Genomic DNA, 86,279 nt, shown 5'->3' with positions numbered 1-86,279 from the left:
CTACCCTAAAAAATGCTTGGACTACAAGTCGCCAAGTGAATTTCTTTTGGGTGGCTAACTTCAACTTGAAATTTGGGTTTTTTACACCTTTTCATACTTTATTTCTTCTCAGGCTAAAATGGTCCGGTACTGGATCATCACCACCTTCCACAAAGGGATGACAGCGCCCAATACGGGCCAGGCCCATCAAGAATCCCTTTGAGCCGTGCTTCTGCAAGGCCACAATCATATAGGCCGAGCAGGTAGGTCGATAACGGCAAGACGGTGGAAAGAGGGGCGAGATAAATCGTTGGTACAGCCGGACCAGGCCGATGATGAGCCTGGTCATTTCTTCTTAGCTGGCTTGGTAACAGCCATGGTATGGAGCTTGCTGATGTCCTTCTTATTGAGCTTGCGGTACTCACCTGGACGCAGACCTGTCAAGTCTAGATTACCAAAACGAGTCCGAGACAGCTTGTCCACCTGTAGACCAACCGCTTCAAACATCTTCTTAACCTGGTGATTGCGCCCCTCATGGATAGTCAATTCGACCACCGAACGGTTCTTGACAGGGTCCACCTTGATAATCTCATAGACAGCTGGCTTGGTTTTCTTACCGTCAATGACCACTCCACGGGTCAAGGGACGAAGAACGTCCTTATTGGCAACCCCCTTGACACGCGCCAGATAGACCTTATCAATCTCATTGCGCGGGTGAATCATCTCGTCTGTGAAATCTCCATCGTTGGTCAAAATCAGGACACCTGATGTATCCCAGTCCAGACGACCCACAGGATAAATCCGTTCCTTGACCGTAGGCAAAAGGTCTACGACCGTCTTTCTACCCTTGTCGTCCGATACGCTGGAAATCACTCCACCAGGCTTGTTGAGCAGGTAATAGACCTTCTCTTCATTGTAAATAGGCTGGCCTTCTACCTCAACCCTGTCACCAGACTTGATGACAGTTCCCAATTCACGCACCACCTGACCATTGACAGTCACCAGCCCCTGCTTGATCAATTCCTCAGCCTTGCGTCGGCTAGCAATGCCTGCGTGGGCAATATATTTGTTAATTCTCATCTTCTAACTCATTTCTTTCTAGGAAAAGCTCTGTTTCCTCATCTTTCAGGTCCAAATCTGACACATCCGGCAATTGGTCTAGGCTGTTAATCCCCATGTAGTCCAAAAAATAATCAGTGGTCACATAGAGATTTGGCCGGCCCAACACCTCCTTCTTGCCATTTTCCCGAATCAAATCAAAAGCCTGGAGCTTACTAATGGCACCGCTGGAATTGACCCCACGGATGTCATCCACCTCTATCCGTGTAATGGGCTGCTTGTAGGCAACAATAGACAGGGTTTCCAAGAGGGCCCGGGACATGGTCTGGTTTATCGGTGTCTTGGCATAAATCCGCAAGAGCTCGGCAAATTCCTTCTTGGTTACCAGCTTGTAGCGGTTGGATGATTCCAAGAGTGCCAGACCAGAATCCTTATCCGCCATGTACTTTTCAGATAATTTCTCCAACTGCTGGATGAGGGCGGTCGGCTGCATGTCCAGCATCTCCGCTAGATTACGCAAGGTCAGGCCTTCCTCACCTGCCACAAATAGCAGGACTTCTATTTCAGCTAATCGGCTCATACTCCCTCCTTACTAGGTAAATATCCCCAAAAGCCTCCGTTTGTTCAAAGCTAATCTCATGGACCTTGACCAACTCCAAAGTGGCCAGAAAAATGGTGATAACCTCATTGATATCCTGACTATCCTTAAAGAGCTGGCGCAACTCCAGACGCGAACCAGCCTTAAAGTGACTACGGACCAGGTCCATCATGTCCTCAATCTTGTACTCATCTCTGGCAATGGTCGTATGCGATTGGCGCAGGCTGGCCTGCTTTTCAGCCATGACTTTGGAAAAAGCCAGGAACAAATCGACAACGGTCTTGTCCTGGACCAGCTGCACATCTTCGTAGACCAGCTCTTCCTTGGGCTTGGAGAAACTCTTAGCCCGCTCATCATGCTGCTCTCCCAGCTTCTCGCTGAGAAGTTTGAATTTGCGGTACTCTTCCAATTGGTCCAATAGCTCCAGCTCTGGGTCATCTTCTGGGTCTGTCTGCTCCACTACCTTGGGCAGGAGCCTCCGACTCTTGATGACCACCAACTGACTGGCCATGAGCATGTATTCACCTGCCACTTCCAGCCGCATGGCCTGCAAGGTGGCAATATAGGTTAGATACTGCTCAATGACCTCTGTAATCGGCACCTGGTAGATGTCCATCTGGTACTTGGACACCAGGTGGAGCAAGAGGTCCAGAGGTCCTTCAAAATCTTTCAGTTTAATATCCATTACTTGTATTTTTCCAAACTCATGCTTGATTTCAAGCCCAATTGTTTGACCAGCTGGTCCAGAGACTTGCCTTGCTTGATTTGCCTCAGAATATACTGTTCTCTCAATTTCTGGGCGGTCCAATCTGACCGACCTATGGAGCTAACAAATTCAGTCAAGCGATTAAAGAACCACTGGCGGGAATAGGTTTGCCCTTTTTTGTCAAAAAGATAGACACCGGTCAAGCGATTTTCTAGGTAGGGCAGGATCTCTTTAGGAATATCCAGGACCCGCTTGGTCTGACCCTTCTGGACAGTCAACACCTGAAAAACTAGGTTGAGGTCATCCACAGTCAGCTCTGCTATTTCACTAGGCGTCAGCCCTAAAAAGCCAATCAAAAGAGCAATGGTCTGCCCATCAAGAAAGGCTGTCTCCGTCCATAAGGGGGACAAATCTTCCACCTGTGGTCGCTGCTTGATAGAGGCAGGGTTGGTCAAGGCCTTGAGCTTATAAAATCGCTCCAGCTGCCCCTCCTCGTAGAGAAAATAGAGGAACTGATTGACTGCTGACAACTTGCGCTTCTGGGCAGCAGGCTTCAGAGTCAAGAGCGTCTGCTGGTAGGTTAAGAGCGTCTGCTGGTTGACCTGGCCCTGGGTCACCTCCATGAATTGCTGTAGGTCATAGGTGTAGGACTTTTGACTGTTGCTGCTTATGGACTTGCTCCTGATAAATGCTGCAATCCAATCTTTCATTTTTTTGCCTCTTTAGACGGCAGGGGAAAGTTGTGGAGCAGGGCATTGATGGCCTTGAGAATGGATTTCCGAGTAATAATCCCCTTGAACTCCCCATTTTCACCCAGAACAGGAAGGAAGGACTGGTCGACCAATTTTCGCATGACTTCTGTCAGGTCGTAATCTTGACCAACTGTCTCCTCATCTGTCTTTGCAATCAGGGAAATATCGCTATTAAGCTCATCATCGCTCAAACCATTTTCAGCCTGGTAACGATTGATTTCCGTCAGGCCAATGGTGCCGAAAAATTGCCCTTCTTCAGTCACAACAGGTACCCGTGAATAGGACATGTGGCTGAGCAGGAGCTTAGCATGGTCGATATTATGGCTATCAATAATGACCGCCAGCTTATTGGCCGGAGTCAAAAAAGTCTCTTCTTGAGCCAGCAAAAATGCTTCAAATTCGCGTGCAATCATCGTGGAATGTCCTTTGTTAGTGGCTGATAAATCTGGTGCTGACGATTGTAGTGTTCAACATGGAAGTGACTATCTGTAATGGTCACCAGGGCATAGAGGCACTCTCTGACCAAGCCCCGTGGCTGACTGACTGATCCAGGATTGAGAAAGAGGGTCTTGCCCCGCAGCTCTGCATCGGGCACATGGAGATGCCCGTAGAGACAGATATCCGCCTCCACTTCTTGGGCCCAATAATCCAACCGCTGCCAACCATAATTGATGCCATAGAGATGGCCGTGGGTCTGGGCAATGGTCACATCCTCCAACCGGGTAATCAGCCTATCTGGATAGCCACCAAAGTAGTCACAGTTGCCATTGACAACGTATATTCCCTCCCAAAGCTGGTCTTGGCTGTCTAGCTCCGAATCTCCATTGTGAAAGATTGCATCAACCTTGCCAAGGTAATGGTGCTTAATTTCCTCTACAATCTTACGGTCTCCATGAGAATCACTCATGACTAGGATTGTCTTGCTTGCTCCTGCCATACTGGAAATGCCTCCAACAATTTTTCTAAGGCTTGCGCCCGGTGGGAAATCTTATTCTTCTCTTCTAGACTAAGTTCAGCCGACGTCTTGCCCGTCTCACCGACCAAAAAGAGCGAATCGTAGCCAAAGCCATTTTCTCCCTTGGGTTCTGTGCCAATATAGCCTGCCCAATCTGCCTCAACCACCAGGCTTTCCCGACCCGGTGCTGCCATGACCAAGGTGCAATGGAACTGGGCCGAGCGGTCCTTGGTCTCAAACACCATGGCTAATTCGTGGAGCAACTTGGCATTGTTACGGCTGTCTGTCGCCTCTGGACCTGAAAAACGAGCTGACCAAACTCCTGGTAAACCGCCGAGGACATCTACCTTGAGACCCGAATCATCTGCCAGGACCATCTTGCCTGTCAGCTCTGCAATGGTTTCCGCCTTGAGACGGGCATTCTCCTCAAAAGTGGTCCCTGTCTCAGCCAAATCGGGCAGGTCAGGATAGTTGTTGAGATTCTCAACCTGATAGCCCAATTTCTCAAAGAACTTGCGAAATTCCTTGGTCTTGCCTTCATTTTTAGTGGCAATCAGAATGCTGTCTCCAAGACCGGCCAAGCCTTGCTCCTGACCAAAGAAAGCCTCTGTGGACACCCCTTCCTTGGGCAAGTAAACCAGGTGCAGTTTTTCGCCTTCAGTCACCAGCACAGCTCCCTGGTGCTGGATAGCCTTGAATTGGCGGTTGTTGAGGTCATTTAAGACATCGAGAGCAAACTGGATGAGTTTGAAATCCGAATGCAATCGAATAATCTCAATCTGGACGCACTGGTTGTAGTCATCTTCATATTTTGAGGCAATAAGTTGATCGAAAGCATGCCCCAATTGATATATTTCCTGCTCTCTTCCAGTCTCACCAAAGCTCCCAAATAGATTGGCAAAGCTCGCCTTGCCAATAAACCAATTTCGCTCGTCCCTGTATTCGTAAATCTTTTCTGTCATAGTTCTACATGCTCCACTTGAATATCAATGCCCAACCAGCTTTCTGCGATATCCTTAAAAGCCTCTGGGCTGGCTGTTGTATAAAATCGATGTTGAAGATTGGCCTCCGTCCGACTGCGATTGAGCTGGAAATAATTAAGCAAAACGGAGATATCCCGCGCCGTTTCTGCCCCAGAGTCAATCAGTTTTACATCCTGCCCCATGGCATTTTGAATGATAGCCCGCAGGAGGGGATAGTGGGTGCAGCCCAGCACCAGGGTATCCACCCTCCCCATCAAGGGCTTGAGGGTTTCGTAGACCACCTTCTTGGCCAGGCTAGACTGGTGGCTATTGGACTCCACCAGAGGGACAAAGCGTGGGCATGCCAAGCTTTCAACCTGAGTTTCCGGCGACAGGGCCTGAATTTTTTCCCGGTAAATATCTGACTGGATAGTCATAGCTGTGCCCAACACTCCCACCTTGCCAGACTGGGTCGCCTTGATAGCAGCCGATGCCCCTGGTAAAATCACACCTAAAACTGGAATATCCAACTTTTCCTTAACCTCTTCCCAGGCAACAGCCGTCGCTGTATTGCAGGCGAAAACAATCATTTTAACATTCTTGGTCAAGAGAAAATTGACCAGCTGCCAGGTATACTCCCTGATTTGTTGAGCTGGCCTTGGGCCGTAAGGGGCCCTGGCCGAATCGCCGATATAGACGACTTCTTCGTGGGGAAGTTGACGCATGAGTTCACAAACCACCGTCAGACCACCCACACCTGAATCTAAAAATCCGATTGGTCGATTATCCATATAGTTTCCTAGGACTTTCTCCAAACAAAAGGACTTGGGAATGAATCCCCAGCCCCAGTGCTTGCTTATTTTTTCTTGTTAGTTGCTACTTTTTGTTGGCTCTTGATTTGGCGCAATACCTGCTGAACCTTAGCCTCGCTTGGTTTTTGACCCATTTGGCTCATCATCAAACGAAGAGCGTTTTCATCCAAAATAGGCTTGTCCGCAATCATTTTTTCAACCTGTTTGCGTGATAGGTAAATACCGAGAGCAACACCACCAGCAAGTGCTAAGACAACCAATAATATAACAATTCCGATTCCGATTTGCATTTCAATCTCCTATAGACTGTATTCTAATTTTCTAGACCTATTATACCAAATTTTCCCGTCTTTTCCAAGACTTACTTGTCAAATTCAAAACCGTACATGGTCGCAAAGTAGTCTTCTGGCGTTTCAGCCCGTCGAATCATACGCGCTCCGCCATTTTCCTCCAAGAGAATCTCCGCTGAACGCAGGCGTCCGTTGTAGTTATAGCCCATGGAGAAACCGTGAGCACCCGTATCATGGATAACCAGGGTGTCCCCCACTTCTGCGCGTGGCAATTCACGATTGACTGCGAATTTATCGTTGTTTTCGCAGAGAGAGCCCGCCACATCCACTACTTCAATCGGAGCGTCTGGTCGACTGATATTGGTGATATGGTGGTAGGCACCGTAGAAGGCTGGACGCATTAGGTTGGCTGCTGAGGCATCCACACCGACATAAGTCCGATAGGTTTCCTTGCGGTGGAGAACCTTAGTAATCAGATGCCCATGTGGCGCCAGCATAAAGCGTCCTAGCTCCGTAAAGATTTTCACATGTCCCATGCCAGCAGGCGTAAGAATTTCTTCGTAAACCTTGCGGACACCCTCGCCAATCACGGCAATATCATTTGGCTCCTGGTCTGGACGGTAGTTGACCCCAATACCACCTGACAGGTTGATAAAATCAAGTGTGACACCTGTCTCCTCACGGATTTCCAGGGCCAATTCGAAGAGCTGGCGCGCCAATTCTGGATAGTAGTCATTGGTCACAGTGTTGGAGGCCAAGAAGGCATGGATACCAAATTCCTTAACGCCTAATTCTTTCAAGTCCTTGTAACCCTGCATGAGCTGGTCCTTGGTCATGCCAAATTTGGACTCTTCTGGATGGTCCATGATGTCTGTACCAAGCGAGAAGATGCCACCCGGATTATAACGTAGGCAGACTGTCTCAGGAATACCGGCTACATTTTTCAAAAACTCGATATGCTCATAGGCGTCCAAGTTAATGGTCGCTCCAACTTCGCTTGCATAGACAAATTCTTGCGCCTGGGTATCATTGGAAGTAAACATAATGTCCGTAAAGCCCATTTTGGCACTCATCAGCACTTCCACATCCGTCGCACAATCCACACCGCAGCCCTCTTCTTGCAAAATTTTCAAGATAGCTGGTGTCGGTGTCGCCTTGACCGCAAAATATTCCTTAAAGCCTGGGTTCCAAGCAAAGGCAGCATTGAGCGCGCGCGCTTTTTCACGAATCCCCTTCTCATCGTACAAGTGAAAAGGCGTTGGAAATTGGTCTGTAATCGTCACAAGGGTTTCCTTATCAATAAATGGTATTTTGGTCATAACTCATTCTCCTCAATTTTCTAACCATTATAGCATAGAAAGGCATTTTCAGAAAATGAAAAACCCACTCGGAGAGTGGGAAGTTTTAATCTCGATTTAAGTTACCGAAAATGCGAAGCAAGTTCAGGAACAAGTTAATAAAGTCAAGATAGAGCTGCAGGCCCATAGAAACGACCCAGCCTTGACCGACATTTCCGCCTGTTTGCTCGAAAACAGTGCGGATGCGCTGATTATCATAGGCAATCAAACCTGAGAAAATCAAGACAGAGATGATAGACATAGCAAAGCTGATACCTGAGCTACGTAGAAAGATATTGACAACACTGGCAATAATCACTCCCCAGAGAGCTGCTCGAAGAGCCTGGGCCATGCCGGACAGATTTTTCTTGGTGGTCATCCCGATAATAGCCATGACCGCAAACATGAGGGCAGTTGATACAAAGGCCAGGGCCACTGTTTCACCTGTATAGGCCAACAGCACGACACTCAGGGTGAAACCATTTGTCACTGAATAGCCCAAAAACATAGGCAGAGCCAGCGGACTATTTTTAGCCGCCATAGATGAGGCCGCAAAGACCAGGGCAATCTGGGCAATCATGATAATCATCATGAGCATGGAACCGCCACGCATGAGAGCGAATAAAGTGTCTCGGAAAACTGTCACTGTCAAAAACGACACCAAGGCCGACAAGCCAATTCCCATAGCGACAACGCCGTAAACCTTACCAAAGAAACGGTTGAGGGCGGTATTGTCCACCTGGTTGATAATTACTGAATCATTATTCATAGAAAACTCCTTTATTTATTGAAAACGTAGAATTTTGCGATGCTTCCACTTGTGCTGCAGGGGCAGACTCCATTCACGAACCGCCCAATACTTGTCCACGCAGGTGACAATCCAAGATTCCTTGTAGCGGGGAGGGGCAATGGTGGCACCGAACATGTGTTTGACGATAATATCCTCTTCGACCTTATTGAGCTTGGTCAATTTCTGGGCATTGCGCTTGGCAATCCTTGGGTGGACCCAGGCATGGCTCTTCTGAAATTTGGTATCCCGCCAGTCATAGAAAAACAAATCGTGCAAGAGACCGCCTCTAGCTGTCGATTTGGCATCCCAGCCAAATTTTTTGGCAATTTTATAGCTGGTGTAGGACACATTGATGGAATGTTCCAGCCGTGTCGAATGGTAGTGGTGGGGAATAGTGCCCAATTTTTGCACCTTGGGCGTCGCAATCAGATGGCCCACATAGTGCATATACTCTTTATCTTTTTTGTAAGCTGTCAAATCTTGACCTCCTCGGACTATTATAGCATAGTCTACCAAGATAGCCTTAAATAAAACTAAACATAAGAATACCGGCCGCTATGGCTACATTAAGACTTTCCGCCTGACCCGGCATGCTGATGTGGACCAGCTGGTCCGCCACTTCCTCCATGTAGGCTGAAATTCCTTGACCTTCATTGCCCATAACCATAGCAAAGCTAGGACCAGGTTGGAAGTCCTTATAGTCCATCGACTGGCTTGACAGGGTCGTTGCTAAGATTGGCAACCCCTGAGCCTGCAGGTATCTGACAAGCTCCTCCACAGGCAGACGATAGATTGGCAGATGAAAATGACTTCCCTGCATGGACCGCAGAACTTTTATATTGTAAATATCAGCCGACTTGTCCGTCAAAAAAATACCGTCAAAACCAGCCGCGTCTGCTGTCCGAATCATGGTGCCCACATTGCCTGGGTCCTGGACATCTTCCAAGACCAGGAATTTGCCGGTAAGGCTTGTTGGCAAGTCTTGTCTAGGAAGGGCCAGCTGGGCAAGGACACCCTGGGGAGACTTGGAATCGGCCAGGTCCCGCATGATGTCAGGTGTCACTAGACTAACATTGGGCAAACCAGCAACCCGCTCTGCGTATTCTTCCAAGACCAAGATATGCTCGAAAGTCGCACCAGCAGCACCAGCCTCTTCTAGCAGATGCCAGCCCTCTATCAGATAGGAGGAGGTCCGGTATTTTTTCTGCTGCAATTTCTTGATTTGCTTGACCAGATTATTGGCCTTTGAGCGGATAATGTCCATGGCTGCTCCTTTTTATTTCTTATTGTCCATGATATAATAAAGTAAGTTACTTGTCAAAAAGGAGACCCCCATGAGAAAGGTCAAAATGATTGCCTCTGGTCGTGTCCAGGGAGTTGGTTTTCGTTGGTCAGTCCAGGCTCTGGCTCTGGAAATCGGTGACGTCTACGGCCGTGTCTGGAACAATGACGATGGAACAGTCACCATCCTGGCCCAGTCGGATCAAGCTGACAAGCTCAGCCATTTTATCCATGAAATACGAAAAGGACCTTCTCGTATGGCCAGGGTCAACTATCTGGATGTGAATTTGGCCAATTTCCCGGATATGACAGATTTTAAAGTCAGTCATGGCTAGGGCTTGAGAAGAATTTTTAAGGCTGGTAAGTGAAAAACTTGAGAATTTTGACCAAAACAAGTACAATAGAGACTATATTGTAAAAAAGGAAGTTTGAAATTGAAAAATAAACGATTCATCAAATTGTCAGGCTTGTCACTGGCAACTCTGCTCTTCTTGTCGGGCTGTGTGCAGACAGATAAAAGTGGTAATCCGACCGGTTTCATCTGGAACTATCTGGGGCAACCAATGTCTTATCTCATCGAATACTTTGCTGAGAATCAGGCCCTGGGCTATGGTTTGGCCATTATCATCGTGACCCTGATTGTCCGCTTGATTATCCTTCCACTAGGTATTTACCAATCTTATAAGGCGGCTATCCAGTCTGAAAAGATGAACTACCTCAAGCCAATTCTTGGTCCAATCCAGGAACGTATGAAGAATGCAAGTTCTCAGGAAGAACAGCTGGCTGCCCAACAAGAATACTTCGCTACGCAAAAACAGTACGGTGTGAGTATGTTGGGAGGCATGGGTTGTTTACCACTCCTGATTCAGATGCCTTTCTTCTCGGCTATCTACTTTGCGGCTCGCCACACTCCAGGTATTGCTGAGGCTAGTTTCCTCGGTATCGACCTGGGCAAATCCAGCCTGATTTTAACAGCTATTGCAGGTGTACTCTACTATGGACAATCCCTCCTCATGCAGGTCGGTATGGATGAAGAACAGAAAAAGCAAATGAAAACCATGGCACTGATGAATCCGCTCATGATTGTGATGATCTCATTTGGCTCTCCAGCTGGTGTAACCCTTTACTGGGTAGTCGGTGGTCTGATTAGTCTTATCCAACAAGCCATCACCAACTTCATCCTCAAGCCACGCATTCGCAAGCAGGTAGAGGAAGAATTTAAGAACAAACCCTTGAAAGCTGCACCAGGCAAAGTCAAAGATGTGACCCCAGCTGCATCAGCTATCATCGAAGAAAAAGCATCTAAAAAGAAAAACCGCAACGCTGGTAAACAACGTTCGAGATAGAAATAAGACAACCATCTGAAGCAGGTGGTTGTTTTATTTGTAATTAGAAGTCAAAAGTTAAGGAAAAATCCTGAGTTTGTAGACAAAATCTCTTTTCAGACTTTCCTGAGGTGATGTCGGACGGTAGTAAACTTTCTTGTTTCTAGTTTTACTCCTCAAACAGTCCCCCAGACTGTTTGAGCTACCTACGGAATTCCATACCTAGTATTTGAGCCTAAGGTCTCAAATACTCCGAATGTCCGAAACGACAACGTTTCTCATTTTCATCACAGCGGAAAGTCCTGGCTTAGGGCTCGCTCCGCTTGCAAAATAAACTAAATTATCGTTTTTTCTTAGCAGAGCTACTTAGTTTATTTATCCAGAATACAGTTTGCCGACGTTGTGAAATACTGATTTTATGCCCCAAAAATGCCCCAAAACACAGAAAAAAGCCCGTCGGACAAGCTAGAAAGCTTGATATGACGGGCTTTTTAATGCTGAATTATTTTACAGCGTCTTTGAGTGCTTTACCAGCTTTGAAAGCAGGAACCTTAGAAGCTGCGATTTTGATTTCTGCACCTGTTTGAGGGTTGCGACCTGTACGTGCTGAACGCTCACGAACTTCGAAGTTACCGAAGCCAATCAATTGAACTTTCTCACCAGCTGCAAGGTAGTCAGCTACTGCTGCGAATACCGCATCAACTGCTGCTGCAGAATCTTTTTTAGTCAATGAAGTTGCTTCTGCAACTTTTGCGATCAAATCTTGTTTATTAGCCATTTTGCTAAATCCTCCAATTATTTTCTGAGTGACTACTCACTCTAATATCTTATCCAATTTTAAGCTTTTGGTCAAGCTTAAAGTGTTATTTTATTTCTGTTTTGTAAATATCAATAATAAATTGGTCGTTATATAAATCAAGCGTATTCATTTTGGCATAAATCCCTAGCTTATTCTCCATTTCCTGGAGCTGGACCTGCACTCTAGATGCCTCCGTATCCACATGGACATAGTCTGGAAATTTATAATTTTTCTTCAAATAATTTAGAACCTCTGCTTTGGGTAAAGATAGACTGCCTGCTGAAACTTCCATTATTTGCAACATGATACTTCCATCCTTCATCTTGCTTGGCTGGAAATAGAGATAAAGGGGAATTTCCACACCAAACAACTTGTAACTGCCCTCAAAGACAATCTGTTGGCTGGTCAGGGCAATGGAATATTCAAAATCTTTGGTTTGATATTCTTTGAGATAGTTTTCAAGTGTCTGATTCAGCTGTTCTCTGGTGGTCGTAAATGTCCCTATTTTGACATCGTCAGGATTATTTTGAACGAAAACCGTCAAGTCTTCACGCTTATCCTGCACACGATTGATAAGAACAATATAGACACCGACATTACAAGCTAGAAGTGCCAAAAACAACCATTTCCAAATCTTTATCTTACCATTCTTTTTGGGTTTCATGTATTTTCTCCACGATTGCTTTCTTCATAATTTCATAGCCCGTATTATTGGGATGAAAACTATCTTCGTTGTAGAGTAGATTATTTCTAGTCCCTGCATCAGTGGAACTGACACCCACCTCTTCTTCCAATCCCTTGTAAAGCAAATCATTGATGGGAACAAAGTAAACCTTATCCTGCCCTTCAAGCGTCTTGGCAGTCACGTTATTCCAATTATCCACGATTGTCTGCATTTCGGTCATCTCTGGAAAACTTAAAAAGAAAGGATTGTAAATACCAACAACATAAATAGGTAAATCCTTATTTTGCTTGTGGGCGTAGTCAATAATCTCTTTCAGTCTTTTGGCATAATCCTTGGATGGCTTATTGAAAGAAGATACTTTTAAATCGGTGATATTGTTCATAATCACCTTTCGCAAATCATTTCCACCAACCGTCAAAGTCATCAAATCCGCCCGCTTCAAATCTGCCTGCAATTTCTTATCAGACTTCATCCTTTTTAAAATCTGGTTGCTGGTATTGCCTGCAATGCCATAATTGGCATCGACAACATCCACTGAGAGCTGGTTGGCCAAATCTTGAGCCAGAAGCGGAACAAAGCCTCCTTGGCCCGTGGTATCCCCCACACCTTCCGTCAATGAATCACCAATCGCAATATAGTGTAGAATGGGGCGCTCGTCTGACTGACTGATTTCTGAAGGAGTCACCCTTGATGCAGCCTTTGGAATCAGCCGGTCAAACAGAAAGACAGCCAATATCAAGCACAGAAAGAAATAAAAGAGCCCATGAAAAACTTTTCGATTATTCATAACGTACTAAGACAGCCCAGGCATCTTCACCAGTGTGGGTTTGGATGATAGAGCCGGTTTCTAGAACAGCGATATCCTTGGCTAGGTAGGGCTGTAACTGTTCTTTCATCTGCTGGGCAAAATCTGCTGCGCCTGCATAGGAAATGCCGATTTCAGCCACCTTTTTATCGGCTAATTGACCAATAAACTCATCCAACCATTTCTTGAAAGTCTTGTTGCCCCGGCCCTTCACAATTGGCTCTAGCTGATGATTTTTCATGGTCATAATGACACGGATATTGAGCAAGCTGCTTAAGAGCCCTTGAACGCGACCAATACGGCCTCCCTTAACCAGATTTTCAAGCGTCGATACGCCAATATACAATTCTGTTTTTTCTCGCACCTGCTCGATGGCCGCCAAGATTTCCTCCTTGCTAGCCCCAGCTTGAGCCAGACGAGCAGCCTCAACCACCTGGAATTTTGCAGCCTGGTCTGTGAAACTTGAATCAATAACCGTCACATCAACGCCGGACAAGGTTGCCCCTTGACGAGCAGCCTCAACGGTGCCCGAAAGAGCGTGAGATAAGACGATGGCAATCACTTGACTACCGTCCTTGGCCAAATCAGTAAAGGTTTCTGCAAAGACCCCCACTGGAGGTTGACTGGTCTTCGGCAAGCTCTTAGCATTGCGCATCAGTTGCAAAAATTGCCCCTCTGTCAGGTCGCTATCCGAATAGACCACTCCATCAATCATCACCGAAAGAGGAACAACCGTAATTCCCAGTTCTTCCAGCAAGTGTGGCTCGATAGTGGTGCTTGAATCTGTTACAATTTTAATCCTTGACATATTTCATCCTACAATTCTCTACAAATATGTCTACTATTATAGCAAAAATCACCTCAAAAATAAAACGCTAGAAATGAAAAAAGGCTAGACCACTAAAACCTAGCCCTATACTGCTTTCAAGCATTATTGATAAAAAGTAAGATATGTCACACTTACTGAGAAAGCAATTCTTTCAAGGTGAATCCAAGCCCAAGTACCAAGAAGACACCACAGAGAAAGTAGCCAACAGGAAATTCATCCAATCGAGTCAGAAATGAGCTGCCAACTGCCTGTAGCGGAAAACTATAAAAATATAGTGTCATGAGCCCAGCACCAGCAAAGAGTAACAGATTGACGGTCTTGGAAAACAGCACCAATTTAAAACAGAAGGCAAGCACAAGAGCCAGACAAAGGAGAGCAAAGAGACTACCGCTGAAATAGACCCATCCAGAAATCGTGACAATCTCAAAAGTCTTCAGATTGGGAGTAAAGGCAAAGGGAAGGAATAAACTCAAGACCAATAAAACACCTACAAACCGACCTAGATACTGTTTCATACTAGCCACCTACTTTATATATAGAGTGATTCTTTACATGTTTTTATCAGCTTTCCGTTTTTCTGTAAAGGATTTATATGCTGTATTCTACATTTCATAACAGCCTCAAACTGGTCCCAGCCTGTCAAATCAGCTAAGGTTTGACCACTCCCTCATCAACCTTTCATTACTAATTCTCTGGCCTGCGTTCTGGCTGCCTCCGTCACTGTGTCACCAGCCAACATCTTGGCAATCTCTTCCACCCGCTCATCCGTTGTTAAGAGACGCACACGAGAAACGGTCGAATGCTCGTCCGATACTTTCTCAATAAAAAACTGGTAATCCGCAATCGCAATCACCTGTGGCAGGTGCGAAATCGCCAAGACCTGACCGTATTGACCGATTTTGTAAATTTTCTGGGCAATGGCCTGGGCTACGCGACCAGATACACCCGTGTCCACCTCGTCAAATACAATGGATGTCTTGCCTTCCTTGCGGGCAAAGGCTGATTTAATGGCCAACATGAGGCGAGACAATTCCCCTCCTGAGGCCACCTTGACCAGGGGTTTGAAATCCTCACCAGGATTGGCAGAAATATAAAATTCCACCGTTTCATGGCCCTCCTTGCTGAATTTACCCTTAGTAAATCGAACCTGGAACTTGGCCTTCTCCATATACAAGTCCTGCAATTCCTGGCGAATAACCTCTTCTAAAATCTGGGCCAACTCATGGCGAGCCTGACTCAATTGACCAGCCAAGTTAACCAAGTCTTTCTCCAAGGTCTTGAGCTGGACTTCCAGGTCATCACCAGACAGGTCGTTACCGGTCAAAAGATTGTACTCTTCAGTGATTTTTGCCAAATAATCGAGGACATCGTCGACCGAACCGCCATATTTCTTGGTCATGGTGTTGAGCAGGTCTAAGCGACTTTCCAGCTGCATGAGACGGTTGCCGTCAAACTCCAAATTGTCCACCACATCACCCAATCGCTTGGCCACATCCTCCATCACATAGTAGGCCTCGGTCAGGCTGGTCGATAGGACCTTGTATTCTGGGTCGAATTCTTCCAAACTCTGCAAATCCCCCATGGCTGAGCGGATATTGTTGACGCTGGAGAAATCCTCATTGTCCAGGAGGGCGTAGGCATTGGTCAGCGTATCCGCAATCTGCTTATGATTGAGTAGCTTATCCCGCTCCTGATTGAGCTGGACATCCTCACCAAGCTGGAGGTCAGCGGATTCAATCTCCGCAATCTGATACTCCAACATCTCGATACGAGACTTGTGTTCCTGCTCGTTTTTCTGCTTTTCAAGCACGCGCTTGCGGAGGCTACGGTAGGCATCAAAAGTCGCTTGGTAGCTGTCCTTGAGGGTCCAAAAATCCTCTTCTCCAAAGCTATCCAACAGACGGATATGGTGCTGGGACTTCATCAATTCTTCCTGGTCATGTTGACCGTGAATGTCGACCAAGTGCTGACCAATTTGCTTGAGGACAGACAGGTTGACCATTTGACCGTTGACCCGGCTGACCGACCGACCATTTTGCAGGATTTCCCGACGGATAATCAGCTCGTCAGCCACTTCAATCCCCTGCTCCTCCAAAATCTGCTCCAAGGCTCTGCTATGTTCAAAAGAGAAAAGCCCCTCAATCTCCGCCTTGGCAGCCCCGTGGCGGATGACATCAGTAGTCGCCCGCGCCCCCAACATAAGGTTCATGGCGTCGATAATGATAGACTTCCCTGCTCCCGTCTCACCAGAGAGAATGGTCATACCCTTTTCAAAGTTAAGAGTGACCTGCTCGATAATGGCAAAATTCTTAATCGAAACTTCTAGTAACATCCCTTACCACCCTTTAACCATGCGCTCTAACTGAAGCAGTTTTTCCTGATCCTTCAAGATTAAAAAGATACTATCGTCGTCCGCAATGATGGTGAACAGTTGGTCCTCAAATTGTTCCACAATCTGCCGTTTGACAACAATGGCACTTCCAGGCACCAATTTGATATTGACCATGTTACCCGAATATGAAAAATCAAGGATATTTTTCGAGCGGACCTTTGCCAGGCCCACCTTAGGCAGACCGTAAATATAGCCCTTGTCAGCTGCTGGCACCTTGATGATACCCAACTCCTTGATATCCCGGGAAACCGTCGCCTGGGTTGCATGGACCCCCATAGCCTCCAAGCGTTCCACAATCTCTTCCTGGGTATCGATCGGATAGCGGACCACCAAATCTTTTATTACTTCTAAGCGTTCTCGTTTATTCATCTTTCTTAAATTCCTCGTGTGCTTGCTCAACCAAGTCACCAATCTGACCCACAACCATATTTTCTGGCTGGTCAGATTTTTCCAAATGAGCCAAAAATTCAATATTGCCCTGACCGCCCTGAACCGGAGAAAAGCTGAGCGCCTTAACGATAAAGCCAGTCTCCACGGCCATCTTGGTCACGTCCTGCAAAACTTTGACATGAATCTGCTTGTCTTTAACGATACCATTTTTACCAATCTGCTCCCGTCCCGCTTCAAACTGAGGCTTGACCAGGGCTACGACCTGACCGCCGTCTGCCAAAATATTATGCAGGGCTGGCAAGATCAGACTGAGCGAAATAAAGCTGACATCAATAGAGGCAAAGCTTGGCTGTCCCTGGTCAAAATCAACCAGTTCAGCATAGCGGAAATTGTACTGCTCCATGGAAATTACACGCTCATCTTGCCGAAGTTTCCAAGCCAATTGATTGGTCCCAACGTCCACGGCGTAAACCAGCTTGGCGCCAGACTGGAGCATGACATCCGTAAAGCCGCCTGTGGAAGCACCAATATCAATGGTCGTCTGCCCTTCAACAGAAATTCCAAAGACCTGCAAGGCCTTCTCTAATTTGAGGCCACCACGGCTGACATATTTTAATTTCTCACCCTTGAGCTTGAGCTCGGTCCCCTCATCGATTTTCTCGCCCGGCTTGTCATAGCGCTCGCCATTGATGACATTGACCACCAGGCCCGCCATGACGCCTCGCTTGGCCTGCTCCCTAGTCTCAAAAAGCCCCTGCTTGTAGGCTAGCACATCTACTCGTTCTTTACTCATTGATTCGTAAACTTTCTAAAATCTTAATGATATTGTCAGACTTGAAATCATAATCCTGAGTCAATTCCTCAAGAATTTTTATAGACTTATCCAAGGCTTCCTCAAGAAGACTCTTAGATTCATCTAAGCCCAACAAAGCTGGAAAAGTTGCTTTCTCAGCCACAAGATCCTTATTAGGCGTTTTCCCTAATTCTTCAAAACTTGCTGTCACATCCAAAATATCATCCCGAATCTGAAATGCATACCCAATCAGCGAGCCCAATTGCCACAATCTCCCTTGGACATATTCTGACTGCTCTGCGATAATACCAGCTGCATAGAAAGGATAAGTCAGGAGACGACCAGTTTTGTTCTCATGAATCTTGAAGAGTTCCGTAGCCTCCGGCATCTGCCCCTCCCCTTTCATATCCAACATCTGTCCCCCAACCATACCAAATGTGCCTGAGGAAGTGGCTAGGAACTGAACTAACTGAACAATAATGGGTGATGGTAAGTCGGCACGGGCTACCAAATCAAAGGCATCCAGAAAAAGGCTATCCCCCGCCAAAATAGCTGTAGCTTCGTCAAACTGTTTGTGGTTTGTCAACCGACCTCGACGGTAATCATCGTTGTCCATGGCAGGTAAATCATCATGGATAAGACTTCCCGTGTGAATCATTTCCAAAGCAGCAGCAATTTGATAGTGGGCTTCTGTCACTGTCTTGCCAAATCCCTCCAAAACCTCCAGCAGGATGAGGGGACGAAGGCGTTTCCCTCCTGCTTCTATTGAGTAGAGAATTGACTCAATCAACTCTTCCGAAACACAGGTGTGGGTATTTCTGTAGTAGTTTTCAATGGTTGAGCCTATAAGATTGAATTTATCCATACCTAAACCATCTCACTTTCACCACCATCTGCCTGCATGACCTTAACCAGAGTTTTTTCTGCATCAGCCAAGGTTTTCTGCAAGTCCTTGGACAGGACCATACCCTTTTGGAACTCAGCCAGAGCCTCTTCTAAGGCTACATCTCCCTGCTCCAAGCGGGTCACAATTCCCTCAAGTTCTGCTAAATTTTCTTCAAATGTTTTCATTTTTTTGGACATCCTTTACCTCCACATCCACACGACCATCCTTCATGACAATGGTCAACTGCTCATCTTTTTCAATCTTTTCTACGCTATCAATGACCCGACCAGCCTGCTCCAGCATGGCATAACCGCGTGCCACGATGCGGCTGGTATCCAGCATGGTCATGGCCTCTATCAGCTTGTCAGCCTTGGCCATTTTATTGTCGTAAATGTTGGCCATATTGCTCTTGAGCAAGCGTTGCAACTGGCTGACCTGCTCCTGATAACGGCTGATTTTCTGGGGCAATTGCAAGCCCAGTAGACGTTGCTGGAGCAGGACTCTGGCCTGCTTGTTATCCCCGAAAATCTCTTTCATCCTAGTCTGTAGCTGGCTGGTCGACCGGTCTAATTTTTGCACATAGCCTTCATAAAGCCGTTCTGGTTGCCTGAAAATAACCGACTGACTGATTTTGTCCAGCTGGCTTTGCCGAAACTTAATCCGATTGGTCATAGCCTGGTAGGCACGGTTTTCCTGCTGGTTCAAATAGCCTAAGAGGTCCGCCTTGGTCACCGGTGTCGCCAATTCTGCTGCTGCCGTCGGGGTCGCTGCCCGTCTGTCTGCCACAAAATCCGCCAAGGTCGTGTCCGTCTCATGGCCCACACTAGAAATAATCGGAATTCGCGAGTCAAAAATGGCTCGAACCACCATTTCCTCGTTGAATGCCCAAAGGTCCTCAATAGACCCACCACCACGACCGACAATTAAGACATCCAAATCCTCCCTGCTATTGGCTTTCTGGATATTGGCAGCTACTTCCTGAGCCGCTCCCTCACCCTGCACTTTGGTCGGGTAGAGAACAATTTCCACACCAGGAAAACGCCGACTGACTGTCGTGATAATGTCCTGAATGACCGCGCCGCTTGGACTGGTAATGACACCAATTTTCTGGGTAAAGCGAGGCACTTGCTGCTTAAATTCCTGCTTGAACAAGCCTTCTGCAGTCAAGGACTGCTTGAGTTGCTCAAACTTGATTGCCAAGGCTCCGATGCCGTCTGGCTCAGCTTTTTCAATGACAATCGAATAGGATCCACTTGGCTCATAGAGCTGGACCCGACCAATCGCATTGATTTTCATACCTTCTTCCAGCTCAAAGCCCAGATTTTTGTAAATACCTGCCCACATGGTCGCCTGGATAACTGCCTTGTCATCCTTGAGGGAAAAATACTGGTGGGTCGGACGCTTGCGGAAATTGGATACCTGCCCTGTCAAATAAACCTTTTCTAGATAGGGATCACGGTCAAATTTTAATTTTAAATACTTGGTTAAATGACTAACCGACAAATAGTCAACCATGTCAGCTCCTTCTGTCTATATCTCTTTCATTATACCAAAAATCGCAAGATTATTCAGAATTAGAGAATAAATTTGTAATTGCTTTCTTGTGCCTTTTTAGGAATTTTACTATATAATATACTTGAACAAACTTAGGAGTTTTATATGAAGTTAGACAATCAACGACAAAGTAAAAATATAGAGGACAGACGTGGTCAGTCCAACGGTGGCTCCTTCTTTCCTGGAGGAACCAGTCGAAGTGGCTCTTCCGGTGGTGGCATGCTCTTGGGGCTTCTCTTTTCACGACTAGGCTGGAAGGGAAAAATCATCCTCTTCCTAGTCCTCATACTCTTTGGTGGTAGTTCAGGACTGGGAGGTCTATTGGGCGGTTCATCTGGAGTCAATCCCTATCAATCCGCTCAGGTATCAACTGCAGGAACTGAGGTCTCCGATGAGGATGCTGTCTTTATGAGTAAGGTCCTAGCCTCTACAGAAGATTTCTGGACCCAGGAATTTGACAAAAACGGCATGACCTACAAGGCTCCAACTCTGGTCTTCTACACTGACCAAACCAGCACAGGATGCGGAATGGGATCAGCCCAAGCCGGTCCCTTCTACTGTTCTGCTGACCGAAAAATTTATATCGATACCTCTTTCTATCAAGAATTAGGGAACCGCTACAAGGCTAAAGGTGACTTTGCCATGGCCTACGTCATTGCCCACGAAGTGGGTCACCATGTTCAAAACGAGCTAGAGGTCCTCGGTGCCTACCATAAAGAGCGCGCCCGCCTGTCTGACAAGGAAGGAAACGCCCTCAATGTTCGTCTGGAACTGCAGGCAGACTACTATGCTGGTGCTTGGGCCAAATTTGTCGATGGCCAAGGCATGCTAGATGCTGGTGACATCGACGAGGCCATGCAGGCAGCCCATGCAGTAGGTGACGATACCCTGCAAAAAGAAGCCTACGGCCGGACTGTCCCAGACAGTTTCACTCACGGTACATCCGAACAGCGCAAACGCTGGTTTGACCGTGGTTATACCTACGGAGACCTGGCACATGCTGACAGTTTCTCTGTTCCAAATCCATAAGATGTTAAGGTTGGGCATAAAGTCCAACCTCTGACTTTTTGTTTAGCAAAAACATATTGACGCAGTGGTTGATTGGTAGTTTCGTTCGCGTTTAACTATCCGAACTAGTCCTAATCAACTGAACGGGGGCGGGAAGACGAACTCTCTTTTCATTAGTCGAGTTCTTATACGAAAACTCAAAAGAATGCAAAAACTCCCTCCCTATGATATAATCAAAGTGAAAAAATTTTTTATGTTAGGCTACTAGCTCGTCCCTAGTAGTCTTTTTCTGTGCTAAAAATTCAGGATACGTTATCTGCTCTTGTAAGAGGATATAAGCTATTTTTAATAATTGATGTGCAAGGGCAATTGTTGCTTTTTGTGAACCACGCCGACTTTGAATCTGATAAAATCGTTCAGCTAGAGGACTACCTTTTTGGTTCCTGGCGGCGAAAGCGGCTTGGCATAAACATTTCTTCAAATAAGAATTTCCGTGTCGAATCTTAGTACTTCGTTTTTTACCAGCACTCTCATTATTACCTGGACAAAGTCCAGCCCAAGAAGCTAAATGTCCAACAGTGGGAAACTGACTCATGTCAACACCAACCTCAGAAATGATAACAGAAGCTGTAATGACATCAATGCCTGGGATGGAATCCAATATTTCTACATGGTTTTCATATTGTGATAGATAGACATTCATTCGCTCTTCCAACAACTCAATCTGCTTCTGATAAAAATCATAAATCTCTAAGGACTGCTTTAACATGAAGCGGTGATGGTCAGAAAAATAGCCATCCAAGGCTTCCAGAAGCTGCGGCACTTTCTTCTTCAAGCTGGTGTAAACTGATTGATGGACAATACGAGGTGTAATAGGCGTCCCATCAACCAGTAGCTGAAGGAGATTGCGACCAGATAGCCCCATAATATCTTCGATATAGGTTGTTAGCTTGATGCCACCTGACTGAAGAATTTTATGGATACGGTTGGTTTCTCGATTGCGACTTTCCACATAATGTTTTCGTTGTCTGGTCAACTCCCTCAATTCTTGAATGGTTTCATCGGGAACGAAACTCCGAGGAAGCAGCCCAATCCGTGTTAATTTGGCTATCCAGTGAGCATCCTTCTTGTCGGTTTTCTGACCTGGAATAGCCTTCATGTGGGCTGGTTGAGCGAGTATCAACTTGAAGTCATCACATAGAGCATGCCAGACAGGTCGCCAATAAACACCTGTGCTTTCCATACCAACAGCTTCCACATGAAATTGACTGAGAAAATCGTGGCAAGCACGTAGGCCTTTAGTCGTTGTATCAAACGTAGCCGTCTCACGCTTTGGACGAGTTGAGGTGAGTGGTCCATGTAGGATACAGACAACGATATTGGCTTGATGGACATCAATACCTGCACAAGATTGATAGAGAACATCCATGACAATTCCCTCCTTCTAAAAATTAGAGAGCTTATCTACCGAATTTTAGTCGTATTTTTATACTCATGCCTATCGCATATTTTGGGGTGCTCGTCAGTAGAGTGGGTTAGTTTTTCCCGCGATGACTAACATCATTAACTCGTCAACCACAAAGCCCTCACTAAGATTATACACCTAGTGAGGGCTTTATGTTCGTTTTCATTATTCTGTGGGTGAGGGCGAAGCCATCATGGATGTCTTTCCCGCTCCCTTTTTTGTGACAGAAAAGGCGCCGACCTCAGTCGACACCTAAAGGAGATTAGGAAAATTCAAGAAAACCACTGTAAGCATTCTTGAATCCTGGGGTAAAAGGGTGTTCCCATTACTAGGAACACCCTTATTGTAAACCTTTACATATAAATTATAATCAGTCCAAAGACTGTATTTATAAAAATGTATATTAACCAGTAATAAAAGAGCAGAATAACCTGCCCTTCCATCTTCTATAATGACCGCTTAAAAGCCTCGAAAGTCTGCTCCATCAGCATGGTAATGGTCATCGGACCGACACCACCTGGAACAGGGGTGATGTGACTAGCAAGTTCGGCAACTTCATCATACTTGACATCGCCAATCAGCTTGCCATTTTCATCACGGTTCATCCCCACATCAATGACAACTGCACCTGGTTTGACAAATTCCTTGGTGACAAAATGTCCACGGCCGATAGCTACCACCAAAATATCCGCCTGACGAGCCAAGTCTGGCAAGTTTTTGGTCCGAGAATGGGCAATGGTCACAGTCGCATTGGCATCCAAGAGGAGCTGGGCCATGGGCTTACCAACAATATTTGAACGGCCAATGACTAGGGCTGATTTACCTTCCAAGTCAATCTGGTATTCCTTAAACATCTCCATAATTCCAGCAGGAGTTGAAGGAATCATGACTGCATGACCAGACCAGAGTTTCCCCATATTGGTCGGATGGAACCCATCCACATCCTTGTCAGGATCAATAGCCAAGAGCACCTTTTCTTCATCAATATGAACAGGTAGAGGCAGTTGGACCAGGATACCGTGCCAATTCTCATCTTGATTGTACTTGTCAATCAGGTCCAATAATTCATTCTCTGAGATAGACTCTGGAAGGCGAACAACGTCACTCTTAAAACCAGCAGCCAAAGCCGAACGTTCCTTGTTTCGTACATAGACCTGGCTGGCAGGATCTTCACCAACCAAAATGACCACAAGACCTGGAACCAAGCCTGTCTTTTCTTTCATTTCTGCAACCTTGTCTGCCAGGGCCGTCTGCAATTTCGCCGCCAGGGCTTTACCATCAATAATTGTCATGCCAACTCCTTATTGTTTTCTTTCATTATACAAAAAACAGGGACAATTTCCCAACCTGCTCTGCTATTTTTCAAAAAAATAAGAAAAACCCCGAACAATGCCGGAGTTACTGGTCTATAGTACCTTAGATAAAAAGTCCTTGGTTCGCTCTTCCTTGGTCTGGTCAAAGACTGCTTCAGGACTGCCCATCTCAACGATATAGCCCCCATCCATGAAGATAACTCGGTCTGCGACCTCCTTGGCAAAGCCCATTTCATGGGTCACGATAACCATGGTCATCCCAGCTTTGGCTAAATCCTTCATAACCGCCAATACCTCTCCAACCATTTCAGGGTCAAGGGCAGATGTCGGCTCATCAAAGAGGAGCACATCTGGGTCCATAGCCAGACCACGCGCAATGGCAATCCGCTGTTGCTGACCACCTGAGAGACTTTGTGGATAGGCCTGGGCCTTGTCTGGCAAACCAACCTTTTCTAACAATTCCAAGGCTTTTTTCTCAGCCTCTGCCTTGGCAATCCCCTTGGTCTTAATGGGCGAAAGGGTGATATTTTCCAGAACAGTCATATTGGGAAATAGATTAAACTGCTGGAAGACCATGCCCATCTTCTCTCGCATCTTGAAAATATCGTTGGACTTATCCGTAATATCCACGCCCTCAAAGGTCACCGTCCCCTTGGTTGGTACCTCAAGTAGGTTCATGGTCCGCAAGAAAGTCGATTTCCCAGATCCTGACGGTCCGATAATAACCACTACCTCTCCCTGCTCCACATCCAAGTCAATTCCTTTCAGAACTTCATTTTCCCCGAAATACTTGTGTAAATCTCTAATTGAAATAATTGTTTCCGCCATCTTAATGGCCTCCCTTGTTCATTTTCTTCTCAAAATGCTGGATGACAAGCGTCAGCAAGCTGGTCAAAATCAAGTAATAAAATGCTGCAAAAATCAGTGGCTCCAAAGGAATATAGGTCGTAGACGAAACCGTCGTCGCCCCATTCCAAAGCTCCATAACCCCAATCGTAGACAGGAGTGAGCTATCTTTGACAATGGTCACAAATTCATTTCCCAAGGCTGGAAGGATATTCTTAATGGCCTGTGGCATGATGACATAACGCATAGCCTGCTTTGGTCTAATCCCTAGAGAATAGGCCGCCTCCAGCTGCCCTTTAGGAACCGCGTTGATCCCTGCCCGGACCACCTCTGACACATAGGCACCTGAGTTCATAGATAGGATAATAATACCTGGCAAAAGACGGGTCAAGTCAACAGACAAAATCCCCAACTGGAAGGTCGGTGCCGCAATGTGTGTCATGGTAAAACCAATCATAATCTGCACCACCATTGGCGTACCACGGAAAATCCATACATAGATATTGGCAAACCAAGCCAAGATTTTATACTTGCTCCGCTGGGCAAAGGCTAACAAGACACCGATGATGCTCCCGAAAAGCACGACAAAACTGGCAATGATGAGAGTTACCAAGGCCCCATAATTAAAATAAGCAATATAATCATTCAAAAAAGAAAAATTCATTTCATCCACTACTCCATTTTTTCATATACTCACTACTATACCACGTCGTGAATAAATATGCAACATCCCTGTCTAAAATATTCATCATTTAAACTAAAAAGCACCCGAAGGTGCATTCTACTACTTATTAGTACAACAATTCGTAGATTTCCATTGCAATCAAGTCGATGCTGTCAAACGTATAGGTTTCACGAGCAGCAACATCACGCAAGGTATATACTGAACCATTTTCTTCATCGTAGCTGTAGGCAACTTCAGCAACGACAACACCTTCACGCTCAAAATTACGCTTGAGGGTACCACCATCACCCGCCATCGCTTCCAGACGATTGATGATTCTCACTAAGTGTGATTCCATAATCTTTCTCCTCTTCTTAGTATAGGTATATTTTACCACAAAGTAACTGAAAAGTCTCTTTTTTACACGTTTTTGTTGCATATACTCTCACATTTTTCTGCAAATAGACTAGCACATAGCAATTTCTTGATTTTTTCCTAAAACTTGTTATAATTAAATTACATTTGACCTTTATTGACCATTTGAGCAAAGGTCACATTTTTCAAAGAAAGAGGTAGAATTATGCTCTGCAAAAACTGTAACATCAATGACGCAACCATCCATCTCTACACCAACCTCAACGGCAAACAACAGCAGGTCGACCTCTGCCACAACTGCTACCAAATCATGAAGACTGACCCCAACAACGCCATTCTCCGTGGCCTAGGCGACTTCAACCCTAACAACATGGATCCCTTCAGTGAATTTTTCAATCATTTGGGAGGATACCCTGACAACACACCAGCTGGACGTGACCGCAACCAGACACCTCCGACCCAGTCTGGAGGAGGGAACCGAGGCGGTGGCCGCTCTAATCAGCCTGGCGGAGGTATCCCGCAAGCACCGCAACAGCCAAACGGCCTCTTGGAAGAATTTGGTATTAACGTGACCGAGATTGCTCGTCGTGGAGATATTGACCCGGTTATCGGACGCGACCAAGAAATCACTCGCGTAATTGAGATTCTCAACCGCCGGACCAAGAACAACCCCGTCCTCATCGGTGAGCCCGGTGTTGGTAAAACGGCCGTTGTCGAAGGTCTGGCCCAGAAAATCGTAGACGGAGATGTCCCACATAAACTCCAAAATAAGGAAGTTATCCGCCTAGACGTTGTTAGCTTAGTGCAAGGAACAGGTATCCGTGGACAATTTGAAGAACGTATGCAAAAACTAATGGAGGAAATTCGCAACCGTAAGGAAGTCATCCTCTTTATCGACGAAATCCATGAAATTGTCGGAGCAGGTTCTGCTGGCGACGGCAACATGGATGCCGGCAACATTCTCAAACCAGCTCTTGCCCGTGGCGAAATGCAACTGGTCGGAGCAACCACCCTCAATGAATATCGTATTATCGAGAAGGACGCCGCCTTGGAACGCCGCATGCAACCTGTCAAGGTTGAGGAGCCAAGCGTCGAAGAGACCATTACCATTCTCAAGGGCATCCAGGCTAAGTACCAGGACTACCACCACGTTAAGTATTCAGATCAGGCTATTGAAGCTGCAGCTGTCCTTTCCAACCGCTACATCCAGGACCGATTCCTGCCTGACAAGGCCATTGACCTCTTGGATGAGGCGGGTTCCAAGATGAACCTGACTCTCAATTTCATTGATCCGAAAGAGATTGACCAACGCCTGATTGATGCTGAAAATCGCAAAGCCCAGGCTACTCGTGATGAAGATTACGAAAAAGCTGCTTACTTCCGCGACCAGATTGCCAAATACAAGGAAATGCAGCAGGCGACTATCAGTGAAGAGGACATTCCACTCATTACTGAGAAGGAAATCGAGGCCATTATCGAGCAGAAAACCAATATTCCTGTCGGCGATTTGAAGGAGAAAGAACAATCTCAACTCATCAACCTAGCTAGCGACCTCAAGGCTCATGTGATTGGCCAAGACGATGCCGTGGATAAGATTGCCAAGGCCATTCGTCGCAATCGCGTCGGATTGGGTGCGCCCAACCGTCCAATCGGTTCCTTCCTTTTCGTTGGTCCAACCGGTGTCGGTAAGACCGAGCTTTCTAAACAGCTGGCCATCGAGCTCTTCGGCTCAGCTGATAGTATGATTCGCTTTGATATGTCTGAGTACATGGAAAAACACGCCGTTGCCAAATTGGTCGGTGCCCCTCCAGGCTATGTCGGCTATGAAGAGGCCGGGCAATTGACTGAGAAAGTGCGCCGCAATCCCTACTCGCTCATTCTCCTGGATGAGGTAGAAAAGGCCCATCCAGATGTCATGCACATGTTCTTGCAGGTCCTGGATGACGGTCGCTTGACAGACGGGCAAGGTCGGACTGTTTCCTTCAAAGATACTATCATTATCATGACCTCCAATGCCGGTACTGGCAAGGTTGAGGCCTCTGTCGGTTTCGGTGCTGCTATGGAAGGGCGGGCTCAATCAGTCCTCGGTCAGCTTGGTAACTTCTTCAGCCCAGAATTTATGAACCGTTTCGACGGTATCATCGAATTCCAGCCGCTTAGTAAGGATAATCTGCTTGAAATTGTCAGCCTCATGCTGGAAGATGTCAACAAGCGCTTGTTTGCCAACGGCATCAGCCTCCATGTGACAGACAAGGTCAAGGAAAAATTGGTCGACCTGGGCTATGATCCAAAAATGGGTGCCCGTCCGCTCCGACGAACCATTCAAGACCAGATTGAAGATGCTATTACGGACTTCTATCTGGAACATCCAACGGAGAAAAATCTCCGCGCTGTCATGTCCAGCAAGGGAGACATTCAGATTAAGGCGCAAACCGTCGCCAAAGTCAAAGAAGTCTAAAGGGATACTCAGTCTAGTTTCATCTATAAAAAGAAAACAGAGCCTGTTTCAAACGAACAGGTTCTGTTTTTGAAAGAGAAAAAACTAAATCATCGCGAACATCGAGATGATCGCAAGAGCGCCTATTTGCAACCAATCATCCTTGCCCGCCCTATAACTGATGTAGAAATCAATCAACAGGAGTGATGTTGGAACGCAATTTGACAAACTGGGCAACGCCATCTTCGATAGTCATAGTTAGATGTTCCGTATGCACCAAATAATCTAGGTGGGCCATGGTCTCACCGCTAGCAAACCATTTCTGAGCCTTTGGAAAGGCCTCCCAACTACCAGCCTTAATGCGCCAACTAATCCGTGCCGATACATCCCTGACAGTGACCTTTTCACCCTCCGAAATGCTGTCTAAAATTTCCTGTAAACGTTCAAAATGATGGGTTTCTAAAACTCCAATCCGCTCCAAATGATTTTCAATAGGCTTACGATGGCCAGGCAAGATTAAACGCAGCGGTGTTCGTCTTAATTTATCCAGGGTTGCTAGATAGGTTCCTAGGATATTGGGATAATCCCATCCCCAAAAGGTAATATTAGGAGTAATCGGATCCAGAACCGTATCTCCGCCAATTAAGAGCTGTTTCTGACGGTCCAATAAACCGATGTGCCCTGGTGTATGGCCTTGGAGATTTATAATTTCAAATTTAAAGCCTCCAACCTTGAAATACTTGCCAATCTCAAGGATATCAAAAGGGACCTGACTAGGTAGATGAAACTTGAAACCAGGGTTGTCCTCCACAGCCATCTCATCCCTGGAGATACCATATAGCTGACGATAATCATTCATCCTGTCCCAATAAGGACCCGTTGCCATCTCATTCATCAAAATCCCATCCACACGACCAGCATAAATTTTAGCGCCAGCTTGATAAAACCTTGTCGCTAGCCCTGTGTGATCTGCATGGAGATGGGTCAAAACCAGGTCAACATCCTTCATTTCCAATCCTAATTCAGCCAATCCTGCTAACATAGCTTCAAAAGATTCTGGATGATTGTAGCCCGTGTCAATCAAGACCGACCTTTCCGGACTTTTTATCACGTAAACATGGATTTCTCTCAATGGACTATTGGGCAATACAATGGGAAAAGTATAAATATTTGGATAGATTTCCTTCATGAGCCCCTCCTTTTGTAATCGTTTTCCATAATCTAAGTATAGCACATTATAGAGCCTTGAAATTATTACACTTGATAACATCTTCCATAAGGAAAAATAATGAAAAAATGGTATAATGTTAACAATTAAAGCTCTTAAACATTAAGCGAGGAAAATATGGAACAGATTGCAGTATTTGGAGAAAAACAAGCAGGAGTCGACTATCAATTACGCCAGGGAGTCTATGCTGTTATTCCAAATGAAGAAAATGATAAGATTATCCTGGTTCAAGCACCAAATGGCGCCTGGTTTTTACCGGGTGGAGAAATTGAAAAAGGCGAAAACCAGCTCATTGCCCTGGAAAGAGAATTGATGGAAGAACTGGGATTTACAGCTGAAATTGGGCATTATTATGGTCAGGCGGATGAATATTTTTATTCCAGCCATCGAGATACTCACTTCCACAACCCTGCCTACATCTACCAGGTTAAAAGCTATCATCAAATCGGACAACCACTAGAAGATTTTAATCATCTTGCCTGGTTTCCCATCCAAGAAGCCCTTGAAAAATTAAAACGAGGTAGCCATAAATGGGGCGTGCAACAATGGATTTTAGATCAAAAAACACTATAAAAGACTAGTCAAATCTTGCTGATAGTGCTATAATGAAGCCATAGAGTTAGAGGAGGTTTTGCATGAAAATTATAAATACAACCAATAGCCATAGCCAGTTGGTTCAAAATCAACTTGCCAATACGGATGCATTTTTGGTAGAGACTTATTCTGCGGGAAATACTGATGTTATCTTCACTCAGGCTCCCCGCCACTACGAACTCCTCATCAGCAATAAATACCGCTCTGTCCAACAGTCAGAAATTGAAAAAATCCGTGATTTTTTCCTTCATCGCAAGATTGATGAACGGAAGATAAACAAAGCAGCCATCCGCACAATCCACACAGATAAATTGATTGAGATGTCCTTCCCAATCGTCAGCGAAATCTAAGAAACCAGAACGGTTTCTTTTTTTTAGACGAAAAAGCCTATCTTTCGATAGACTTTGTCATATCATTATGCCTCAAATCCAGTTGCTACTGCTTCAGCAAAGTTTTCTTCTACAACACTTGCACAGTGGTCGCAGATGGTTGCACCATAGCTACGCTCAACAACGCTAGTATCAATGCGACGGCAACGGTCACATACTTCACCTGCTGCACGTTCTACTTCAAAGGCAACTTCATCCACCACAAGTGCACTTTCAGGAATTGCTTCCGTGGTTACTGTAAGGTTAGAAACAATAAGCAACTGAGCAAGGTCTGCATTCAAGCTCTCCAAGAAGGACTTAGTTTCAGCTGAGACATAGGCAGTCAAATGAGCTTCGAGTGACTTACCAATCACTTTTTCATTACGCGCTTCTTCCAAGGCTTTTTGAGCTTTTGTACGGAAGACCATAAAGTTTTCCCAATCAGCCAAAAGCTGCGCTTCATTGGCAAAGGTTTCCACCTCTGGCATTTCCGCCAATTGAACAAATTCTTCTGCTTCGTGTTCCAAGTATGACCAGATTTCTTCTGCCGTGTGTGGCAAGATCGGAGTCAAGAGCTTGGTAATTTTCACCAAGATGTCATAGAAGACAGTTTGCATCTGACGACGAGAAAGTGATTTAGCACCGTCAATGTAGACGACATCTTTGGCAAAATCGAGGTAGAAGGCTGATAAATCAAGGGTTACAAAGTTTACTACAGATTTGTAAATAGCCATGAAATCATAATTATCGTAGGCTTTACGGATTTGAGCTACCAATTTATTGAATTTCACCAAGAGATACTGGTCAACAGAACGAAGCTCTTCGTATGCCACCGCATCACTTACAGGATTGAAGTCAGAAGTATTGGCAATCAAGAAGCGAAGGGTATTACGGATTTTACGGTAGGTTTCAGAAACCTGTCCAAGAATATCCATAGACACACGCACATCGTTTGAAGTATCAACGGATGTCACCCACAGACGCAAGATTTCTGCACCAAACTGTTTCTCAACATCACTTGGAAGGATGGTATTTCCTAGGGATTTAGACATCTTCATGCCTTTACCGTCCAATACAAAGCCCTGTGACAAGATAGCTTTATATGGAGCATGACCATTTACAGCAACAGAGGTAATCAAAGACGAGTTAAACCAACCACGGTATTGGTCTGAACCTTCTAGGTAGAGGTCTGCTGGGTAGGCAAGGTTTTCACGGGCGTTCATGACACCATTCCAAGATGAACCAGAGTCAAACCAAACGTCCATGATGTCTGTTTCTTTTGTAAATTCGCCATTTGGTGAACCTGGATGAGTGAAGCCTGCTGGCAAGAGGTCTTTTGCTTCTGATTTCCACCAGATGATAGAACCATGTTCCTCAAAGAGAGCTGCTACATGGTCTGTTACTTCCTTGGTCATGATGGCTGTACCATCTTCTGCATAGAAGATTGGAAGCGGCACACCCCAAGCACGTTGACGAGAGATGACCCAGTCACCACGGTCACGGATCATGTTGTAGAGACGCGTTTTACCCCAAGATGGATTGAAAGTTGTTGCTTCGATTTGGTCCAAGATTTCCTGACGGAATTTAGAAACAGAGGCAAACCACTGCGGTACTGCACGCCAGATGATTGGCTTCTTGGTTCTCCAGTCAAATGGATAGGAGTGGTTAATCACTTCGCTAGCAAGAAGCAAGTCTCCTAATTTTTCTTTTACAGTTGGAACAACCTTGTCATAGAATTGCCCTTCAAAATCAGGACCCGCAGCTTCATTCATCAAGCCACGTTCGTTGACAGTTACAGCTACTTCCAAGCCATATTTGACACCGACATTGTAGTCATCCTCACCAAATCCTGGTGCCGTATGGACGATACCAGTACCCGAGTCCGTTGTAACATGGTCACCCAAGATGACCAATTCATCCACTTCTGTATCCCATGGGTGTTCGGTCACAATGTATTCAAATTCAGCACCCTTGTGTTTTGAAATCACTCCAAAGGATTCCCAACCGAATTTGGCTGCCAAGCTATCTAACAAGGCTTCTGCCAAGACATACTTACGGTCAGAGCCAGCTGGTTGAACCAAGACATAGTCAATATCCGCTCCCATGGTCAAACCACGAGAAGCCGTTACCGTAAATGGAGTGGTTGTCCAGACAACGATGTAGCTATCTGTATCCAAGAGTCCCTTGCCATCTTTAACCTTGTTGGCATAGTAAAGAGATGTTGAGTCAATGTCATGGTATTCGATTTCAGCTTCTGCAAGGGCAGACTCAGATGACCAAGACCAATAGACTGGCTTGGCACCACGGTAGATATAGCCCTTGTCTGCCATCGCTCCAAAGACACGGATCTGAGCAGCTTCATAATCCTTCGTGAGGGTAATATATGGATTTTCCCAGTCTGCAGAAACTCCCAAGCGTTTGAAATCATCGCGTTGCTTGTCAACTTGGCTAAGAGCGTAATCACGACACATTTCAAGGTATTCGACCAAGTCCATTTCCTTGCGCTTAACACCTTGTTTCGCCAAGACTTGCTCAATCGGAAGACCATGTGTATCCCAACCTGGTACATAAGGTGCTCGGAAGCCTGACATTGACTTAGAGCGAACAATAATGTCTTTTGAAATCTTGTTCAAGGCATGGCCAACGTGGATATTTCCGTTAGCATATGGAGGTCCATCATGAAGATGAAAGGCTGGTTTGCCTGCGTTGAGTTCTTGGCGACGGGCATACAAGTTTGCCTCGTCCCAAGTTTTTTGCCATTCAGGTTCACGTGTTGGTAAGCCTGCACGCATTGGAAAGGCTGTTTGACCTAGATTGAGTGTTTCTTTTAATTTCATCATTTCTCCTTTTTTATAGAGTGTTTACCATTTTTATTTCATGTCCAGTCATTCCAGCTGACTGGAAACCGAGTTTTTCTAAGATGTACCGCATCTTATGATTGCCGATGACGTAGCTAGTGACTAGCTGGTGGCAAGAAAACGTTTGCCTAGCTAGGACCATTACCTGTCGAATAACCTCCTGGCCGTAGCCCTTGTTTTGATAGGAATTATCAATCAGCAAGCGCCAGAGCAAGACCGTTTGCCTGTCCTTATCTACCGAAAGGAGGACAAAACCGACAATCCTTTTGCCAAGACGAACAGCCAGGGGATAGAGCCTCTCTTCCTCTCGATAAAGCCAAGCTTGAGCAAGCGAATACTCCACCGGAGCCACTTTACGCTTGTCTTCCTCTGCCAGACTTAAATCTAGCACGGCATCAAAATTTTCTTTCGTTACTTCTTCTAATCGTATCATAAGCATCAAAAAAACTCCCGCCAATAAGGACGAAAGTTCGTGGTACCACCTTAGTTTAGACAGAGTTTCCCCTGTCCCTCTACGTTCGTAACGTGAACAGACGTTTTCCCCTACTTGAGTTCAAGGAAAAATACGCAAAATGATAACTCATATTGAGTGAGTACAGGTCTTCCACCGTCACCTGCTCGCTAAACCTATCAATATTCGTTGTGTTTTTGCTTCATCAGTATGTAATTAGTCTGCTGATTGTTCCAATTCTGCTTCAATAGCAGCTGCCTGGCGATTGAGTTCAGCAATTTCTTCAGCTGTAAGCTGGCGAGTATAATCAAGGTTTAACTCTTCCAACTCCACATCTTCATCAATCGCTTTAACCAGGACCTCTCGGAAAGCTTCGTCACTTGTCTGCAAATAAGAAGCCGTTGGTTGGAGAATTTCTTCCCACTCAGCGTTATTTACAAGGGCAAGCTGGCTTTCCAAAGTAGAGCGAAGACGTTGATGGAAAACACGTGTCTTGTTCTTCAACTCCTCAGTCTCTACTGCAACCTTCTTAGCATTGTCTGTCGCCAAACGAAGGATTTCATTTGCCTTCTCTTTGGCTTCGTTGAGAAGATTGTGCGCATCATATTCAGCCTGTTGCTTAATATTAAAGGCGCGCTCTTCCGCTGCTGCTTTTACACGATCAGCTGTATCCTGGGCAATCAAGACAGATTGGCTCAACGATTCCTTCATCTGATCGAAGTAAGTGAGGCGTTCGCGCAAGGCTTTCAATTCTGCTTCGTGTTCTTGCTTCAGACGAACCAATTCCTCATAATCTCTGGTGACAATGTCCAAAAACTCATCAACTTCATCAGCATTATAGCCTCTGAATTTTGTCCCAAAGGTCTTATCTTTTAATTCAAGTGTTGTTAAGGCCATATTTCCCCCTATACTTTTGTCACTTCTATTTCTATTTTAAATTTCCCCTGCTTGGATGTTCCGAGCAGGTCTACCAATCGGAATCTTCCGAAGCCACGCACACTAACCAATTGACCTATTTCAAGAGTTTTTGAGACCTGACTAATTTCAGCATAGTCAACCTTGACCTTGTTTGACTCAATTAGCTTCACAACTGCTGAACGAGATAGTTGAAAAGCAGCAGCTACTAATTTATCCAATCGCAAACTGGAGGCCAGAATGACCCTCTTGTCAACCTGGATATGGTGCTCCAAGCACACTGATTCAGCTGTCCGCATCTTCCATTTTACAGGAACCTTGGCAATCCTTTCAACATCCATTAAGAGAATGGTGCTAAATTTTTCATCAATAAACAGGAGAATTTCCTGATCATTGATAAAAATATCTCCCAGAAATTTCCGCTGAATACCCAAACGATTTAAGAGTGTTCCTAAAATCTGCGAATGACTAAGCTGATGAAACTTTCTGTTAAAATCAACTTCTAAAATCGAAATTTCATAGTCAGCAAACTCTGGCAATTGATCGCTTGTTGAAATAATGAGCCTGCTATATTCCGTCGGAAGATGATGCCCACTCGAATGAGCAAAGAGATTAAACTTCCCGGCAATTGCTTCAATAATCATGACCTGTCTTGGATTAAGAAAATCTGTCAACCTGTCGATGGAAGTCCTATCTACAAATTGACACATTTCATAAATCCGCTCAACAAAATCTTGCTCCGACTTTTGATAGTGTTGCAGGATGACTTGCCTATCCTTCATAAAATTACCAATCCTATTAGAATTCTCGATAAGATTTGAAGAGACAGATAGGCCACCAAGATAGTGAAATCGAATCCACCAAATTGTAGGTTCAATCTTCTGAACGGTATCAAAATGGGCTCAACAAGCCATCTGATTAGTTGACCAATCCTAGATTGGACAAGAGCTGGAAACCAAGTCATGAGAGCATAAATCAATAAAATGCTTGCATAGACATCAATAGCCTTTAGCAGGATTTGTACTAGTAACCACATGATGTCTTACCGCTTCATATCGAAATCGAACTGCCCGTCCAAATGTTGGCCAGAGTTCACATTTCTCAACTCATCAATATTTACCCGAACATTAACCGGGGTCAATAGCCACATAGAATTGGAAACCTTTTTAAGATTTCCGGCCAAGACTGACCGAGCCCCATCCAGATAATCCAAACATCTCCTAGCTTGCTGCTCTGTCATAAATTGGAAATCAATTAAAATACTTGCATTTTCTAACAATAGATTCACAATCTCAGGTGCATCTTCGTATCGCTTAGGAAACTTAATGTCGATGGTTGTCTTCTTCTCTCTCTCAGGACCATTGATCGCGAGCAATTCTTGCTGCCGTTCATTCAACCGTTGAATATTGGCAACGGATTCCGAAGAATGACTCCCAGTTCCTCTTCTTTTTTCCAATGGTAAAGCCTGCTCTCTTGTAACTTCTTTCTTAGCAACTTGCAATTTGGGCTGTTCATTGGGCATTTGATGGCCGGTTGAATCTTCTAATTCAGCACTATCATCCACTTCAAAGTAGGTGAAAAAATTTTTAAATGTATCTCTGAATGCCACTTTTACTCTCCCTTACTAAAAAATGCTGTCCCAATGCGAACAAAAGTCGAGCCCGCCTCAATTGCTTCCTTGGAATCTCCACTCATTCCCATACTTAATTCCGTAAAAGGCATATTAGGGAGATTCAAATTTGCTAATCTTTCTCTGATTGCGTTTGTTTGATGAAAAATTTGACTGAGCTGTTCTTTATCAGCATTGATAGGTGCCATGGTCATGAGCCCCACCAATCTTACCTTATCTAACCTAGCCAATTCAACCAATGCCGGTTCAATCTCTTCCTCGTAAAAACCATGTTTTGATTCTTCTTTAGAAACATTGACCTGTAAAAAGCAATTGATTGGTTTCTTTGCCCGTTTTTGAATTTCCTCTGCTAACTTAAGAGAGTCTAAGGCATGGAAGTAATCAACAAAATTGATAACATCCTTGACTTTTCTTCTTTGCAGGGTTCCAATCAGATGCCAGCTTACTGCCTGGTCTTGCAGGGCATGGTACTTATCGAGAAACTTGTCCACCCGATTTTCCCCAATATCTGTCACACCAGCTTCAATCAATTCTCTAGTAATAGAGCTGTCAACATACTTTGTGACAGCTATTACCTTTACCGATTCTAATGGGCGACCAGCTTCCAAACAGGCTTGTTCAACTGCTTGGCCCACCCTTGCAACGTTTTCTTTTATGGTCATACTAGCGATTTCTGAAGAATGGTGGAGTGTCTAACTCATCTTCATCTTCTTCAACTGTAAATTTCTCAACCGAAATACTAGGACGTGCTTCAAGCTCAGAAGATTTCAACAAATTCTCGCGACGTAAATCCCATTCACCAAATGCTGAAGCTTTTGGAACTTCTGCTTGTTGAACAGAAGAAGGAGTTGGTGCCGGTGTTGAGGTGTAGTCAAAGCGAGCCGCAGAACGGGCTGCAGAAACGACCTCAGGACGGTGATGTTTGGTTGTACCTGATGGCGATGTTTTAGCAGAAGGTCCATCCTGACGAACACCTGTCGCAACAACGGTTACGCGGATTTCATCTTTCATCGATTCATCGATTGATGTACCCAACCAAATGTTTACACCTTGACCGGCTGCCTGATGAACGATTTCTGAAGCTTCTTCTGCTTCTGTCAAGGTCATATCGTAACCACCGGTCACATTAACAATGACATCGTCAGCACCATCGATAGTTGTTTCCAATAATGGTGAATAAATCGCCTTGCGAGCCGCCTCAATGACACGGTCCTCACCAGTACCGATACCGATACCCATAAGGGCATTGCCTTTATTTTCCATCACAGTCTTCACATCCGCAAAGTCCAAGTTGATCAAACCTGGGTTAGTGATGAGGTCTGTGATCCCTTGAACACCTTGACGAAGGACATTGTCTGCTTCACTCAAGGCTTCCAAAAGCGGAGTTTTCTTATCAACAATCTCAAGGAGGTTGTTGTTTGAAATAATCAAGAGAGTATCTACTTGCTCACGCAGACCATCAATACCTTCGATAGCAAAGTTACCACGCTTGTTTCCTTCGAAACCAAATGGGCGAGTTACAACTGCTACAGTAAGGGCACCCAACTCTTTGGCGATACGGGCGATAACTGGTGCAGCACCTGTACCAGAGCCTCCACCCATACCAGCTGTAATAAAGACCATATCTGCACCTGAAAGAACTTCTTTCAGAGTTTCTTCGCTTTCCTCAGCAGCCTTACGACCAACTTCAGGTTGACCTCCAGCACCAAGACCACGAGTTAACTTAGGTCCCAATTGGATGACTGTTTCAGCTTTTGAACTGCTCAAAGCTTGAACATCTGTGTTAGCCGCAATAAATTCTACGCCAGCTACACCTTCTTCAATCATGCGGTTGATAGCATTTCCGCCGCCACCGCCGACACCAATAACTTTAATTACAGCACCAGTATTTGCCGTTTCAAATGAAATTGTCATAGATTATTTACCTTTTCCTTCATTCATTATTCAAACATACTTCCAAAGAGACCACGGATACGATCGGTCAACTTAACTTTTGGTTCCTCGTTTTGACCATATTCTTCTTGTCCGTATGGTTTTACGGTCGTATCATATACCGGTTCATCAGCGATTTCATCTTCAAAATCTCTTACAGGCTGTTGAACTTGAACTCGACTTGTTGGTTGAATATCAACTGGTTTGATACGTAGCTGAGCCTCACCGTTTACAGCATATTGTGCAATTTTTTCCACTTCACTCAGGTGACCGACATACTCAACTAGGCTAATCACATGTGCGAAGGATGGATTACGGATACCAATTTGATTTGGTACGAAGATTTTTGTCGTTACACCAAAAACTTCTTCTGCTAATTCTTCAACACCTGGAAGAATTGCTCCACCACCGACAAGAACGATCCCGCCTGGTAATTCCAATGCTCGTGTTCTTTCCAAATCTTGTTTGATTTTATTGAAAATCTGGCGAAGACGAGCAGCAATCACTTCTGACAAGTACAATTCTGTTACTTCAACAGGCTTGCTTTCTCCAATCACTTCAACAGTGAATGTTTCTTTTTCAGTTGCATCTGCTGGATAAGCGATACCGTAGTTGTATTTAAGATTTTCAGCAATACTTTGAGATGTAGTAAGGACTTTAGAGATATCCTTGGTGATGTAGTCGCCACCTTCTTGGTAGATATTCGTGTATTGGAGCTCTTGGCCACGCATAACTGCAACAGTTGTCTGACCACCACCGAGGTCAATCACCGTAGCACCAAATTCACGTTCACCTTCATTGAGAACGGACCTTGTTAGGGCCAGAGGAGAAATCACAACATGCTCAACTTGGATTCCAGCTCTCTCAACGGTTTTACGTAAATTGTGCAAAATAGTTCTTGGACCTGTGTAGAGCATACCCCGCATCTCTAGACGGATTCCCATCATTCCACGGGGATCTTTGATTCCCTGGAAGCCATCCACCACAAATTCCTCTGGAATAAAGGAAATCACTTCTCTCTCTGGTGTGATGCTCTTGGTCAAGGCTGATTTAACAACATTTTCAACGTCCAAGTCTGTAATTTCTTGGGAATCTGTTGTGACTGGAATCATCCCTTGAGTAGGCTCGATTTGCAAAAGGTTTGCTGGCAAACCGACGTTTACCTTATCGATGCGAATCCCAGATTTTTCTTCAGCCTGTTCTAAGGCCTTTTTAATTGCTGCGGCTGCAACATCAATGTTAACGATAATCCCGTCCTTGACCCCAGCACTCTTAACGTTACTTACTCCAATAACGTTCATTTCATTATCAATATATTCCGCAACCAAGACTTTAACGGAGCTTGTACCAATATCTAATCCCGTGAAAAAGCCGTTTCTAGCCATTCTGTCAGTCCTCTCTTACTTTCATCTCATTTTAAAAAAGCATCCATTTTTTAGATAAATAGAATTATTCATCCTTAATTATACCATATAACATTCTAAAATGGCTATTTTTCATGCTTATTTCTAAAAGATTTTTTCTCATTTCCTTGCTTTATAAAGCATAACTGTAAACTCCAACTTCCATATCTATCATACTCGGCAAAATGAGCTGGCGAGCAATTTTTGGATAGTAGGGAAGCTTGATATCTAGCTCTGAAACTGGCACCAGGACGACGTTGCCATCAGCCATGGTCAAGGTCAACAAATCCTTGGTTGCTTTAGTAGGTGTCAAATCGATAGTCAGGATATTGGCGCGAATATTCTCATCAATTTCAGCTAGCTGTAAAGCCATTTTTTTCAACAATTCCCTGTCAGTTGTGTGAACCATTGTTGCATTCAGAGGCATATTTTCTTCCTCAGTAGGAACCTCTGAAACCTCGCCACTAGATAAGATGGAGTAAAATTGATTATTCTCTGTGATAAAACCAAGCTCTTTATATTCTTCTAATTCTAGCAAAAAGCGATTAGGCAGCTGGAATTGAACAGATACGTCCTTGATTAGATTACTTCTGTTGACGATATTCTTGGTGTAGGATTTTCGGTTGAGAAGGACAGATAGGACATAGTCCTTTTCATGGATATTACTGTACTCTTTTACCAATTCTTCCGAAATATGCTCATTTCCTTTTACCTGAATATCTTTCAATTTACCAAAAGGGCTAATCAGATAGGCAGAAGAGAGAATGATGAGGAGCCCAGCTAAATAAAGCGGAATAGATTTAAGGAGGGCATCCTTAGGAATTCTAGCTTCTGTTTTCTTACTCTTTTCTCCTGCTTTTTTTCGTCCAAATGGAAAGAAAGACCTTTTTGAAACAGGTGTTACTTCAGTCTCTGTCTGGTCTTCTGCCTGCTTGATTTCCTCTTCCTGGATTTGTTGGTGCTCTTTGAACTTTTCCTTCCAGTTCCTGAAAAATTCGCTGGCTTCATCTGGATCCAAGTCTTCCAATGCTATAGGTTCAGCATCGGTCTCTCCATCCTCAAAAGAACTTTCCTCATCGCCTTCTACATGCGAATGTTCATCAGCTCGCTCTATATCACTTTGCTCTTCTGAAAAGGACTCAGATTCTACCTCCTGGTCTTCAGTTTCCTCCATCTCTTGGACCTCTACAAGTTTTTCGTTTTCATCAGAAATCAGTTGTTCATCTTTGTGGCCCATTGGCACCTCCACCCTCAATATCTGACATCAAAATAGCATAGAAACTATCTACCGACTGGATTTCATTGGAGTTTTCCATTTGTGTGACAAATTGGTCTTTATTGGTCAACAAATAACCCACTTCATCAAAAAGTGACTCCAGCGTCAAAAATTCTTCATCCAATTTTCGTGAATAGCCCTTATTGACCGCATAATTGGCATTCTCAATCTGGTCTCCTCGACTGGCCTTTAATCCAAGCGGGACAATCAGATGCAGCTTTTTCATAGCAATCAACTCAAAGAGGGTATTGGAGCCACCACGGGTCACTACCACATCCGCCAAATCCATCAAGGGCTGATAGAGCTCCGTCACATAGTCCACACGATAGAGGTGCTGTTCCAGACTGTTGAGACTGCTATCTCCAGTCAGATTGATAATGTTAAATCGCTCGGTCAAGGCCGATTTATGCTGACTAATCAGGTCATTAAAAACCTTGGCACCACCCGAACCACCAACAAAAAGTAAAGTTGGCAGCTCTTTATCAAACTGTTTCAGAATTTCCGGCAGTTGAATAGGGGTGACTTTCTTCTTGGTCTGACCTACCTTGGTCACTGCCCCCACATGTTTAACCTTTGTCAGTGACAGTGGTTGCTCAAAAGTGCTATACATGGTTGTAGCGAATTTATAGGCAATGCGATTGGCCAGTCCCATAGACAAATCTGATTCGTGAATGTAAACTGGCACGCCGAGAGCCTTGGCAGCAATGACAGGCGGAACGGATACAAAACCACCTTTTGAAAAGAGGGCTTGAGGACGGATTTTGCCAATAATCACTAAGGATTGGACAATCCCCCAGGCAACCTTAAAGACGTCCAGCATATTCTGCCAGCTAAAGTAACGGCGCAGTTTACCTGTGGCAATGGAATGGAAGGTCACGTCCAGACCAGACTGGCTAATCTGTTCATGCTCAATCCCTTTTTCATCTCCAATATAGTGAACTTCCCAGCCTTCTTCCAAAAAACGCGGGATTAGGAGGAGGTTGAGAGTCACATGACCGACTGTTCCCCCACCCGTAAATACGATTTTTTTCATTTGTTTTTCAACTCCTCAAAGGTGTCGAGGAAAACATCCCCTCGAACTTCAAAATTGGCATACATATCCCAGCTTGCATTGGCAGGACTAAGGAGAACGACGTCTCCTGCTTGAGCCAATTCAAAGGCCTTGCGAGTGGCATCAGCAATATCTGTCGCTGAAATGGTATCCACTCCCGCTTTGTCTGCAGCCCGCTGGACTCTCTCAGCAGATTGACCGAGAATCACTATCTGTTTCAATCCAACTAAATCTGGCACCAAGTCATCAAATTCATTGCCACGATCCAAACCACCGGCAATCAAAATGACCTTGCTATTGTCAAAACCTGATAGAGCTTTTTGGGTAGCTAATATATTAGTAGATTTACTGTCATTGTAGAAGGAAATATCGTTGATCGTTCCTACAAATTGCAAGCGATGTTTGACACCACCAAAGGCAGCCAAACTTTCCTGGATAGACTGATTCGCCACACCCAGTAACTTGGCAACCGCAATCGTCGCCAGGGCATTTTCAACATTGTGCGAGCCGGGAACACCAATCTGATCAGCATCCATGATATATTCACCCTTGAAATACAGCTTGCCTTCTGCCAAATAAGCCCCATCTACCACCTCTAGCGTAGAAAAAGGCACCACGGTCGCTAAAGTCTGAGCAGCCAAATCCTTGGCTTCCTGCTGATTAAAATTCAGCACAATAAAATCGTCAGCCGTCATCTGACGCTGAATCATCCATTTTGCAGCAACATAGGCATCAAAGGTCCCATGGTAATCAATATGGCTGGCAATCAAGTTGGTAATCACAGCAATGTGTGGTCGGAAGGACTCCGTCCCCATAAGCTGGAAGGAAGACAATTCCATGACCAAGGTGTCCTCTTCTGTCGCTGTTTGAGCCACTGATGAGGCTGGATAACCGATATTCCCACACAGTTTAGCAGATGTATCGCCAGCATTGAGAACTTCCGCAATCATGGTCGTAGTCGTGGTCTTGCCATTTGAACCTGTGATACCCACTATCGGCGCTTCTGAAATCAAATAGGCCAGCTCCACCTCTGTCCAAACTGGAATCCCTTTTTTCAAGGCCTTCTCTACCATAGGATTTTGATAATGAATACCTGGATTTTTCACCATGAGGGCAAATTCTTCATCCAATAATTCTAGGGGGTGGCTGCCACAGATGACACGAATCCCCTCTTCCAGGAGAGATTGAGCTGTGGGATTATCCTCAAACGGCTTGCCGTCATTGACTGTAACAATGGCACCGAGCTGGTGGAGCAAGCGAGCTGCCGACTCGCCTGACTTAGCCAGTCCCAGAACCAGGACCTTTTTATTTCTGACACTATCAATTTGTTTCATCTTACAATTCCTATCTCTCAACTTTCTAACACTTTATTTTACCTTGAAAGCCCGGCTTTTTCAAGCCATAGCAACAAGCTAACGCCTCCTATACTACCTTTTATCCCACAAAAAGCAGACTGTAAAGCGTTTTCTTTGCACCCTACCTATAAAAATGTTAGACTAAAATAGAAATATATTTTTAAGGAGTATCTATATGTCTAATATTTTCGATACACTCTTCCTGCCCTTGGTTTCGGCCTTGCCAGGAGTTGTCCGCATGATCGTTCTCTTGATCATTGCCTTTGTCCTTGCAGGTCTCCTGCGTAAATTAACCCTGGCTGGTTTGAACAAGATTCAATTTGCTCAAAAATTGCAAAAATGGGGTGTCCTCAAGCCGGAAGATAATGGACAGGCCATCATTAAAAACCTCGGTCAACTGGTTTATTTCTTGGTCATTCTCTTCTTCCTGCCTTCTATCCTTTCGGGCTTGAATATCAGCAGTACTGTTGACCCGATTTCGAGCATGTTCCAAAAATTCTTTGCCTTTATTCCTAATTTGATTGCAGCTGGATTGATTCTCTTTGTAGGAACCTTCTTCTGTAACTTCATTAAGGGTCTTCTGAAAGCCTTCTTGGAGCGTCTGGAAATTGACAAATGGTACACCAAGGTTACTGGCCAAGAAAAATTGCCATTTGACACTAAACAACTCATCACTGTCTTAGCAACAGTCGTTTACGTTCTTATCTTCATTCCAATCTTGACCTTGGCCTTAGAAACTCTGGGTATCACCAGCATTTCTCAACCAATCGTCACCATTCTCAACCAGGTCATTGGCTTCCTTCCAAATATCCTGGTAGCCCTTGTCCTAGTCGCTCTTGGTAGCTTCATTGCCAAGCTCTTGGGCAACCTCTTGGAAAATCTTCTTGAAACTGCTGGTATCAATGCCTACTCTAAGTATTTGACAAACAAAGAAGATGCCAACTTCCAACTTTCCTCTATCCTGGCTCAATTGGTTCGTGGCATCATTATTGTATTCTTCTTTGTTCAAGCTATCCAAGTTCTTAACCTGCAAGTCTTTAACGCTGTTGGTACATCCATTCTTGCCTACCTTCCGTCCCTGATTAGTGCCATTGCCATTCTTGTTTTGGCAGTCATTGGTGGCAACATTCTATCTGGTTTCTTGAGCAAGGTGACCAACAATGCCTTCCTAGCTGGCCTTGTCCGCTATGGCCTCATTGTCTTTGCAGCCTTCATGGCTCTTGACCAATTGAAATTCGCACAGAATATCGTTCAATCGACCTTCACGATTATTCTGGGAGCCTTGGCTGTTGCCTTTGCCCTGGCCTTCGGTCTCGGTGGTCGTGACTTCGCAGCCAAACAATTGGAAAAATTAGAAAAGAAAATTGATAAAGAATAATATCTTAGCTCGACAGTAAGTTGGGCTTTTAATATAACAAAAAAGCAGGACTCTTTCCAATCCTGCTTCTTCTTATTTTCTCACTGTTTTTCGACTCGGTTTATCTAAATAATAGATGTCTCTCATGGCCCATAGGCCGATGAAGATGACGATAAATCCTACCCAAATATCTGAAGATACCTGCAAGATTTTTAGGAAGGCTAGCATTAAAAAGATGAAGAGGGCTACAACGGCAACAACTGCTACCATGAGGTTGATAGTCCCTCGTACATTATTGGGGGCTAAAAAGATATAAAAGAGCACTAATAATATTGCTAGTATCAGATAAAACATGACCATCCCCTTTGAGATTTCTATTCTTCAGTTGCTAATTTTTTCTTCTTGGCAGCCTTATCACGTTCTGCCTTATTGAGAACTTGCTTACGCAAACGGATAGATTCTGGTGTTACTTCCATGTACTCATCGTCATTCAAGAATTCAAGAGATTCTTCAAGGGTCAAGATACGTGGTGTCTTAATTACAGACGTTTGGTCTTTGGTAGCTGAACGAACGTTTGTCATCTGTTTAGCGGTCGTGATGTTAACTGTCAAGTCATTTTCACGAGAGTTTTCACCGATAATCATTCCCTCGTATACTTCCGTACCTGGATTGACAAAGATGGTACCACGTTCTTCGATACGCATGATAGAGTAAGTCGTTGCCTTACCTTGGTCGATAGAGACAAGGGCGCCACGGTGACGACCACCGATCTCACCTTGAACAACAGGCAGGTATTGGTCGAAAGTATGGTTCATAATACCGTAACCACGAGTCATAGAAAGGAATTCTGTTGAATAACCAATCAAACCACGCGCAGGTACAAGGAAAACAAGACGAGTTTGGCCATTACCTGTTGAAACCATATCCAACATATCACCCTTACGCTCAGAAAGGGATTGGATAACAGAACCTTGGTATTCTTCAGGAGTATCGATTTGCACGCGCTCAAATGGCTCCATTTTCACGCCGTCGATTTCTTTGATGATAACTTCTGGACGTGATACTTGAAGCTCATAGCCTTCCCGACGCATGGTTTCAATCAAGATAGACAAGTGCAATTCACCACGACCTGAAACAGTCCATTTATCTGGTGAATTGGTTGGATCTACACGAAGAGATACGTCTGTCTGCAATTCAGCCAAGAGACGCTCTTCAATCTTACGTGAAGTTACCCATTTCCCTTCACGACCCGCAAATGGTGAGTTGTTCACCAAGAAAGTCATTTGAAGAGTTGGCTCATCGATACGAAGAACTGGAAGTGCTTCAACCGCATCCGTTGGCGTTACAGTTTCACCAACGAAAATGTCTTCCATACCTGAAACGGCAATCAAGTCCCCAGCTTTGGCTTCTTGAATTTCCTTACGCTCAAGACCGAAGAAACCAAAGAGTTTTGTAACGCGGAAGTTTTTGGTCGTACCATCTAGTTTAGAAAGGGTAACTTGGTCACCAACTTTTACCGTACCACGGAAGACACGGCCGATACCGATACGACCAACGAAGTCGTTATAATCCAAGAGCGAAACCTGGAACTGAAGTGGCTCGTCTGAGTTATCAACTGGAGCTGGAATGTGCTCGATGATGGTATCGAATATTGGTGCCATCGTTTCTTCTTGGTCAACTGGATTGTCTGACAGAGAAGATGTTCCGTTGATAGCAGATGCGTAAACAACTGGGAATTCCAACTGGTCATCATCCGCACCAAGCTCGATGAAGAGCTCAAGCACTTCGTCCACTACTTCTTCTGGACGAGCAGATGGTTTATCGATTTTGTTCACAACCACGATTGGTGTCAAGTTTTGCTCAAGGGCCTTTTTCAATACGAAACGGGTCTGTGGCATAGTTCCTTCGTAGGCATCTACGACGAGAACAACACCGTCAACCATTTTCATGATCCGCTCAACCTCACCACCAAAGTCCGCGTGTCCTGGCGTATCCATGATGTTGATACGAGTTCCGTTATAAGCTACAGCTGTATTTTTAGCAAGAATAGTGATACCACGCTCTTTTTCGATGTCGTTTGAGTCCATGGCACGCTCATCCAATTGCGTACGCTCATCAAGAGTTTGTGATTGCTTCAAGAGCTCATCAACGAGGGTTGTTTTTCCGTGGTCAACGTGGGCAATGATGGCTACGTTACGGATGTCATTTCTAAGTTTTGTCATAATATCCTCAATATTTATTTCTTTAACTAAACGAGTATATCACAGATTCCAGCAAAAATCACAGATTATCATGTTGTAAATGTTTTCAATGGGTCAATGAAAGCGAAAGAAAAGAGATTGTCACCAATCTCTTACAAAATATTTTCAAAACTATCTCGGACTTCTTGTGGCCAGACGCTGGATTGAACCTCGCCGATATGTTTTTTACGAAGGAGGAACATGGCCAGACGCGATTGTCCAATACCACCACCGATAGATAGCGGAAACTGGCCGTCCAAGAGAGCACGGTGCCAATCATAGGCCAAACGAGCCTCATCGCCGGTAATAACTACTTGGCGTTTGAGAGCATCTTGGTCCACCCGAATGCCCATTGAGGACAATTCAAAGGCAGAACCTAGAGCTTCATTCCAGACCAAAATATCTCCGTTGAGACCCTTGTAAGAACCTTCTGACGGTGTCGTCCAGTCATCGTAGTCAGGTGCGCGACCATCATGTGGCTTGCCATCGGCCAATTCACCACCGATACCGATGAGGAAAACAGCACCGTATTCTTTGGCAACAACATTCTCACGTTCCTTAGGTGTCAAATCAGGAAAATTCTTGACCAAATCTTCTGTGTGGATAAAGGTTATTTTCTTGGGCAGGACAGACTCAATATCGTAACGCGCCTCAACTGCCAACTCCGTCAGGCGGATGGCCTTGTAAATCTGCTCAACTGTTTCCTTCAGATAGGCCAGATTTCTCCGACCAGCTGGAATGACCTTTTCCCAATCCCACTGGTCTACATAGACCGAGTGGATGGCATCCAAATCCTCTTCATCCGGGCGGAGAGCCTTCATGTGGACAAAGAGTCCCTCGCCTTCATTGAAACCGAAACGAGCCAAGGTATGACGCTTCCATTTTGCAAGGGAATGCACTACCTCGTAGGTCGCATCTGGAATCAATTTGACATTAACGGTAACGGCATTTTCCACGCCAGACAAATTATCCTGCATACCATCCCCGACACGACTCAAAATCGGTCCCTGCACTTCAACGATTTCTAGCTTGTCTTTCAAATACTGGGTAAATGTATTCTTGACGAAAGAAATCTCCTCTTGCTGCTGAATGAAACTTTTCTTCATACCTAAACCTCCTAATTTTTTCTATACTCCCTATTATACCCATTTTCATGGACTTGTAAAGGATTTTATTAAATATTCTGAAAATTTAATGAATTATTTCTTCCAAAATGCTGGTTCTTCTGCTTTCTCGCCACTTCTTTCCTTACTTTTTGGAAAAATTATGCTAAAATGGCTTCATATTTTATAGAATAGAATGGGGCTTTGAAAATGAAATTTTCACCTAGTCAACGGATTATCGCCAGTTTCCTAGCTGTAATTCTGGTTGGCTCATTTTTGCTCAGTTTACCAATTGCTCAAAAGGCTAGCTCTACTGCTAGCTACCTGGACCATTTGTTTACTACGGTATCCATGGTCTGCGTGACGGGGTTATTTACCAAGCCTGTGGCTGAAACCTACAACATGTTTGGACAATTGATTTGTATGGTCCTGATTCAAATCGGCGGATTGAGCTTAATTAGTTTTATCGGTCTCTTCTCCCTTCGAGGAGGACGGAAATTGAGTTTTGTCAATGCTTCTACCTTACAGGAGGCCCTGTCGCGAACGGACACCAAGCATTTTTCCAGCTTTATCAAATCTGTCTTTGCCTTTACCTTTGCCAGTGAGGCCCTGGGCGCCTTCTTCCTGGCCTTTCAATTTGTTCCAGAATACGGCTGGAAGGACGGTCTATTTTCTTCTGTCTTTGTGGCTGTCTCTGCCTTCTGTAATGCTGGTTTTGATAATTTAGGGGCCAGCAGCATCGTCCAGTACGCTGAAAATCCCCTCATCAATCTAACCTTGGCTGCTCTGATTATCATGGGAGGATTGGGATTTTCCGTCTGGTTTGACTTACGTTCTCAAATAGGCAAGAAATTCCACCACAGAAAACTCCATTTCCATACCAAGGTAGTGCTGGCTCTGACTGTACTCATTCTTGCAGCGGGGACAGTCTTAACCTTTATCACAGAATACAATAATCCTGCCACTATTGGCTCCATGTCGCTGGGCAACAAACTATTGACCAGTTTTTTCCAAACGGTGACCATGCGGACAGCAGGCTTTGCCAGTATTGATTATACCAAGGCCGAACCTATCACCCTCCTCCTCTATATCTTCCAAATGATGCTGGGAGGAGCCCCTGGTGGTACGGCAGGAGGTATTAAAATCACAGCCTTCCTAACGCTTTTACTCTATGCACGCAGCGAAATTCTGGGGCTTCCCCATACTAATTTCAACCACCATACCATTGACCATCTGACCATCCGCAAGGCATTTGCAACCTTCATCGTCTTTACGTCTGTCTTTATCTTAGGCTTGGCTGGACTCAGTGTGACAGATGCTAAGCAACCTTTGATTTTCCTCATGTTTGAGGTCATGTCAGCCCTGGCAACGGTCGGTGTGACAGCCAATTTAACCCCCTTCCTCAGTTTGGCTGGAAAAGTTATCATCATGTTCCTGATGTTCTTTGGCAGAATCGGCCCTATCTCCATTCTAGTCAGTCTATCTAGTCACAAACCTGACAAGAAGGATAAATTACAATATGCAAAATCAACCATGATTGTTTAAAGGAGAAACCATGTCATCATTTACTATCGGTATTTTAGGTCTAGGCGTTTTTGGTACCACTATCGCTAAGACCCTACATCCCTACAACTGCAACATTATCGCCGTCGATAATCATGAAAATCAAATCAACCAATTGGAGCCCATCCTGTCCCGCGGTATTGTCGGAGATATCACTGATAAATCCCTCTTGCGGGCCGCAGGTATTGACAGCTGTGATACCGTCGTCGTCGCAACAGGTGACAATTTGGAGTCTAGCGTCCTAGCCGTCCTCCACTGTAAGGCACTGGGTGTTCCAAAGGTCATCGCAAAGGTGAAGAGCAAGACCGCTAAAGAGGTCCTCTTAAAAATTGGTGCTGATAAGATTATTTCACCAGAAAGAGAAACAGGCGTTTCCCTGGCCAAGCACCTCCTCCACCGCAATACGACGGACCTAGTCCAGCTGGATGGTAACGTGTCCATTGTTGAGTTTTACCCGCCTAAAAAATGGCTGGGCAAGACTTTGGCAGAGTTGCAGCTGCGTCAGAACTACAAGATGAACATTATCGGCTACCGCCTCAAAACCACCAAGGAACTCAATATCCAGTTATCGCCTGACTATGTTTTCAATGAAGACGAGGTCGTTATGGCTGTAACGGACCACAACACGGTCGATCATTTTGAAGAGTTCACAGGATAAGGTGACAAGTTTTGACTGATTTATCATTCATATTTTAAGGAGATTATATGAACGATTTGACCAAGGGGAAACCCTTAACTGTTATTTTACAATTTGCTATCCCTCTCTTGATTGGCTCCTTTTTCCAGTTAACCTACAATTTTGCTGACAGCATGATTGTTGGCCATACCCTTGGGACCACGGCCTTTGCAAGTGTAGGAGCCACTGTTGGACTGACATTTTTGATTCTAGGCTTTGCCCAAGGCTTAACTAATGGCCTTACCATTATTAGTGCCCAACGCTTTGGTGCAGGGGACTTGATTGGCCTCAAGAAAAGCTTTGTTCACGGACTTTTCTATGCTGCCATCGTTAGTTTGGTACTGACGACGGTCTCCCTTCTCTTTCTCCGCCCAACCCTGGAACTCATGCAGACGCCTGCTGATATCATCGAGCACGCCCACGACTTCCTTCTAGCTATCTATGGCGGAATGACCTTTACCATCTTTTATAACTATTTGTCCAGTGCCATCCGTAGTCTGGGAGATTCGCGAACTCCGCTTATCGCCCTCATCATCGCCTGCATCATCAATATCGGCCTTGACTTTTTCTTTATTTTAACCATGAAATGGGGCGTCTTCGGAGCTGGCTTTGCAACAGTCTTGGCCCAAGCCTTCTCCGTTATATTCCTCATCATTTACATCAAGAGAAAAATTCCCCATTACCACTTAAAACCAGGCGATTTGAAGCTTGAAAAAGAGGAGTTAATCAAACATGCCAATATTGGCTTTCCAATGGGATTACAGGCCAGCGTTATTGCCATTGGCTCCTTGACCTTCCAGGTCATGATGAACCAGTTGGGAACCGATGCCATCGCTGCCCAATCCATTGCCCTACGGACGGACCAATTGGCCATGTTGCCCATGGTCAATCTGGGACTGGCTATCTCAACCTTTACGGCCCAAAACTATGGTGCTAAACTATATGACCGCATTTTGGAAGGGGTCAAAAAGACCCTCTATATCAGTTTGGCCTGGTCTATCTTGTTCGCTCTTGTTCTTATCTGGGGAAATCGGTTCTTCTCAGGTCTCTTCATCGCAGACGCCAGCGAGACCGTTCTTGACTTAGCACTGGCCTACTACATTATCAATGCCTCCTGTTATTGGATTGTGGCCAGCCTCTTTATCCTTAGGAGCTTCATCCAGGGGCTGGGAAATGGTGCCGTACCTATGCTGGCTGGTTTCGGAGAATTGATCATGCGGGCTCTCGTGGCCATTGTTGGCCTCCACTATTTTGGCTTCAATGGCGTTGCGGCCGCTAATCCTGCAGCCTGGATTGGCAGCATTCTCGTCCTCATACCTAGTAGCCTGATTTACAGAAAACGGCTTAAACAAGCCATGGCAAACACCTAGTTCGACACTGGGTGTTTTTGTTTTGGGAAATTGGTCAAACTTTTGCTATAATACAAGCATGAAACAATTGAAGGATCCACTGTCTGTCTTGCCTGGAATCGGACCCAAGTCAGCAGAGAAATTTACAAAACTAGACCTCTATAGCGTGGAAGATGTCCTGTGCTACTATCCCTTCCGCTACGAAGATTACGAGACAAAATCCATCTTAGAGCTTATGGACGGCGAAAAGGCTGTGATTATGGGGCAGGTCGTCACTCCAGCCAATGTGCAATATTATGGCTTCAAACGCAACCGCCTTCGTTTTTCTATTAAGCAGGACCAGGTGGTGGTAGCCGTTTCTTTTTTCAATCAACCCTATCTGGCCGACAAGGTGGAAGTAGGACAAGATATAGTCATTTGGGGTAAATGGGATAAAGCCAAGGCTAGCCTGACGGGAATGAAAATCTTGTCCCAGCAAGCAGATGATTTGCAGCCTGTCTATCATGTCGCCCAAGGAATTAGTCAGACCCAGCTGGTCAAACTGGTCAAGTCCGCCGTGGACCTAGGCTATTTAGACCTCCTGACTGAGAATCTCCCCAGCCCTATACTGGAACGCTACAAGCTCATGGGACGGGTCGACGCTGTACGGGCCATGCATTTCCCAGAAGACTTAGACCAGTATAGACAAGCCCTGCGCCGTATTAAATTTGAAGAACTCTTCTATTTTCAGCTACAGCTCCAGCAACTCAAGGCGCAAAACCGTGACCAATCTAAGGGACTAGCCATTCCATTTAACCAACCAGCTGTCCAGCAAGCCATCCAGGCCCTCCCCTTCTCTCTGACCCAGGCTCAGAATCAGGTCCTGGAGGATATCTTAGAAGATATGAAATCCAGTCGCCATATGAATCGGCTACTGCAAGGTGATGTCGGTTCCGGAAAAACGGTTGTGGCAGGCTTGGCCATCTACGCCACTCACACAGCTGGCTTTCAATCTGCCCTCATGGTTCCAACGGAAATTCTAGCCGAGCAACATTATCAAAGCCTACAGGGGCTCTTTCCCAACTTATCCATAGCCCTGTTAACCGGTAAAATGAAGGCTGCCCCTAGACGGGCCGCGCTCAAGGCTATCGAGGAAAATCAGGTCGACTTGATCGTCGGGACCCATGCTTTGATTCAGGATGCAGTCACTTATCATAAATTAGGCTTGGTCATCACAGACGAACAACACCGGTTTGGGGTCAAGCAACGAAAACTTCTCCGTCAAAAAGGGAGCAATCCAGATGTTCTCATGATGACGGCTACACCGATTCCAAGGACATTAGCCATCACAGCCTTTGGCGATATGGACGTCTCCATCATCAACCAACTTCCAGCCGGACGAAAACCCATTATCACGCGCTGGGTCAAACACCAGCAGCTACCAGTAGTACTGGATTGGATGACAAAGGAGCTAAAAAAAGAAAGCCAGGTCTACTTCGTTTCTCCCTTGATTGAGGAATCCGAAGCCCTGGACTTGAAAAATGCGGTTGCCTTAACGGAGGAATTGAGAGACTATTTCGGCTCGAAGGCCACAATTGACCTCCTGCATGGTAAGATGTCCTCCGAGGAAAAGGATAGTATCATGCAGGCTTTCAAGGAAAGAAAAACAGATATCCTGGTCTCAACAACGGTGATCGAGGTTGGTGTCAATGTTCCCAATGCCAGCATTATGGTTATCATGGATGCGGATCGTTTTGGTCTCAGCCAGCTCCACCAGCTGAGGGGCCGGGTGGGTCGGGGAGACAAGCAATCCTACGCCATCCTGGTCGCCAATCCCAAAACCGAGTCCGGCAAGGAACGGATGAAACTGATGACAGAAACTACGGACGGATTTGTCCTATCCGAAGCAGACCTGAAAATGCGGGGCTCTGGTGAGATCTTTGGTACCCGCCAATCCGGTCTGCCAGAATTTCAGGTTGCCAATATCATTGATGACTATCCTATCCTAGAAGAAGCTAGGCGCCTGGCTAGCCAAATTACCGCTGAAGCCAACTGGCAAGAAAACCCAAGCTGGAGTATCCTGGCCCAACACCTGGATATGAAAAATGAGTTGGATTAGGCATCATCAAGTCAGCTACTCAGTTATAAAGCTGTCCTCAGAATAAAATCAATCCAGCAATTTACAAAGCTGGATTTTTTCTATACAATAGAGCTATGACGTTCAAGACTATTCTCAAGCAGCTAAAACTATTCGACTACCTGCTCATCGGACTGGCCCTGGTTCTGTCCTTCACACCTGCTATCCTCACCTATGCAGAGCTATCAGAGCAGGGACAAGAAGCAAAAATCATTGCTTATGTCCGCATCAACGGAGAGGTCGTGGATGAATTTGAACTAGCTGCCGATACCAAACATCAGGAAATCACCTATTATCCCAATCCTGGCCAATACAATATCATCGAAGTCGACGGTCAGAGTATCCGGGTCAAGGAAGACAATAGCCCGGACCAGATTGCCGTCATGACAGGCTGGATTAGCAAACCCGGTCAACTCTCCGTCTGCCTGCCCCACAATCTCATGATTGAAATCAAGGCCGTTGGGGGCGAACCTACAGAGGAAGAGGAAGAATTGATTTTACCCCTATAAAAAGAAAAACGAATCGTGATGACGAAACTATCATGATTCGTTTTTTAGCTGTTTTAGCATCCCCCTGCACTTGCCGCACCTGTATTTCTTGAGGTCAATCCTGCGCTTTCTCATGTAGACTTGACCACAGGCCGTGCAACTGTAGCGGGGATTTGGTTTCTGTGCTTGTGCTAATTTAGGTGCATAACGAAGTCCATCGACAGCCTGTAAGAGTTCTTGAAAATCCCTATCCCCGTGGCGATAGCCCTTTTTCTCAAAATAGAGATGGTAATGGCAGAGCTCGTGGCGGACAATCTGCCGAAAGACCTCTAAACCAAACTTTTCCAGATGCTTGGGATTGAAGTCCAAGTGCCCATCCTGCGGGAAAAAGCGTCCGCCTGTCGAGCGCAGACGGCGATTCCAGATGGCTACATGATGAAATTCCTTGCCGAAGTCCTCTCTGGACACCAGCTCTACGTATTTAGTCAAGTCCATGAGGTTTCAAGAGGCTCAGACCGATGCGGTTGCGTTTTATATCTACTTCTGTCACCCAGACAGTGACAATTTCACCAACCGCAAGGATTTCACTCGGGTGAGGTTGCGCCATAAGACGACCTTTGCCGTTACGCTTACGTTTGACCATGCGGGAAATGTGAATAAGCCCATCTTCATGGACACCAATATCGACAAAGGCACCGAAGTCCACAATGTTACGGACCGTTCCCTGCAATTCTTGACCGACTTTCAAGTCTTTGACATCCAAGACATCCTGACGCAAAACAGGGGCCTCGAAATCATCCCGTAAATCCCGACCCGGTTTGAGCAAGTCTGCGATAATATCTTTCAGAGTTTCCTGACCGATGCCCAAGGTTTCAGCCATGTCCGCAACTGCCACCGTCGCTAATTTTTCCTGCGCAGCAGAGTCTAAGTGGTCGATAGCTAGATGAGCAAGCAAGTTCTCGACAGCCTTGTAAGACTCAGGATGCACGCCAGTATTATCCAAAAGATTAGTGCCGTTAGGAATACGCAAGAAGCCAGCCGCCTGCTCGAAAGCCTTATCGCCCAAACGCGGCACCTTTTTGAGCTCTTGACGGGTGGTCAGAGCGCCATGCTCCTCGCGATACTTGACGATATTCTCCGAAATGGTCTTGTTGAGACCAGCCACATGGGCAAGGAGGGCGGGACTAGCCGTATTGACATTGACACCGACTTGGTTGACCACCGTATCGACGACAAAATCCAGACTCTCGGACAGAAGTTTCTGATTAACATCGTGCTGGTACTGGCCGACACCGATGGACTTCGGGTCAATCTTGACCAGCTCAGCCAGCGGGTCTTGGAGCCTGCGGGCGATGGAAATAGCAGAGCGTTTTTCGACAGTTAGGTCTGGAAATTCCTGACGGGCCAGTTCAGAGGCAGAGTAGACTGAGGCTCCGCTTTCATTGACGATGACGTAGGAGACCTGTGGGAAGCCCTTGAGCAAATCAGCAACGAAGCTTTCTGATTCGCGGCTGGCCGTACCGTTTCCGATGGCAATGATTTCGACTTGGTATTGACCAATCAGATTTGCCAAATCCTGCTTGGCTTGGGCAATCTGAGCCTGTGAGGCCGGCTTGACGGGGTGAATAACCTGCGTCGTCAGGAGTTTTCCTGTCTGGTCAACGACCGCTAGTTTTGCCCCTGTACGAAAGGCAGGGTCAAAGCCGAGGACTACCTTGCCCTTCAGGGGTGAAACCAAAAGCAGGTTGCGGAGGTTTTTCGAGAAAAGTTGGATGGCCCCTTCTTCCGCCTGCTCAGTCAATTCCGTACGAATACGGCGCTCCATAGCTGGGATAATCTTCTTTTTCAGGGTCTGACTGATAACTTCTTGAATATAGGCATTTTGCTGCGGAAAGCGCAATTCAAAAAAGCGGATCATCTTGTCCAGATTGTGCTGGAAACCGACCTTGAGAATGCCTAATTTTTCACCGCGGTTGATGGCAAGAGTCTGATAGCCTTGCATCTTCGCGATTTTCTCGGCAAATTCATAGTAGATTTCAAAGACAGCCTTCTCATCGCTGTCCTGATCCTTGACTTCTGATATAAGTCTGGAATTGGTCAGGATTTCATGGTAGACCCAAGCACGGAGTTTGGTGTCCTCAGCCAGAGCTTCCACGAGAATGTCCACTGCACCGACCAAGCAAGCAGTCGGCGTATCGAAGCCTTCAGTGACAAAGCTTGCCGCCTGAGTTTCTAAGTCTGCACCATACTGCAAAATCAAGCGTGCCAGTGGAAAGAGACCAGCCTCACGCGCCACCGTCGCCTTGGTCCGACGTTTTTCCTTATATGGCAGGTACAACTCTTCGACGTCCGCCAACTTTTCAGCCTCTTCAATGGCCTGACGGAGCTGGTCAGTCAGCTTGCCCTGCTCTTCAATCTTGGTCAGAACCGTCGCCTTGCGGTCAACCAAAGCCGTCAAAGCCTTATCTCGGTCAATAATGGCCTTGATAAGAACCTCGTCCAAATTACCCGTTGCTTCCTTGCGGTAACGAGCGATGAAGGGGATGGTATTGCCCTCAGCTGTCAGGGTCAATACCGTATCAATCTGTTTCAAACTTACACCCAATTCTTGGGCAATCTTCATGTATTTTTCTTCCATAAGCTCTATTATACCATGAAAAAAGACCTGACCAGCTCAAAAAGAGAGCCAAAGATCCGGTCTGCGGAGCAATTTTTGTTGCTATAGTCCAGAAAATCCTATTGTCTTTGATTAACTGAATGAGCTCATTTTATCTTACATGCAAAAAGAGCCTGGACTTCAGTCCAGACCCTGCTCACATTAACTCGTTCTGTTACAAATTCAATCGCTTAGCCAATTTATCCATAATGACTGCCCCGACCAAGAGCGAAAGCAATTCCCCAGCCGCTGTTGTCAACCAGGTAAGGAAAAATGGCAAATCGTACAAGAACTTTAGCTCTAAAGCAATGGTAAACATGGTAAATGAGAAAAATAAGGAAAAATAGAGAAAAGCCTTATTGATCAAACCATTGAAAAGATAGTGGTCCTTGTATTTTGAAAATAATTTCACACCAAGTGTCACGAAGATAAGAGTTGAAAAACCACCAACAAATAGATCAATGACCCCAAAGCCAATCAGATTGGCAATCATGCAACCGATGGTCACTCCGATGATGTATTTAGGATTATAAAAGGCTAGAAAATTCAGCATTTCTGAAATCCGAAATTGAACGGCACCGAAGGATATAGCATTCAAGGGTGGTGTGAGGGTCAAAGCCACATAAATGGCCGCAACGATAGCAATCTCTGCCAGATCTCTGACAGAAAAGGTAGATGTCTTCATAAAAAATTCTCCTTTAGCGGGTTGACCGCCTGAAATATGCTTGGGTAAAGTGAGCAAGTCCCAAGGGTTGTATTTACAACGTTTTCCAGTATAGCATAATTTTCAAAAAAATGATAGACTAGTTCTTATGAAAAAACTAATAAAAACATTCTTAGAAAATGAAGTCATCCTCTATCTAATCGCGGGCGTCGCCGCAACCCTGGTCTATATCATCACGCGAACCAGCCTCTTTTACATCTGGCCCAACATTTTAATGGTCACTCTGATTGCCAACACAGTTGCCATTCTCTTTGCCTTTTGGACCAATGACCGCTATGTCTTCAAGCAGGAAAAAAATGGTTGGCAGGGACGGCTGGTCAAATTTATCGGTGCCCGTATTTCTACCCTGGTCCTCGATATGGCTCTAGCCTATTTCCTGGTCGAAAAATTCCCTCACATCATCGGCCAATTTGTTCAACAGGACATTCAAAAAGTCAATGCTATCGCAACTGCTCTTTCGCAGGTCTTGGTCATCGTCCTCAACTATGTCCTTAGTAAATTATTTATTTTTAAAAATACAAAATAGGTTTGGCGGGTCCAAACCTATTTGCTTTAAGTATCTAATTTATACATTCAAAAACTCTTCAAAAGTCAAAACAGCAATGAGCTTGGGTTGGTTGCTACCATCCGGCTTGAATACCAGGGTCGTCCCTGCTGGAATATAGTAGCCATAGGCCTTGTCAAACTTGCCCTGGTGGGTAAATAAAATCGTTGATTTTCCAGTTTCAGGGACTTGAATGGTCCGATTCCGCAAGTTTTGTAAGGATTGCTCCAATTCCTGATCGTCAGAAAAATTCAAGGACCCTGTCAAATCTCGATTGATTTCCAAATTATCCCCAAATGCAGCCTGGGCATGCTGCCAGACGAAGTAATATTCAGAAGTAAGGATATGGTCAGCTTCTACCCCTAAATCCCGGTATTTTTGCCCATAGAGTCCCATCTTTTCTACGCTAGAATCAGAAATCCGCTGGCCATCATCGATAACCTGACCTTGTAGATTCTCCGGAACTGCTGTCCGCTCTCCGCCAGCCCCTGTATAGCGAAAAACAAAAACATAGCCTCCGTCTGACAGATTCTGACCCAAATTTGCAGGATTGACTACACTCGCAATATCCAAGGGTGTGGGGTCAGCCTCTAATGCTTGCTTTGAAGGCAATTGACTAGAAGTTTCAGCTGCTCCACTGCTTGAAGTCCCAGTAACAGCAGCTTCAGAATCTGATGATTGAGCAGAATTCTGACCTTGACTAAGCCCACAGGCTACAAGACTCAAACTGAACAAGGATAAAAATAAAATTCGGCTAAATTTCATATCAACCCCCTGTATCCAACTTTTTTATAACAATATCACTAATTATTTATAAAATCAAGAAAAACGCACCAAAAAAGACCAACTCTCGCTGGTCATGTACTCTGCTTTCTTGTAAAAAATCTTTTCAGGGCCTTCCAGGTTTCTTTCATATCTCCCGACCGCTGTTCAAATTCGCCCTCCTGTCTGCTCTGGACAGTGGCATTGAGAACTGCTCCCACTATGAGAAGATGGCTCAAGAGAATGAACCAAATCATGACAACCAGAAAAACCAAACTAGTCACCAGTCGGACATCGACCATCTTATCTGCCGAACGCTGAACATAGGTCGCCAACATATTCCCCAGACCAATAAAGACTCCCAGAACAAAAGCAGGTCCTGGCAAAACATAGCGTAGCTTGGGAATTTTTACATTGGGTAAAACATAGTAAAACATAATCAAACTAACCGCCAGGGCTAGATAAGCAATCCACTGGACCTGGCTAAAAATCCCCAGCAACCAATCATTGTCAATACCCAGATTGGACCGGATAAATTGGACAATGGCTTGGCCAAAGGTCAAGAGCGTAATGGACAAAATGAGAATGGTTTGGAGACCAAGCCCCATCAAGACACCTACAATCCGTGCAAGAATCACATTGCGGTGGTCTGTGACACCGTAGGCCTTGTTGACCGCCTTTTGCAAAATCATCATGCTCTTAGAGACCGTCCACAGCGTTGTCATAATTGAAATTCCCAACCAAGAGGAGGAACGTTGGGTCAGGAGCAACCGCACCGTTGGCAAAACTGTCCCAGAAAACTGACTTGGAATAAATTCTTTGAGAATGGCCAGGATTTCTTCCACATCAAAGGGAAAGTAGGGCAGCAGATTAGCCAGAGTCAGCAAAATGGGAAAGCCTGAAATCAGCAAATAATAGGCCACTGCCACGCTGGTCAAATCCACCTCTGCTGATCGATAAAAAGAAAAGAAGGACCCGAAAAAGGACTTGACCTTCTCAAAAAGTGTTTCCTCCTTCATCTTCTATCCTCCTTTTTTATAGCATGAGTCTGTTTAATAAGTTCCCTCTTCGCCTTGACTGGTCAAGATAACAGGACCATCTTTGGTGATGACAAATTGGTGCTCGTATTGGCAAGATAAACCGCCATCCAAAGTTTTATGAGCCCAACCTGTTTTCATATCGGTGTCAATTTCCCAAGTACCTGTATTGATCATAGGCTCGATGGTCAAGACCATACCTTCGCGTAAACGGAGACCACGGCCTTTAATTCCGTAGTGAGGCACCATTGGTTCTTCGTGGAAGGTTGGACCAACCCCGTGACCAACCAAGTCACGGACTACACCGTAGCCGAGACCTTCGGCATATTCTTGAATCGCTGCGCCAATATCACCAATCCGATTGCCAACAACAGCCTGCTCCATTCCACGATAGAGACATTCTTTAGTCACTTCCATCAGCTTGGTCACTTCTTCGGACACCTGACCAACTGCGTAAGCCCAGCAGGAATCCGCCACACCACCGCGATAGCTTTGGGTGATTTTCTTCATGGCTGCTACATCGTTAAAATTGAGTTTTGACACATCGACAACTGCTTTGTCCAATGGCTCACTCAGAACCATGTCCACCTTGAGCAAATCGCCTTCTTTGAGTTTGTAATGACGCGGAAAGGCATGAGCCACCTCGTCATTAAGACCACAACAAGTGGCATAAGGATAGTCCATGATTTCGCCATCTACACCGATTTGAAGGGGCAAAACATTCTTTTCCTTACAAGTCTTTCGGACATATTCTTCTACTTCCCACATGTCTACGCCCGGCTTAATCAGCTCACGCAATCCGATATGCACTCCAGCCAAGACGTCTCCTGCACGATTCATGGCATCAATTTCACGCTGTGATTTAATGGTAATCATTGGTTCTCCTCATTGATTTCTAATCTAAAGTCTGCTTTTTTCAAGCTAAATTTCAGGTAGTCCCGCGTCTTGTGACTATAACGGTCACTCCCGCGATAGTGGTCAACCTGCACAAAGCCAGCATTTCTGGCCACAGCCTGACTAGCAGCATTTTCCAGATGGGTGATGATGGTCAGCTCACGCAAGCCCAATTCATAAAAGGCCAAAAAGACCAGGTTGCGCACGGCCTCCGTCATCAGACCCTGCCTCCATTTTTCTTTTTTAAGGAAATAGCTGAGCTCCGCAGTCAGCTTGCTCTCGTCCATTTTTTCAAAACAGAGCGCACCGATTAGCTGCTGGGAAACCTTGTCCACCAAAGCCCAGTTTCCCAAGGGTTGGCGCATAAATTTCTCCACCATGGTCGCTACTGCCAAGTTCTTGTCGGGCAAAGCCGGAAAAATGAAAGGCATCTTTTCTGGCTTAGAAACCATCTGGTAAAAATCATCCCCATCTTCGTAGCGAAAAGGCCGTAAGATGAGGCGTTCTGTTTCAAATCTGGCAGTCGCTGCCAAGCCCATCCATATAGTCATCATCTATCTTGAGAGGCTGGAATGACTTCCAGCCTCCTTCTTTTATTCTTCTACTAGCTGGATGTCCGCACCCAGTTCTGTTAGTTTTTCGATAATATTGGAATAGCCCCGAAGGATAAATTCAATATTGGTGATTTCTGTCCGCCCTTGTGCCATCAAACCAGCGATGACCATGGCCGCACCTGCACGTAAATCCGTTGCTTTAACAGGCGCTCCAACCAAATTGTTTGGACCTTCAAAGGCAATGTGATTGCTGCGGGTCATGATTTTGGCACCCATATTTGACAATTCCTGAACATGTCCGACACGTTTTTCATAGATTGTATCGGTAATTGTCCCAGTCCCCTCTGCCTTGAGCAAGAGTGGGGTAATGGGTTGCTGCAAATCCGTCGCAAAGCCTGGGTAAGGCGCTGTTTTTATGCTGACTGCCTTAAGCTGCTCCTGTTTTTCAACAAAGATGCTATCCTCAGAAACAGTCATCCGAACGCCCATTTCCTCCAATTTGGCAATGAAACTTTCCAAGTGTTCGTAGAGCACATTGTCAATGCGGATACCTTCCCCAACTGCTGCTGCAAGTGCGATATAGGAACCTGCTTCAATCCGGTCAGGAATGACTTGGTGACGGGTACCATTCAAACGGTCAACACCTTCGATGGTAATGATGTCTGTACCAGCGCCGCGAATATGGGCTCCCATGTTGTTCAAAAGAGTTGCTACGTCAATGATTTCTGGCTCACGCGCCGCATTTTCGATAACTGTCCGCCCTTCAGCCTTGACAGCCGCCAAAATGGTATTGATAGTCGCGCCAACACTGACAACATCCATAAAGATATGAGCCCCACGGATACGAGAACCATCCGTCGCCAAACGCATATACTCGCCCTCGTAGGTCGTTTCAGCGCCCATAGCAGCAAATGCTTTCAGATGCAAATCGATGGGACGGGGCCCCAGGTCACAACCACCTGGTAGACCAACCACTGCCCGTCCAAAACGACCTAACAGCGAACCGTAGAAATAATAAGAGGCCCGCAGACTATTGATTTTCCCGAAAGGCATGGGCATATCTTGCACACCACGCGGGTCAATCTCAAGAGTTTCGCCGTCACGTTTGACCGTTGCCCCCATAGTCTCCATAATATCAATCAAACTATCTACATCGGAAATAGCTGGCACACCATCCAGAGTTACAATCCCATCCGATAAAATAATGGCTGGAATCAATGCTACAACAGAGTTCTTAGCACCACTGACTGTAACAGTCCCTTTTAAAGGTTTCCCACCTTGAATTACAATTTTTCTCATACTAGAATTTCTCATTTCTAACTTTGCCCAAAAAGGCATACGTTTTATTTTACCACAAGCTTAGTGAAAATGCTAGTTATTTGAAATGAAAAGGGTAGCCCTTGCAGGCCCCCTTTGCTTTAATCGAATATTCTCTGGATACGCTCTTCTGCATCTTGCAAGTAGACTTCCAATTCATCCCGTGTCAAATAAGGCACACGGCCATAAAAAACATGGCCAAGAACTTGGGCGTCATTGCTATTGAAGAGCCAATCAGAGGTCAAAAACTTCATGGCTTGGTCAATCGGTGTCAAGCTGCCATCTGTATTCTGCGGTTGCCCTGTTGGAGTAAAGAACATGGCTTTTTTCGTGGAAAATAGCTGGCGCGGTTCATCGGATTCAAAGCTGTAGGCAAATCCATGCTGAAAAACACGGTCAACGTAGCCTTTCATGATAGCCGGCATCCCATTCCACCAAGACGGAAAAATGTAAACCAGCAAATCACTCTCCGCAATCAAGTCCATCTCAACTTGAACATCAGCTGGATAGGCAGCTGCATCGCGAACAAACTGACCATTTTCAATATGGATGGCATCCTCTCCACGCAATACAGGATCAAAACCCAGCGCATACAAATCACGCACAGTCACTTCTATCCCATTTTTTCGTAAAGCCTGCTCAACCCGCGCCACCAAGGCATGGGTAAAACTTTCTTTGCGAGGATGAGCAAATACAATCAGGGCTTTTTTCATCACAAGACCTCCCTATCAACTAGGCCAAAGCCTCTTTCAAAGCATCCACCTTATCCAGTCGTTCCCACGGAAGGTCAATATCTGTCCGTCCCATGTGTCCATAAGCCGCCGTCTGCTTATAAATCGGACGCTTGAGGTCTAACATTTGGATAATTCCCGCTGGGCGCAGGTCGAAAATCTGACGCACAGCCGCCTCTAATTTGCTTTCAGAAACAGTGCTGGTGCCAAAGGTATCAATACGGACAGAAACAGGCTGGGCCACACCGATAGCATAGGCTAGCTGGACTTCTGCCTTCTTGGCAAATCCTGCCGCGACAATATTTTTGGCAATATAACGGGCTGCATAGGATGCTGAACGGTCAACCTTGGTCGCATCTTTACCAGAAAAGGCACCTCCACCATGACGAGCATAACCGCCATAGGTATCCACAATGATTTTACGACCAGTCAAACCAGAGTCACCTTGCGGACCACCAATCACAAAGCGCCCTGTAGGATTGATAAAGAACTTAGTTTGATCATCCAGATAATTTGCCGGAATAACCGTTTTAACGACCTGCTCAATCACATCTTGACGAATTTGTTCTTGACTGATTTCTGGATCATGCTGGGTCGAAATAACGACTGTATCCACACGAACAGGTTGATTGTCTTCATCGTATTCAACCGTTACCTGTGACTTAGCATCTGGACGCAGATAAGTAATTTCACCAGATTTTCTCAACTCAGCTAAACGACGCACCAATTTGTGACTTAGTGATATGGGCAATGGCATGAGTTCAGGCGTTTCATCTACTGCAAAACCAAACATGAGCCCCTGGTCACCTGCCCCAATCAAATCCAGTGGATCTTGACTGGCATCTTGACGTGCCTCCAAGGCTTCATTAACCCCTTGCGCAATATCCGGTGATTGCTCCACCAACGACGGGTGCACCCCGACTGATTCTGCAGCAAAACCGTATTCGCCCTTGGTATAGCCAATCTCAGCAATGGTATCGCGCACCACACGGTTAATGTCCACATAGGCTGTGGTCGAAATTTCGCCAAACACATGGACAGAACCTGTGTAAACAGCTGTCTCTGCTGCCACGTGGGCATCTGGATCCTGGGCTAAAATAGCATCCAAAATAGCATCTGAAATCTGGTCAGCAATCTTATCCGGATGCCCCTCCGAAACTGACTCAGACGTAAACAACTTACGTTCTGACATAAAAATGTCCCCCTTTTAAATAAATCTTGTTTGCTAAAAATTTCTGTTTTCCGATAGTTTCCTGAAGTGGTGCAGGCCGAAAGCGATCTCCTGCGGAGTTCTATTTCTTTTTGGCAAACCTAAGTCTTGCCAAGCCCTAGTCATAGAATGTAAACATTCTATGACTTTCACCACGGCGGAAACTATCCCCTTGCGACTTCGTCGCATATTCAACGAAATTTTCTTAGCGGGTTACGACACGAATCCGAGAAAAACGATATTATTTTCTGGGAGAAGTTAGTAAGCCGCTTAGGAAGACCGCAGGATAGTGGCTTCCGTAGAAAATATGGAGCTTGCGACAGAAATTTTCTTAGCGGGTTACGACACGAATCCAAGAAAATCGATATTATTTTCTTGGAAAAGTTAGTAAGCCGCTTAGGAAGACCGCAGGATAGTGGCTTCCGTAGAAAATACGGAGCTTGCGACAGAAATTTTCTTAGCGGGTTAAAAAGTTACAAAGAACCAGTCGTAAACGACTGGTTCTTTGCGAGATTTCTTTGAAATCGAGCAAGGAAGATGATTTACATTGCTACAAATCATTAACCAGTGTTCAGACTGCCTTTTCGGGACTTAATAACCCCTCTAGTATAGCACATTTCTCAACAAAACGTGACCTTTTTAACAAATAAATCGTAAAAAAAGAGTTGCATCCTTACAACTCTCAGAACGTAGACAGACTATACTCTAAGTAAATAAACTGATTAGCTCTGCTAAGAAAAAATTAAATTTGATTTATTTTGCGAGCTGAGCGAGTCTAAACCGAGACTTTCCGCTGTGCTCAGACAGTCTGGGAGACTGTCTAAGGTGGGAAATCAAGAAAGTGAAACTTTCTCACTTCTCGGAGCGTTTGAGACCTTAGTCTCAATGACTAGGTATTGAATTCCGTAGGTAGCTCAAACAGTCTGGGAGACTGTTTGAGGAGTAAACCCAGAAACAAGAAAGTTTACTACCGTCCGACATCACCTCAGGAAAGTCCGAAAGGAGACTTTTGTCTACAAACTCTTCCTCTTCTATATTTCTATATAAATTCTGCATCTTGAATGGCCTGTTTGACATCTTCTAATGGCAGATGAACCAGTTCACAGCCCTTCTCCTTGTAGAGATAGTGGGCATAGTCGTCCATACGGTACTCATTGATATAAACCACTCGTTTGCAGCCCACTTGCAGGAGCTGTTTGGAGCAATTCAGGCAGGGGAAATGTGTCACATAGGCAGTAAATCCTTTGGGGATACCTCGCTCTGCTCCTTGCAAAATCGCATTGACTTCTGCGTGGAGGGTTCGGGCACAGTGACCGTCAATCATCAGGCATTCTTGATCCAAACAATGCTCTGTACCAGAAACCGAACCATTATAGCCTGTTGCAATTACTTTATTGTCCTTGACCAAGACCGCACCGACCTTGGCACGCTTGCAGGTAGCACGATTGGCAATCAAAAGCGCCTGCGCCGCAAAATATTCATCCCAAGCTAGACGGTTTGTTGACATAACTTATCCTTTCTATTCATCCAATAGCCGGTAAATTGCCGCCAAATCCTGCGCCGTGATAATACCAATCAAATCTTCTGGAGACTGAATATTGCCATGACCTTGGCGACTGACCAAGATGGTCGTCCGCTTGCGGCTCTCAAATTGGCTCATCACTTCATAAAGGCTGGTTTTGGCAGAGACTTGCACCACGCGAATGCTGTCATCTTCGCAGGTTAGGACATCCGCTAGGCTGGCCCGCTCCAATTTTTCTCGGATAGAGCCCGTCTCCTTGCTAGCCTTGGCAAGCCAGTTGGTCAATCCTTTGTCCGAAACCAAGCCTTGATAGGTATTTTGAGCGAAGATAGGAAATTTTGAAAAATGCTCCCTGTCCACTACTTCCAAGGCCTTAATCAGCTTGTCAGAGCCTTCAAAGGTAACGGGCTTGACTTTCTCAATCTGGCGCAAAAAGTTACCAATCGTCATGGGTTCTTGATACTGGGCGATGACCTTTTCCAAAACCGCAATCAACTCCTGCGAAGGCTGGGCCACCTCCTGCAAATTGGTGCGATTTTCATGGACCAAGAGATTACGGAGCTGACGAGCTACATAGAGCTTGTCCCAGTTGGCCTCGACTGGATTGTGAGGACTGAGTTCCTTGGCCTTGGCAAGCATGGATGCTACGTCGGCGTATTCACCATCTGGAACCTTGCAGACCTTGCGCAAGATTTTATCCAAGTCATTAAAGAGCTGTAAAAAACGTGTTTCACTCATGTTAATCTACCATGTGCGATTTGAGATAGGCATCGACCATACGCTCAGTCGCCTGCACAGAGTCCAAATGGGTACGCTCGTAGGAATGGCTAGACTCAATTCCTGCACCCAGCAGGGCGTGTTTGACATCTGCACCTGCTCGCATAGCCGCAGAAGCATCTGAACCATAGTAAGGATAAATGTCTAATTTGTAAGGAATGTTTTTCTTCTCAGCCAAGGAAACGAGGTGCTGACGCAGTTCATAATGATAAGGACCGGAGCCATCTTTGACACAGATAGAAACCGTGTATTCATCCGTCTGCTGGTCGTCTCCCATCGCCCCCATATCAACCGCTAGGTATTCTACAACCTTATCTGGCAGGCTAGAATTGGCACCGTAGCCAATTTCTTCATTATTTGAAAAATAAAAATGGGTGGTATAAGGCAGGGTGATACCCTCTTCCTTGTAGGTCTTGAGCAGGTTGATGAGAATGGCTGCCGAAACCTTGTCATCCAAATGGCGGCTCTTGATAAAGCCAGTCTCTGTAACTACCGTACGCGGATCGAAGGAAATGAAATCTCCGACTTCAATACCCAAAGCGCGCGTCTCATCCGCAGAGCTTACTTTTTCGTCCAGTCGGATTTCCATATTGGTCTGATTGCGCTCAGCGGTATTGGCATCGCGGTAGACATGGACAGAAGTCTGGTGCATGAGAATGGTCCCCGTAAAGATCTTGCCGTTTTTCGCACAGTGAATCATGCAGTTTTCACCTTCAATAGAAGGGTAGCCAAATCCTCCCACCAAATCCATTTTAATCCGACCGTCTGGTTTAATGGCCCGAACCATTGCTCCGAGTGTGTCCAGATGAGCAGTGACAATGCGGTGTTGTTGGTCACTTTCCCCCAGCACCGAAACCAGAATGCCGCCTTTAGCAGTCTTGGTCGCCTGATAGCCGAAGGACTCGACCTCGCTCTTGATATAGTTCATAATGTCCGTCGTAAAGCCCGTTGGCGAAGGTGTATTGGTTAATTTTACAATATAATCTACTGTTTGCATGGAAACCTCCTGTTTGTAAGACTATTATACCACTTTTAGCCATTTATTTTGCTATAATGAAATCATGAAAACCTATCAAAAAATTTATCTTCTTTTGATCGAGCGACAGGATTATATCAGCGGTGAAGAAATTGCTCAAGAATTGGGGGTCTCTCGGACTTCGGTTTGGAAAGCTATTCGCCAGCTGGAAATGCATGGATTGACCATCGAGGCTGCCCGCAATCGAGGTTACAAGCTGGTGGAAGGCGATTTGCTCTTGCCGGATGTGATTGCTAAGACCTTGCAGATTCCTGTCTACATCAAGGCCGATAGCGACTCTACCCAATTGGACGCCAAACAAGGTATCGAAAACGGTCACCCCAGCCCTGCCCTCTATCTGGCTCCCCATCAAAACAAGGCCAAGGGGCGGTTCGGGCGCCCATTTTACACCTCAAAATCCGGTGGCATCTATATGTCTCTCAGACTATCGCCCAATGTTCCCTTCTTGGAATTCAAGCCCTACACCATCTTAGTGGCAGCCGCGGTTGTGAAAGCTATCCAAGAATTGAGCAACTTGGACGTGCAAATCAAGTGGGTTAATGATATTTATCTGGGCAAGAAAAAAGTCGCTGGCATCCTGACCGAAGCCATTTCTTCCATGGAAAGTCAGACCATTACAGACGTCATCATCGGCGTTGGCATCAACGTGCATATTGATGATTTTCCAAAAGAGTTGAAAGAAACAGCAGGAAATCTCTTTGAGGACCAACCACCCTTTACCCGCAATCAACTCATCACAGCCATCTGGCAGGCCTTCTTCCACACAGATGAGCGGGAATTGATTGCCCTCTATAAAGAAAAATCACTTGTCGTTGGCCAACAAGTGAGCTTTGTCGAAAATAATGTGACTTTCAAGGGCACAGCCATCGCCGTTACCGATACTGGAAACCTGGTCATTCAACTGGACAATGGCAAGGCCAAAATGATTTCTAGCGGAGAAATCAGCCTTTCTTCTTGGACGGACCATTAAAGAGGCGTATGAATTGCGTAACCTTATAGGCAAAATGAAGGTTGCGGATGACGATAAAGGCATAGATGCCCGCAATCAAAAAATCCCCAGCCAAAATCGAGGCATTCATAAAATAAGTCGCTAAAATCGTAGTCAATGCTAAAAATAGAAAATGTGATAGTTTCATACAATAGATTATAGCAAAAAATTCAGCCAATGGCTGATTTTTGTGTCACAAACATCTTTCATGTCAAAAATCTCCAATTTGCACAGCCAGACATTGAATTTTTAATATCTGTCTTGCTAAAAATAGCCAAATGAACTATGCTAGAAGAAGTTTTCAGGGAGGAAAGTAATGTAAAAAAATTCTTGCACTTATGCTTACAAGTTTTCTAATCTTGGCTGGATGCCAAACCATTCTATCGTCTGAGCCACAAGTAGCCAATCTGGTGGATAAGTCCAGTCTAACCGAGGTCAAAAAAACGGCTTGAAGCAACCTTCCAGAAGAGGATGTCAACCAATTTTTATAGCGCTATTCCAACCTAGGCAACAAAAGATGTCACGGTTCATGCCCAAAAAATGTAAGAACATCTATCCACCATTTCATTTTCAGATAAGGCCAAAATGGTATCCGTCGTTATGCACGATGATTTGGACGGCAATAACCTCTTCATCGGTCACGTGGGTGTCATGGTTGAAGATGAAGAAGGCGCCCTTTTCGTCGAAATACTTTCCTTCCAAGAACCCTACCAAGCCTGGAAATTCAAGAACAAGGAGGCTGTCTACTCTTACTTGCTAGACAAGTATGCCGTGGACTACAGCCAAGAAACTGCTCAGCCCTTTATCATGGAAAACGATAAACTTATAAAAACCAAATCGTAAGAAGAAACAAAAATCAATCACGGCAACAAAATGAAAGACTGCCTTGATTGATTTTTTTATATAGCAGAGGAGTTCTAATCCTCCACAATTTCCACTGTGTCTGCCAAGAATCCAAATTCCTCTGGCACTGGGCTTTCTTCTTTCTCAACAGTTTGCACCTTGGCTCCTTTGGCCTTGGCTGAAAATTCCGCCCGAATGGACAACCAATCTTCGTGGGCGATGGCCAAGATTTGCGGTGAAAATCCGGCAGCCTTGCTGAGAATATTGCCAAACATGGTATTGAGATTGTCCCGTTTCATGGTTTGTTCAGCATTAAGCGGGGACTCAAAGGCTAAAATTGCGTGATTTTCATTGGCCGCAACCGGCTGTGAACCGACTAGCAAGGCACGGTCTGCACCGGACAAGCTCTCGATAATCTCGCCCCAAGCATTTTGTAGGCGGGTCAAATTTTCACGCGCCTGAGCTGGATTTTCCATGGCCTCTTGCAAAATAGCATGAACCTTACTGGTGTCTAATTTGTATTTCTTAGGTGCCTGTGGTTTGCGGGAAACCGGCTTGACTTGGACAGGTTGACTAGATAAATTAGCCAATTGTTGCTGCAAATCTGCCACCTGCTGCTGGAGCTTGGTCAATTGCTGGGCCAAATCGTCTGGTAGCTCTGCCATTTTCCAAAAAGATGAACCATCCTCAGCCAAGCGAATGGTCATCATCTCGGCGTAAATCTTGGGCTGGGGACTGGTCTTAATGTCGCTCAAGCCCTTAGTCACCTGCTCAATCATGGCAAAAATCCGCGCTTGAGGCAGGGCCAAATTTTCCGTAAAACCTACGGTTAAGTGCGTATCCTCGCCACCGGTCTGAACCACGAGCATGTCCCGCAGATAATGGAGCAAGTCCGTCGCAAACCGGCTCATGCTCTTGCCTTGGTCGAACAAGGTCTGTAAGTGACTGAGGGCCTCTAGGCTATTTGCTTGACGAAGGCTGGTCACATAATCATCTAGCGCCTTCAAACTGATAGAGCCTGTGATTTCCTCAGCGATAGCCAGGGTGATTTCTTGATTGGGACTGAGACTGAGAGCCTGATCGAGGATTGACAGGGCATCCCGCATCCCACCTTCTGCCCGACGGGCAATGACAGTCAGAGCTTGGCTGTCAAAGGCAAGACCTTCCTTGGTCAAAATTGCCGCCAGATGCCGCTGAATGTCGGTCACCTTGATAGACTTAAATTCAAACCGTTGAACCCGAGACAAAATGGTCGCTGGAATTTTGTGCAACTCCGTCGTTGCAAGGATAAAGACCACATTTTCAGTCGGTTCTTCCAAGGTTTTCAAGAGGGCATTAAAGGCCCCTGTCGACAGCATGTGCACCTCGTCGATAATATAGACCTTATAGGTCGCAAGGCTAGGTGCGTAGGTCGATTTGTCCCGAATATCACGAATTTCATCGACACCATTATTGGATGCCGCGTCAATCTCAATCACATCCTCCAGACTTCCTTCGGTAATAGCCCGACAGATATAGCAGTCATTGCAAGGCTCGCCATTGACTTGGTTGGGACAGTTCATGGCCTTGGCAAAAATTTTAGCAGCAGAGGTTTTTCCTGTTCCCCGAGGGCCTGAGAAAAGGTAGGCATGGCTGATTTTTTCCTGTTCGATGGCCTGCTTAAGCGTGGTCGCCACAACTTCCTGCCCAACCATTTCCTCAAAGGTCTGGCTCCGGTATTTCCGATATAAGGCTTGATACATTAGCGCTTTTCTCCAAACATAGCAAAATTCCAATTTGTCTTGTCCAATAGGAGGGCGACAAATTTCTCAAGGTATTCTTGGTCAATGGCATCATAATCCGCAACAAGTCTGGAATCCAAGTCCAAAACGCCCAAGAGCTGACTGTTTTTCACCATAGGCACCACGATTTCGGACATGGCTGCCGCATCGCAGGAGATGTAGTTAGTGTGGGTCCGGACATCGTCTACGATAATGGTCTGACGTTTCTCTGCCGATTCCCCACAGACACCCTTTCCAAGGGCAATGTGAACGCAGGATACGCCACCCTGAAATGGCCCCAAAATCAATTCCTGCCCATCATACAAGTAAAAACCTGTAAAGACAGATTGAGGCAAAGCTTGATTGAGCAGAGCCGAGGCATTGGACAAATTAGCTAGCGCATTGGTTTCTCCGTCGAGGAGAGCTTCCAATTGAGCCAGCAAGAGTTGATACTGTGCGATTTTTTCTTGATTTTTCATAGAATTATTATAGCACAGAATGAGGAACATTTATAGTTCCAAGTAAAAAAGAAAAAGGCTTGCGCCTACTTCATCACCCACAAGAGGATAGCCAGGTCAATCAGGACCCCAACTGTCCAAGCCAATTTAAAATACCATTTTTGGGTCTTGTGACGGAAACGATTGCCACCTGCCCAGGCACCTAGACCACCGCCCAGGTAAGACATCCAGAGCAGAGTCTTTTCAGAAATCCGATAGGCACCCTTTCTGGCCTTGCCCTTGTCCATACCGTAAGTCAGAAAGACCACCAGGTTCCACACTAACAACAGCATGGCCACAACTTGTTTACTGTCCATTTTTTTCTCTTTCTACTTTCGCTCAATAAAATTCAATCTGGCCGACGGTCAATCCTGCCCAAGCTCTTATTCATCGAGTTGGATTGACATCGAAGATGATTTTCACAGAGCATTACTACTTCAACTTTACCATACTATCCTGATAGAGACAAGAAAAAAACGATTCAGAAAATCTGAACCGTCTTTTAGATATCGTCTAAAGTATCCTGCAACCAATTCAGTTGGGCACGATTTCGAGCAATTGCTCGATTTAGAATCAAGTATCTTCCGAAATTCTCGCGAATCGCTTCCTTATCAGAAAACAGGTGATTTTTCCGATCTTCTAGATGGCGCAAATGCTTGTCAACCAGCTCAATCTGGCCTTCCAATAAAACTGGAATCCGTTTATCATTGCGGTTGCGAATGAAGAACAATTTCAAGGAGAAAATATCTTTCTGCTGTGGTGTGTCTTCATTTGGGACAGACAACCACTCATCTAAGATTTTCATTCCCTCTTCGGTCATCGCATACTGCTTTTCCTTATCGTTACCAGGTACTGGATGACAGGTAATCCATTGGTCGCTGGTCATCCGCTTCAACTCTGGATAGACTTGACTATGGGCTACTTGCCAAAATTCTCCCAAATCACGCTGGACGAACTCTGTTATTTGTTTTCCTGTTACCATACTATCACTGGAAGCCATAATCCCTAAAATGATATTGGGCAACACTCTCTGCTTCGGCATCTTAACCACGCTCTCTCAAAATACTCTCCACCTTGGTATTTATCAAGTCAATAGCCACGACATTGGAAACCCCCTCAGGGATGACAATGTCGGCATAACGTTTGGTTGGCTCGATAAATTGGTGATACATAGGTTTCACTACCGAGGTGTATTGATCAATAATACTATCCAAACTCCGCCCGCGTTCTAACATGTCTCTCTTGATCCGACGAATAATGCGAATGTCATCGTCTGTATCCACAAAAATTTTAATATCCATCAAATCGCGAAGACGCTGATCCTCTAGCACCAAGATTCCTTCTACAATAAAGACATCTTGAGGGTCTTGACGATAGGTTTTGTCAGAACGAGTGTGTTGGGTATAGTCATAAATCGGAATGTCCACTGCTCGACCTGCTAACAGTTCTCCTATATGATAAATCATGAGATCTGTGTCAAAAGCCAGTGGATGGTCGTAATTGGTTAAGATACGTTCTTCAAATGTCAGGTGAGATTGATTCTTATAGTAAGAATCATGTTCAATCATTGAAATTCGTGCATCAGGAAAATTATCCAAGATCGCGCGAGACACACTGGTCTTGCCGCCGCCCGATCCACCTGTTACGCCAATAATAATCGGTTTCTGTGTCATATCAACTCCTTCTCTTATCAATACTATTTTAACACGAAACGTGCTATAATGAAAAGAATAACACATAAAGAAATGAGATTTTATGCTTAAATTTGGAATTATTGGAACTTCATCCATTTCTCATGAATTTATTAAAGCGGCTCAAAAAAGTCAAGCCTATCAACTAAGCGCCGTCCTGTCTAGAAATATCGAGACCGCCAGAAATTTTTCTGCTCCTTATGAAAATGTAATTTTATACACAGGTATGCAAGAGTTTCTGGCATCGGACTTGGACCTGGTTTATATCGCTAGTCCCAATTCCCTTCATTTTGAGCAGGCCAAGGCCGTGCTGGAGGCTGGTAAACATGCCATTGTCGAAAAAACCATGGTATCACGGCCTGATGAATTGGCTAGGCTGAGACAAATAGCCAAGGAAAAAGGTATCTTTCTCTTTGAAGCGGCCCGTAATTACCAGGAAGAGGCATTTGCCATTATTCGTGACTTCCTGGCTGATCAGACTATTTTGGGTGGCTACTTTGGCTATGCCAAGTATTCATCAAAAATGCCTGAGTTGCTGGCTGACCAGACACCCAATATCTTCTCGACAGATTTTTCAGGTGGGGCCCTCATGGATTTGGGTGTCTATACTATCTATGCGGCTATCGGCTTGATTGGCACTCCCAAGTCAGCTCGCTACACAGCCCAGCAATTGCCGTCCAGCTTGGATTTGAACGGTAGTGGACAACTCATTTATGATGACTTCTTCGTGACCATTCAGGCTGGAAAAAATGTGACCAGTGACCTGCCAAGCGAAATCTATACAGCGGATGGTACCTTGGTCCTGGATGGTTGCCAACGGATCAGCTCTGCTATTTTCAAAAAACACGACGGTAGCCAAATTGCCCTGCCTGTCCAAGTAGCTCCGCACCCCATGCTGGAGGAGGCGGTCAACTTTGCTCGGGTCATCAGGGAGCAAAACCATGAACTGGCGGACCAGTGGCTGGATGTGGCCCAGGCCGTCCACCAAACTCTTTACACCATGCGCAAGGACGCAGAAATCACCTTTAAGGCGGATACGATATGAAAACCAACTTCCCAACTAGCTGGCTGGACCAGCTGACACAGGCCGGATTTGAAGACTTCACTCCGGTTCAAACCCAGGCTTTCGAGCCTATCAAAAATGGACAGTCCCTGCTGGCTATCAGCCCAACAGGCACCGGCAAGACCCTGGCCTATCTCTGGCCTAGTTTGCTGGCCTTGACGCCAAAAAAAGCCCAACAATTGCTGATTTTAGCACCAAATACAGAACTAGCTGGACAAATTTTTGATGTCTGCAAGACCTGGTCGGAGACGATCGGCCTCACTGCCCAGCTCTTTTTGTCTGGCTCCAGTCAAAAGCGCCAGATTGAGCGACTGAAAAAAGGACCTGAAATCCTTATCGGAACGCCCGGTCGGATTTTTGAGCTCATCAAGCTGAAAAAAATCAAGATAATGAATGTTAACACCATTATCCTGGATGAATTTGACCAGCTTTTTAGCGATTCCCAGTACCATTTCGTGGAAAAAATTATCAACTACGTCCCTCGGGACCACCAGTTGGTCTATATGAGTGCGACAGCCAAGTTTAACCGGGAAAAGATTGGTCCTGATGTGCTGACCTTGGACCTTTCCGAGAAGAAATTGGACAATATCCAGCATTGCTACATGATGGTGGACAAGCGAAATCGTCTGGAAGTCCTTCGCAAGTTTGCCAATATCCCTGATTTCCGAGCCCTTGCCTTCTTCAACAGCCTATCGGACCTGGGTGCTAGCGAGGATAAGTTGCTCTACAACGGTGCCAATGCTGTTTCGCTGGCATCTGATGTCAACGTCAAGTTCCGCAAGGTTATCATCAAGCGGTTCAAAAACCATGAAATCAACCTCTTGCTGGCTACAGATATGGTAGCGCGTGGGATTGACATCGATAATCTGGAATGCGTCCTCAACTTCGAGGTTCCCTTTGACCAGGAGGCCTATACCCACCGAGCAGGTCGTACCGGTCGTATGGGCAAGGAGGGCTTGGTTATCACCCTGGTATCCAGCCCAAGCGAGCTCAAACAGTTGAAAAAATACGCCCAAGTGCAAGAAGTCATCCTAAAACAACAGGAATTGTATAAGGTCTAAGAACTAAGCTATAATAAACAGATACTCCCTAGCCAGATTGAAGCTAGGGAGTTTTGGTTATTTCCACAGAATGCTGATTAAAATCAGGCTTAATCCTGCAACGATGTTCAGATAGGGATTGCCATACAGTGGACTCACTGCAATGAGAAAGAAACCAACCGAGAGCAAAAATGGATGTTTATTTTTCTTAAACATTATTCTGTTCCAGCCTTCACCTTGTTTGCTGAAATAACAAACGGTGTCCAGATCAGGAAGGCAATGAAGAGGTTGAAGAGTGATACAAGGGCTGCCATCACATTACCACCAGTTGCCAAGTAAGCATACAAGCCTGGAGGTGTAATCCATGGAACCGCTAAGAAGACAGGCGGAATCAAGCCCATAGAGGTCGCTAGATAGGCAATTGTTGCACAAACAGGCGGTACAATCAACCATGGAATAACAAAGAGTGGGTTCAGTACCATTGGAATACCAAATGTGATTGGTTCGTTGATATTAAAGATTCCCATTGGTGTTGAAAGACGAGCTACTGTTTTATATTCTTCTCGTTTAGAGAAAATGAAGATGGCAAGGATGAGCGCCAATGTAACCCCTGAACCACCCATTTGAGCGTAGGCATCAAAGGAACCACGAGTCCATAACCATGGTAATTCTGCCGCGCTTCTTGTCGCTTCATAAACGGCAGTATTCTCATTGAGGGCAACCCCGTAGATACCATCCATAACTGGTGCCAAAACGTTGTGACCATGTAAGCCAAAGAACCAGAAAAGCTGAACCAAGAAGGTGAGCAAAATAACTGAGCCAATACCTTGAGATAGACCCATCAATGGCATCTGGATATAGGTTGAAATCACATCACTCAAGGCTTGACCAGTCGCAGCGTAGACTGCATAAGCCAAGATTGAAGATGCGTAAATAGCTGCTGTACCAGGGATGATGGCTACAAAGGCTTTGTTTACCGCAGGCGGTACTGTATCTGGTAACTTGATAGTAATATTCCGTTTTACCAGACTGGCATAGACAAATGTTGATAGGAAGCCAATGAAGAGGGCGGTGAAAAGACCGGTAGCTCCCGCATATTTCAAAGCAATGGCTCCCCATTCACTTGTTTCAAGTACAGATGCACCATCATTTGTTGCTATTGTCAGCCCCAAGTCTTTCAAAGCTGTTATAACTGAATTATCTAGTCCATCGAGAGCTGTGGAGATTGTCAAGCTCTGTGGCATAGTAGAAATAAAGGAAGCAAAGGAAATCAAACCACCTGCCAAAGGGTTGACCTTGTGCATATTAGACAAATTGTAGCCCAGGGCAAATGAGAAAACGAGGGCCATTATACCAATGGTACCAAAATAGACATAACCATTAACATTTATCAGGGGTTGCATAGCCTCTGCAAAGCCAGTCCACCCCATATTATTTGGGATGTCCCTCAGAAAAACATTGAGCAAGACTGCTACTGAACCGGCCATGGTGACTGGCATCATAGAAATAAAGGAATCTCGAATCGCAACTAAATGCCTTTGCGAGCCGATTTTCCCAGATATTTCCATAAACTTATCAGAAATATTTGACATAATCTGTCTCCTTTTTATTTTTTTCTTCCGCTTTAAACGGTTTTGTGACAATTTGTAGACAAAGAAAATCAAATCATGATTCATTCCTAAAAATAGTCTTTTGCAGAAAACCTACCTCTATGAAACTAGTGGGCAAATGATTTGATTTCTGAAAAATATTATCCGGCTTCTTGTGTGGCATAACGAACCAAGGCATCTAATTGTGCCTCTGTCTGCCGTTCTAGACTTTTTGCCATCAATTTTTCCATCAGGAAATAATTAGCCTTGGTAAAAAAATCCGCAGCTTCCACTCCATAAGAATACTGAATACTGGTATATCCCTTATCTACAGGAGTCAATTGATAGGTCATCGTTTCCTTGCCTCGATTAGATGAGAATCGAACAGAATAGAGGGATGGACTGGCCAACTCCAGCAGGGTGACTTGGACACTATGCTGATGTTTCTCGCCAAATCGTTTTTGGTAGGTTAAGCCAGCTACCAAGTCAACTTCCGCCGGCTCCTCACCAGTATTTTGTCGATAATCTTCTTTTAAGGACGTCACTATCGCCTCGAAAAGTCGATCAATAGAAACCGGATAAGTTTTTGTGATTTCCATTCCTCCTCCTTTCTATATACCCGCAGATGGCTCTATAGCATTGTTTAGCTGTCCAATCGTTCGTACAAACTAACAATCTCTTTGGCCATATCAATGAAGGTAATGGCATTCATCAGATGGTCCTGACCATGCACCATGAGCAAGGATACCTCAACAGATTGTCCACCTGCTTCTTGAGCCAACAGGCTTGTTTGTGACTTGTGGGCAATATTCAAGGAATCATTGGCCTGTTCAAGCTTTGCATGCGCATCGGCAAATTCGCCTTTTTTAGCAGCCTGAATGGCTTGGACAGCCAAGCCTTTGGCATCACCACCATACATGATTAAACCCATTATGGATTCTAAATTGCCTGAAGAATTCATATTATTCTCCCATTAACTTTAGCGCGGCATCTAAAACATTAGCACCATTCATAACACCATAGTCCATCATATTGATGGAATCCACCTTGATACCTGGCTCAAATTTTCCTTTATATTCATTCAAGAGGAATTTGACCTGTGGTCCTAATAAGAGAACATCAATTTCCTTTTGAGCCACTTCGGAGTCAGCTTCAGAAACAGGAACCGCCCAAATAGTAGCTTCAAGACCTTTTTCCTCTGCTGCTTTTTGCATCTTAGTTACCAACATACTTGTTGACATACCTGCATTACATACTAACATAATGTTTTTCATTATCTTTTCCTCCTATTTCTGTTTTTGTATTAAGGGAATAAAAATAGTTACTAATTCATCATAGGTTGGATTGTTCAACAACCGTTTTTGTAGGTCTTTGTCTTTGACAAACTCGACCAGACAGGGGGATATATATTTTATGTGAGAATTTCGCCCCTTTGAAGGGGATAGTAAGAATACAAAATGAACGATTCCCTCCTCACCCCAACGGATACCTTCTTTAGAAATACCTACTACAATCTGTTCTGAATAGCTCATTGCTACCGCAGGATGAGGGAAGGCCAACGTTTCTTCAAATACTACAGAGCTATAGGTCTCCCGCAGATGAACCTGGTCTAAAAATGTTTCTACAAAACCTGGCTGACTAGATTCATTCAGCTTCATTGTCAACTCTTCCAACAGGGACATTCGTTCCCTATTTTCATCGACTACCACAATCCGACTCGGCCCAAAGACCGCCTCAGCAATCTGACGCGCTTGAGCATGGTCCATGTTTTCCCCATGTTCCTCACCCATAGAAAAGGTCAAACCTTGCTGCAAATGTTGCTTTATCTTTGCGACATCCTCTCCGGATAGAAAAACGGAAACCGTGATAACCGGTGTCATAAAGATAAGATTGGATAGACTGACAGATGAGATAATCAACTCAACATCAGACAATCGCTCCTCGGTCACCTCGTAATAGCTGACCACATCTACAATTTCTATACTTGAAGAAAATTCTTTCTCCAGCCGATTTTTCAACATCAAGGCACTACCGACACCTGTTGAGCAAACGACCAATACCTTTGTCTTTCGCTGTGGATTGTACCGTTCAACTGCCGCCATCAAGTGCAGGGAAAGATAAGCCCATTCATCATCTGAAACTTTATAACCTTGAAAGAGGGGCATTTGTCCAAAGACCTCCTTTGTGAGGTCAAAGACTTCCGCATAATCCCTACGAATCTCCTCCGTCAATGGATTATCCAAGACAATCCCATTTTCCAGTCGGATTTTTAGGGGCAACATGTGGGCTAGAATTCCTTTAAACAACTGCTGATCGGCAGAAAGTTCTAAACCGATCTTACGAGACAATTGGAGCAAACTATCTTGAATTTGCTGTCTCAAGGCCACTTCTGCCTGGTCTATTTTGGCCAGATTTTCCGTCAGCTTAACCTTCAAATGAAGGGCAATATAATTTGCTTCTTCCTCAGGAATCAATAGGTCAAAGGCTCCTTCAATTTTCCTGAGAATTTTTTGGGCAACCTGATATTCCTTAGAGCGACTAATTTGTTCTGAAATGGGAAAGCGTTCAATTGCAGAGCCAGCCCGCATCCGCTGCAACATCAGGGCGATATGAAGGACCAAATTTTGCAATACAAAATCTGATAGACGAAGACTTGCATCCCGACATTCATCAATCACAATCCTCATAATTTCTGTGAAATTGATGGATGGAAGGAGGTTATTCTCAACGAGTCCATATAAGGTTTTCCCTAGCTGTTCGCTGAAAAAATAATCCATGATAAAATGCCGAATCGCCGTCTCTTTACCAGTGATTTCTAAACCTGCTTTTGTCATATTTAATTCCATATCGTAGGATGACAATAGGTTTCGGATATCAACAATCACCGAGTGCAGGGTTGTTTTACTGATAAATAAGTCCCTTTCCAATTCCGCCAATGTTGGCGACTGTCCTTCAAACAAGAGCTTATTGAGCACAAATCTCTGCCTGTCCACAGCTTCTTCCACCGAATGAAGATTGGTCAGCTGCCTTTTGGAAGAAAGGGAGGATTGCCAAAAGGTTTCAAATGCACGAGAATCATCCACTTGCAGATGATAACCGAGACCAGGCTTTGATAGCAATTGACTCCCGCTATTTTGTAGCGAAGCCGTTAACTGCTTCAGATAGGTTCTAGCCGTACGGTCGCTAATATGCAGCTGCTGAGCAATTTCCAAACTAGAAACGTAATCATCTGGATGGTCGATTAGAAATTCTAATAATCGAATCTCCTTTTTTGATAGCATCTCGTCCTCCTTTCCAAACTTACAATCTGTATTCAAAAGCCCTGTAGCTCTATAGATTTATAATAACATACACACAAGAAATTGACTATTCTTCTTTTTTCCTTAGCATTGATGAAAGATTGCGACTAAACTACTTTTAAGCGAAAGGCCTGCCATGGCTTCAAAAAGGAAACCAACGGCCAATCCTCAGGATGTATGGTTCCAACGATATTTGCCTTAGGGGATAGCTCCAGTTCCTTAATGACAATGTGGAGTTCTCCTTTGTAGCGACCGTAGAGGTCATTATCAATGATGACAGTCCCGGCTTCTACCTTGCGATATCCATCTGTCTGAGCAGGAATAGAGTTATCTTTATATACAATTCGTGGCATGGTTGAACGAATAACATAAGCAGAGATATCCCCACGATAATTGTGACTAAAATCAATAATCTCTCTCTCAATATCGGTCACGTGTTCTGCCAATTGCACTCTGAAAGTCAGACCATCTTCATCGAGCACCTCTTGAATAGACTCTAATTCTTCTTCTATCACGAACTGATTGGAAATCAATATCCAATCAATCAAACCAGTCGCTTTTATCCACGCAATTTGACGAGCTAATTCTTGATGACGGTGTTCTTCTAGAGTTGGTAACCCTTCAGACAAGGGCCATGGGCCCTCTGTTGCAGTCTGCGAGGAGACAAAGGCTGCCGATGTAATCCCCTCTTGTCTATAAAACTCTGACATTTCGAGAAAGTAATCTTCCGAAAGTGCCGTATATTCATGGGGATAAAAATTATGACAGGCAATTATATTCTCTCTATTAGCTCCTGCTTGCAAGAGATCTGTCAATAATCTCTTATCTGTACTCATGTTCAACTCAATTTTCAGCTGATAAGGATTTTGTGTCAGAGAAACAATTTCTTCCAAGGGCAGAGCTTCATCCAAGCGAATCCCTGCAACTCCGAATGCATGCGCTTTTTCAATAAGGGAATCTTTCCAACCACAGGATTCAATGAAGCCTGGACTGATATCTGCAATCACTAGCATCCCCTTTTGGTTGGCATAGGAAATAACTGAACGATACAGGTCAAACACCTCGGAATTATCTGGCCCAATCTGGAGCAAGCTGATAAAAATCCTCCTTGCACCATATCGTTCCATCAAATCGATGTAGCTCTGACATTTCTCCAAGCCATGTCGCTCCGGATAGATTGAAAATCCAAAGTTTGTCATATTCCCCCTCCTACCTACTAAAGCCGTTGGCTTGACTGACTTCCTTAAACCAATAACCTGATTTTTTGATGATTCTCTTTTGAGTGCTCAAATCCAGCTCAACCAAGCCATATCTATTTTTATAAGCATTTAACCAAGACCAGCAGTCAATAAAGGTCCAAAGCATGTAACCCTTACAATTGGCGCCTTCTTGAATGGCTCGATGTAGCTCAATCAAATGGTCTTGAATAAATTCAATCCGATAATCATCCTGAATATAGCCATCCTCTTTGAAGGCCTCTTCTCCTTCCACGCCCATGCCGTTTTCCGTGACCAGCCAAACGATATTGCCATAGTCCTTTTTCAAATTCATGGCAATGTCATAAAGGCCGCGTTCATAGATTTCCCAGCCACGGTGAGGGTTGATTTTCTTGCCAGGCATATCATAAGAGGTAAAGAAATGTTCCGTCGTCAACAAGTCACCCTCCTCAAAGATTACTTTCGGAGCCTGTACTCGGAGAGGCTGATAGTAGTTGACTCCAAGGAAATCAACCGTATTTTCCCTGATGATAGCAAGTTCCTCTTCTGTAACATCTGGTCTGAGCCCGTATTCATCGATAATGGCTACCAATTCTTCTGGGTAGGCCCCCAATACAGACGGATCCAAAAAACTCTTGGTCTGGAAAAGTTCGGCAATGCGGGCAGCTTTCTGGTCTTCAGGACTGTCACTCCTTGGGTAGGCAGGAGTCAGATTGAGCACAATAGAAATCTGATGGTCTGGATGCAATTCATGACAGGCCTTGACTGCCAAGGAGCTGGCTAATTGAGTATGGTAAGCCACCGCTACTGCAGCCTTAGCATCAACTTTACAGGGATAATGGTAGGAGCCCAGATAGCCACACTCTACCGGCACAATCGGCTCATTGAAGGTCACCCAGTGGTCCACCAAATCCCCAAATAATTCAAAACATTTCCGAGCGTAGGCTTCATAGGCCCAAACCGTTTCCTTGGATTCCCATCCTCCTTTTTCCTGCAAAGCATAAGGTAGGTCAAAATGATAGAGATTGACCAGCAACTTGATACCCAAGGCATTGACCTGCTGAAAAACATCCCGGTAAAATTCCACAGCCCTTGGATTGACCTGACCGACACCGTCCGGGATTAAACGTGACCACTGGATAGATGGCCGAAAAATCGTATGCCCCGTTTCTTTCAAAAGCTCAATATCGGTCTGATAGTTTTTATAAAAAGTGGAGGTCACATCCGGACCAATCTGCCCATGGAAACGCTCCGGCTCAATCCCAAACCAGTAATCCCAGTTGTTCAAGCCCTTTCCGTCACCTGGCTCTATCCCCTCACTCTGTGGACCAGAGGTGGATGAACCCCAGAGAAATCCTTCTGGAAATTGATAAAATGTCCCTTGTTCTGTCATTATACTTTCCTTTCTGCTTTGATGGCTTCAATGCTGGATACAAATTGCGGTAAATAATCCGCATGTGCAAGCAATAGGTCTTTTAATAGTTCTTCTGCTTTAGGTCCGTTGGCAATCAAGGGATTGAGATAGAAGGCTTGCAAGAGCAAGTCATAATCACCTGTCACCGCAGCTTCTACCGTTGCTAATTCCATCTCCTTCATCAGCTTCAAATAAGCAGTCACCAGAGGTGGACTTGGCGGACAGCCGAGCGGAATAGCCCCATGAGCTGTAATAATAGCAGTCACCTCCACAACACAATTTTCTGGTAGATAGGGAATCACACCCCGATTGACCGTCGAAACGGTTAACTCCTGGTGGCTGTCATTGTAAATGGCCACAATCAACTGGCAGGCAATGTCGCTGTAATAAGCTCCACCCCGTTTCTCCAACTGCTTGGGCTTTTCTTGTAAATGAGGGTCGGCGTAGAGCTGGAACAGTTCCTTTTCTACCTCTTGGACCACTGCGGCACGCACCCGCCCAGTCTGGTATTGCTGGAGGGCATCATCCAACATCTCCTTTTCCAAAAAATAATAGCGGTGATAGTCACACGGCAGCAGGCCAATTGTCCGAAGTAAGTCAATTGAAAATTCCAGATTACTGATATTTTTCACCGCATCTGCTGGACGGCTTACCTGATTCCCATAGAGTTTCTCCATCACTTCCATGGTCCGATTTTTTCCAAAACGGTCCCAAACCTGATGAAAATGAAAATGATTCAAACCGATATGGCGGGTCATAACCTCAGATTCCTGAAGACCAAGCACCTCTGCGGCAGCTTTCTTTTGCCCAATCGGAATATTGCATAGACCTATCACCTTTTCCCACCCCAGGTAATTGACAATAGCCTCCGTCACCATGCCAGCAGGATTCGTAAAGTTAATCAGCCAGGCATCTGGACAGAGCTCTTTCATATCAGCAATGATGCTCTTATAGGCTTGAATGGTCCGCAGAGCCTTAAAAATACCTCCAGCTCCGTTAGTCTCTTGACCTAAAAATCCATGACTGAGAGGAATGGCTTCATCCAAGTATCGCGCCTGCAATTGACCGACCCGAAATTGAGAGGTCACAAAATCTGCATTTTTTAGAGCGCTTCTCCTATCCAAGGTCGCATGAATTTCCCAGTCAAGACCAGCTTTTTTGACCATGCGCTTGGCAAGTTCTACCACGATTTCCAATTTTTCTCGGCCATCTTCGATGTCTACAAACCACCATTCTTTGATAGGTACCTCGGTATGTCTTAGAATCATTCCTTCTACCAGTTCCGGTGTATAGCTTGAGCCACCACCTATTGTTACGAGTTTGACCATAGGCATTATCCTCCATTTTACTCTTACTAAAATTATACTCTTAATATACCGGATTTGTAAACGGTTTCCAAGACCAAACTTTTCCTTTTCACTACGGAAAATCCTTTGGTTCTGGGCAAAGAAAAACCTATGCTCATGGTGAACATAGGTTAGATATGATTTTATTTAAGCGCCGGGTCCGGCATCAAATTGATTGTAATAAATCAATTGAGGATTGAGTTCTTGCCCCAGTAATTCACTAGAAGTCACCAACTTGAAACCTTGGCTCGCAAAATACTGGAGCGTTGGTTCGACACTTTCTACACTGGTAGGATGGATATCGTGGAGCAAAATGATAGATCCAGGAATCGTATTGGCCTTAATGGTTTCCAGAATGACCGCAGGATTCCGGCTGGACCAGTCATTGGAATCCACTGACCAATAGATAATGGGCATATTAATGATATTCATGGTCGCTTGATTGACTGCTCCGTACGGCGGCCGCATGAGCTTGGGCTTGTAGCCCAGAATCTTTTCCAGAGCAGCCTGGGTGTCACCAACTTCTGACTGAACAGCCTCTGGACTGATGCCTGTTAACTTCGGATGGTTCCAGGTATGGTTACCAATTTCATGACCTTCTGCCACCATTCGCTGGATAATATCCTCATTACCAGCAATATTTTTCCCTAAAATAAAGAATGTTGCCTTAACATTGTATTTCTTCAAAATATCCAAAATCTTTGGTGTCGTCTGGCGGTTGGGACCGTCGTCAAAGGTCAGAGCAATCCGTTTTTGATTGGCCAATTCTTCTTTTTCCTTTTGGTACTTGTCGTAGTTTTCCTGATCTGTGACTGTCAAATGCTGGCCAGACAAGCAATCATAGAGCTCTGAGATGGAAATGGCTAGGGTCTCCACTTGATAGCCTTCTGGCAGGTTTAACAGAAACTGACTCTCTCGGTAGCTGAAGGATAGATTTTCCACATCTTCCTGGCCAAATTTCTGGAGAAGCTGGTCGATTTCTGCCTGCTCCATGCCTTGACTAGCCAATTCTCTCTGCAGATGAGATGAGACAATGGCACGAAAAACTCCCTGGTCCTCAACCAAATGTTTCAAACTAAAGACCTCTTGCTCCGCTGTCAGTAAAATCTGCTCCACATCCTGTTTTTTCTGAGAAACCAACTTGGTTCCCCGTACCTTGTAAGGCCTTGTTCGAATCCGATAAGCTATGATGTCTTTGTACTCAGAGTTTTCCTTATCCACACTGAAAAAATGCAGTCCTGTCGTTCTAGATTGAGGCCCTTCCTGGCCGAATTGCTTTTTCACCAGTGCTAGGACCTCCTTCTGAATCACCGAAATCGGATTCCCAGCTTCATCTTCTGGAATGGCAACTTGAACAAATTCTGAACCGATTTTCCCAGCCTGACGATAGACATTGCTTTCCTTGGAATAGTTTAATTTTAGCTGTTTGACGTCATCTCTCAAGGCCTGTTCCTGGTATTTTCCATAAGCAAAGACCAACATGCCAAGGCACACTAAAAAAAGAATGCTATTGACAACCAACAGCGCAACATTTTGTTTTCTCATACAAGTAAATCTCTTTCATAGATATATATAACTATCATAGTATAAAAACGACTTTTTTTCAATCAATATTCGGTTTCTGAAAACAGTTACATAAAATCCCAATTTGTAAAATTAAGCTAGACAGAAAAAGCCATCTATGTTAGGCTCAGATAAACTACCACATTTGTCTGAAAGGAACTAACA

General features: G+C 45.1%; 90 protein-coding genes, 1 pseudogene and 1 riboswitch. Of the genes and pseudogenes, 17 read left to right on the top strand and 74 right to left on the bottom strand.

Going from position 1 to position 86,279, the window contains the following annotated elements:
• Window positions 1-91: 91 nt before the first annotated feature.
• From yidD to ACHBGV_RS02820, 14 genes are all read right to left on the bottom strand, one after another.
• Complete coding sequence (yidD, locus tag ACHBGV_RS02885; RefSeq protein WP_172073751.1) at window positions 92-328, bottom strand: membrane protein insertion efficiency factor YidD; 237 nt, start codon at window positions 326-328, stop codon at window positions 92-94.
• Complete coding sequence (locus tag ACHBGV_RS02880; RefSeq protein ID WP_394735611.1) at window positions 325-1,059, bottom strand: pseudouridine synthase; 735 nt, start codon at window positions 1,057-1,059, stop codon at window positions 325-327. The genes yidD and ACHBGV_RS02880 overlap by 4 nt, the downstream gene beginning before the upstream one ends.
• Window positions 1,049-1,618, bottom strand: coding sequence for an SMC-Scp complex subunit ScpB (gene scpB / locus ACHBGV_RS02875; protein WP_105111929.1), 570 nt, complete (start codon window positions 1,616-1,618; stop codon window positions 1,049-1,051). Before scpB ends, ACHBGV_RS02880 begins: the two co-directional genes overlap by 11 nt.
• A complete protein-coding gene (locus ACHBGV_RS02870) occupies window positions 1,602-2,321 on the bottom strand; it encodes a segregation/condensation protein A (RefSeq protein ID WP_105111928.1) in 720 nt (239 codons plus the stop codon). The genes scpB and ACHBGV_RS02870 overlap by 17 nt, the downstream gene beginning before the upstream one ends.
• On the bottom strand, window positions 2,321-3,052 hold the full coding sequence (gene xerD / locus ACHBGV_RS02865) for a site-specific tyrosine recombinase XerD (protein ID WP_105160617.1): 732 nt from the start codon (window positions 3,050-3,052) through the stop codon (window positions 2,321-2,323). The genes ACHBGV_RS02870 and xerD overlap by 1 nt, the downstream gene beginning before the upstream one ends.
• Window positions 3,049-3,507 carry a cyclic-di-AMP-binding protein CbpB gene (gene cbpB, locus ACHBGV_RS02860; protein ID WP_105111926.1) on the bottom strand — a complete coding sequence of 153 codons (459 nt, stop codon included), beginning with the start codon at window positions 3,505-3,507 and terminating at the stop codon, window positions 3,049-3,051. The genes xerD and cbpB overlap by 4 nt, the downstream gene beginning before the upstream one ends.
• A complete protein-coding gene (locus ACHBGV_RS02855) occupies window positions 3,504-4,031 on the bottom strand; it encodes a metallophosphoesterase (RefSeq protein ID WP_105111925.1) in 528 nt (175 codons plus the stop codon). The genes cbpB and ACHBGV_RS02855 overlap by 4 nt, the downstream gene beginning before the upstream one ends.
• Complete coding sequence (locus tag ACHBGV_RS02850; RefSeq protein WP_394735610.1) at window positions 4,004-5,011, bottom strand: nucleoside-triphosphate diphosphatase; 1,008 nt, start codon at window positions 5,009-5,011, stop codon at window positions 4,004-4,006. Before ACHBGV_RS02850 ends, ACHBGV_RS02855 begins: the two co-directional genes overlap by 28 nt.
• The gene (gene racE / locus ACHBGV_RS02845; protein ID WP_394735609.1) at window positions 5,008-5,802 is read right to left on the bottom strand and encodes a glutamate racemase; all 795 of its coding nucleotides are present in this window, start codon (window positions 5,800-5,802) and stop codon (window positions 5,008-5,010) included. The genes ACHBGV_RS02850 and racE overlap by 4 nt, the downstream gene beginning before the upstream one ends.
• A gap of 65 nt (window positions 5,803-5,867) precedes the next feature.
• Window positions 5,868-6,113, bottom strand: a complete 246-nt coding sequence (locus ACHBGV_RS02840) for a YneF family protein (RefSeq protein WP_394719201.1) — start codon at window positions 6,111-6,113, stop codon at window positions 5,868-5,870.
• Between the two features lie 71 nt (window positions 6,114-6,184).
• Window positions 6,185-7,432, bottom strand: a complete 1,248-nt coding sequence (locus ACHBGV_RS02835; protein WP_394735608.1) for a diaminopimelate decarboxylase — start codon at window positions 7,430-7,432, stop codon at window positions 6,185-6,187.
• 85 nt (window positions 7,433-7,517) lie between these two features.
• On the bottom strand, window positions 7,518-8,219 hold the full coding sequence (locus ACHBGV_RS02830) for a Bax inhibitor-1/YccA family protein (protein ID WP_394735607.1): 702 nt from the start codon (window positions 8,217-8,219) through the stop codon (window positions 7,518-7,520).
• Between the two features lie 15 nt (window positions 8,220-8,234).
• A complete protein-coding gene (locus ACHBGV_RS02825) occupies window positions 8,235-8,717 on the bottom strand; it encodes an HD domain-containing protein (protein ID WP_105111920.1) in 483 nt (160 codons plus the stop codon).
• Window positions 8,718-8,763: 46 nt separating this feature from the next.
• Window positions 8,764-9,504, bottom strand: a complete 741-nt coding sequence (locus ACHBGV_RS02820) for an RNA methyltransferase (protein WP_105111919.1) — start codon at window positions 9,502-9,504, stop codon at window positions 8,764-8,766.
• Between the two features lie 70 nt (window positions 9,505-9,574).
• On the opposite strand from ACHBGV_RS02820, the gene ACHBGV_RS02815 reads away from it, so the two are divergent.
• Together ACHBGV_RS02815 and yidC are read left to right on the top strand one after the other, a co-directional pair.
• Window positions 9,575-9,856: an acylphosphatase gene (locus ACHBGV_RS02815; protein WP_105136845.1), complete on the top strand. Its 282-nt coding sequence runs from the start codon at window positions 9,575-9,577 to the stop codon at window positions 9,854-9,856.
• Window positions 9,857-9,955: 99 nt separating this feature from the next.
• Window positions 9,956-10,867, top strand: coding sequence for a membrane protein insertase YidC (gene yidC / locus ACHBGV_RS02810; protein ID WP_105160875.1), 912 nt, complete (start codon window positions 9,956-9,958; stop codon window positions 10,865-10,867).
• Between the two features lie 481 nt (window positions 10,868-11,348).
• On the opposite strand, the gene ACHBGV_RS02805 is transcribed toward yidC, so the two are convergent.
• The 11 genes from ACHBGV_RS02805 to xseA form a co-directional block, all read right to left on the bottom strand.
• Window positions 11,349-11,624, bottom strand: coding sequence for an HU family DNA-binding protein (locus ACHBGV_RS02805; RefSeq protein WP_105106668.1), 276 nt, complete (start codon window positions 11,622-11,624; stop codon window positions 11,349-11,351).
• An 85-nt stretch (window positions 11,625-11,709) separates the two neighbouring features.
• Window positions 11,710-12,309, bottom strand: a complete 600-nt coding sequence (locus ACHBGV_RS02800) for a YpmS family protein (RefSeq protein ID WP_394735606.1) — start codon at window positions 12,307-12,309, stop codon at window positions 11,710-11,712.
• Window positions 12,287-13,117: an SGNH/GDSL hydrolase family protein gene (locus ACHBGV_RS02795; RefSeq protein WP_394735605.1), complete on the bottom strand. Its 831-nt coding sequence runs from the start codon at window positions 13,115-13,117 to the stop codon at window positions 12,287-12,289. Before ACHBGV_RS02795 ends, ACHBGV_RS02800 begins: the two co-directional genes overlap by 23 nt.
• Window positions 13,110-13,943: a DegV family protein gene (locus ACHBGV_RS02790; RefSeq protein ID WP_172067191.1), complete on the bottom strand. Its 834-nt coding sequence runs from the start codon at window positions 13,941-13,943 to the stop codon at window positions 13,110-13,112. The genes ACHBGV_RS02795 and ACHBGV_RS02790 overlap by 8 nt, the downstream gene beginning before the upstream one ends.
• Window positions 13,944-14,095: 152 nt before the next feature.
• Complete coding sequence (locus ACHBGV_RS02785) at window positions 14,096-14,479, bottom strand: hypothetical protein (RefSeq protein ID WP_172095222.1); 384 nt, start codon at window positions 14,477-14,479, stop codon at window positions 14,096-14,098.
• 155 nt (window positions 14,480-14,634) lie between these two features.
• Window positions 14,635-16,296, bottom strand: coding sequence for a DNA repair protein RecN (gene recN, locus ACHBGV_RS02780; RefSeq protein ID WP_394735604.1), 1,662 nt, complete (start codon window positions 16,294-16,296; stop codon window positions 14,635-14,637).
• A gap of 3 nt (window positions 16,297-16,299) precedes the next feature.
• Window positions 16,300-16,725, bottom strand: coding sequence for an arginine repressor (locus tag ACHBGV_RS02775; protein WP_172009235.1), 426 nt, complete (start codon window positions 16,723-16,725; stop codon window positions 16,300-16,302).
• The gene (locus ACHBGV_RS02770; RefSeq protein ID WP_394735603.1) at window positions 16,718-17,539 is read right to left on the bottom strand and encodes a TlyA family RNA methyltransferase; all 822 of its coding nucleotides are present in this window, start codon (window positions 17,537-17,539) and stop codon (window positions 16,718-16,720) included. Before ACHBGV_RS02770 ends, ACHBGV_RS02775 begins: the two co-directional genes overlap by 8 nt.
• Window positions 17,532-18,404, bottom strand: a complete 873-nt coding sequence (locus ACHBGV_RS02765) for a polyprenyl synthetase family protein (RefSeq protein ID WP_105123504.1) — start codon at window positions 18,402-18,404, stop codon at window positions 17,532-17,534. Before ACHBGV_RS02765 ends, ACHBGV_RS02770 begins: the two co-directional genes overlap by 8 nt.
• Before the next feature lie 2 nt (window positions 18,405-18,406).
• Window positions 18,407-18,622 carry an exodeoxyribonuclease VII small subunit gene (locus tag ACHBGV_RS02760; RefSeq protein WP_105160871.1) on the bottom strand — a complete coding sequence of 72 codons (216 nt, stop codon included), beginning with the start codon at window positions 18,620-18,622 and terminating at the stop codon, window positions 18,407-18,409.
• Window positions 18,597-19,940 carry an exodeoxyribonuclease VII large subunit gene (xseA, locus tag ACHBGV_RS02755; protein WP_394735602.1) on the bottom strand — a complete coding sequence of 448 codons (1,344 nt, stop codon included), beginning with the start codon at window positions 19,938-19,940 and terminating at the stop codon, window positions 18,597-18,599. Before xseA ends, ACHBGV_RS02760 begins: the two co-directional genes overlap by 26 nt.
• A 144-nt stretch (window positions 19,941-20,084) precedes the next feature.
• Between xseA and ACHBGV_RS02750 the strand changes: the two genes are divergently transcribed.
• Window positions 20,085-21,008, top strand: a complete 924-nt coding sequence (locus tag ACHBGV_RS02750; RefSeq protein ID WP_105111906.1) for a neutral zinc metallopeptidase — start codon at window positions 20,085-20,087, stop codon at window positions 21,006-21,008.
• Window positions 21,009-21,243: 235 nt separating this feature from the next.
• Here the strand turns inward: ACHBGV_RS02750 and ACHBGV_RS02745 are convergent, their stop codons facing one another.
• The 5 genes from ACHBGV_RS02745 to ACHBGV_RS02725 all read right to left on the bottom strand — a co-directional run bounded on the left by ACHBGV_RS02745 (window position 21,244) and on the right by ACHBGV_RS02725 (window position 25,633).
• Complete coding sequence (locus ACHBGV_RS02745) at window positions 21,244-22,416, bottom strand: IS110 family transposase (protein WP_394735601.1); 1,173 nt, start codon at window positions 22,414-22,416, stop codon at window positions 21,244-21,246.
• A gap of 482 nt (window positions 22,417-22,898) precedes the next feature.
• A complete protein-coding gene (locus ACHBGV_RS02740) occupies window positions 22,899-23,744 on the bottom strand; it encodes a bifunctional methylenetetrahydrofolate dehydrogenase/methenyltetrahydrofolate cyclohydrolase (RefSeq protein ID WP_125265334.1) in 846 nt (281 codons plus the stop codon).
• A gap of 114 nt (window positions 23,745-23,858) precedes the next feature.
• A complete protein-coding gene (locus ACHBGV_RS02735) occupies window positions 23,859-24,593 on the bottom strand; it encodes an amino acid ABC transporter ATP-binding protein (protein ID WP_105110193.1) in 735 nt (244 codons plus the stop codon).
• A 1-nt stretch (window position 24,594) separates the two neighbouring features.
• Window positions 24,595-25,275 carry an amino acid ABC transporter permease gene (locus tag ACHBGV_RS02730; protein ID WP_105110194.1) on the bottom strand — a complete coding sequence of 227 codons (681 nt, stop codon included), beginning with the start codon at window positions 25,273-25,275 and terminating at the stop codon, window positions 24,595-24,597.
• 127 nt (window positions 25,276-25,402) lie between these two features.
• Window positions 25,403-25,633 carry a DUF1797 family protein gene (locus ACHBGV_RS02725; RefSeq protein WP_105123499.1) on the bottom strand — a complete coding sequence of 77 codons (231 nt, stop codon included), beginning with the start codon at window positions 25,631-25,633 and terminating at the stop codon, window positions 25,403-25,405.
• Window positions 25,634-25,855: 222 nt separating this feature from the next.
• On the opposite strand from ACHBGV_RS02725, the gene ACHBGV_RS02720 reads away from it, so the two are divergent.
• The gene (locus ACHBGV_RS02720; RefSeq protein ID WP_394735600.1) at window positions 25,856-28,108 is read left to right on the top strand and encodes an AAA family ATPase; all 2,253 of its coding nucleotides are present in this window, start codon (window positions 25,856-25,858) and stop codon (window positions 28,106-28,108) included.
• Window positions 28,109-28,277: 169 nt separating this feature from the next.
• Here the strand turns inward: ACHBGV_RS02720 and ACHBGV_RS02715 are convergent, their stop codons facing one another.
• Window positions 28,278-29,276 (bottom strand): MBL fold metallo-hydrolase, encoded by a 999-nt coding sequence (locus ACHBGV_RS02715; RefSeq protein WP_394735599.1) that lies wholly within the window; start codon window positions 29,274-29,276, stop codon window positions 28,278-28,280.
• A 156-nt stretch (window positions 29,277-29,432) separates the two neighbouring features.
• Here ACHBGV_RS02715 and ACHBGV_RS02710 point away from each other — a divergent pair, with 156 nt between their 5' ends.
• Both ACHBGV_RS02710 and ACHBGV_RS02705 read left to right on the top strand, forming a co-directional pair.
• Window positions 29,433-29,888: an NUDIX hydrolase gene (locus tag ACHBGV_RS02710; RefSeq protein ID WP_105123497.1), complete on the top strand. Its 456-nt coding sequence runs from the start codon at window positions 29,433-29,435 to the stop codon at window positions 29,886-29,888.
• Window positions 29,889-29,950: 62 nt separating this feature from the next.
• On the top strand, window positions 29,951-30,259 hold the full coding sequence (locus ACHBGV_RS02705) for a DUF1827 family protein (protein WP_105110199.1): 309 nt from the start codon (window positions 29,951-29,953) through the stop codon (window positions 30,257-30,259).
• Window positions 30,260-30,324: 65 nt separating this feature from the next.
• Here the strand turns inward: ACHBGV_RS02705 and ileS are convergent, their stop codons facing one another.
• The 12 genes from ileS to murD form a co-directional block, all read right to left on the bottom strand.
• A complete protein-coding gene (gene ileS / locus ACHBGV_RS02700) occupies window positions 30,325-33,114 on the bottom strand; it encodes an isoleucine--tRNA ligase (RefSeq protein ID WP_394735598.1) in 2,790 nt (929 codons plus the stop codon).
• A gap of 13 nt (window positions 33,115-33,127) precedes the next feature.
• A complete protein-coding gene (locus ACHBGV_RS02695) occupies window positions 33,128-33,568 on the bottom strand; it encodes a GNAT family N-acetyltransferase (RefSeq protein ID WP_394735597.1) in 441 nt (146 codons plus the stop codon).
• 234 nt (window positions 33,569-33,802) lie between these two features.
• Window positions 33,803-34,483, bottom strand: coding sequence for a DivIVA domain-containing protein (locus ACHBGV_RS02690; RefSeq protein WP_105110201.1), 681 nt, complete (start codon window positions 34,481-34,483; stop codon window positions 33,803-33,805).
• 8 nt (window positions 34,484-34,491) lie between these two features.
• Window positions 34,492-35,283, bottom strand: a complete 792-nt coding sequence (locus ACHBGV_RS02685; protein ID WP_105110202.1) for an RNA-binding protein — start codon at window positions 35,281-35,283, stop codon at window positions 34,492-34,494.
• Window positions 35,280-35,537, bottom strand: a complete 258-nt coding sequence (locus tag ACHBGV_RS02680) for a YggT family protein (protein WP_105110203.1) — start codon at window positions 35,535-35,537, stop codon at window positions 35,280-35,282. The genes ACHBGV_RS02685 and ACHBGV_RS02680 overlap by 4 nt, the downstream gene beginning before the upstream one ends.
• A gap of 6 nt (window positions 35,538-35,543) precedes the next feature.
• Entirely contained in the window at window positions 35,544-36,110 is a 567-nt protein-coding gene (locus ACHBGV_RS02675; protein WP_238140793.1) for a cell division protein SepF, read from the bottom strand.
• 2 nt (window positions 36,111-36,112) lie between these two features.
• Window positions 36,113-36,793, bottom strand: a complete 681-nt coding sequence (locus ACHBGV_RS02670) for a YggS family pyridoxal phosphate-dependent enzyme (RefSeq protein WP_394735596.1) — start codon at window positions 36,791-36,793, stop codon at window positions 36,113-36,115.
• A gap of 1 nt (window position 36,794) precedes the next feature.
• Window positions 36,795-38,045 (bottom strand): cell division protein FtsZ, encoded by a 1,251-nt coding sequence (gene ftsZ, locus ACHBGV_RS02665; protein WP_105110205.1) that lies wholly within the window; start codon window positions 38,043-38,045, stop codon window positions 36,795-36,797.
• Between the two features lie 26 nt (window positions 38,046-38,071).
• On the bottom strand, window positions 38,072-39,448 hold the full coding sequence (ftsA, locus tag ACHBGV_RS02660) for a cell division protein FtsA (RefSeq protein WP_105110206.1): 1,377 nt from the start codon (window positions 39,446-39,448) through the stop codon (window positions 38,072-38,074).
• 151 nt (window positions 39,449-39,599) lie between these two features.
• Complete coding sequence (locus ACHBGV_RS02655; RefSeq protein ID WP_257104763.1) at window positions 39,600-40,703, bottom strand: cell division protein FtsQ/DivIB; 1,104 nt, start codon at window positions 40,701-40,703, stop codon at window positions 39,600-39,602.
• On the bottom strand, window positions 40,687-41,775 hold the full coding sequence (locus ACHBGV_RS02650) for a UDP-N-acetylglucosamine--N-acetylmuramyl-(pentapeptide) pyrophosphoryl-undecaprenol N-acetylglucosamine transferase (protein WP_105110208.1): 1,089 nt from the start codon (window positions 41,773-41,775) through the stop codon (window positions 40,687-40,689). The genes ACHBGV_RS02655 and ACHBGV_RS02650 overlap by 17 nt, the downstream gene beginning before the upstream one ends.
• Window positions 41,772-43,127 (bottom strand): UDP-N-acetylmuramoyl-L-alanine--D-glutamate ligase, encoded by a 1,356-nt coding sequence (murD, locus tag ACHBGV_RS02645; RefSeq protein ID WP_172022183.1) that lies wholly within the window; start codon window positions 43,125-43,127, stop codon window positions 41,772-41,774. Before murD ends, ACHBGV_RS02650 begins: the two co-directional genes overlap by 4 nt.
• Before the next feature lie 196 nt (window positions 43,128-43,323).
• Between murD and ACHBGV_RS02640 the strand changes: the two genes are divergently transcribed.
• Window positions 43,324-44,526 carry a mechanosensitive ion channel gene (locus tag ACHBGV_RS02640; protein ID WP_394735595.1) on the top strand — a complete coding sequence of 401 codons (1,203 nt, stop codon included), beginning with the start codon at window positions 43,324-43,326 and terminating at the stop codon, window positions 44,524-44,526.
• A 72-nt stretch (window positions 44,527-44,598) separates the two neighbouring features.
• On the opposite strand, the gene ACHBGV_RS02635 is transcribed toward ACHBGV_RS02640, so the two are convergent.
• The 3 genes from ACHBGV_RS02635 to asnA form a co-directional block, all read right to left on the bottom strand.
• Window positions 44,599-44,859 (bottom strand): DUF3165 family protein, encoded by a 261-nt coding sequence (locus ACHBGV_RS02635; protein WP_105110211.1) that lies wholly within the window; start codon window positions 44,857-44,859, stop codon window positions 44,599-44,601.
• Between the two features lie 20 nt (window positions 44,860-44,879).
• Entirely contained in the window at window positions 44,880-46,727 is a 1,848-nt protein-coding gene (gene typA / locus ACHBGV_RS02630) for a translational GTPase TypA (protein WP_394735594.1), read from the bottom strand.
• Window positions 46,728-46,858: 131 nt separating this feature from the next.
• Window positions 46,859-47,851: an aspartate--ammonia ligase gene (gene asnA / locus ACHBGV_RS02625; protein WP_394735593.1), complete on the bottom strand. Its 993-nt coding sequence runs from the start codon at window positions 47,849-47,851 to the stop codon at window positions 46,859-46,861.
• Window positions 47,852-48,058: 207 nt separating this feature from the next.
• Between asnA and ACHBGV_RS02620 the strand changes: the two genes are divergently transcribed.
• From ACHBGV_RS02620 to ACHBGV_RS02600, 5 genes are all read left to right on the top strand, one after another.
• Window positions 48,059-49,393, top strand: a complete 1,335-nt coding sequence (locus ACHBGV_RS02620; RefSeq protein ID WP_105110214.1) for a TrkH family potassium uptake protein — start codon at window positions 48,059-48,061, stop codon at window positions 49,391-49,393.
• A gap of 10 nt (window positions 49,394-49,403) precedes the next feature.
• On the top strand, window positions 49,404-50,069 hold the full coding sequence (locus ACHBGV_RS02615) for a TrkA family potassium uptake protein (RefSeq protein WP_105110215.1): 666 nt from the start codon (window positions 49,404-49,406) through the stop codon (window positions 50,067-50,069).
• Window positions 50,070-50,116: 47 nt separating this feature from the next.
• Window positions 50,117-51,457: an MATE family efflux transporter gene (locus ACHBGV_RS02610; protein ID WP_105110216.1), complete on the top strand. Its 1,341-nt coding sequence runs from the start codon at window positions 50,117-50,119 to the stop codon at window positions 51,455-51,457.
• A gap of 58 nt (window positions 51,458-51,515) precedes the next feature.
• Entirely contained in the window at window positions 51,516-53,534 is a 2,019-nt protein-coding gene (gene recG, locus ACHBGV_RS02605; RefSeq protein ID WP_105136814.1) for an ATP-dependent DNA helicase RecG, read from the top strand.
• 95 nt (window positions 53,535-53,629) lie between these two features.
• The gene (locus ACHBGV_RS02600) at window positions 53,630-54,061 is read left to right on the top strand and encodes a NusG domain II-containing protein (RefSeq protein WP_105110218.1); all 432 of its coding nucleotides are present in this window, start codon (window positions 53,630-53,632) and stop codon (window positions 54,059-54,061) included.
• A gap of 30 nt (window positions 54,062-54,091) precedes the next feature.
• On the opposite strand, the gene ACHBGV_RS02595 is transcribed toward ACHBGV_RS02600, so the two are convergent.
• The 3 genes from ACHBGV_RS02595 to ACHBGV_RS02585 all read right to left on the bottom strand — a co-directional run bounded on the left by ACHBGV_RS02595 (window position 54,092) and on the right by ACHBGV_RS02585 (window position 57,381).
• Window positions 54,092-54,535 carry a SprT family protein gene (locus ACHBGV_RS02595; RefSeq protein ID WP_172094558.1) on the bottom strand — a complete coding sequence of 148 codons (444 nt, stop codon included), beginning with the start codon at window positions 54,533-54,535 and terminating at the stop codon, window positions 54,092-54,094.
• Entirely contained in the window at window positions 54,522-56,678 is a 2,157-nt protein-coding gene (locus ACHBGV_RS02590; protein ID WP_394735592.1) for a Tex family protein, read from the bottom strand. The genes ACHBGV_RS02595 and ACHBGV_RS02590 overlap by 14 nt, the downstream gene beginning before the upstream one ends.
• A gap of 193 nt (window positions 56,679-56,871) precedes the next feature.
• Window positions 56,872-57,381 carry a QueT transporter family protein gene (locus tag ACHBGV_RS02585; protein ID WP_105110221.1) on the bottom strand — a complete coding sequence of 170 codons (510 nt, stop codon included), beginning with the start codon at window positions 57,379-57,381 and terminating at the stop codon, window positions 56,872-56,874.
• Window positions 57,382-57,479, bottom strand: a riboswitch (PreQ1 riboswitch).
• A gap of 29 nt (window positions 57,480-57,508) precedes the next feature.
• Between ACHBGV_RS02585 and ACHBGV_RS02580 the strand changes: the two genes are divergently transcribed.
• Window positions 57,509-57,946, top strand: a complete 438-nt coding sequence (locus tag ACHBGV_RS02580; protein ID WP_125265344.1) for a GtrA family protein — start codon at window positions 57,509-57,511, stop codon at window positions 57,944-57,946.
• 39 nt (window positions 57,947-57,985) lie between these two features.
• On the opposite strand, the gene ACHBGV_RS02575 is transcribed toward ACHBGV_RS02580, so the two are convergent.
• From ACHBGV_RS02575 to ACHBGV_RS02530, 10 genes are all read right to left on the bottom strand, one after another.
• Window positions 57,986-58,729, bottom strand: a complete 744-nt coding sequence (locus tag ACHBGV_RS02575) for a hypothetical protein (protein ID WP_394735591.1) — start codon at window positions 58,727-58,729, stop codon at window positions 57,986-57,988.
• A gap of 92 nt (window positions 58,730-58,821) precedes the next feature.
• Window positions 58,822-59,745: a YihY/virulence factor BrkB family protein gene (locus ACHBGV_RS02570; protein ID WP_394735590.1), complete on the bottom strand. Its 924-nt coding sequence runs from the start codon at window positions 59,743-59,745 to the stop codon at window positions 58,822-58,824.
• 33 nt (window positions 59,746-59,778) lie between these two features.
• Window positions 59,779-60,639, bottom strand: coding sequence for a methionyl aminopeptidase (locus ACHBGV_RS02565; protein WP_105110225.1), 861 nt, complete (start codon window positions 60,637-60,639; stop codon window positions 59,779-59,781).
• The gene (locus ACHBGV_RS02560; protein ID WP_105110230.1) at window positions 60,636-61,208 is read right to left on the bottom strand and encodes a GNAT family N-acetyltransferase; all 573 of its coding nucleotides are present in this window, start codon (window positions 61,206-61,208) and stop codon (window positions 60,636-60,638) included. The genes ACHBGV_RS02565 and ACHBGV_RS02560 overlap by 4 nt, the downstream gene beginning before the upstream one ends.
• 42 nt (window positions 61,209-61,250) lie before the next feature.
• Complete coding sequence (locus tag ACHBGV_RS02555) at window positions 61,251-62,510, bottom strand: UDP-N-acetylglucosamine 1-carboxyvinyltransferase (RefSeq protein ID WP_105110226.1); 1,260 nt, start codon at window positions 62,508-62,510, stop codon at window positions 61,251-61,253.
• 119 nt (window positions 62,511-62,629) lie between these two features.
• Window positions 62,630-63,229, bottom strand: coding sequence for an NAD(P)H-dependent oxidoreductase (locus tag ACHBGV_RS02550; protein WP_105123560.1), 600 nt, complete (start codon window positions 63,227-63,229; stop codon window positions 62,630-62,632).
• Window positions 63,230-63,260: 31 nt separating this feature from the next.
• Complete coding sequence (gene metK, locus ACHBGV_RS02545) at window positions 63,261-64,451, bottom strand: methionine adenosyltransferase (RefSeq protein WP_394735589.1); 1,191 nt, start codon at window positions 64,449-64,451, stop codon at window positions 63,261-63,263.
• A 1,057-nt stretch (window positions 64,452-65,508) separates the two neighbouring features.
• Window positions 65,509-65,976: a cytidine/deoxycytidylate deaminase family protein gene (locus tag ACHBGV_RS02540; RefSeq protein WP_105111269.1), complete on the bottom strand. Its 468-nt coding sequence runs from the start codon at window positions 65,974-65,976 to the stop codon at window positions 65,509-65,511.
• 12 nt (window positions 65,977-65,988) lie between these two features.
• Entirely contained in the window at window positions 65,989-66,729 is a 741-nt protein-coding gene (locus ACHBGV_RS02535) for a CBS domain-containing protein (RefSeq protein ID WP_172073779.1), read from the bottom strand.
• Window position 66,730: 1 nt separating this feature from the next.
• Window positions 66,731-67,765, bottom strand: a complete 1,035-nt coding sequence (locus ACHBGV_RS02530) for a M42 family metallopeptidase (protein WP_394735588.1) — start codon at window positions 67,763-67,765, stop codon at window positions 66,731-66,733.
• Window positions 67,766-67,829: 64 nt separating this feature from the next.
• On the opposite strand from ACHBGV_RS02530, the gene birA reads away from it, so the two are divergent.
• Window positions 67,830-68,774, top strand: a complete 945-nt coding sequence (gene birA / locus ACHBGV_RS02525) for a bifunctional biotin--[acetyl-CoA-carboxylase] ligase/biotin operon repressor BirA (RefSeq protein WP_394735587.1) — start codon at window positions 67,830-67,832, stop codon at window positions 68,772-68,774.
• Here birA and ACHBGV_RS02520 read toward each other — a convergent pair.
• Window positions 68,746-68,940, bottom strand: coding sequence for a DUF3272 family protein (locus tag ACHBGV_RS02520; protein WP_105123476.1), 195 nt, complete (start codon window positions 68,938-68,940; stop codon window positions 68,746-68,748). The two genes, birA and ACHBGV_RS02520, sit on opposite strands and share 29 nt — an antisense overlap.
• Window positions 68,941-69,299: 359 nt before the next feature.
• On the opposite strand from ACHBGV_RS02520, the pseudogene ACHBGV_RS02515 reads away from it, so the two are divergent.
• Window positions 69,300-69,635, top strand: a pseudogene (locus ACHBGV_RS02515) (DUF4300 family protein); the annotation flags it as partial.
• 74 nt (window positions 69,636-69,709) lie between these two features.
• Here ACHBGV_RS02515 and dnaX read toward each other — a convergent pair.
• The 5 genes from dnaX to udk form a co-directional block, all read right to left on the bottom strand.
• Window positions 69,710-71,377, bottom strand: a complete 1,668-nt coding sequence (gene dnaX / locus ACHBGV_RS02510) for a DNA polymerase III subunit gamma/tau (RefSeq protein ID WP_172094566.1) — start codon at window positions 71,375-71,377, stop codon at window positions 69,710-69,712.
• The gene (locus ACHBGV_RS02505) at window positions 71,377-71,874 is read right to left on the bottom strand and encodes a GAF domain-containing protein (RefSeq protein WP_257117475.1); all 498 of its coding nucleotides are present in this window, start codon (window positions 71,872-71,874) and stop codon (window positions 71,377-71,379) included. The genes dnaX and ACHBGV_RS02505 overlap by 1 nt, the downstream gene beginning before the upstream one ends.
• 65 nt (window positions 71,875-71,939) lie before the next feature.
• Entirely contained in the window at window positions 71,940-72,209 is a 270-nt protein-coding gene (locus ACHBGV_RS02500) for a DUF1294 domain-containing protein (protein WP_105123474.1), read from the bottom strand.
• Between the two features lie 185 nt (window positions 72,210-72,394).
• Window positions 72,395-72,934 carry a PadR family transcriptional regulator gene (locus ACHBGV_RS02495; RefSeq protein ID WP_105111261.1) on the bottom strand — a complete coding sequence of 180 codons (540 nt, stop codon included), beginning with the start codon at window positions 72,932-72,934 and terminating at the stop codon, window positions 72,395-72,397.
• Between the two features lies 1 nt (window position 72,935).
• A complete protein-coding gene (udk, locus tag ACHBGV_RS02490) occupies window positions 72,936-73,565 on the bottom strand; it encodes a uridine kinase (RefSeq protein WP_105123473.1) in 630 nt (209 codons plus the stop codon).
• 82 nt (window positions 73,566-73,647) lie between these two features.
• Between udk and ACHBGV_RS02485 the strand changes: the two genes are divergently transcribed.
• Entirely contained in the window at window positions 73,648-74,628 is a 981-nt protein-coding gene (locus tag ACHBGV_RS02485; protein ID WP_394735586.1) for a Gfo/Idh/MocA family protein, read from the top strand.
• Window positions 74,625-75,707 carry a DEAD/DEAH box helicase gene (locus ACHBGV_RS02480; RefSeq protein ID WP_394735585.1) on the top strand — a complete coding sequence of 361 codons (1,083 nt, stop codon included), beginning with the start codon at window positions 74,625-74,627 and terminating at the stop codon, window positions 75,705-75,707. The genes ACHBGV_RS02485 and ACHBGV_RS02480 overlap by 4 nt, the downstream gene beginning before the upstream one ends.
• Window positions 75,708-75,901: 194 nt before the next feature.
• Here the strand turns inward: ACHBGV_RS02480 and ACHBGV_RS02475 are convergent, their stop codons facing one another.
• From ACHBGV_RS02475 to ACHBGV_RS02435, 9 genes are all read right to left on the bottom strand, one after another.
• On the bottom strand, window positions 75,902-77,278 hold the full coding sequence (locus ACHBGV_RS02475; RefSeq protein WP_394735584.1) for a PTS sugar transporter subunit IIC: 1,377 nt from the start codon (window positions 77,276-77,278) through the stop codon (window positions 75,902-75,904).
• A 158-nt stretch (window positions 77,279-77,436) separates the two neighbouring features.
• Window positions 77,437-77,874, bottom strand: a complete 438-nt coding sequence (locus ACHBGV_RS02470; protein ID WP_394735583.1) for a DUF3284 domain-containing protein — start codon at window positions 77,872-77,874, stop codon at window positions 77,437-77,439.
• 44 nt (window positions 77,875-77,918) lie between these two features.
• The gene (locus tag ACHBGV_RS02465; protein ID WP_105111255.1) at window positions 77,919-78,236 is read right to left on the bottom strand and encodes a PTS lactose/cellobiose transporter subunit IIA; all 318 of its coding nucleotides are present in this window, start codon (window positions 78,234-78,236) and stop codon (window positions 77,919-77,921) included.
• Between the two features lies 1 nt (window position 78,237).
• A complete protein-coding gene (locus ACHBGV_RS02460; protein WP_105111254.1) occupies window positions 78,238-78,549 on the bottom strand; it encodes a PTS sugar transporter subunit IIB in 312 nt (103 codons plus the stop codon).
• Window positions 78,550-78,561: 12 nt separating this feature from the next.
• Window positions 78,562-80,556 (bottom strand): BglG family transcription antiterminator, encoded by a 1,995-nt coding sequence (locus ACHBGV_RS02455; protein ID WP_394735582.1) that lies wholly within the window; start codon window positions 80,554-80,556, stop codon window positions 78,562-78,564.
• A gap of 125 nt (window positions 80,557-80,681) precedes the next feature.
• Window positions 80,682-81,773 carry a DUF871 domain-containing protein gene (locus tag ACHBGV_RS02450; protein ID WP_394735581.1) on the bottom strand — a complete coding sequence of 364 codons (1,092 nt, stop codon included), beginning with the start codon at window positions 81,771-81,773 and terminating at the stop codon, window positions 80,682-80,684.
• Window positions 81,774-81,783: 10 nt separating this feature from the next.
• Window positions 81,784-83,184: a glycoside hydrolase family 1 protein gene (locus tag ACHBGV_RS02445; protein WP_394735580.1), complete on the bottom strand. Its 1,401-nt coding sequence runs from the start codon at window positions 83,182-83,184 to the stop codon at window positions 81,784-81,786.
• Window positions 83,184-84,539, bottom strand: coding sequence for a 6-phospho-beta-glucosidase (locus ACHBGV_RS02440; RefSeq protein ID WP_394735579.1), 1,356 nt, complete (start codon window positions 84,537-84,539; stop codon window positions 83,184-83,186). Before ACHBGV_RS02440 ends, ACHBGV_RS02445 begins: the two co-directional genes overlap by 1 nt.
• Window positions 84,540-84,698: 159 nt before the next feature.
• A complete protein-coding gene (locus ACHBGV_RS02435) occupies window positions 84,699-86,096 on the bottom strand; it encodes a polysaccharide deacetylase family protein (RefSeq protein WP_394735578.1) in 1,398 nt (465 codons plus the stop codon).
• Between the last annotated feature and the right edge of the window lie 183 nt (window positions 86,097-86,279).

It is taken from the genome of Streptococcus sp. A34, from assembly GCF_043674115.1.
GTDB classification, from domain to species: Bacteria; Bacillota; Bacilli; order Lactobacillales; family Streptococcaceae; genus Streptococcus; species Streptococcus suis_V.
Note: the sequence above shows the minus strand (reverse complement) of the source record. Positions and strands in the feature narration are given on the sequence as shown.

Bases quoted from the DNA above. Each gene is read 5' to 3' on its own strand.
- yidD (WP_172073751.1), bottom strand. From the start codon at position 328: ATGACCAGGCTCATCATCGGCCTGGTCCGGCTGTACCAACGATTTATC.
- ACHBGV_RS02880 (WP_394735611.1), bottom strand. From the start codon at position 1,059: ATGAGAATTAACAAATATATTGCCCACGCAGGCATTGCTAGCCGACGC.
- scpB (WP_105111929.1), bottom strand. From the start codon at position 1,618: ATGAGCCGATTAGCTGAAATAGAAGTCCTGCTATTTGTGGCAGGTGAG.
- ACHBGV_RS02870 (WP_105111928.1), bottom strand. From the start codon at position 2,321: ATGGATATTAAACTGAAAGATTTTGAAGGACCTCTGGACCTCTTGCTC.
- xerD (WP_105160617.1), bottom strand. From the start codon at position 3,052: ATGAAAGATTGGATTGCAGCATTTATCAGGAGCAAGTCCATAAGCAGC.
- cbpB (WP_105111926.1), bottom strand. From the start codon at position 3,507: ATGATTGCACGCGAATTTGAAGCATTTTTGCTGGCTCAAGAAGAGACT.
- ACHBGV_RS02855 (WP_105111925.1), bottom strand. From the start codon at position 4,031: ATGGCAGGAGCAAGCAAGACAATCCTAGTCATGAGTGATTCTCATGGA.
- ACHBGV_RS02850 (WP_394735610.1), bottom strand. From the start codon at position 5,011: ATGACAGAAAAGATTTACGAATACAGGGACGAGCGAAATTGGTTTATT.
- racE (WP_394735609.1), bottom strand. From the start codon at position 5,802: ATGGATAATCGACCAATCGGATTTTTAGATTCAGGTGTGGGTGGTCTG.
- ACHBGV_RS02840 (WP_394719201.1), bottom strand. From the start codon at position 6,113: ATGCAAATCGGAATCGGAATTGTTATATTATTGGTTGTCTTAGCACTT.
- ACHBGV_RS02835 (WP_394735608.1), bottom strand. From the start codon at position 7,432: ATGACCAAAATACCATTTATTGATAAGGAAACCCTTGTGACGATTACA.
- ACHBGV_RS02830 (WP_394735607.1), bottom strand. From the start codon at position 8,219: ATGAATAATGATTCAGTAATTATCAACCAGGTGGACAATACCGCCCTC.
- ACHBGV_RS02820 (WP_105111919.1), bottom strand. From the start codon at position 9,504: ATGGACATTATCCGCTCAAAGGCCAATAATCTGGTCAAGCAAATCAAG.
- ACHBGV_RS02815 (WP_105136845.1), top strand. From the start codon at position 9,575: ATGAGAAAGGTCAAAATGATTGCCTCTGGTCGTGTCCAGGGAGTTGGT.
- ACHBGV_RS02805 (WP_105106668.1), bottom strand. From the start codon at position 11,624: ATGGCTAATAAACAAGATTTGATCGCAAAAGTTGCAGAAGCAACTTCA.
- ACHBGV_RS02800 (WP_394735606.1), bottom strand. From the start codon at position 12,309: ATGAAACCCAAAAAGAATGGTAAGATAAAGATTTGGAAATGGTTGTTT.
- ACHBGV_RS02795 (WP_394735605.1), bottom strand. From the start codon at position 13,117: ATGAATAATCGAAAAGTTTTTCATGGGCTCTTTTATTTCTTTCTGTGC.
- ACHBGV_RS02790 (WP_172067191.1), bottom strand. From the start codon at position 13,943: ATGTCAAGGATTAAAATTGTAACAGATTCAAGCACCACTATCGAGCCA.
- ACHBGV_RS02785 (WP_172095222.1), bottom strand. From the start codon at position 14,479: ATGAAACAGTATCTAGGTCGGTTTGTAGGTGTTTTATTGGTCTTGAGT.
- recN (WP_394735604.1), bottom strand. From the start codon at position 16,296: ATGTTACTAGAAGTTTCGATTAAGAATTTTGCCATTATCGAGCAGGTC.
- ACHBGV_RS02775 (WP_172009235.1), bottom strand. From the start codon at position 16,725: ATGAATAAACGAGAACGCTTAGAAGTAATAAAAGATTTGGTGGTCCGC.
- ACHBGV_RS02770 (WP_394735603.1), bottom strand. From the start codon at position 17,539: ATGAGTAAAGAACGAGTAGATGTGCTAGCCTACAAGCAGGGGCTTTTT.
- ACHBGV_RS02765 (WP_105123504.1), bottom strand. From the start codon at position 18,404: ATGGATAAATTCAATCTTATAGGCTCAACCATTGAAAACTACTACAGA.
- ACHBGV_RS02760 (WP_105160871.1), bottom strand. From the start codon at position 18,622: ATGTCCAAAAAAATGAAAACATTTGAAGAAAATTTAGCAGAACTTGAG.
- xseA (WP_394735602.1), bottom strand. From the start codon at position 19,940: ATGGTTGACTATTTGTCGGTTAGTCATTTAACCAAGTATTTAAAATTA.
- ACHBGV_RS02750 (WP_105111906.1), top strand. From the start codon at position 20,085: ATGAAGTTAGACAATCAACGACAAAGTAAAAATATAGAGGACAGACGT.
- ACHBGV_RS02745 (WP_394735601.1), bottom strand. From the start codon at position 22,416: ATGGATGTTCTCTATCAATCTTGTGCAGGTATTGATGTCCATCAAGCC.
- ACHBGV_RS02740 (WP_125265334.1), bottom strand. From the start codon at position 23,744: ATGACAATTATTGATGGTAAAGCCCTGGCGGCGAAATTGCAGACGGCC.
- ACHBGV_RS02735 (WP_105110193.1), bottom strand. From the start codon at position 24,593: ATGGCGGAAACAATTATTTCAATTAGAGATTTACACAAGTATTTCGGG.
- ACHBGV_RS02730 (WP_105110194.1), bottom strand. From the start codon at position 25,275: ATGAATTTTTCTTTTTTGAATGATTATATTGCTTATTTTAATTATGGG.
- ACHBGV_RS02725 (WP_105123499.1), bottom strand. From the start codon at position 25,633: ATGGAATCACACTTAGTGAGAATCATCAATCGTCTGGAAGCGATGGCG.
- ACHBGV_RS02720 (WP_394735600.1), top strand. From the start codon at position 25,856: ATGCTCTGCAAAAACTGTAACATCAATGACGCAACCATCCATCTCTAC.
- ACHBGV_RS02715 (WP_394735599.1), bottom strand. From the start codon at position 29,276: ATGAAGGAAATCTATCCAAATATTTATACTTTTCCCATTGTATTGCCC.
- ACHBGV_RS02710 (WP_105123497.1), top strand. From the start codon at position 29,433: ATGGAACAGATTGCAGTATTTGGAGAAAAACAAGCAGGAGTCGACTAT.
- ACHBGV_RS02705 (WP_105110199.1), top strand. From the start codon at position 29,951: ATGAAAATTATAAATACAACCAATAGCCATAGCCAGTTGGTTCAAAAT.
- ileS (WP_394735598.1), bottom strand. From the start codon at position 33,114: ATGAAATTAAAAGAAACACTCAATCTAGGTCAAACAGCCTTTCCAATG.
- ACHBGV_RS02695 (WP_394735597.1), bottom strand. From the start codon at position 33,568: ATGATACGATTAGAAGAAGTAACGAAAGAAAATTTTGATGCCGTGCTA.
- ACHBGV_RS02690 (WP_105110201.1), bottom strand. From the start codon at position 34,483: ATGGCCTTAACAACACTTGAATTAAAAGATAAGACCTTTGGGACAAAA.
- ACHBGV_RS02685 (WP_105110202.1), bottom strand. From the start codon at position 35,283: ATGAAGGATAGGCAAGTCATCCTGCAACACTATCAAAAGTCGGAGCAA.
- ACHBGV_RS02680 (WP_105110203.1), bottom strand. From the start codon at position 35,537: ATGTGGTTACTAGTACAAATCCTGCTAAAGGCTATTGATGTCTATGCA.
- ACHBGV_RS02670 (WP_394735596.1), bottom strand. From the start codon at position 36,793: ATGACCATAAAAGAAAACGTTGCAAGGGTGGGCCAAGCAGTTGAACAA.
- ftsZ (WP_105110205.1), bottom strand. From the start codon at position 38,045: ATGACAATTTCATTTGAAACGGCAAATACTGGTGCTGTAATTAAAGTT.
- ftsA (WP_105110206.1), bottom strand. From the start codon at position 39,448: ATGGCTAGAAACGGCTTTTTCACGGGATTAGATATTGGTACAAGCTCC.
- ACHBGV_RS02655 (WP_257104763.1), bottom strand. From the start codon at position 40,703: ATGGGCCACAAAGATGAACAACTGATTTCTGATGAAAACGAAAAACTT.
- ACHBGV_RS02650 (WP_105110208.1), bottom strand. From the start codon at position 41,775: ATGAAAAAAATCGTATTTACGGGTGGGGGAACAGTCGGTCATGTGACT.
- murD (WP_172022183.1), bottom strand. From the start codon at position 43,127: ATGAAACAAATTGATAGTGTCAGAAATAAAAAGGTCCTGGTTCTGGGA.
- ACHBGV_RS02640 (WP_394735595.1), top strand. From the start codon at position 43,324: ATGTCTAATATTTTCGATACACTCTTCCTGCCCTTGGTTTCGGCCTTG.
- ACHBGV_RS02635 (WP_105110211.1), bottom strand. From the start codon at position 44,859: ATGTTTTATCTGATACTAGCAATATTATTAGTGCTCTTTTATATCTTT.
- typA (WP_394735594.1), bottom strand. From the start codon at position 46,727: ATGACAAAACTTAGAAATGACATCCGTAACGTAGCCATCATTGCCCAC.
- asnA (WP_394735593.1), bottom strand. From the start codon at position 47,851: ATGAAGAAAAGTTTCATTCAGCAGCAAGAGGAGATTTCTTTCGTCAAG.
- ACHBGV_RS02620 (WP_105110214.1), top strand. From the start codon at position 48,059: ATGAAATTTTCACCTAGTCAACGGATTATCGCCAGTTTCCTAGCTGTA.
- ACHBGV_RS02615 (WP_105110215.1), top strand. From the start codon at position 49,404: ATGTCATCATTTACTATCGGTATTTTAGGTCTAGGCGTTTTTGGTACC.
- ACHBGV_RS02610 (WP_105110216.1), top strand. From the start codon at position 50,117: ATGAACGATTTGACCAAGGGGAAACCCTTAACTGTTATTTTACAATTT.
- recG (WP_105136814.1), top strand. From the start codon at position 51,516: ATGAAACAATTGAAGGATCCACTGTCTGTCTTGCCTGGAATCGGACCC.
- ACHBGV_RS02600 (WP_105110218.1), top strand. From the start codon at position 53,630: ATGACGTTCAAGACTATTCTCAAGCAGCTAAAACTATTCGACTACCTG.
- ACHBGV_RS02595 (WP_172094558.1), bottom strand. From the start codon at position 54,535: ATGGACTTGACTAAATACGTAGAGCTGGTGTCCAGAGAGGACTTCGGC.
- ACHBGV_RS02590 (WP_394735592.1), bottom strand. From the start codon at position 56,678: ATGGAAGAAAAATACATGAAGATTGCCCAAGAATTGGGTGTAAGTTTG.
- ACHBGV_RS02585 (WP_105110221.1), bottom strand. From the start codon at position 57,381: ATGAAGACATCTACCTTTTCTGTCAGAGATCTGGCAGAGATTGCTATC.
- ACHBGV_RS02580 (WP_125265344.1), top strand. From the start codon at position 57,509: ATGAAAAAACTAATAAAAACATTCTTAGAAAATGAAGTCATCCTCTAT.
- ACHBGV_RS02575 (WP_394735591.1), bottom strand. From the start codon at position 58,729: ATGAAATTTAGCCGAATTTTATTTTTATCCTTGTTCAGTTTGAGTCTT.
- ACHBGV_RS02570 (WP_394735590.1), bottom strand. From the start codon at position 59,745: ATGAAGGAGGAAACACTTTTTGAGAAGGTCAAGTCCTTTTTCGGGTCC.
- ACHBGV_RS02565 (WP_105110225.1), bottom strand. From the start codon at position 60,639: ATGATTACCATTAAATCACAGCGTGAAATTGATGCCATGAATCGTGCA.
- ACHBGV_RS02560 (WP_105110230.1), bottom strand. From the start codon at position 61,208: ATGACTATATGGATGGGCTTGGCAGCGACTGCCAGATTTGAAACAGAA.
- ACHBGV_RS02555 (WP_105110226.1), bottom strand. From the start codon at position 62,510: ATGAGAAAAATTGTAATTCAAGGTGGGAAACCTTTAAAAGGGACTGTT.
- metK (WP_394735589.1), bottom strand. From the start codon at position 64,451: ATGTCAGAACGTAAGTTGTTTACGTCTGAGTCAGTTTCGGAGGGGCAT.
- ACHBGV_RS02540 (WP_105111269.1), bottom strand. From the start codon at position 65,976: ATGTCAACAAACCGTCTAGCTTGGGATGAATATTTTGCGGCGCAGGCG.
- ACHBGV_RS02535 (WP_172073779.1), bottom strand. From the start codon at position 66,729: ATGAGTGAAACACGTTTTTTACAGCTCTTTAATGACTTGGATAAAATC.
- ACHBGV_RS02530 (WP_394735588.1), bottom strand. From the start codon at position 67,765: ATGCAAACAGTAGATTATATTGTAAAATTAACCAATACACCTTCGCCA.
- birA (WP_394735587.1), top strand. From the start codon at position 67,830: ATGAAAACCTATCAAAAAATTTATCTTCTTTTGATCGAGCGACAGGAT.
- ACHBGV_RS02520 (WP_105123476.1), bottom strand. From the start codon at position 68,940: ATGAAACTATCACATTTTCTATTTTTAGCATTGACTACGATTTTAGCG.
- dnaX (WP_172094566.1), bottom strand. From the start codon at position 71,377: ATGTATCAAGCCTTATATCGGAAATACCGGAGCCAGACCTTTGAGGAA.
- ACHBGV_RS02505 (WP_257117475.1), bottom strand. From the start codon at position 71,874: ATGAAAAATCAAGAAAAAATCGCACAGTATCAACTCTTGCTGGCTCAA.
- ACHBGV_RS02500 (WP_105123474.1), bottom strand. From the start codon at position 72,209: ATGGACAGTAAACAAGTTGTGGCCATGCTGTTGTTAGTGTGGAACCTG.
- ACHBGV_RS02495 (WP_105111261.1), bottom strand. From the start codon at position 72,934: ATGCCGAAGCAGAGAGTGTTGCCCAATATCATTTTAGGGATTATGGCT.
- udk (WP_105123473.1), bottom strand. From the start codon at position 73,565: ATGACACAGAAACCGATTATTATTGGCGTAACAGGTGGATCGGGCGGC.
- ACHBGV_RS02485 (WP_394735586.1), top strand. From the start codon at position 73,648: ATGCTTAAATTTGGAATTATTGGAACTTCATCCATTTCTCATGAATTT.
- ACHBGV_RS02480 (WP_394735585.1), top strand. From the start codon at position 74,625: ATGAAAACCAACTTCCCAACTAGCTGGCTGGACCAGCTGACACAGGCC.
- ACHBGV_RS02475 (WP_394735584.1), bottom strand. From the start codon at position 77,278: ATGTCAAATATTTCTGATAAGTTTATGGAAATATCTGGGAAAATCGGC.
- ACHBGV_RS02470 (WP_394735583.1), bottom strand. From the start codon at position 77,874: ATGGAAATCACAAAAACTTATCCGGTTTCTATTGATCGACTTTTCGAG.
- ACHBGV_RS02465 (WP_105111255.1), bottom strand. From the start codon at position 78,236: ATGAATTCTTCAGGCAATTTAGAATCCATAATGGGTTTAATCATGTAT.
- ACHBGV_RS02460 (WP_105111254.1), bottom strand. From the start codon at position 78,549: ATGAAAAACATTATGTTAGTATGTAATGCAGGTATGTCAACAAGTATG.
- ACHBGV_RS02455 (WP_394735582.1), bottom strand. From the start codon at position 80,556: ATGCTATCAAAAAAGGAGATTCGATTATTAGAATTTCTAATCGACCAT.
- ACHBGV_RS02450 (WP_394735581.1), bottom strand. From the start codon at position 81,773: ATGACAAACTTTGGATTTTCAATCTATCCGGAGCGACATGGCTTGGAG.
- ACHBGV_RS02445 (WP_394735580.1), bottom strand. From the start codon at position 83,184: ATGACAGAACAAGGGACATTTTATCAATTTCCAGAAGGATTTCTCTGG.
- ACHBGV_RS02440 (WP_394735579.1), bottom strand. From the start codon at position 84,539: ATGCCTATGGTCAAACTCGTAACAATAGGTGGTGGCTCAAGCTATACA.
- ACHBGV_RS02435 (WP_394735578.1), bottom strand. From the start codon at position 86,096: ATGAGAAAACAAAATGTTGCGCTGTTGGTTGTCAATAGCATTCTTTTT.